Annotated in this window: 100 protein-coding genes, 3 tRNA genes, 1 riboswitch and 1 other annotated feature (1 of these 105 running past the window's edge); of the genes, 65 read left to right on the top strand and 38 right to left on the bottom strand. The window is 60.0% G+C overall.

Going from position 1 to position 115,343, the window contains the following annotated elements:
* Window positions 1–467, top strand: the 3' portion of a protein-coding gene (locus IP76_RS00630) for a fasciclin domain-containing protein (RefSeq protein WP_054156236.1). 91 nt of this gene lie to the left of the window's left edge; 467 of the gene's 558 nt are visible here — the last part of the coding sequence; the start codon falls outside the window, past its left edge; its stop codon occupies window positions 465–467.
* A 144-nt stretch (window positions 468–611) separates the two neighbouring features.
* On the opposite strand, the gene yihA is transcribed toward IP76_RS00630, so the two are convergent.
* The 5 genes from yihA to rpmH are packed head-to-tail and all read right to left on the bottom strand — an operon-like array spanning window position 612 to window position 4,629.
* Window positions 612–1,271, bottom strand: coding sequence for a ribosome biogenesis GTP-binding protein YihA/YsxC (gene yihA / locus IP76_RS00625; RefSeq protein WP_054156235.1), 660 nt, complete (start codon window positions 1,269–1,271; stop codon window positions 612–614).
* 49 nt (window positions 1,272–1,320) lie between these two features.
* Complete coding sequence (locus IP76_RS00620; RefSeq protein ID WP_054156424.1) at window positions 1,321–2,232, bottom strand: DMT family transporter; 912 nt, start codon at window positions 2,230–2,232, stop codon at window positions 1,321–1,323.
* Between the two features lie 54 nt (window positions 2,233–2,286).
* Window positions 2,287–4,071: a membrane protein insertase YidC gene (gene yidC, locus IP76_RS00615; RefSeq protein ID WP_054156234.1), complete on the bottom strand. Its 1,785-nt coding sequence runs from the start codon at window positions 4,069–4,071 to the stop codon at window positions 2,287–2,289.
* A complete protein-coding gene (gene rnpA, locus IP76_RS00610; protein WP_054156233.1) occupies window positions 4,071–4,460 on the bottom strand; it encodes a ribonuclease P protein component in 390 nt (129 codons plus the stop codon). The genes yidC and rnpA overlap by 1 nt, the downstream gene beginning before the upstream one ends.
* A 31-nt stretch (window positions 4,461–4,491) precedes the next feature.
* Window positions 4,492–4,629, bottom strand: a complete 138-nt coding sequence (rpmH, locus tag IP76_RS00605; protein ID WP_054156232.1) for a 50S ribosomal protein L34 — start codon at window positions 4,627–4,629, stop codon at window positions 4,492–4,494.
* Between the two features lie 385 nt (window positions 4,630–5,014).
* On the opposite strand from rpmH, the gene IP76_RS00600 reads away from it, so the two are divergent.
* The 6 genes from IP76_RS00600 (at window position 5,015) to IP76_RS00575 (ending at window position 14,032) form a co-directional block, all read left to right on the top strand.
* A complete protein-coding gene (locus IP76_RS00600; RefSeq protein ID WP_054156231.1) occupies window positions 5,015–7,027 on the top strand; it encodes a methyl-accepting chemotaxis protein in 2,013 nt (670 codons plus the stop codon).
* A gap of 210 nt (window positions 7,028–7,237) precedes the next feature.
* Window positions 7,238–8,698 carry a HAMP domain-containing sensor histidine kinase gene (locus tag IP76_RS00595; protein WP_245281352.1) on the top strand — a complete coding sequence of 487 codons (1,461 nt, stop codon included), beginning with the start codon at window positions 7,238–7,240 and terminating at the stop codon, window positions 8,696–8,698.
* A 127-nt stretch (window positions 8,699–8,825) separates the two neighbouring features.
* A tRNA-Arg gene (locus tag IP76_RS00590) sits at window positions 8,826–8,902 on the top strand.
* A 180-nt stretch (window positions 8,903–9,082) separates the two neighbouring features.
* Entirely contained in the window at window positions 9,083–11,878 is a 2,796-nt protein-coding gene (locus IP76_RS00585; RefSeq protein WP_054156230.1) for a M10 family metallopeptidase, read from the top strand.
* Window positions 11,879–12,088: 210 nt separating this feature from the next.
* Entirely contained in the window at window positions 12,089–13,129 is a 1,041-nt protein-coding gene (locus IP76_RS00580; protein WP_054156229.1) for a proline racemase family protein, read from the top strand.
* A gap of 198 nt (window positions 13,130–13,327) precedes the next feature.
* Window positions 13,328–14,032 (top strand): Crp/Fnr family transcriptional regulator, encoded by a 705-nt coding sequence (locus tag IP76_RS00575; RefSeq protein ID WP_245281349.1) that lies wholly within the window; start codon window positions 13,328–13,330, stop codon window positions 14,030–14,032.
* Between the two features lie 22 nt (window positions 14,033–14,054).
* On the opposite strand, the gene IP76_RS00570 is transcribed toward IP76_RS00575, so the two are convergent.
* Entirely contained in the window at window positions 14,055–14,489 is a 435-nt protein-coding gene (locus IP76_RS00570; RefSeq protein WP_054156227.1) for an RbsD/FucU family protein, read from the bottom strand.
* Window positions 14,473–15,717: an ROK family transcriptional regulator gene (locus tag IP76_RS00565; RefSeq protein WP_054156226.1), complete on the bottom strand. Its 1,245-nt coding sequence runs from the start codon at window positions 15,715–15,717 to the stop codon at window positions 14,473–14,475. The genes IP76_RS00570 and IP76_RS00565 overlap by 17 nt, the downstream gene beginning before the upstream one ends.
* Window positions 15,718–15,949: 232 nt before the next feature.
* Between IP76_RS00565 and IP76_RS00560 the strand changes: the two genes are divergently transcribed.
* The 10 genes from IP76_RS00560 (at window position 15,950) to IP76_RS00515 (ending at window position 26,747) form a co-directional block, all read left to right on the top strand.
* The gene (locus tag IP76_RS00560; RefSeq protein WP_054156225.1) at window positions 15,950–16,975 is read left to right on the top strand and encodes a sugar ABC transporter substrate-binding protein; all 1,026 of its coding nucleotides are present in this window, start codon (window positions 15,950–15,952) and stop codon (window positions 16,973–16,975) included.
* 107 nt (window positions 16,976–17,082) lie between these two features.
* Window positions 17,083–18,141: an ABC transporter permease gene (locus IP76_RS00555; RefSeq protein ID WP_054156224.1), complete on the top strand. Its 1,059-nt coding sequence runs from the start codon at window positions 17,083–17,085 to the stop codon at window positions 18,139–18,141.
* A complete protein-coding gene (locus IP76_RS00550) occupies window positions 18,141–18,923 on the top strand; it encodes an ATP-binding cassette domain-containing protein (protein ID WP_054156223.1) in 783 nt (260 codons plus the stop codon). The genes IP76_RS00555 and IP76_RS00550 overlap by 1 nt, the downstream gene beginning before the upstream one ends.
* Window positions 18,920–19,543: a nucleoside triphosphate hydrolase gene (locus tag IP76_RS00545; protein ID WP_054156222.1), complete on the top strand. Its 624-nt coding sequence runs from the start codon at window positions 18,920–18,922 to the stop codon at window positions 19,541–19,543. Before IP76_RS00550 ends, IP76_RS00545 begins: the two co-directional genes overlap by 4 nt.
* 192 nt (window positions 19,544–19,735) lie before the next feature.
* Window positions 19,736–20,125, top strand: a complete 390-nt coding sequence (locus tag IP76_RS00540) for a response regulator (protein WP_054156221.1) — start codon at window positions 19,736–19,738, stop codon at window positions 20,123–20,125.
* A gap of 10 nt (window positions 20,126–20,135) precedes the next feature.
* Window positions 20,136–20,654 (top strand): molybdopterin-dependent oxidoreductase, encoded by a 519-nt coding sequence (locus tag IP76_RS00535; protein WP_054156422.1) that lies wholly within the window; start codon window positions 20,136–20,138, stop codon window positions 20,652–20,654.
* Between the two features lie 14 nt (window positions 20,655–20,668).
* Window positions 20,669–22,915: an ATP-binding protein gene (locus IP76_RS00530; RefSeq protein WP_054156421.1), complete on the top strand. Its 2,247-nt coding sequence runs from the start codon at window positions 20,669–20,671 to the stop codon at window positions 22,913–22,915.
* Window positions 22,916–22,932: 17 nt separating this feature from the next.
* Window positions 22,933–24,018, top strand: a complete 1,086-nt coding sequence (locus IP76_RS00525; RefSeq protein ID WP_054156220.1) for an HD domain-containing phosphohydrolase — start codon at window positions 22,933–22,935, stop codon at window positions 24,016–24,018.
* 67 nt (window positions 24,019–24,085) lie between these two features.
* Window positions 24,086–25,123, top strand: a complete 1,038-nt coding sequence (pyrC, locus tag IP76_RS00520) for a dihydroorotase (RefSeq protein WP_054156219.1) — start codon at window positions 24,086–24,088, stop codon at window positions 25,121–25,123.
* A gap of 430 nt (window positions 25,124–25,553) precedes the next feature.
* Window positions 25,554–26,747, top strand: coding sequence for a hypothetical protein (locus IP76_RS00515; RefSeq protein ID WP_156318434.1), 1,194 nt, complete (start codon window positions 25,554–25,556; stop codon window positions 26,745–26,747).
* A gap of 57 nt (window positions 26,748–26,804) precedes the next feature.
* Here IP76_RS00515 and IP76_RS22675 read toward each other — a convergent pair whose 3' ends face one another.
* Complete coding sequence (locus IP76_RS22675; protein ID WP_082352356.1) at window positions 26,805–26,960, bottom strand: DUF3096 domain-containing protein; 156 nt, start codon at window positions 26,958–26,960, stop codon at window positions 26,805–26,807.
* 179 nt (window positions 26,961–27,139) lie between these two features.
* Here IP76_RS22675 and IP76_RS00510 point away from each other — a divergent pair, with 179 nt between their 5' ends.
* Together IP76_RS00510 and IP76_RS00505 are read left to right on the top strand one after the other, a co-directional pair.
* Window positions 27,140–27,832: an orotate phosphoribosyltransferase gene (locus IP76_RS00510; RefSeq protein WP_054156217.1), complete on the top strand. Its 693-nt coding sequence runs from the start codon at window positions 27,140–27,142 to the stop codon at window positions 27,830–27,832.
* Between the two features lie 77 nt (window positions 27,833–27,909).
* The gene (locus IP76_RS00505) at window positions 27,910–28,836 is read left to right on the top strand and encodes a carbohydrate kinase (protein ID WP_054156216.1); all 927 of its coding nucleotides are present in this window, start codon (window positions 27,910–27,912) and stop codon (window positions 28,834–28,836) included.
* Between the two features lie 80 nt (window positions 28,837–28,916).
* Here the strand turns inward: IP76_RS00505 and pgi are convergent, their stop codons facing one another.
* Both pgi and IP76_RS00495 read right to left on the bottom strand, forming a co-directional pair.
* Window positions 28,917–30,545 carry a glucose-6-phosphate isomerase gene (pgi, locus tag IP76_RS00500; RefSeq protein ID WP_054156215.1) on the bottom strand — a complete coding sequence of 543 codons (1,629 nt, stop codon included), beginning with the start codon at window positions 30,543–30,545 and terminating at the stop codon, window positions 28,917–28,919.
* Window positions 30,546–30,647: 102 nt separating this feature from the next.
* Complete coding sequence (locus IP76_RS00495) at window positions 30,648–32,354, bottom strand: long-chain fatty acid--CoA ligase (RefSeq protein ID WP_054156214.1); 1,707 nt, start codon at window positions 32,352–32,354, stop codon at window positions 30,648–30,650.
* A gap of 218 nt (window positions 32,355–32,572) precedes the next feature.
* On the opposite strand from IP76_RS00495, the gene IP76_RS00490 reads away from it, so the two are divergent.
* Entirely contained in the window at window positions 32,573–32,965 is a 393-nt protein-coding gene (locus tag IP76_RS00490; RefSeq protein ID WP_054156213.1) for a PRC-barrel domain-containing protein, read from the top strand.
* A gap of 460 nt (window positions 32,966–33,425) precedes the next feature.
* Here the strand turns inward: IP76_RS00490 and IP76_RS00485 are convergent, their stop codons facing one another.
* Window positions 33,426–34,337, bottom strand: a complete 912-nt coding sequence (locus tag IP76_RS00485) for a hypothetical protein (protein ID WP_054156212.1) — start codon at window positions 34,335–34,337, stop codon at window positions 33,426–33,428.
* 280 nt (window positions 34,338–34,617) lie between these two features.
* Between IP76_RS00485 and IP76_RS00480 the strand changes: the two genes are divergently transcribed.
* Window positions 34,618–34,884: a hypothetical protein gene (locus IP76_RS00480; protein ID WP_054156211.1), complete on the top strand. Its 267-nt coding sequence runs from the start codon at window positions 34,618–34,620 to the stop codon at window positions 34,882–34,884.
* A gap of 202 nt (window positions 34,885–35,086) precedes the next feature.
* On the opposite strand, the gene IP76_RS00475 is transcribed toward IP76_RS00480, so the two are convergent.
* Complete coding sequence (locus tag IP76_RS00475; protein WP_054156210.1) at window positions 35,087–35,512, bottom strand: hypothetical protein; 426 nt, start codon at window positions 35,510–35,512, stop codon at window positions 35,087–35,089.
* Between the two features lie 196 nt (window positions 35,513–35,708).
* Here IP76_RS00475 and IP76_RS00470 point away from each other — a divergent pair, with 196 nt between their 5' ends.
* Window positions 35,709–36,269: a recombinase family protein gene (locus IP76_RS00470; RefSeq protein ID WP_054156209.1), complete on the top strand. Its 561-nt coding sequence runs from the start codon at window positions 35,709–35,711 to the stop codon at window positions 36,267–36,269.
* A gap of 156 nt (window positions 36,270–36,425) precedes the next feature.
* Here the strand turns inward: IP76_RS00470 and IP76_RS00465 are convergent, their stop codons facing one another.
* Complete coding sequence (locus tag IP76_RS00465; protein ID WP_054156208.1) at window positions 36,426–36,968, bottom strand: hypothetical protein; 543 nt, start codon at window positions 36,966–36,968, stop codon at window positions 36,426–36,428.
* Window positions 36,969–37,337: 369 nt separating this feature from the next.
* Between IP76_RS00465 and IP76_RS23580 the strand changes: the two genes are divergently transcribed.
* The gene (locus tag IP76_RS23580) at window positions 37,338–37,466 is read left to right on the top strand and encodes a hypothetical protein (protein ID WP_306765455.1); all 129 of its coding nucleotides are present in this window, start codon (window positions 37,338–37,340) and stop codon (window positions 37,464–37,466) included.
* Between the two features lie 132 nt (window positions 37,467–37,598).
* On the opposite strand, the gene IP76_RS00455 is transcribed toward IP76_RS23580, so the two are convergent.
* On the bottom strand, window positions 37,599–38,276 hold the full coding sequence (locus tag IP76_RS00455) for a hypothetical protein (protein ID WP_156318433.1): 678 nt from the start codon (window positions 38,274–38,276) through the stop codon (window positions 37,599–37,601).
* Window positions 38,277–39,471: 1,195 nt separating this feature from the next.
* Between IP76_RS00455 and IP76_RS00450 the strand changes: the two genes are divergently transcribed.
* The 4 genes from IP76_RS00450 to IP76_RS00435 all read left to right on the top strand — a co-directional run bounded on the left by IP76_RS00450 (window position 39,472) and on the right by IP76_RS00435 (window position 41,789).
* Entirely contained in the window at window positions 39,472–39,822 is a 351-nt protein-coding gene (locus IP76_RS00450) for a hypothetical protein (protein ID WP_054156205.1), read from the top strand.
* A 93-nt stretch (window positions 39,823–39,915) separates the two neighbouring features.
* Window positions 39,916–40,362 carry a hypothetical protein gene (locus tag IP76_RS00445; RefSeq protein ID WP_197278289.1) on the top strand — a complete coding sequence of 149 codons (447 nt, stop codon included), beginning with the start codon at window positions 39,916–39,918 and terminating at the stop codon, window positions 40,360–40,362.
* Window positions 40,355–40,756 (top strand): helix-turn-helix domain-containing protein, encoded by a 402-nt coding sequence (locus tag IP76_RS00440; RefSeq protein WP_054156204.1) that lies wholly within the window; start codon window positions 40,355–40,357, stop codon window positions 40,754–40,756. Before IP76_RS00445 ends, IP76_RS00440 begins: the two co-directional genes overlap by 8 nt.
* Window positions 40,757–41,267: 511 nt before the next feature.
* Window positions 41,268–41,789, top strand: coding sequence for a ribonuclease H (locus IP76_RS00435; RefSeq protein WP_082352355.1), 522 nt, complete (start codon window positions 41,268–41,270; stop codon window positions 41,787–41,789).
* On the opposite strand, the gene IP76_RS00430 is transcribed toward IP76_RS00435, so the two are convergent.
* Window positions 41,759–43,411 carry a hypothetical protein gene (locus IP76_RS00430; protein ID WP_156318431.1) on the bottom strand — a complete coding sequence of 551 codons (1,653 nt, stop codon included), beginning with the start codon at window positions 43,409–43,411 and terminating at the stop codon, window positions 41,759–41,761. The two genes, IP76_RS00435 and IP76_RS00430, sit on opposite strands and share 31 nt — an antisense overlap.
* 350 nt (window positions 43,412–43,761) lie before the next feature.
* On the opposite strand from IP76_RS00430, the gene IP76_RS00420 reads away from it, so the two are divergent.
* The 10 genes from IP76_RS00420 to IP76_RS00370 all read left to right on the top strand — a co-directional run bounded on the left by IP76_RS00420 (window position 43,762) and on the right by IP76_RS00370 (window position 57,544).
* Complete coding sequence (locus tag IP76_RS00420; RefSeq protein ID WP_054156202.1) at window positions 43,762–45,003, top strand: site-specific integrase; 1,242 nt, start codon at window positions 43,762–43,764, stop codon at window positions 45,001–45,003.
* Between the two features lie 275 nt (window positions 45,004–45,278).
* The gene (locus IP76_RS00415) at window positions 45,279–45,530 is read left to right on the top strand and encodes a hypothetical protein (RefSeq protein WP_054156201.1); all 252 of its coding nucleotides are present in this window, start codon (window positions 45,279–45,281) and stop codon (window positions 45,528–45,530) included.
* A gap of 106 nt (window positions 45,531–45,636) precedes the next feature.
* The gene (locus IP76_RS00410; protein ID WP_054156200.1) at window positions 45,637–46,173 is read left to right on the top strand and encodes a hypothetical protein; all 537 of its coding nucleotides are present in this window, start codon (window positions 45,637–45,639) and stop codon (window positions 46,171–46,173) included.
* Window positions 46,143–47,717: a primase-helicase family protein gene (locus IP76_RS00405; protein ID WP_054156199.1), complete on the top strand. Its 1,575-nt coding sequence runs from the start codon at window positions 46,143–46,145 to the stop codon at window positions 47,715–47,717. The genes IP76_RS00410 and IP76_RS00405 overlap by 31 nt, the downstream gene beginning before the upstream one ends.
* A 453-nt stretch (window positions 47,718–48,170) precedes the next feature.
* The gene (locus IP76_RS00400; protein ID WP_054156198.1) at window positions 48,171–48,548 is read left to right on the top strand and encodes an excisionase family DNA-binding protein; all 378 of its coding nucleotides are present in this window, start codon (window positions 48,171–48,173) and stop codon (window positions 48,546–48,548) included.
* Window positions 48,549–49,000: 452 nt separating this feature from the next.
* On the top strand, window positions 49,001–49,351 hold the full coding sequence (locus tag IP76_RS00390) for a hypothetical protein (protein ID WP_054156196.1): 351 nt from the start codon (window positions 49,001–49,003) through the stop codon (window positions 49,349–49,351).
* Between the two features lie 4 nt (window positions 49,352–49,355).
* Entirely contained in the window at window positions 49,356–49,916 is a 561-nt protein-coding gene (locus IP76_RS00385; RefSeq protein WP_054156195.1) for a hypothetical protein, read from the top strand.
* Window positions 49,917–50,168: 252 nt separating this feature from the next.
* The gene (locus IP76_RS00380) at window positions 50,169–50,522 is read left to right on the top strand and encodes a hypothetical protein (RefSeq protein WP_156318430.1); all 354 of its coding nucleotides are present in this window, start codon (window positions 50,169–50,171) and stop codon (window positions 50,520–50,522) included.
* 475 nt (window positions 50,523–50,997) lie between these two features.
* On the top strand, window positions 50,998–55,629 hold the full coding sequence (locus IP76_RS00375; protein ID WP_054156193.1) for a triacylglycerol lipase: 4,632 nt from the start codon (window positions 50,998–51,000) through the stop codon (window positions 55,627–55,629).
* Complete coding sequence (locus IP76_RS00370; RefSeq protein ID WP_054156192.1) at window positions 55,619–57,544, top strand: hypothetical protein; 1,926 nt, start codon at window positions 55,619–55,621, stop codon at window positions 57,542–57,544. Before IP76_RS00375 ends, IP76_RS00370 begins: the two co-directional genes overlap by 11 nt.
* A gap of 192 nt (window positions 57,545–57,736) precedes the next feature.
* Here the strand turns inward: IP76_RS00370 and IP76_RS00365 are convergent.
* The 3 genes from IP76_RS00365 to IP76_RS00355 all read right to left on the bottom strand — a co-directional run bounded on the left by IP76_RS00365 (window position 57,737) and on the right by IP76_RS00355 (window position 60,018).
* A tRNA-Thr gene (locus IP76_RS00365) sits at window positions 57,737–57,812 on the bottom strand.
* Between the two features lie 137 nt (window positions 57,813–57,949).
* A complete protein-coding gene (locus tag IP76_RS00360; protein ID WP_054156191.1) occupies window positions 57,950–59,011 on the bottom strand; it encodes a DUF1176 domain-containing protein in 1,062 nt (353 codons plus the stop codon).
* A gap of 47 nt (window positions 59,012–59,058) precedes the next feature.
* Complete coding sequence (locus IP76_RS00355) at window positions 59,059–60,018, bottom strand: nitronate monooxygenase family protein (protein WP_054156190.1); 960 nt, start codon at window positions 60,016–60,018, stop codon at window positions 59,059–59,061.
* Between the two features lie 240 nt (window positions 60,019–60,258).
* Between IP76_RS00355 and IP76_RS00350 the strand changes: the two genes are divergently transcribed.
* Complete coding sequence (locus tag IP76_RS00350; protein WP_054156189.1) at window positions 60,259–61,467, top strand: hypothetical protein; 1,209 nt, start codon at window positions 60,259–60,261, stop codon at window positions 61,465–61,467.
* Between the two features lie 60 nt (window positions 61,468–61,527).
* On the opposite strand, the gene ppk2 is transcribed toward IP76_RS00350, so the two are convergent.
* The gene (gene ppk2, locus IP76_RS00345; protein ID WP_054156188.1) at window positions 61,528–62,409 is read right to left on the bottom strand and encodes a polyphosphate kinase 2; all 882 of its coding nucleotides are present in this window, start codon (window positions 62,407–62,409) and stop codon (window positions 61,528–61,530) included.
* A 216-nt stretch (window positions 62,410–62,625) separates the two neighbouring features.
* On the opposite strand from ppk2, the gene phoR reads away from it, so the two are divergent.
* The 7 genes from phoR to phoB all read left to right on the top strand — a co-directional run bounded on the left by phoR (window position 62,626) and on the right by phoB (window position 70,267).
* Entirely contained in the window at window positions 62,626–63,867 is a 1,242-nt protein-coding gene (gene phoR, locus IP76_RS00340; protein ID WP_054156187.1) for a phosphate regulon sensor histidine kinase PhoR, read from the top strand.
* 186 nt (window positions 63,868–64,053) lie between these two features.
* Window positions 64,054–65,094, top strand: a complete 1,041-nt coding sequence (locus tag IP76_RS00335) for a substrate-binding domain-containing protein (protein ID WP_054156419.1) — start codon at window positions 64,054–64,056, stop codon at window positions 65,092–65,094.
* Window positions 65,095–65,161: 67 nt separating this feature from the next.
* Entirely contained in the window at window positions 65,162–66,622 is a 1,461-nt protein-coding gene (gene pstC, locus IP76_RS00330) for a phosphate ABC transporter permease subunit PstC (RefSeq protein ID WP_054156418.1), read from the top strand.
* Entirely contained in the window at window positions 66,619–67,974 is a 1,356-nt protein-coding gene (pstA, locus tag IP76_RS00325) for a phosphate ABC transporter permease PstA (RefSeq protein ID WP_054156186.1), read from the top strand. The genes pstC and pstA overlap by 4 nt, the downstream gene beginning before the upstream one ends.
* Before the next feature lie 59 nt (window positions 67,975–68,033).
* Complete coding sequence (pstB, locus tag IP76_RS00320) at window positions 68,034–68,795, top strand: phosphate ABC transporter ATP-binding protein PstB (RefSeq protein WP_245281348.1); 762 nt, start codon at window positions 68,034–68,036, stop codon at window positions 68,793–68,795.
* Between the two features lie 46 nt (window positions 68,796–68,841).
* Window positions 68,842–69,555, top strand: a complete 714-nt coding sequence (gene phoU, locus IP76_RS00315; RefSeq protein ID WP_054156185.1) for a phosphate signaling complex protein PhoU — start codon at window positions 68,842–68,844, stop codon at window positions 69,553–69,555.
* Between the two features lie 28 nt (window positions 69,556–69,583).
* Complete coding sequence (gene phoB / locus IP76_RS00310) at window positions 69,584–70,267, top strand: phosphate regulon transcriptional regulator PhoB (protein ID WP_054156184.1); 684 nt, start codon at window positions 69,584–69,586, stop codon at window positions 70,265–70,267.
* Window positions 70,268–70,391: 124 nt separating this feature from the next.
* Here phoB and IP76_RS00305 read toward each other — a convergent pair whose 3' ends face one another.
* Complete coding sequence (locus IP76_RS00305; protein ID WP_054156183.1) at window positions 70,392–70,940, bottom strand: GcrA family cell cycle regulator; 549 nt, start codon at window positions 70,938–70,940, stop codon at window positions 70,392–70,394.
* A 422-nt stretch (window positions 70,941–71,362) separates the two neighbouring features.
* On the opposite strand from IP76_RS00305, the gene IP76_RS00300 reads away from it, so the two are divergent.
* The 5 genes from IP76_RS00300 to IP76_RS00280 all read left to right on the top strand — a co-directional run bounded on the left by IP76_RS00300 (window position 71,363) and on the right by IP76_RS00280 (window position 78,458).
* On the top strand, window positions 71,363–72,559 hold the full coding sequence (locus tag IP76_RS00300) for an aspartate aminotransferase family protein (protein WP_054156182.1): 1,197 nt from the start codon (window positions 71,363–71,365) through the stop codon (window positions 72,557–72,559).
* A gap of 46 nt (window positions 72,560–72,605) precedes the next feature.
* A complete protein-coding gene (gene argF, locus IP76_RS00295; RefSeq protein WP_054156181.1) occupies window positions 72,606–73,523 on the top strand; it encodes an ornithine carbamoyltransferase in 918 nt (305 codons plus the stop codon).
* Window positions 73,524–73,655: 132 nt separating this feature from the next.
* Complete coding sequence (locus IP76_RS00290) at window positions 73,656–74,645, top strand: Hsp33 family molecular chaperone (protein ID WP_054156180.1); 990 nt, start codon at window positions 73,656–73,658, stop codon at window positions 74,643–74,645.
* 191 nt (window positions 74,646–74,836) lie between these two features.
* Window positions 74,837–76,852, top strand: coding sequence for a bifunctional diguanylate cyclase/phosphodiesterase (locus IP76_RS00285; protein ID WP_197278287.1), 2,016 nt, complete (start codon window positions 74,837–74,839; stop codon window positions 76,850–76,852).
* A 14-nt stretch (window positions 76,853–76,866) separates the two neighbouring features.
* Window positions 76,867–76,922, top strand: a sequence feature (sul1 is cis-regulatory element that is thought to sense ions involved in sulfur or methionine metabolism; They are found in Alphaproteobacteria).
* A 66-nt stretch (window positions 76,923–76,988) separates the two neighbouring features.
* Entirely contained in the window at window positions 76,989–78,458 is a 1,470-nt protein-coding gene (locus IP76_RS00280) for a SulP family inorganic anion transporter (RefSeq protein WP_054156178.1), read from the top strand.
* 86 nt (window positions 78,459–78,544) lie between these two features.
* Here the strand turns inward: IP76_RS00280 and IP76_RS00275 are convergent, their stop codons facing one another.
* From IP76_RS00275 to IP76_RS00265, 3 genes are all read right to left on the bottom strand, one after another.
* Window positions 78,545–79,483: an MYG1 family protein gene (locus IP76_RS00275; protein ID WP_054156416.1), complete on the bottom strand. Its 939-nt coding sequence runs from the start codon at window positions 79,481–79,483 to the stop codon at window positions 78,545–78,547.
* An 81-nt stretch (window positions 79,484–79,564) separates the two neighbouring features.
* A complete protein-coding gene (gene apaG / locus IP76_RS00270) occupies window positions 79,565–79,957 on the bottom strand; it encodes a Co2+/Mg2+ efflux protein ApaG (protein WP_054156177.1) in 393 nt (130 codons plus the stop codon).
* A 192-nt stretch (window positions 79,958–80,149) separates the two neighbouring features.
* A complete protein-coding gene (locus IP76_RS00265; protein ID WP_054156176.1) occupies window positions 80,150–81,328 on the bottom strand; it encodes an O-succinylhomoserine sulfhydrylase in 1,179 nt (392 codons plus the stop codon).
* A gap of 45 nt (window positions 81,329–81,373) precedes the next feature.
* Window positions 81,374–81,452, bottom strand: a riboswitch (SAM riboswitch).
* Window positions 81,453–81,525: 73 nt separating this feature from the next.
* Here IP76_RS00265 and IP76_RS00260 point away from each other — a divergent pair.
* Complete coding sequence (locus tag IP76_RS00260) at window positions 81,526–82,623, top strand: 2'-deoxycytidine 5'-triphosphate deaminase (protein ID WP_054156175.1); 1,098 nt, start codon at window positions 81,526–81,528, stop codon at window positions 82,621–82,623.
* 86 nt (window positions 82,624–82,709) lie between these two features.
* Window positions 82,710–82,783 (top strand) — tRNA-Gly (locus IP76_RS00255).
* A 69-nt stretch (window positions 82,784–82,852) separates the two neighbouring features.
* On the opposite strand, the gene IP76_RS00250 is transcribed toward IP76_RS00255, so the two are convergent.
* Together IP76_RS00250 and IP76_RS00245 are read right to left on the bottom strand one after the other, a co-directional pair.
* The gene (locus IP76_RS00250) at window positions 82,853–83,734 is read right to left on the bottom strand and encodes a hypothetical protein (protein ID WP_054156174.1); all 882 of its coding nucleotides are present in this window, start codon (window positions 83,732–83,734) and stop codon (window positions 82,853–82,855) included.
* A 33-nt stretch (window positions 83,735–83,767) separates the two neighbouring features.
* Window positions 83,768–84,322, bottom strand: a complete 555-nt coding sequence (locus IP76_RS00245) for an NADPH-dependent FMN reductase (protein WP_054156173.1) — start codon at window positions 84,320–84,322, stop codon at window positions 83,768–83,770.
* Between the two features lie 55 nt (window positions 84,323–84,377).
* Between IP76_RS00245 and IP76_RS00240 the strand changes: the two genes are divergently transcribed.
* Complete coding sequence (locus tag IP76_RS00240) at window positions 84,378–85,922, top strand: VOC family protein (RefSeq protein WP_054156172.1); 1,545 nt, start codon at window positions 84,378–84,380, stop codon at window positions 85,920–85,922.
* On the opposite strand, the gene IP76_RS00235 is transcribed toward IP76_RS00240, so the two are convergent.
* Window positions 85,871–87,865, bottom strand: coding sequence for a glycosyltransferase family 2 protein (locus IP76_RS00235; protein WP_082352354.1), 1,995 nt, complete (start codon window positions 87,863–87,865; stop codon window positions 85,871–85,873). The two genes, IP76_RS00240 and IP76_RS00235, sit on opposite strands and share 52 nt — an antisense overlap.
* Window positions 87,866–88,085: 220 nt before the next feature.
* Between IP76_RS00235 and IP76_RS00230 the strand changes: the two genes are divergently transcribed.
* Window positions 88,086–88,856, top strand: coding sequence for a transporter substrate-binding domain-containing protein (locus tag IP76_RS00230; protein WP_245281347.1), 771 nt, complete (start codon window positions 88,086–88,088; stop codon window positions 88,854–88,856).
* 57 nt (window positions 88,857–88,913) lie between these two features.
* Here the strand turns inward: IP76_RS00230 and IP76_RS00225 are convergent, their stop codons facing one another.
* The 5 genes from IP76_RS00225 to IP76_RS00205 all read right to left on the bottom strand — a co-directional run bounded on the left by IP76_RS00225 (window position 88,914) and on the right by IP76_RS00205 (window position 92,186).
* Window positions 88,914–89,327, bottom strand: coding sequence for a tellurite resistance TerB family protein (locus IP76_RS00225; RefSeq protein ID WP_054156170.1), 414 nt, complete (start codon window positions 89,325–89,327; stop codon window positions 88,914–88,916).
* A gap of 100 nt (window positions 89,328–89,427) precedes the next feature.
* On the bottom strand, window positions 89,428–90,198 hold the full coding sequence (locus IP76_RS00220; protein WP_054156169.1) for a thermonuclease family protein: 771 nt from the start codon (window positions 90,196–90,198) through the stop codon (window positions 89,428–89,430).
* A 12-nt stretch (window positions 90,199–90,210) separates the two neighbouring features.
* Window positions 90,211–90,879 (bottom strand): helix-turn-helix transcriptional regulator, encoded by a 669-nt coding sequence (locus tag IP76_RS00215; protein WP_054156168.1) that lies wholly within the window; start codon window positions 90,877–90,879, stop codon window positions 90,211–90,213.
* A 116-nt stretch (window positions 90,880–90,995) separates the two neighbouring features.
* Window positions 90,996–91,643 carry a response regulator transcription factor gene (locus tag IP76_RS00210; RefSeq protein WP_054156167.1) on the bottom strand — a complete coding sequence of 216 codons (648 nt, stop codon included), beginning with the start codon at window positions 91,641–91,643 and terminating at the stop codon, window positions 90,996–90,998.
* Window positions 91,644–91,766: 123 nt separating this feature from the next.
* Window positions 91,767–92,186, bottom strand: coding sequence for a hypothetical protein (locus IP76_RS00205; RefSeq protein ID WP_197278286.1), 420 nt, complete (start codon window positions 92,184–92,186; stop codon window positions 91,767–91,769).
* A 102-nt stretch (window positions 92,187–92,288) separates the two neighbouring features.
* Here IP76_RS00205 and IP76_RS00200 point away from each other — a divergent pair, with 102 nt between their 5' ends.
* Both IP76_RS00200 and IP76_RS00195 read left to right on the top strand, forming a co-directional pair.
* Window positions 92,289–92,645 carry a DUF952 domain-containing protein gene (locus IP76_RS00200; protein ID WP_054156166.1) on the top strand — a complete coding sequence of 119 codons (357 nt, stop codon included), beginning with the start codon at window positions 92,289–92,291 and terminating at the stop codon, window positions 92,643–92,645.
* Complete coding sequence (locus IP76_RS00195; protein WP_054156165.1) at window positions 92,645–93,733, top strand: quinone-dependent dihydroorotate dehydrogenase; 1,089 nt, start codon at window positions 92,645–92,647, stop codon at window positions 93,731–93,733. Before IP76_RS00200 ends, IP76_RS00195 begins: the two co-directional genes overlap by 1 nt.
* Here IP76_RS00195 and IP76_RS00190 read toward each other — a convergent pair.
* Genes IP76_RS00190 through IP76_RS00180 form a run of 3 tightly spaced genes read right to left on the bottom strand, consistent with a single transcriptional unit; the run spans window position 93,709 to window position 95,876 of the window.
* On the bottom strand, window positions 93,709–95,073 hold the full coding sequence (locus tag IP76_RS00190; protein ID WP_054156164.1) for an MATE family efflux transporter: 1,365 nt from the start codon (window positions 95,071–95,073) through the stop codon (window positions 93,709–93,711). The genes IP76_RS00195 and IP76_RS00190 overlap by 25 nt on opposite strands.
* Window positions 95,074–95,109: 36 nt before the next feature.
* Window positions 95,110–95,607, bottom strand: coding sequence for a CAP domain-containing protein (locus IP76_RS00185; protein WP_054156163.1), 498 nt, complete (start codon window positions 95,605–95,607; stop codon window positions 95,110–95,112).
* Window positions 95,608–95,609: 2 nt separating this feature from the next.
* Window positions 95,610–95,876, bottom strand: a complete 267-nt coding sequence (locus IP76_RS00180) for a DUF6460 domain-containing protein (protein WP_054156162.1) — start codon at window positions 95,874–95,876, stop codon at window positions 95,610–95,612.
* Window positions 95,877–96,029: 153 nt separating this feature from the next.
* Between IP76_RS00180 and IP76_RS00175 the strand changes: the two genes are divergently transcribed.
* The 5 genes from IP76_RS00175 (at window position 96,030) to pdeM (ending at window position 101,897) form a co-directional block, all read left to right on the top strand.
* Window positions 96,030–96,968, top strand: coding sequence for a methyltransferase domain-containing protein (locus tag IP76_RS00175; protein WP_054156161.1), 939 nt, complete (start codon window positions 96,030–96,032; stop codon window positions 96,966–96,968).
* Between the two features lie 112 nt (window positions 96,969–97,080).
* Window positions 97,081–97,719, top strand: coding sequence for a YitT family protein (locus IP76_RS00170; RefSeq protein ID WP_054156160.1), 639 nt, complete (start codon window positions 97,081–97,083; stop codon window positions 97,717–97,719).
* Between the two features lie 7 nt (window positions 97,720–97,726).
* On the top strand, window positions 97,727–98,554 hold the full coding sequence (locus tag IP76_RS00165) for a CPBP family intramembrane glutamic endopeptidase (RefSeq protein WP_156318428.1): 828 nt from the start codon (window positions 97,727–97,729) through the stop codon (window positions 98,552–98,554).
* 52 nt (window positions 98,555–98,606) lie between these two features.
* Window positions 98,607–101,126 carry a ligase-associated DNA damage response DEXH box helicase gene (locus IP76_RS00160; protein ID WP_054156414.1) on the top strand — a complete coding sequence of 840 codons (2,520 nt, stop codon included), beginning with the start codon at window positions 98,607–98,609 and terminating at the stop codon, window positions 101,124–101,126.
* A 93-nt stretch (window positions 101,127–101,219) separates the two neighbouring features.
* Window positions 101,220–101,897, top strand: a complete 678-nt coding sequence (gene pdeM, locus IP76_RS00155; RefSeq protein ID WP_054156413.1) for a ligase-associated DNA damage response endonuclease PdeM — start codon at window positions 101,220–101,222, stop codon at window positions 101,895–101,897.
* 11 nt (window positions 101,898–101,908) lie between these two features.
* Here pdeM and IP76_RS00150 read toward each other — a convergent pair whose 3' ends face one another.
* Window positions 101,909–102,466 (bottom strand): dihydrofolate reductase family protein, encoded by a 558-nt coding sequence (locus IP76_RS00150; protein WP_054156158.1) that lies wholly within the window; start codon window positions 102,464–102,466, stop codon window positions 101,909–101,911.
* An 88-nt stretch (window positions 102,467–102,554) separates the two neighbouring features.
* Between IP76_RS00150 and IP76_RS00145 the strand changes: the two genes are divergently transcribed.
* The gene (locus IP76_RS00145) at window positions 102,555–103,055 is read left to right on the top strand and encodes a helix-turn-helix domain-containing protein (RefSeq protein WP_054156157.1); all 501 of its coding nucleotides are present in this window, start codon (window positions 102,555–102,557) and stop codon (window positions 103,053–103,055) included.
* 9 nt (window positions 103,056–103,064) lie between these two features.
* Here IP76_RS00145 and IP76_RS00140 read toward each other — a convergent pair whose 3' ends face one another.
* From IP76_RS00140 to IP76_RS00130, 3 genes are all read right to left on the bottom strand, one after another.
* Window positions 103,065–103,871 (bottom strand): TIGR02186 family protein, encoded by an 807-nt coding sequence (locus tag IP76_RS00140; RefSeq protein ID WP_054156156.1) that lies wholly within the window; start codon window positions 103,869–103,871, stop codon window positions 103,065–103,067.
* 1 nt (window position 103,872) lies between these two features.
* Entirely contained in the window at window positions 103,873–104,790 is a 918-nt protein-coding gene (locus tag IP76_RS00135) for a sulfite exporter TauE/SafE family protein (RefSeq protein ID WP_054156412.1), read from the bottom strand.
* Between the two features lie 206 nt (window positions 104,791–104,996).
* A complete protein-coding gene (locus IP76_RS00130; RefSeq protein ID WP_054156155.1) occupies window positions 104,997–108,941 on the bottom strand; it encodes a peptidoglycan-binding protein in 3,945 nt (1,314 codons plus the stop codon).
* A gap of 398 nt (window positions 108,942–109,339) precedes the next feature.
* Between IP76_RS00130 and IP76_RS00125 the strand changes: the two genes are divergently transcribed.
* The 3 genes from IP76_RS00125 (at window position 109,340) to IP76_RS00115 (ending at window position 114,915) form a co-directional block, all read left to right on the top strand.
* Window positions 109,340–111,133 (top strand): acyl-CoA dehydrogenase C-terminal domain-containing protein, encoded by a 1,794-nt coding sequence (locus IP76_RS00125; protein WP_054156154.1) that lies wholly within the window; start codon window positions 109,340–109,342, stop codon window positions 111,131–111,133.
* Window positions 111,134–111,318: 185 nt separating this feature from the next.
* Window positions 111,319–112,527, top strand: a complete 1,209-nt coding sequence (locus IP76_RS00120; RefSeq protein ID WP_054156153.1) for an acetyl-CoA C-acetyltransferase — start codon at window positions 111,319–111,321, stop codon at window positions 112,525–112,527.
* A gap of 174 nt (window positions 112,528–112,701) precedes the next feature.
* On the top strand, window positions 112,702–114,915 hold the full coding sequence (locus IP76_RS00115; RefSeq protein ID WP_054156152.1) for a 3-hydroxyacyl-CoA dehydrogenase NAD-binding domain-containing protein: 2,214 nt from the start codon (window positions 112,702–112,704) through the stop codon (window positions 114,913–114,915).
* Window positions 114,916–115,343: the final 428 nt, after the last annotated feature.

Raw genomic sequence — 115,343 nt, 5'->3', positions numbered from 1 at the left:
GTGGCGAAATGTTCGAAACCAAGAACATCGTCGAAAATGCCGTCAACTCGAAGGATCACACCACGCTGGTTGCTGCTGTCCAGGCCGCAGGCCTCGTTGAGACACTCCAGGGTGCAGGCCCGTTCACCGTCTTCGCGCCGACCAATGATGCCTTCGCCAAGCTTCCGGCTGGCACTGTCGACACGCTGCTGAAGCCTGAGAACAAGGCGCAGCTCACCAAGGTTCTGACCTGCCACGTCGTTGCCAAGAGCGTGATGGCAGAAGCCCTCGTCAAGATGATCGCCGATGACGGTGGTTCGCATGACGTCCCGACCGTCGGCGGCTGCACGCTGAAGGCAAAGGCCGCTGACGGCAAGGTCACCCTGACGGATGAGAACGGCGGCGTTTCGACCGTCACCATCGCTGACGTCAAGCAGTCGAACGGTGTCATCCACGTCGTCGACACGGTCATCCTGCCGAAGATGTAATGGAAACGGGCTTGAAAGCCCGGATGCAGGGGCGTTCTCAGTAAGCTACGGGGACGGCCCTGCATCAAGCATATCGATGATGCAAAAAAAAAGCGCGCTCGGTGAGGAAATCACCGGGCGCGTTTTAGTCGAAACGCCTGTTTGTCACGAGGACTGGCCGACAGCCATAGAGATGGCAGCCCGCAAGTCCTCAAGGCCGTCACCTTTTTCCGACGAGGTCGAAAGGACCTCAGGGAAGGCGGCAGGGTGCTTCTTGATCTTCTCCAGCGTTTCGGCAATCAGCCGCGGCACGCCGGCAACCTTGATCTTGTCGGTTTTGGTCAGCACGATCTGGTAGGACACCGCAGCCTTGTCGAGAAGCGTCAGCACCTCGTCGTCATTCTTCTTGATGCCGTGGCGGCTATCGATCAGAACATAAACACGCTTCAGCGTAGAACGCCCCCGCAGATAATCGAAGACCAGCTTGGTCCAGGCATCGACCTGTTCCTTCGGTGCCTGCGCGTAGCCGTAGCCGGGCATATCGACCAGAGCCATCGGTGGCAGGTCATCGCCCTGGCCGGAATAGCCGTCGGGTACGAAGTAGTTGAGTTCCTGGGTGCGGCCAGGCGTGTTGGACGTGCGGGCGAGCCCGTTCTGTCCAACCAAGGCATTGATCAATGACGACTTGCCGACATTCGAGCGACCGGCAAAAGCCACTTCCAGCGGTCCCTCGGGCGGCAGGAAGTCCATGGACGGTACGCCGCGGATGAAGATCCACGGACGAACAAACAACGGATGGTCACTTCTCTGATTTGGGTCGCGCATGGCTTGGCCTTTCGTAAGCCCGGTGGAATCCGGGTTTTAAGCCGGAAAGTCAAGCCGCAGCGCGGAAACGGTTGCGCCGCTCGGTCATGAAGTGGCTGATTAGGTAGGTAAACAGCGCCGCCATCACGATGCCGCCGCCAAGAAGAATGCGGGCGGATGGCACCTCGGCATGCAGCAGAACCATCCAGATTGGCGCCAGTATCATCTCCGTGGTGCCGAGCAGGGCTGCCAGCGCAGAGGGGATCATCCGCGCACCGGTCACGTAAAGCGCCATGCCAAGACCAAGATTCAGCGCGCCGAAGGCAAAGAGCAGCGCAAGGTCCTGCAGGCCCACTGCAAAGCTACCGGCCTGGGTTGCGGCAAAGAATGAGGCGATGAAACACCCGAGAGACGCCGCCGGTGTCATCCGGATGCCCGGGAAGCGTCTTGTCAGAACGGTCATGCCAGCAAAGGTAACGGCAATGGTCGCGGCAAGGGCGAGGCCAAGAGCCGACCCGCCCTCACCAATCGATGCAGAGACCATTACGGCAACGCCCGCGATCACCGCAGCGATGGATGCCCAGGTTAGCGGTGTGATCGGCTCGCCAAGCGCGATACGCGCCAGAAGCGCGGCAAACAGCGGAATCGACGCCATGAAGAGCACGACATTGGCAACGGGCGTCATGGTCACGGCCAGCACGAAGCAGGTCGATACAAGGGCGAAACCGGCAGCAATGGCCGCACCTGGCCACCCCATCGCCTGGAACAGCCGGACGGTGCCTCTGGGGCCGTCCCGCAGCAGCATGAAGGCCATCAGAAACAGGCCGGCGAACAGACAGCGCCAGAAGACGATGGTCCAGCCGTCGTCCACCCCGATGAACCGCTGTATGGCCCCGCCATAGCTCCAGGCAACGGCTGCGCCGAAGACAAGGGCGATGCCGATCCACGATCGGGCGGGGGAAGTGGCGCTGGGTGCAGTCATCGTCATGTTTACCGGATAAGAAAAAGCCCCGGCTTAATGCCGGGGCTGGGAGGGTCACTTCGTCTGCGCGGGTTTGCGCCTGAAGATGTTCCGGATGTTCTTGAACAACTCGATCTCTACGCCGTGGCGCTTCATGATCAGGGCCTGCTGCGTGATCGACAGGGTATTGTTCCAGGCCCAGTAGATAACGAGACCGGCCGGGAAGCTGCCGAGCATGAAGGTGAAGATCACAGGCATCCAGTTGAACAGCATTGCCTGAGTCGGATCCGGCGGCGTCGGGTTCATGCGCATCTGCAGCCACATGGTGATACCCATGATGATCGGCCAGACGCCAAGATGCAGGAAGGTCGGGGCTTCGAAGGGCAGAAGACCAAACAGGTTGATGAAGGTGGTCGGATCGGGCGCCGAAAGGTCCTGGATCCAGCCGAAGAACGGGGCGTGGCGCATCTCGATGGTTACGTAAATGACCTTGTAGAGCGCGAAGAAGACCGGGATCTGCAGAAGGATCGGCCAGCAGCCGGCCACCGGATTGATCTTTTCTTCCTTGTAGAGCGCCATCATCGCCTGCTGCAGGCCCATGCGGTCGTCGGCATACTTCGCCTTCAACTCCTCAAGCTTCGGCTGCACGCGCTTCATGTTGGCCATGGATGCATACTGCTTGCTGGCCAAGGGGAAGAACAGGGCCTTGACGACGATCGTTGTCAACAGGATGGCCACGCCGAAGTTGCCGACGAGATGGTAAAAGTAGTCCATCATCTTGAACATCGGCTTGGTGAAGAAATAGAACCAGCCCCAGTCGATCATGAGATCGAACTTCGGAATGCCGAGGCTTTCCTCGTAGCCGCCGATGACGGGAACCTGCTTGGCACCGGCAAAGAGAAGTGTCTTGACCGAGGCGCTCTGGCCGGCCGCGATGCTCACAGCGTCGTTCTTGTAGTCGGCCTGATAGCGCGATTGACCGTCAGTGAAGTGCGAGAAGCGCGATTCATACGGAAGGGTCTGCTGCGGAATAAGCGATGCCGCCCAGTACTTGTCGGTGATCCCGAGCCAGCCGCCGGTGGCGGATGCGTGGGTCACGTTCTCATCTTCGATATCTTTGTACTTCTGCTCGGTCAGGCTGCCGTCCGCGCCGATGACGCCGAGGAAGCCTTCATGGAGCACGAAGATCGAAGGTGTGGTGGGCTTGTTGTAGCGCGTGATGCGGCCGTAGGGTGCCACGCTTGCAGAAGCGGTTCCGTTGTTCTGGATCTTGTCTTCGATCGTGAACATGTAGTGTTCGTCGACGGAGATGGTGCGGGCAAAGGTCAGGCCGGCTTCATTGGTGAAAGTCAGCGTCACCGGCGTCGTTTCGGTCAGCTTGGCGCCTGCAGGGGCCGTCCAGATCGTGTTCGGACCGGGAACCGTGCCAGCATTGTCTCCGGCAATGAAGCCGAGTTCAGCGAAATAGGCGTCGGCAGTGTTGGCCGGATTGAACAGCGTCACGATCGGGCTGTTTGGATCAACGGTCTCGCGATACTGCTTGAGCTTGAGCTCGTCAAAGCGAGCGCCAGCAAGATTGATCGAGCCGACCAGGTCCTGTGTCTCAATGGCCACGCGCGGCGCGCTCGGAGCAGCGGCCTCAGCGTTCGGGGCAGCGGCCCCGGCGGGAAGCGTGCCTTCCACGGTCGCGGCCGGGCTCGTTGCCGCCTGCTGTTCGGTCTGCGCCTGCTGCTGGGCGACCTGAGCTTCCTGGGCGCGGCGTTCCGCTTCGATGCGCGGGTTCATGTAGAAGAACTGCCAGGCAAGGACGATCAGCACCGATAGGCCGATCGCGATGAAATAGTTGCGATTGTTCTGCATCACTCTTTCCTGGAACCGGTCTTCTGCGGTCGACCGTTGTTGGTCTGGCGGTTTTCAATGCGGTGAACGAGCTGTTTGGACAACTGTTCGAACGGCGCTTCGAGCACCTCGCGCCGGGCGACAATGACATAGTCGTGTCCCGGCTTCATTGCAAACGCTGCATTCAGTCGCACTGCTTCTTTCAGCCTGCGACGCATGCGGTTGCGTTCCACTGCATTGCCGTGTTTTTTGGTAACTGTGAAGCCCACGCGGGGCTGCGCATCATCTTTGCGATCGAGAACCTCGAGAAGGAAGAGTCGACCCTTGCGCGCTTCGCCGTGTCTCACGGCGAGAAACTGGGGCCGGCGTTTCAGCCGGCCGACAGATGTCTTGTTGTCTTGGGACGTCATGCGCCCGTCATCTCGTCGGGCGCATCGGCCCTTAGGCCGAAAGCTTCGCGCGACCGCGACCGCGGCGAGCGTTGAGGACCTGACGGCCGCCCTTGGTTGCCATGCGCGCACGGAAGCCGTGGCGACGCTTGCGAACAAGCTTGGAAGGTTGGAAAGTACGCTTCGACATTTATTTAATACCGCGGTGTGCGGCCCTTCTTGGGTTTGCAACGAATTGCAAGAGCGTTGGATTTGTCGCACGGCTCTGCGGCGCTTGGCCTTAACCGAACGTGCGCGGCTTATAGTGGCGGGTTTCGAAAGAGTCAATCACACCCAGAGTTCTGCAGTATAGCGCGAGGCCTCTCTGGCCCGACCATTGAGCGAAAAGAGCGCAGCTTCCTTGCAAACCGCAGTCTTAGGGGAAGAAGCTGGCGCGCAAAAAGTCCTCCGGGCAACAGATCTGACAAGCAAAGGGCTGAGGTCGGGGCCGTTATAGTTAAGGATTGAGTGTATTCTCCCAATATCATTTTAGGGGTCTCTCAGGGGTGAGAGCCTGCAAGGGGAGAGTTCGTATCGTGAAAGTCAGCGGCAAGATCTATACGCTGGTCGGCATACTCGGGGCAGCCTCGATCATTATCGGCGCCATGGGCATCTTCGTCACCTACCAATACAGTGTGAAATCCCAGGCGCTGCATCAGATCTCGCAGCGCACCTATCTTGGTGAGCACCTCAATCGCCTGGTAACGGCAGTGGTGATGGAGGCCCGAGGCATTTATGCAGCGGCCTCGACCGAAAAGTCCAAGCCATTTGCCGAAAGCATTACCAAGAATCTGGATAAGATGGATACGGCACTTGCGAAGTGGCGTCCGCTTGTTCCGCAAAGCCAGAGCGCTGGGTTCGAGGCCATGGTGCAAAGGGCATCCGAATTCCGAAACTTCCGAAGCGAGACGGCTCGTCTCGGCGTCGAGGTTGGCCCTGCCGAGGCGAATGCTCAGGGCAATACGGATGCCAACCGTGCGAACCGCAAGGCCTTCCAGGCTGAAATCGATGCCATCGTTGAGATCGACAAGGCAGAGCTCGAGACATTGACTGCAAGCCTTGCAAGCTTTGAGCAATTGATGCTGACGATGATCTCAGGTGTAACCATCGTCGCGCTCGCCATCGGCGCGGGTCTCGGTATTCATATTGGTGTCAATCACCTCAGCGTCCCGATCCGTCGGGTAACGGAATCGATGAATGCGATTGCCGCCGGCAACTATGATGCGGAGATCCCCTATCATGGCCGGGCTGACGAAATTGGCGAAATGGCCGCTGCGGTTGCGGTCTTCAAGGAGAATGGGTTGTCCGTCCAGCGCCTGAATGCGCAGGAAACCGCGATGCGCGCCAAGAGCGATGACCTCCAGTCAAGCATGGCCTCTGTTGTCAGCGCTGCCGCAGCCGGTGATTTCTCCCGTCGCATCGACAAGGACTATGAAGACGCGAACCTCAATCGCTTCGCCGCAACAATCAATGAACTGCTCATTTCCGTCGAGACCGGCGTCTCCGAGACCAATCGTGTGCTGACAAGCCTGGCCGCAAACGACCTGACCCAGCAGATGAGCGGCAATTTCCGGGGAGTCTTTGCTGATCTGCAATCCAATGTGAACAGCTCGATCGGCCGTCTGCGTCAGATGATGTCAGATATCAGGGGGAGGACCGACCTGATCAATGGCAGCACCGGCGAAATGACGTCCGCGACCAACGATCTGTCGCGTCGCACAGAACAGCAGGCTGCCGCCCTTGAAGAGACGTCGGCCGCCCTCGATCAGATCACGACGGTCGTCCGCCAGTCCAGCGAGCGGGCTCAGGAAGCCAGTCACATGGTGACGGAAGCCAAGCAGAGCGCGGCCCAATCTGCCATCGTCGTCAACGAAGCCGTTGATGCCATGGGCCGGATCGAGCAGGCTTCGCGTGAAATCTCGCAGATCATCAATGTGATCGACGAGATCGCCTTCCAGACGAACCTGTTGGCGCTGAATGCAGGTGTTGAGGCTGCCCGCGCCGGTGAGGCTGGCAAGGGTTTTGCAGTCGTTGCCCAGGAAGTGCGTGAACTTGCACAGCGTTCGGCGAATGCCGCGAAAGACATCAAGGCCCTGATCACCAAGTCGGGCGACGAAGTGGCAGGCGGCGTCAAGCTCGTCCAGCGTACCGGGGAAACTCTGTCGGAGATCGAAACGCGGGTGCTGCAGATCAACGATCATATCCACTCGATCGCGTCTGCGGCTCAGGAGCAGGCCACTGGGCTTGTGGAAGTGAACACCGCCATCGCCCAGATGGATCAGGTCACGCAGAAGAATGCCGCCATGGTTGAGGAAACATCCGCATCCACCCACAAGCTTTCGGCCGAGGCGAGCAATCTTGCGAGCATCGTATCCCAGTTCCGTCTGGGCAATGAGGGCGCTGCGCCGCAGCCTGTTGGCGCCCATTCGGGCCACAAGCCTGCTGCCTCTCCGGCGCGCCAGATGATGGGATCCGTCGCACGAGCCTTCGGCGGTTCGTCACGCGCCACGGCCACCGCTGCCAAGGCGGAAAGCTGGGAAGAACTCTGATCCAGAGTATTCAAGTAAAAAAGAAGGGCCGCAGCATCCGATGCCGCGGCCTTTTCGTTTACATGAACAAAGTTTCATGTTTGCGGCGGTCTTGCGCATGGTCAAGACTTTCGCACTGCACTAAAGTCATGTCTCAGAGGGACGGCGTCCCTAAAAAGGATGAAACACGGCAAGGAACGAGGCGGCATGCTCGACCCGCAGGACAACGAGATGCAGTCTGGACTATCCGAAGGCTATCAGATGCCGCCGCGCATTCGTGGGCTTTCGGGCAAGTTGCTATGGCTGACGATCGCTTTTGTCATGCTTGCCGAAATTCTAATCTTCGCCCCATCCATTGCGACCATGCGGCTTCGCTGGCTTGAAGATCGGCTGAACACGGCCGCTGCCGCTGCCGTCGTCATCGATGGCCTTCAGCCGCTCGAGCTTCCCCGTCATGTACAGGATGACACGCTGGCCAGCACGGGAACGCAGGCGATCGTTTTGCGGAAGGAAGGAACGTCACGCCTGCTGGCCGTCGCTGAAATCCCCAGTGAAGTAGACGCGGCCTTCGATCTTGCCGATTATTCCGGCCTTCAGTCGGTCCGGGATGCGTTCTACACCCTGTTCTTCGGTGGTGATCGCATGTTGCGCGTCTATGGTCCGGTTGCGGATAGCGACATGATCATTGAGATCGTCATGCAGGAGTACGGGCTTCGCAAGGCGATGCTCGGATATTCGCGAAACATCCTGGTTATCTCCCTGGCGATTTCCGTCATCACGGGCCTGCTGTTGTTCCTTGCCATCAATCGGACCATGGTCGTGCCGGTACGCCGACTTGCCCGAAGCATGCAGGCATTCGCGGAAAACCCGCAGGATCCGGCCGGCATCCTGCCAGCGAGCGAAGGTCGCGATGAGGTGGCGGTGGCCGGGCGACACTTGGCCCGCATGCAGGACCAGCTGCAGAAAACCCTTCGTCAGCAAAAGACATTGGCCGATCTTGGCCTCGCCGTCTCAAAGATCAATCACGACATGCGCAACATCCTCGCATCGGCGCAGCTTATGTCCGACCGGCTCGTCGATGTCGAAGATCCTCTGGTCAAGAGTTTTGCGCCGAAACTGCTGCGTACCATCGATCGAGCGGTCGGTTACACCAACGAAGTGCTTGCCTATGGCCAGACGGCCGAAGCCGCCCCGCGCCGTCGCCGTTTTCCCCTTGTCGACGTGTGTCGCGAGGTTCGCGAGCTGTTGCATCTGACGCCAGACAGCCGGATCGAGTTCATCGAACTGGTTGCTGCTGATGTCGAGATCGATGCTGACAGCGAGCAGATGTTCCGCATTGTTCACAACATCTGCCGCAACGCCATGCAGGCATTGTCGACATTCGTGCCGGAAGATCCCGACCATCCAAGACGAATCACCGTATCTGCACAGCGCACCGGATCGGTGGTCTCCATCACCATCGACGACACAGGTCCGGGCATGCCGCGAAAGGCGCGGGAGAACCTTTTCCTCGCCTTCCGGGGCTCGGCGCGCTCCGGGGGCACCGGTCTCGGCCTTGCCATCGCTAGAGAACTGGTAATCGCCCATGGCGGAACGATTGCGCTTGTGGAAAAGCCCGGTGCCGGCACGATGTTCAGGGTCGAAATCCCTGACAGGCCAGTCGCTCTGGATGATTTTCGCGCCCGCGCTTAAGGGCACTTCCAGCCTCTACGCCGAGGTTTATGAAATCAAAATGACTCTTTTTTCGGAAAGGTGCTTGCAATCCTGATCGGCACGCTTTAGAGGATCGCCACACGCCGACGACAGGTCGGCACGGCACGCACCCGTAGCTCAGCTGGATAGAGCACCAGACTACGAATCTGGGGGTCAGGAGTTCGAATCTCTTCGGGTGCGCCATTCTCCTCTCTGAAAACACTGATAGTTTTGCAAGTCTTCGCTACGTCAGCGTAGATCGATAAACTTTGACGGAATGTCTGCGGTGATCGGTAACCGCTTCTCCTAACTCGAACAAAAGCTTTCCCTGATAGACCTGTGCCTCGAAGGCCTGATGGCCCGTTTGCACAATGAGGGAATGTAATGGCGCTTTCTGTCTGGACCGATCAGCAGGTTATCGACCAACTCAATTCCGGTTCACGCTGGTCCGGCTCAACGATCACCTATTCGTTCCCGACTGTGGTCACGGCCATGGCCCGCTATTCAAGCGAAAACGGCTTCACCGCACTCAATGCGACGCAGCAGGCGCAGGCTGAGCTTTCCCTGATGCTTTGGGACGATGTAATTGCATCCTCCATCCAGAAGGTCGCGGCTGGAACGACCTCCACATCGTCCAACATCGAATTCGGCAATGCCACCTCCGGCGTGAGTTATGCGCATGCCTATTTCCCAACGGTCGGCAGTGTTTGGTTCAACAGCGCTTACAATTCCAGTCAGGGCACCAATGACCTGATGACGCCGAAGATCGGTTCGCACGGTTTCCTCACCGTTGTTCACGAGATCGGCCATGCGCTCGGTCTGGAGCATATGGGCGAATACAACGGCAGTGCCGATACCCCGTCGTCTTATCAGGACTCCACTGTCTATTCTGTCATGTCCTATTTTGGTCCCTCCTGGGGTGGTGGCGCCTCGAACGGCGAGGGCCAGGTTGCCTGGGCGGATTGGGTCGGCGCCGATGGTAGGCTCTATGCGCCACAGACGCCGATGATGAATGACATCATGGCGATGCAGACCATGTATGGTGTCGACACCACGACACGCACTGGCGACACGGTCTACGGCTTCCAGTCCAACATCACCGGCGCCACGGCTGCCATCTACAACTTCGCCCAGAACCTCAATCCGATCATCTGCATCTGGGACGCAAGCGGCATCGACACGCTGAACCTGTCGGGCTGGAGCACCGCGAGCACCGTCGATCTGGCGCCCGGATCTTTCTCCTCCGCCAACAGCATGACCATGAACATCTCGATTGCCCGCGGTGCGTGGATCGAGAATGCGGTTACCGGCAATGGCAACGACTCCGTCCAGGGCAACTCTGCCAACAACGCCATCACCACGAATGGTGGCAATGACGTGATCGCGGCTCTTGGTGGCAATGACAGCATCGCCGCCGGCGCCGGCAATGACACTGTTGATGGTGGCGATGGCACTGACGCGGTCTTCTTCAATGACATCTGGTCAAACATTACCTGGACATACTCTGTCGCCACGGCAACCTTCACCTTCATGGGGGCCCTGATCGGACGCGATACGATCTTCGCAGTCGAGCGCTTCATCGACTCGATGAATGTCGAGCGTTCGGTCGCTTCACTGATCGATCCGTCCTATCTGCCGGCACAGGTCTCTGTCGCAACGGCGCAGGCGCAGGTTCAGGAGGGTACGGGAACCACAACCGCCGTGACCTTTACCGTCTCTCTTAGCAAAGCGGCAGCCGCTGGCGAAACCGTGTCCTGGCAGGTCGCAGGCACGGGAACCAACGCGGCGAGCAGCAGTGATTTCTCAGGTCCGATGTCCGGCACGGTCACCTTTGCAGCCGGCGAAACATCCAAGCTGGTCACGATCTATGTGGCGGCAGACTCGACATTCGAAGGCAACGAGACCTTCAAGCTGACCTTGTCTGCGCCGTCCTCCGGTCTGGTGCTGGATGCCGCAACTGCCGTCGTAACCGTCGTCAACGATGATGCCCAGACCACTCCCGTCCTTCTGCGCGGCACGGCCCGCGCGGACGCCCTCTCGGGTGGGGAGATGATGGATCGCATTGAGGGAGGCAAGGGTAATGACACCCTGTCCGGCAATGCCGGCAACGACATTCTCGTGGGTGAGGCTGGCAATGACGTGCTCTACGGAGGCGCTGACAATGACACTCTGAGTGGCGGTGCTGGAAATGACGTCATGCACGGTGGCATCGGTGTTGACCGTATGGACGGCGGCGCGGGTAACGACACTTACTATGTCGACAACGTCGAGGACGTTTTGATCGAAACGCGCACCGGCGGCACGGACACTGCCAGAACCACGCTGGCCAGCCTCAGTCTCGCGGCTTGGGTTGAAAACCTTGTCTATGACGGTTCGAGCGATTTTGCCGGCTACGGCAATGAGCTTGCCAACACGTTGACCGGCGGTGCCGCAAACGACCTCTTGTCTGGCGGTGCCGGCAACGATCGCCTGATCGGTGGCCTCGGCAATGACACTTTGATCGGGGGCACAGGCACCGACCGTCTGGAAGGTGGTGCTGGCAACGATCTCTATATCGTGGACCACGTCAAAGATGCGGTGGTCGAGGCGGGCGGCGCCGGTATCGACACGATCCAGACGTCGCTTGTTTCCTACAAGCTGGGCAACAACGTTGAAAACCTGTCCTATTCCGGTTCTTCGAGCTTCGCCGGCACGGGCAATGCCTTGGATAATGTCATGACTGGCGGCGCCGGTAACGACCGTCTCGACGGCGGCCTCGGCAATGATCGCCTTCATGGCCTCGGCGGTAACGATACGCTGATCGGCGGGACCGGTAATGATTGGCTGGCAGGCGGCCTTGGCAACGATACACTGACCGGTGGTGCCGGTGCCGACAGGTTCTTCTTTGCCGAAACCGGTGCAGGCAATGCCGATCAGATCATGGATTTCGATGTGAACGCTGATCGCATCGTGCTGGATGATCTCGTCTTTTCCGAAATCGACCTCGGAGCATTGCTGGAATCGGCCTTTGGCACTGGCAGTCAGGCGACCACGGCTGATCAGCGCATTCTGCATGATCAGGCATCAGGCGCGCTCTACTATGATGCTGATGGCAACGGCGCGGCAGCCGCTGTAATCTTTGCGCATGTCCGCACAGGTGTGCTGCTTGAGGCGGAACACTTCACGGTAGAACACGCATAAATCAGCGGTTTCTCAGTTAACCTTTTCTTACAGTTCATGCTGCATGTGCGAATAAGATCTTGGTGATACGGCCGGTGTGTTATATCACATACAATGTATCGGACATGGCAGCGATCTTGCATTGCAAGAACTGCTGATCGCGTCTGGTGCATGGTGAAAACAAGCTGTCCCATCTGAGGGGATACGCGGCGAGCACGTCGGATTGATCACATGAGATGGAAACGCACACTGCAGCTTCTTGACGTTCACGCCGAGGGCGAGATCGGCAAGGTCGCGGTTGGGGGTGTCCCGAAAATCCCCGGTGATACGATTGCGGACCAGCTCTTCTGGCTCAATACGGATCCGAAAGGTGAAGAATTGAGGCGGATGCTGGTATTGGAGCCGCGTGGTGCTCCGATCGGTTCGGTCAATCTCCTTCTGCCGCCGCGCCATCCCGACGCTGATGCGGCCTTTGTCATCCTGCAGCCTGATCAGGCCCATGCCAGTTCCGGCTCGAATTCGATCTGCGTCACGACGGCCCTTCTCGAAAGCGGCATGGTCGAGATGAAGGAGCCGGAAACCGTGGTCGTGCTGGAAACGGCAGCGGGCCTCGTGAGGGCAAAGGCCACCTGCCACGACGGGCGGTGCGAACGCGTCGAACTCACCATGGTGCCGTCTTTCGTCCATGAGCTTGATGTGGTGCTGGACACCGAAGCCTTCGGCCAGATTACTTTCGATCTCAGCTATGGCGGTATCTTCTATGCCCTCGTCGATGTTGCCCAGGTCGGGCTGACAATCGACAAGGCCAATGCGCGTGCTCTCGTTGAGGCCGGCATGATCCTCAAGGAAGAAATCAACCGCCGGATCAATGTCGTCCATCCCGAGATCCCGGCCATCTCTGGCGTGGCCTATGTCATGTTCCGCGATATCGATCCCGATGGGGCGATCCGCACCTGCACCACCATGTGGCCAGGTCGTGTTGATCGCTCGCCCTGCGGCACCGGCAATTCGGCAAACCTTGCTGCCTTACATGCTAGAGGGCAGATCGCCGTTGGAGAAATGCGGCTGTCACGTTCGATCATCGGTTCGGAGTTTCAGGTGGGTCTCTCCGGGCTCACGGAAGTCGCTGGCCGGCCAGCCGTCATCCCGACGATCAGCGGACGGGGCTTCACGTTCGGGCTTCATCAGGTCGCATTGGACCCGTTCGATCCGTTTGAACGTGGTTTTTCACTGACAGATGTGTGGGGACCGTCTTCCGGGTCTATCGGATGACCGCTTCGCCTTAATACTGCCACGATGCACAAACTCTTGTAAAAACAGTTAAACTACTGGCAGTCGAAACAAAAATTCATGGTCGGTTGTTTGTCGCCTCGGGGCGGCGGCGCTGACGAACTGTGTCCAACGGGCTCGATACAGGCCCAACGAACAAGTATTGTACAGATGAAACCACAACCTCTGCCAGGCTCTGGCTTGACCTCAGTTCACATCATTCCGCCGACCTTGCGCGGTTGCGCTATCTTTTCCGCTCTGTCGCCGGAAGAGGACCGTGAATGGCTTACGCGGTGTCACTCCCGCACGCTGTCAGCCGGCGAAAGTCTCGTCGATTTCGAAGATATGTCGAAGGATGTGTTTGTGGTCCAGTCGGGTGAGATCCGTGCCGTACTGCGCTTCACCGTCGGCAAGGAAGCAATCCTGGGCTCGTTCAAGCGGGGCGATGTGCTTGGTGAGCAGGCGGCAATCGACGATCTCGCACGTTCAGCCAGCCTCATGGCAGTGAATGACTCCACCGTGACCGTCATTCCCTACGCAGTCTTCCACGATATTCTGAGACAACGTCCGGACGTGTCGCTGTCGCTGATGCAGCTCCTGTCCCGTCGTATCCGCGCGATGAACGACCGGCTGTCCGAACTCTCGTTCCTCGACACCAAGCATCGCCTCTACAACACGCTCTTGCGTCTCTCGCGGGTGCGCAATGACGGCGGCCGCGAGCGCATTATCTCGCCACCGCTGGTTCATGCGGAACTGGCAGAGCACATTGGCTCGAGCCGCGAGACGGTGTCGCGTGAAATGTCGCGCCTGGCACGCGAGGAGCTGGTCGAGCGCACCAATAGGGCCATCATTCTGAAGAACCCGCTGGAACTTTCCCGCCGCATCTCGCGCGCCCTTGAGGGTTGATCCAAAAGAGGATCCGCCGGGGTCAAGCCGGCGGATAGATGACGCCTTTGCGCAGAATGACATTGGCATAGAGCTTCGGCTCGCCCGTCTGCACGATTGTATGGGCAGCCTTCACGCGCATGTAGAAATCCTGGCCAACCAGCGGCGTGACGGCAACCTTTGGCTCGTGCATCCCGCAGCAGTCGATGATCTGCTGATGGATCGGGTCGATCTGCTCTGGCTTGCCGCCGACCGTCGATCGAAAGATTGCCTCAGGTACGAAGTCGTCGATTGGCAGGACGCTCAGCACTGCATTGAGAACAGGAATCAAATGGTGCCCGTCGAGCCGAACTAGGCGCCGGGCGTGTTCCAGCGCCGGGTAGTTTCCGTCCACGATAGCAATCTCGTCGCCGTGTCCCATGGCGCGCAAGGTCGAGAGAAGCTCGGGCGAGAGTAGCGGGTCAATGGCCTTCAGCATGCTTGGTATCCTTGAATAGCACTGTTTGGTCTATGAGGTAGCGGTCGAAGATCGGGAGGCTGGCACCTCCGATGGCGCGCGCTTGCGCACCCACTTCGCCTTCAACGATGTCGGGCATCACGACGCCCTGCAGGTCCAGTCGGTTCACGGCTGCGATCGTGGCAGCCACGAGGCGCCGTCGAACCCAATCGGGGAAGCCGCCTTCAATGATGGCGGCGGCAAAGTCGATGATCGATGCGGCAGCAATCACGGCTTGGGCGAGGGCTGCTGCCGTATCTTGTATCCACAATTCCAAGGGTTCGCCGAAATCAATCCAGCTTTCAGCCTGATACCACAAGGGCTGCGGGTCTATGCCGCGCTCGCGCAGCAGGTTTTCGAGAACAAAGATCGAGGCGATGTCGAGCAGCTGCCGTGTCTCGCCATGCTTGTCGCGGACGGGCAGGGGGCCGATGGCACCGGCTGTTCCGGTGCGCCCGACAAAAAGCGCGGAATTGACAACGATGCCGCCGCCGATGAACGAACCAATGTAGAAATAGACGAAATCCGGGTAGCGCTGGCCAGCGCCGAACACCAGCTCCGCGCCGCAGGCGCTGGTCGCGTCATTTCTGAGATAAACAGGGTAGGTGGTGCGCGCCTGCACCTCTGCCTGCAAGTCAACACTGCGCCAGATGTCCATGGCGCCTTCGGGCGCTCCGACCTCTTCTGCCCAGTTCCACAGTTCGAACGGAGCAGCGATGCCAACGCCGGCGATATGGCTACGTTCAGCCTCGCCCATCGAGGCCTCGAGCTCGGCGATCCCCTCACAGATGAAGGGGAGAAGGTGGTGCGGATGGGGAAACGGATAGGTCTGATGTCTCTGCTCGCGGATCTGCCCGAGGAAATCCATCAGGACGAGATCCGCGCTGCGCCGACCGATTTTGACGCCGAAAGAGAAGACCGCATCCGGATTGATCGACATGGGAACGGACGGCTGTCCGACGCGTCCGCGGATCGGCTCGCCGCGCAAAAGGAGTTGCTCGCTCTCCAGCGCACGCATGATGACGGAAACGGTTTGCGCGGAAAGCCCTGTCATGCGGGTAATGTCAGCCTTGGAGCAGCCCGGATGCTGACGAACAAGCGAAAGCACGAGTCGCTCGTTGTAGGCGCGTACGCGCACCTGGTTGGAGCCGCCGCCGGCGCTCACCCGCAGTGGCTGTTCGGCCGCATGTGCAAGGTCGTCATGTACCAATTGGGTCGCTCCTCCCGACCGCCTTTCCAGTCTCGAAAGGCAATACCACAATGTCACACCCGGTTATTAATTCAACTGGATTTATTTATTGACAGACGAAATATTCTGATGTTCTAACTGTGCTCGTGGAGGAGCGGGTCCGACAGGATCCGGATCGGATTGCGAGGCTCGCGATCCGTGCCGACACGTTGCGGCCGGAGGAGCTGGCCGAACCATCTCGGGAGGATACCAAATGAAGAAATCTCTGATCACCGCCGCCCTGTCGACCCTCGCTCTGGGCGTCGTCTTCGCTGCTCCGGTCCAGGCTGCCGACGTTTCGGCCTGCCTCATCACCAAGACCGATACCAACCCCTTCTTCGTCAAGATGAAGGAAGGCGCGACGGCCAAGGCCGCCGAACTCGGCGTCAACCTGAAGGCCTATGCCGGCAAGGTCGATGGCGACCATGACAGCCAGGTTGCAGCTATCGAATCCTGCATCGCTGACGGCGCCAAGGGCATCCTGATCGCCGCTTCCGACACCAAGGCCATCGTTGACCAGGTCAAGAAGGCCCAGGAAGCCGGCCTGCTCGTGATCGCCCTCGACACGCCGCTCGATCCGGCAACCGCTGCCGACGCCACCTTCGCCACCGACAACCTGCTTGCCGGTAAGCTGATCGGTCAGTGGGCTGCAGCCACCCTCGGCGACAAGGCCAAGGACGCCAAGATCGGCTTCCTCGACCTCGTCCCGTCGCAGCCGACCGTTGACGTACTGCGCGACCAGGGCTTCATGATCGGCTTCGGCATCGACCCGAAGGACCCGAACAAGATCGGTGACGAAGACGATGCACGCATCGTCGGCCACGACGTGACGAACGGCAACGAAGAAGGCGGCCGCAAGGCCATGGAAAACCTTCTCCAGAAGGATCCTGATATCAACGTCATCCACACCATCAACGAACCGGCCGCTGTCGGCGCCTACCAGGCTCTCAAGGCAGTCGGCAAGGAAAACGATGTTCTGATCGTCTCCGTTGACGGCGGTTGCCCGGGCGTCAAGGCGGTTGCTGAGGGCCAGATCGGCGCCACCTCACAGCAGTATCCGCTGCTGATGGCATCGCTCGGCGTGGAAGCGATCAAGAAGTTTGCTGAAACCGGTGAAAAGCCGAAGCCGACCGAAGGCAAGGACTTCTTCGACACCGGTGTCGCCCTCGTCACCGACAAGCCGGCTGCCGGCGTCGAATCGATCAGCGTCAAGGAAGGCACGGACAAGTGCTGGGGTTGATCCCCGGCGCTTGATGGCGGACCACCAAGGATCGGGGCGGCTTTGGCCGCCCCGTGTCGATACGTGCCCGGCGACCGGCGCGAGAAACACATCGGGAGGAGAGTTAGATGGCGGGAGCCCAGGAATTCGAGAAGGTGCTGACCCAGAGTGACACGAGCGTGGCTGCCTTTGAGGACCGCTCCACTCTGCGCAAGATACAGCACTTTCTACACTCAACGCCGGCGGCTGTGCCACTGATCGTTCTCGTGATGTCGATCATCATCTTCGGCATGACGATTGGCGGCAAGTTCTTCTCAAGCTACACGCTGACGCTTATTCTCCAGCAGATTGCCGTCGTCGGCATTCTCGGCGCGGCCCAGACGCTGGTCATTCTGACCGCCGGCATCGATCTGTCGATCGGTGTTGTGATGGTCATCTCGGCTGTGGTAATGGGCAACTGCGCCATCAACTACGGTATTCCGTCCGGTATTTCGGTGATGATCGGCCTGGCTGTTGGCGGACTGTGTGGTCTGCTCAACGGTGTGCTCGTTGCGAAGGTCAAGCTTCCGCCCTTCATCGTGACGCTGGGCACCTGGTACATCGTCATGGCCACCAATTTCATCTACTCGGCCAACGAGACGCTGCGTGATGCCGACGTAGAGGCGATCGCGCCCTTCCTCCAGGTCTTCGGCGAAAGCTTCAAAGTCGGCAAGGCCGTGTTCACCCTCGGCGTCGTCTTCATGCTGCTTCTGGTATTCGGGCTCTGGTACGCACTCAACCACACGGCCTGGGGCCGCCACCTCTATGCGGTGGGCGACGATCCCGAGGCGGCTGAACTCGCCGGCATCCGCACCGACCGCGTTCTGCTCGGCACCTACACGCTTGCCGGCGTCATCGCAGGCCTGGCCGCCTGGGTCTCGATCGGCCGCAATGGCTCGATCTCGCCGTCTGCTGCGGTCACGGATTACAATCTTCAGGCCATCACCGCAGCGGTGGTCGGCGGCATCTCGCTCTTCGGCGGACGCGGTTCGATCCTCGGGACACTCTTCGGTGCCCTCATCGTCGGCGTGGTCTCCATGGGGCTCAACATGCTCGGTGCCGATCCGCAATGGAAGGTGCTCCTGACGGGCGTGCTGATCATCGCCGCCGTCGCAATCGACCAGTGGATCAGAAAGGTAGCAGGCTGATGACCCAGGAACCCATTCTCACCGCCCGTGGCCTGGTCAAGCGTTACGGCCGTGTCACCGCCCTCGACAATGCAGACTTCGACCTCTATCCGGGCGAAATCCTCGCCGTCATCGGCGACAACGGTGCCGGCAAGTCCTCGCTGATCAAGGCGATCTCTGGCGCGGTCACACCGGATGAAGGCGAGATCAAGCTCGAAGGCAAGACGATCAACTTCCGTTCGCCGATCGAGGCGCGCAGGGCTGGCATCGAGACCGTCTACCAGAACCTTGCTTTGTCGCCGGCGCTCTCGATCGCCGACAACATGTTCCTCGGTCGCGAAATCCGCAAGCCCGGCGTCATGGGCTCCGTCTTCCGCAAGCTCGACCGTCCGGCAATGGAGAAGTTTGCCCGCGACAAGTTGTCAGAACTCGGTCTGATGACCATCCAGAACATCAACCAGGCGGTGGAGACGCTTTCGGGCGGGCAGCGTCAGGGTGTGGCGGTTGCCCGGGCTGCAGCCTTTGGCTCCAAGGTCATCATCCTCGATGAGCCGACGGCAGCCCTCGGCGTCAAGGAGAGCCGCAAGGTTCTGGAACTGATACTGGACGTGCGTTCGCGCGGCATGCCGATTGTCCTGATTTCGCACAACATGCCGCATGTCTTCGAAGTGGCGGACCGCATCCATGTCCATCGTCTCGGCAAGCGCCTCTGCGTCATCAACCCGAAGGATTACACCATGTCCGATGCGGTCGCTTTCATGACCGGTGCGCGCGCAGCGCCCGATGCGGATATCGCTGCGTGAACCGCGACCTGGACATACTGGTTGACGAGATCGAAAGGCGGGCGCTGAAGGGCGCCCGCTGTGTCGTGGGGGTGGCGGGACCACCGGGTGCCGGCAAATCCACTCTCGCAGACCGTCTTCATGAGGCATTGTCCACACGCGGGCGTCGAAGTGCCGTCTTGCCCATGGATGGGTTCCACCTCGACAATGCCATCCTTGAACAACGAGGCCAGCTTGCTCGTAAGGGAGCGCCCGAGACGTTCGACGTGCGGGGTTTGAGCGCCGTGCTGCGCGCCGTGCGTGAGGGGGGCGAAGTCTTCGTTCCCGTATTCGACAGATCTCGGGAGCTTGCGATCTGTGCAGCGCGTTGCATCGCGCCGGATGTCGATATCATCATTGCCGAAGGCAACTATCTCTTGTTGGCACAGGGCAACTGGGCCGGCATCGCTGATAACTTCGATCTGACGGTCATGGTTGCGCCACCGATTGAAGAATTGGAGCGGCGATTGATTGAGCGTTGGCGCTTTTACGGGCTGTCACCGGAAGCAATCACGGCAAAAGTGGTGGGCAATGATCTGCCAAATGGCCGTCTGGTGATCGAGCAAAGCCAGAAGGCTGATTTCGTGCTTGAAGGCTTCTAATGCGCGTATGGCGCGAAAAAACAACGGTCCAGAAATTCAGAAAATCTAATAAAGAATCACGATAGATAAAATTCTATCAGTCCGTTTCAGCCAATCTCAGCCTCTTACTGGTACACATCCTCCATCAAAAGTTAACTGCCGCATGGACACTCGGCGGCGAGACCGAACAGTTGATGTCGAGGAAGCAAGCTCATGGGCATTCTGATTGTCGAGGACAATCCTACCAACGCAATGATCATCAAGCATCTTGCGAAGAAGGTAACGGACGAGGAAATCCAGGTGGCGAATGACGGGGCGTCCGCGCTCGCCTTGTGCCATACGCAAGTCTTCTCGATGTTGATCGTTGATCATCTTCTGCCGGGGATGTCGGGCCTCCAGCTCATCAAGGCCGTTCGACTGATGGACCGCTATGCCCATGTTCCAGTCGTCATGATCACCGCCGAAACCGAACCGCGTCTAAAGGAAGAAGCGTCCGCAGCCGGTGTGACGGATTTCCTGAACAAGCCGGTCGAAGCCGTCGCATTTCGTCAACTGCTCAACGCACATCTCGGCGCCGCCGGGAGCGTGCAAAAATATGCTTAAGGAGCGCCTCATGTCTCGATCTAGTGCATCGCATGTGAAGTCCATAGCCCTTGCAGTCGTCATGAGTGCCGGCGTTGTTTTCCCGGCTCTGGCGCTGGATGCCCCGACGGGTCCTGTCGTTCTGACGGTTCAGGGCGAAATCAGCGAGACCAATGTCGGCGATACCGCACAGTTCGATCTTGCGATGCTGGAGAAGCTGGCCGGTCGTGAAGCCAAGATGGAAACACCGTGGACCAAGGGTGTCGTCACCTTCAAGGGCCCCTTGCTGAAATCAGTCCTGGAGGCAGTGGGTGCGACAGGCTCGCAGCTGAAGGTCCGCGCCATCAACGACTACGCCGCTGATGTGCCGGCGGAAGACGCCGAGATGGCGACGATGCTTGCGACCCATCTCGACGGCAAGCTGATGTCCGTCCGCGACAAGGGCCCGCTGATGCTGGTTTATCCCTTTGATCAGGATAAGGGCCTCCTAAACGAGAAATACTTTGCCCGCTCGGTTTGGCAGATCAAGGCAATTGAGGTTGGCCAGTGATTGCAGTGGGCGCAATGCTTCGAAAGACCAAGGATCGGGGCGGTATAGCCCTGGTTCTGCAGATCGTCTCGTCCGTTCTCCTGGCGGTCTTGATCCTGCTGGTCATCGACATTGCCCGCCAATACAAGATTCTTGAAGATGGCGTTCGCGAGAACGCCATCTGGTCCGTATACCAGCTCGACCGTGAGGTCCGGCAGATTAACCACTCGCTTGCTCGGCTGAGCGGCAGGGAAGCGACGCCGGACGCTCTCAACGAGCTCTCGCTGCGCTACGACATCATCTACTCCCGCATCAACCTGATCGACCAGACGAAGTTTGGCGCCTATTTCAGTGAAGACGGAAAGGTCCGGAACTTCATCGATCAGGTGGGGAATGTTATCCACGGTCATCAAAACCTGTTTGATGCTTATGCCGCGGGACAAACGCCGTCGGTTGCGCAATTGGGCGAGCTTGAGCATTCGCTCACAGGGCTCGGGCGCGTGACCGATGAGTTTCTTCTTTACACCAACATGCGCGTCAGCAACGAGCGCGCCGATCTTGCCACCCACATCCAGCGCCTGGAGCGAACCTCTGCGGTCATGCTCGGTCTGCTGATGATCTCGGTCATTTTCCTCGTGATCACACTGAACAGGCAGCTCCGCTCGGTTCGCAAAGCCAGCCGTGAACTGCAGGACATGGCGACCAAGCTTACTGAGGCGTATGAAGCCGCAGATGCAGGCAACCGCACGAAGTCGCAGTTCATGGCGACGATGGGGCATGAGATCCGGACGCCGCTGAATGCCATCCTTGGAATGTCGGAACTGCTGGAGCTGACCGAGCTTCCGGACGAGGCTCTTTCAAGCGTCAAGACTATCCGGACGTCGGGTGAAGCCCTGCTCGAAATCATCAACGAGATCCTCGATTTTTCCAAGATCGAGCATGGCAAGCTCGAGATCGAGGAACGCGTATTCGAGATCGAAAGCCTGGCGGAAACCACGGCGAGCATCATTCGCGGTCGCGCCGACGAGCATGGCAACGCGATCATTCTCGATCTGCCCGACTCCCTGCGTCAGCTCTATGTCAAGACAGACCCGACCCGCCTGCGCCAAGTTCTGCTCAACCTGCTGTCCAATGCTGTCAAATTCACCGACCAGGGAACCGTCACGCTGCGTCTGCGAGACTTCTATCGCGAAGGCAAGTTGATGATCCGCTTCGAGGTCGAAGACACCGGTATTGGCATCGACGAGGCTGGTCTCGACAAGCTCTTCAAACCCTTCTCGCAGGTCGATGCTTCGATCAGCCGTCGCTATGGCGGTACCGGACTGGGTCTGACGATCTGCAAGCAGATCGTGGAGAAGCTCGGCGGTGAACTGGGCATGAGCTCGACCGTCGGCGTGGGAAGCATCTTCTGGTTCGAACTTCCCGTGACCGTGGCCGAGCGTCAGGAAAATGCCGCAGCTGCAACGCGTGCGGGGATGGACGCGCCTTTGAAACGCAGCCGGATCCTGCTGGTCGAGGACAACAAGGTGAACCAGATCGTCGCCTGCCGGTTCCTTGCCCTGCTCGGACAGGATGTCGTCGTGGCCAATGACGGTGCCGAAGCTGTTTCTATCGCGCGGGAAAACAAGTTCGACGTGATCCTCATGGACATGCAGATGCCTGTGATGGATGGCATTGAATCGACCCGCCGTATCATTGCAGAAGGCGGCCCCTCAGCAGCGACGCCGATCATCGCGATGACTGCCAACGCGTCCGACGACGATCGGCGGAAATGCCTGGAAGCGGGGATGACGGGGTTCGAGTCAAAACCAGTCACCATGGATCGATTGAAGAAAATGATTGCCAAGGCCACGACCGGTCGAACCGACCGTCCCGTATCTCAAACTGTGACCGAACAGAGTGTCTTTATGGAATTGCCGCACCCCGATGTCTCCAATGTCTTGCCGATCGACGGGTTTCCGGGTCTTGGCATCGAAGGTCTGGACGACGCCCGTTATACCGAGCTCGTCGATGCCCTCGGTGCCGATGTCTTCCAGGAGCTCGTCATATCCTTCTTTGATGATGCGACGGACCTGCTCGAAGAACTGAAGGCGGCACTGGCCGGTAAGGACGCTGAGCGGATCGACCGGGCACTGCACACCATCAAAGGCGCGGCCTATAACGTCGGCTTGAACGATCTCGCTGTAAAGGCGAATGCTCTGCGGAGCCCGCTTCCTGGACCTGCAGACATTGAAACGCTGGGCGAGGAAATCCGCGCCCTTAAATTCAAGCTTGTTGCTTGAGCACGGAGAAAGTCACCATGCGTATTCTGTTGGTCGATGACAACGGCACGAACCTCAAGCTGCTGACCAAACTGGTCGGAAAACTCGACAATTGCGAGGCCTTGCCCTTCTCGAGCCCGGATGCGGTGCTGTCAGCATTGCCCGATCTCGAATTCGACATTGCCATCATCGACTACCAGATGCCGGTCTATAACGGTGTCGAACTCTATACGGAGATCGTGCGCTTCGACAAATACGCGCAGATCCCGGTGATCTTCATCACTGCCGACAAGGATATGACGACCCGTATGGCGGCGCTCGATGCCGGTGCGATTGATTTTCTGACCAAGCCGATCGACCCGGTCGAATTCCACGCCCGCATGCACAACATTGTCAGTCTCGCACGCGCCCGTCGCCAATTGGCCGACCAGGCGGAATGGCTGAGGCGGGAAGTGGAGCGAGCCGTTGGCGAGTTGCGCGAGCGCGAGCAGGAAATCATCTACCGGCTGACGCTGGCCGCAAACTACAAGGATCCGGATGTGGCCCGCCACACGATCAGGGTCGCGGCCTATTCCGAGGCAATCGCTATCGAGCTTGGCCTGCCGTCGCAGTTCTGCCATGACATGAAGCTGGCCGCTCCCATGCATGATGTCGGCAAGGTCGCGATGCCGGATACGGTCCTGCTCAAGCAGGGCCGTTTGACGGAAGCGGAGTTCCGCCAGATGCAGGCCCACGCGCAGATCGGCAGCGAAATTCTCGGTCGCTCCCATTCCTCCCTGCTTCAGCTTGCTTCTGAAATTGCGGTCAGCCATCACGAACGCTGGGACGGGCAGGGGTATCCGAACCGCCTGGCAGGTACCGCTATTCCGCTGTCAGGGCGAATTGTCTGCATTGCGGACAATTTCGATGCGCTGACCACGGAGCGTCCCTACAAGCCGGCATGGACCTTCGAGCGTACGGTAGAACACATCCTGGGAAGGGCCGGCACGCAGTTTGATCCGGAATGTGTCGCCGCATTCAGCCGTGCATTGCCGCGCATCCGGCTCATCATGGAGCAGGACCGCCGTGAGCAAGCGGAAGAGGCGGCGAAGGCGATGAAAACTGCGGGTGACCGGGTGGCCTGATGGCCTTTGATCGCATCGGTGAACATGCTAAGGCCGGTCGAACAAAAGCCGCCGGAGATCCCTTGTCATGCGCTCACTCACCATCCGCCGCCCCGATGACTGGCATCTGCATCTGCGCGATGGCGCGATGCTGGAGGGTGTAATCGGCGACACCAGCCGCCATTTTGGTCGTGCGATCATCATGCCGAACCTCGTGCCGCCGGTCGTCACCACGATGGATGCGCGAGCTTATCGCGAGCGGATCGTCAATGCCATTCCGGCTGGCCACCGCTTCGAACCATTGATGACGCTGTACCTTACCGAGCACACCAATGCCGACGACGTCGAGGAGGGCAAGCGCTCCGGCCTGATCACGGCGGTAAAGCTCTACCCGGCAGGTGCGACCACGAATTCCCATGGCGGCGTCCGCGATATGGATAAGGCCATGCCGGTCCTGGAGCGCATGGCGAAGATCGGCTTGCCGCTTTGCGTCCATGGTGAGGTAACGACGCCGGAGGTCGATATCTTCGACCGCGAGAAGGTCTTCATCGACACCGTGCTCGACCCGCTGCGCAAGCGTCTGCCTGAACTCAAGATCACGATGGAGCATGTGACCACGTCTGACGGGATCGATTATATTCGGTCTGCCGATAAAAACCTTGCAGGCTCAATCACCACCCATCACCTGATCATCAACCGCAACGCCATTCTTGTCGGCGGTATCCGCCCGCATTATTACTGCCTGCCGGTTGCCAAGCGCGAAAGTCACCGGCTGGCGCTGCGCAGTGCGGCGACGTCCGGCGATGCCCGTTTCTTCCTCGGCACGGATTCCGCCCCCCATGTCGATCCGCTAAAGGAATGCGGCTGCGGCTGCGCCGGCATCTATACCTCGATCAACACCATGAGCTGCCTTGCCCATGTCTTCGAGCAGGACGAGGCGCTCGACAAGCTTGAAGCCTTTACTTCGCTGAACGGTCCCGCCTGGTATGGACTGCTCCCGAACGATGAGACGGTCACCCTTGTTCGACGTGAAGAACCGGTCGAGTTTCCGACAAAGATTGTCACGGGTGCAGGCACGGTCACCGTCTTCGATCCGATGTTCCCGCTCTATTGGGATGTTGTCTGACCTCACCTGCATCTTTTCGTCCATGATCGCCGCACGTCCCCCGACGGCGGCGATTTGTGTGTCTGGCAGACTATCCTATGCGCGAGACCGATGCCGATGGCGGAGCAGTTCGAGAGCGAACTCCATGATCGTCGCTCACGCCTGGCGACGGTGGGCCAATAGCCGCCGCCCCTCATCTCCCTGAAAATAATAGAGAATCCTAAAGTATGCTTCCGCCGGAAGGCGCGCGCGGGCGTCGAGCTTTTAATGCCCCTCAATAATTATAGTATTAATTCCTAAATTTTTAATAAAAATAGATTTCTGAACGAATTTGGTTAAATTTACTATGGTTTAGAATTTGTAAATTTTCAGTTTCAATAAAGTAATTCCGTGAATATACATCTCCTCAAGGGCGAAGTGGTCGTCGAAAAGTTTTGTGAGGAGTTCTGTAGTGCGTACTTCCAAGAATACATCCGGTGGCGGCATTAACCTTTTCTCGAAAAGTGTTAACAAGAGCGCAGTAGTTTTGCTTTCGGCACTGTTCGCATCTACCTCGGTTGGATTGCCGACCGTTCTGTCTGGTTCGATTGCCTATGCGGCGCCGCAGAACCAAAGCGAGCGTAGCAACTCCAACAGCAACAACGATCGCTCGAAGGACGGCAACCAGCAGCAGGGACGCGATAACGAGCGCGATACCGATGTTGGTGGTCAGAAGAACGAAAAGAGCGAAGAAAAATCTGGCGACAAGACGTCGAAGGAGAAGAGCTCCGACGACAGGACCGGCGGAAAGAACGAAGAAAAGTCTGCCGATAAGACAAAGGACGTTTCTGAGGAACAGTCCGAGAACCAGAATGATGGCAAGGCCAAGGAAAAGGCCGATAGCGGGAATGACGCCGGCAGCAACGAGAATACCAACGCAAGTCGCGGCAACGACGCTTCACCCAAGGAGCGTGACGAAGAAGAGGCAAGCAAGCCTTCTGAGCGCGAACAGAATGGCGGCGAAGACAAGAAGAATGACGACGAACGGCCGCAGCCAACCACCGGCGACAAACCCCGCTCAACTGAAGAAGACCAGGCTCGTCCCGACGTCAAGCAGGATGAGAAGCCCGCAAATGAGCGCGGCGGCAAGAAAGAGCGTGACGGCAAGGTAAAGGGCGAGCGGGACAAGAAGGGCAAAAAGCACGAGGCCGAAAAGCCGCGCGGTAAGGGCAAGCACAAGCCTGGCAAGGAACACGGCGAAAAGCCTGGCAAGGGTCCCGGCAAGACTAAGCCCGGCCATGGCCATGGCCATGACAAGCCACACAAGCCGCACCATCCGAAGCCGGACCCGGTTGAGCCAACGGACCCGACCCCCACTGTCCCAACGGACCCGACGCCCACTGTGCCCACAGCCCCCACAGGCCCGACAGCTCCTACAGGCCCGACACCTGCTGTTCCAACAGAACCGACAGAACCGGCAGAACCGACTCCGACTGTCCCAACAGAACCGGCTCCGACTGTGCCTGCCCCGACTACCCCGGCGCAGCCCAGCCCGACGACCAATCCGACGAAGGTGCGTATGACCAAGGAATCGAACAGCTGCGCCCGTCCGGTCTGGTATCTGAAGACCTTCCGTCCGGATTGCGAACTGCCAAAGAGCAAGTAAGTCGATTTCAGAACGCTAGAATGCATGAGGCCCGCAGCAATGCGGGCCTCATCTGTGTCAGGGTGTCATCGTCGACAACTGCGGCCAGAGACCCGTCAGGCCGACAATGATCAGATAGATGGCAACCACATAGTTGAGCAGGCGCGGCATGACGAGGATCAGCACGCCGGCGATCAGGGCGACGAGCGGCTGAATGACGAGATAGTTGTCCATGTTCGATTGACCTTCCTGTAATCGCAAGCGCCGGGTAAAACCCTGAAGACCGCGATTGTTCCATGGCGCATATGGGCTGTGTGTCGGCCCGCACAACAATGCTGGAAGCGCCCGCAAACTCTGGTCAGTTTCACCGCTTGCTGCTATTGCGCTTGGACCGTGACCGATAGGAGCAAGCGATGACCCGGATTTCCTTCACAGACCCCGCCGTCCAGGCAGATCTCGTGGCGAAGATGCTCTGGGAGATCAAGGCGGTGCATTTTAATGCAGCCGAACCCTACAAGCTCTCCTCCGGCATGAAGAGCCCGGTCTATATCGATTGCCGCAAGCTTCTGTCTTATCCGCGCGTGCGCTCCACCGTCATGGATTTTGCCGCCGCGACCTTGATGCGCAATGCCGGCTTCGAGCAGTTTGATTGCATCGCCGGTGGCGAAACGGCGGGTATTCCCTTCGCAGCCCTGCTCGCCGATCGTCTCGGCCTGCCAATGATCTATGTGCGCAAGGCCCCCAAGGGCCATGGTCGCAATGCCCAGATAGAGGGCAATATGCCGGAAGGTTCGCGCGTTCTCGTGATCGAGGACCTGACGACAGCCGGCGGCAGCATGTTCAAGTTCATCGATGCCATCCGCGCTGCCGGCGGCGTTGTCGATCACGGCATCGCACTGTTCTTCTACGGCATCTTCCCCGAGGCTCGGCAGCGCTTTGACGATGGCAAGGTGAAGCTGCACTACATTGCCACATGGCGGAACGTGCTTGCCGTCGCTCGCGAGCAAAAACTGTTCGACGAAAAGACCCTGTCGGAAGTCGAGGCCTTCCTTGATGCGCCGCTCGAATGGTCGGGCCGCAATGGTGGGATTTCGTCTCTCGCCTGAGCAAATGCTCGCTGTCGCACTGGAAATCTGATGCGACTTGGTTTAAATCGATTGAAACAGATGACTGGGAGGTCGAGATGATCCTGTGTTGCGGCGAAGCGCTGATTGACATGTTGCCACGCGAAACCACGCTCGGCGAGCGCGCCTTTTCGCCCTATGCCGGTGGCGCGATCTTCAACACCGCGATTGCACTTGGACGCTTGGGCATCGAAACGGGCTTCTTCACCGGCCTCTCTGACGACATGCTGGGCGACATCCTGCGTGACACGCTGAAATCCTCGGGCGTCGATTACAGCTATTGCGCCACGCTTTCGCGCCCCTGCACGATCGCGTTGGTCAAGCTGACCAATGGCCAGGCATCCTATGCTTTCTATGACGAGAACACGGCAGGCCGGATGATCACCGAAGCCGATCTGCCCACCCTCGACGACACCTGCGAGGCTCTGCATTTCGGGGCGATCAGCCTGATCCCGGAACCCTGCGGCTCCACCTACGAGGCGCTGATGACCCGCGAGCACAAGACCCGCGTGATCTCGCTCGACCCCAATATCCGCCCCGGCTTCATCAAGGACAAGGCTGCCCACCAGGCCCGCATCGCGCGGATGGCCGACATGTCCGACATCCTGAAATTCTCCGATGAAGACCTCGACTGGTTCGACCTCCCCGGCACACAGGACGAACGCGCCGCCTACTGGCTGACACGCGGCGCCAAGCTCGTTGTGCTGACCAAGGGCGCGGAAGGTGCGACCGCCTATACCGGCAATTTCAAGGTCTCGGTCCCCTCGAACAAGGTCGAAGTCGTCGACACCGTCGGCGCAGGCGACACGTTTGACGCGGGCATTCTGGCGTCTCTGAAGCGTCAGGGATTGCTGACCAAGGAGAAGGTCGCGACGCTGTCGGAAGAGGCTGTGCGCGAGGCGCTGACGGTCGGGGCGAAGGCTGCGGCCGTGACGGTGTCGCGGGCAGGGGCCAACCCGCCGACGGCGGCCGAGATCGGGTTCTGAGTTAAGCCTTCAATGGTGGTAAACGAAAAAGGCCGGGAACTTCCCGGCCTTTTGTTGATGTGCTCACACTTGGCAACAGCTTAACCCTGTCGCCGCTCCGCCAGCGCCGAGATCAGCCCGACTGTCGAGCTGTCATGCCCGGTCGCAGCAACCTTGCCCTGCACCACCGGCAACAGCCCCGTCGCCAGTTCCTTGCCGAGTTCCACGCCCCACTGGTCAAACGAGTTGATCCGGAAGATCACGCCTTCAACGAAGACACGGTGTTCGTAGAGCGCGATCAGGCTGCCAAGGCGGAAGGGCGTCAGTTGCTCATAGACGAAGGTGATCGATGGGCGGTTGCCGGAAAACACGCGGTGCGGCGCGAGGAAATCTGCCTCTTCGTCGGGCACGCCCTTCGCCGTCAGCTGGCTCTTGGCTTCTGCAAGTGTGCGGCCCTTCATCAGCGCTTCCGACTGCGCCAGGCAATTGGCGATCAGGAGTTCGTGCTGGTGGCGCAGTTCCGGCTCGAAGCCATTGGCGGCGATCAGGAACTCGGCCGGGATCACGCTCGTGCCCTGGTGGATCAGCTGGTAGAAGGCGTGCTGGCCATTGGTGCCGGGCTCGCCCCAGACGACGGGGCCCGAGGCACCCTGAACCGGCTTGCCGTCGATGGTGACGCTCTTGCCGTTTGATTCCATATCGAGCTGCTGCAGATAGGCCGGGAACCGCGACAGGCGCTGGTCATAGGGCAGGATCGCCCGCGTTGGATAGTTCAGGGCCTTGCGATGATAGGCGCCGAGCGCGCCGAGCAACATCGGCAGGTTGGTGCGGAATGGGGCGGTGCGGAAATGCTCGTCCATCGCATGCGCGCCGTCGAGAAACTGGCCAAAGTTTTCCGGTCCGACCGCGATCATCAGCGGCAGGCCGATCGCCGACCAGATGGAATAACGTCCGCCGACCCAATCCCAGAAGCCGAAGACGCGGGACTGGTCGATACCAAAGGCAGCGACCTTGTCGAGCGCGGTTGAGACGGCGCAGAAATGATGCCCGACGGCGGCCTCGCCCAAAGTGTCTGCAATGAATTTGCGCGCCGTCTGCGCATTCGTCATCGTCTCGATGGTCGTGAAGGTCTTGGATGCAGCGATGAAAAGGGTGGTCTCGGCGTTGAGCGTCTTCAGCGTGTCGGCGATATGCGCGCCATCGATATTGGAGACGAAATGCGCATTCGGGCCGTCATGGAAGGGGGCGAGCGCCAGGGTTGCCATAACAGGCCCAAGGTCAGAGCCGCCAATGCCGATATTGACCACGTCGGTAATTGCCTTACCGGTCGCGCCTTTGATCGCGCCCGAGCGGATACCCTCGGCGAACGTACCCATGGCCGCGAGCACGCCATTGACGTCGGGCATCACGTCCTGGCCATCGACCATCACCGGGCGGTTGGAGCGATTGCGCAGTGCCGTATGCAGAACGGCGCGGCCTTCGGTGAAGTTGATCGGTTCGCCGGCAAACATGGCGTCGCGCTTGTCGGCCACGCCGGCGGCCTGCAGAAGTTCCTCCAGCAGGTCGAGCACTTCGTCGTTCACCGCGCATTTGGAATAATCCATCAGCAGATCATCGAGCGATGCGGAAAACCGCGAAAACCGTCCGGGATCGGCGGCGAAAGCCGCGCGCAGGTCTTCGGCATGGGTGGCAGCAGCCGCGCTTGTCAGCTTGTCGATGATAGATTGCATCGGAATGTCCCTGGTTCGACGATGATGCCGGGGACCTTATTAGCAGCTTGAGACGGGATCAAGACTAAGGGGAGGCTTGCGCCTCCCCAAATTTAAATCGATTTATTTTCCGTCTCGCAGTTCGCGTCGCAGGATCTTGCCGACATTGGTCTTTGGCAGTTCGTCACGAAACTCGATAAAGCGTGGGCGCTTGTAGTTGGTCAGGTTGGCCGCGCAATGCGCCTTCAGATCCTCGATGGTCAGCGCCGGATCCTTCTTGACCACGAAAAGCTTGACCGCTTCGCCCGAATGACCATCCGGCACGCCAACCGCTGCGCATTCCATCACGCCGGCATGCATCGCGGCCACTTCCTCGATCTCGTTTGGATAAACGTTGAAGCCGGAGACGAGGATCATGTCCTTCTTCCGGTCGACGATCTTGGTATAGCCGCGTTCATCCATCAGGCCCATGTCGCCGGAGCGGAAGAAGCCGTCTGCGCTCATGACCTTGGCCGTTTCTTCCGGCCGTTCCCAGTAGCCTGCCATGACCTGTGGTCCGCGAATGCAGATTTCTCCCACCTCGCCGAGTGGCAGTGTGTTGCCGTCCTCGTCGCGGATTTCGATATCGGTCGAGGGCAGGGGCAGGCCGATCATCCCACTGAATTCACGCGCATCGAGCCGGTTGACGGTCGCAACCGGCGACGTCTCCGAAAGCCCGTAGCCTTCGGTGATCGGCCGCCCTGTCATCTGCAGCCAGCGTTCGGCCACCGGCCGCTGGATTGCCATGCCGCCGCCCAGCACCAGCATCAGGGATGAAAAGTCGAGCTTCTTGAACTCCGGATTGTTCATCATCGCATTGAACAGCGTGTTGAGGCCGGGGAAGATATGCGACTTGAAGCCCTGCAATTCCTTGATAAAGCCCGGAATGTCACGCGGATTGGCAATCAGCAGGTTATGGCCGCCCAACGCCACGCCCATGAGCGAGTTCACTGTCAGCGCAAAGATGTGGTAAAGCGGCAGGGCGCAAACAAAGTTCAGAACATCTGGCCGCGACTGGCTGGCAAAGGCTGCTTCCAGCCACAGCGCAATCTGCTGCTTGTTGGCCAGCAGATTGGCGTGGGTCAGCGTGGCGCCCTTGGAAACGCCGGTGGTGCCGCCGGTATATTGCAGGAAAGCCACGTCGCTGGATGCGACATCGACTGGCTTCAGCGTCCTTTTCGCGCCCTCAGCCAGCATCGCCTTGAAGCTCGTATGGCCGGGAATGGTCCAGGCGGGGACGAGCTTCTTTACCTTGCGCACGACCAGGTTGACGATATGTCCCTTAAGGCCAAGCATGTCGCCCATGGTGCAGACAACGACATGCTTGATGCCGGTGCGATCGACCACTTGTTGGACCGTATGGGCAAAGTTTTCCAGAACAAGGATTGCCTTCGCGCCACTGTCCTTCAGCTGGTGTTCCAGTTCGCGCGGCGTGTAGAGCGGATTGACATTGACCACGATCATGCCAGCGCGAAGGATGCCGTAAACCGTTACCGGGTTCTGCAGGATGTTCGGCGTCATCACCGCGACACGGTCACCTTTGGCCAGACCCTTCGACTGCAACCAGGCGCCAACCTTGCGCGATTGCTCTTCCAACTCGCGGAAGGTCATGCTGCGGCCCATGCTGGAAAAGGCGAGGCGGTCCGAATAGCGCGCGCAGCTTGCTTCAAACAGAGCGCCGAGCGAGGCATGCGCATGAGGCGCAATTTCTGCGGGCACTGAATCAGGGTACGAGTTCAGCCAGATCTTCTCGGCGGCGCGTCCGCTCAGGCGGCCCATGGTTTCTGTCATTTATTCCTCCCGAACCGAATTGTCTTTTGCACCCGGTGTAGCACGAGTTCCTCCCCAGGACCCGAAAGCTTAAGCTTTCGCCGCTACGGCGCAAGTCAGATCACGCTATCTAACCTTGACGTAAACGTCAACAATTCTGCGCTGCCCCCTTGGTAGGGGAACCAAGGCGTGCCCAAGTCGTTATTCCCCCGACAGGAGTTCACCAAGGGAGAAAGCTAATGTTGCAGGAAAATCCGACTGTTGCCGGTCAAGACCCCTACGCCAAGGACACCCTGAGCTTGATCGCCAGCGACAAGGTTGAGGGCACGGCAGTCTATGGTCGCGAAGGCGAGCGGATCGGCTCGGTCAAGCGCATTGTACTGGAAAAGCGCGGTGGCCGTGTCGCCTATGCCGTGCTGAGTTTCGGCGGCATCTGGGGTATCGGTGATGATTACTATCCCTTGCCGTGGGAAAAGCTGACCTACGATGAAAGCCTTGATGGCTATCGGATCGACATGACCAAGGACCAGATCGAGGCAGCACCCCGCTACCGTGATGACAGCGAAGAATGGTATCGCAACAACGGGCGCTCGGTTTACGACTACTACGGCGTACCGCCGTATTGGATGTGAGGCAGCAATTTCTGACCCAGGGCCTCGCTTTTGCGGGGCCCTTTTTCATGAGCGACAGGTTATGGCGATTTGGACGGCAGCGTAATCGCGCTGCAGCAGGAGAGACGTCAATCAACCCGCCCGAGCCCGTACTAGAACCTACGGCACCCGCGCCCGGGCTTCTCCTGCCACGAATTGAGCGATCCGGAAAGTGCGATTCGGCGCCAACGCACAACCAGGTGACACACGTACGACTGATGTGATGATAGTACTGTGTTGTGGATTTGGAAAAATGGTGCCGCTTGCAGGAAGCGGGGCCTATCAGCCATTTCCCCTGAAAACCTTGGCTTTCAAGAACTCGAACTAGACGCGTGTGTAACAGTTCTGTGCATCACGACCTCCGGGACTGTCAACTCGCAATTTTAGCCAAGGCAGCGCAGCCCACAGGGGGGCGTCGCTGTAATCAGAAATGGCGCGCGGATCACTTCCCTGCAATTTCCTTTGGCTTGTAGATGCCAGCGATCTGCTCTGCTTGTGACTTGCCTCCGGCCAATACGTTGGCCTTCTTGAGGATGTACTCAGGGTACTTGGTTGGCAGGTACACAGTACGGAACCAACGCCGAAATTCAGCCAGGGCTTCGTCAGGATAAGCCCAAGGGGTCTGCGGATTGCTCACCGACTGCGGATAGTATGACGGGTAGTTGTGTTGGAATCTGATCCTCTGGCCGTACTTGGTATCCAAGTCTGTATCGGTCCAGTAACGACCCCAGTGTGAACCGACACTGATGTCAGGAATAGTTTTTTCGCTGACCGGGAGACCAGCTCTGATCAAGTCGACAACCATGCCGGTCGTTTCTTTGAACAAGATGAAGTGCTCAGGTGGGGATGCATCCTGCAACAGGGACACCCGGTCGTTGAAGTACTGCCATTGGTCGGTTGGACGATAACCAAGCGCGTCGTAGATGAACTTATTAAGGCCGTAGCGCGCCAGTCGCCTGAAATTGGCAAGCGCCGTCTCGTTGGTGCGCTGTGACTCGAAGGCGAAGAACTCGATAAAAGCCATGCAAACGAGTTCAGGATATGCGTAATGGGCAGAGCCGTTGCGCTCGATCTCCATGTAGAGCGTCGGCGCGTCATAACCCGCCTCCCGCAGATAGTTTGCGAAGAAGCTTGCGCGGCTGCGTGCCTCATATTCAAAGCCGAAATTGTCTTCCCACTCTTTGCTGATCTCTTGGATGGTGGAGCGGGCGGCCCCCGCAATCGCGGATAGACCACGTTGAGTTAAGTAGGCCATCCCGTTTTCAAGGATGCCCATCTCAATGCCATTTACGTCAGCTTCGATCTCAATTCCAAGGTCCAGTCTAAGCTGTCGAGCGGTGGCCGGAAGTGCCATGCGAAGTTCTCCTAACTTGCTGAAAGAAATCATCTTTCAGGTGGCCGGTTTGCGCGTGAGCGCGCAGGGAATCGTTTGTGGTCAGACAACTATGAAGTTTACCAGAGTGCCGGGGTAACTAGAAGTCTCGCATGGTGGATAACCCCGAGCGTTTTCATTGTCCTTCGCGCACACCCACGTCTTACGCTTGCCCTAAGCCCGGCCTTGCGCCATACCCAGCGGCGGCGGCATCCACACGACTTCTAACCAGACCATATGCGGCGGTCTCACGGGACTAGCCATGTCGCAAGAACGAGGTGCTTTCCTCTCCTCCGACCTATCCTGCCTGAAGGTGCGGGTCGGCTGCGAACGATGCAAGCTGAAGCGCCAATTCGATGGCAATGCCCTAATTGATCGGGTCGGACGGAATGAGCCGCTTCCCGGCTTGCTGACCCGCATCGCCGTGGGCCTTGGCTGCGACCTCAACATTGCACCGACCCCGAACGGCTTGCGTTGCGCGATGCGTTACGAATACCCGACCGGTTGGGACTTGAAGGGGCTGCGATAGGAAGGCCCCGGATGTTTTTTGGGGTCGGATATTCTCGCGGGCATATCCCTGATCAGGCGCGCGCAGGTTCCCCCGTGGCCCGGCCCGGCGATCCTCTCAGCCCTCGCGGTCGGGGTGGCTTCGGCTCACCATGAGGCCCGGCCTTTGGATAGCGTGAGGCAGGGGCGGCACGATGGCCAGACCAGAGCCGGTCAGGTTGGCGTCAGGGCGTGTCTCTGGAAAGCTGGCGTGGCAAGCGCTTTGCAGCCGGTAGGCCGAGCTTGGCCCGTTCCTCGTTTATCTGCGGCAAGCACATCTGAATGATCCCGTAGAAAAGAACCGGTGAAGGTCCGTACTGCCCATCAACCGGGAATTCCTTGTAGTGGTTGTTGACCAACTCCAAGGCCCGCTCTGCGTCGAAGGCTTGCCGGTCGAAGCATGTTAGGATGCCTTCGCGCCGTGCCGTGTCATCCTTCGGCTCGCCCTCTATTGCGATTTGCAGGAGGGTATCCACCGCCCCGGCGAGATAGACCAGTTGCGATTGCTGCGGCATCTCCTTCCACTTGGCGTAATTGTCGACAAAGCCCGCCATGGCTTGGGCTGGGATCAGTGCGGCTAGTGCAGCCAAGGCAAGTCTATTCGCTCTCATGTGGGCAAGCTCTCCATCCATACAAGAAGCCATACCCGGAACATCGCGACACCGCTAGCCAGTCCCACAAGACCCTGCCCGTGTGGCACTGTCTCAGGCTGGCCAAAAGCAGTGCCACAAGAATGGGTATTGACTTTTGAGACGGTCGGTATCATTCAGTTTATGACTTCAATGGCACTGACTGGAGACCAGACCCATGACCGCCGCCCTCGTAGGATATGCCCGCACCTCGACCCTCGACCAGATCGCCGGGCTTGACGCTCAGCTTCGCGACCTGACGGAAGCCGGATGCTCCAAGGTCTTCCAAGAGCAAGTCTCGTCGGTCGATACCAAGCGCCCGGAACTGGAGCGCGTCCTTGAATACGTGCGGGAGGGCGACACCCTCGTAGTGACCAAGCTCGACCGTTTGGCCCGTTCCATGGCGAACCTGATGGAGATCATGGGCAAGCTGACCAAGAAGGGCGTAAGCCTGAAGGTCTTGGCCCTCAATCTCGACACTTCGACCCCGACCGGGAAGCTCATGCTTAACATGCTGGGGTCTATCGCGGAGTTCGAACGCGACCTGATGCTTGAACGTCAGCGGGAAGGCATCGCCAAAGCAAAGGCGGAAGGCAAGTATCAAGGCCGGGCACCGACCGCACGGCGCAAGGTGGACGATATCAAGCGTCTGAAGGCTGAGGGAAAGACCGCGGATGCGATTGCCGCAGAGTTGGGGATCGGTCGCTCCAGCGTCTTCCGGGTCTTGCGGGAGGGCTGAGGCCCTTTCGTTACCCTTTTTCAGAATGTTCAGCGTTGAACATTATAGGGATCATCCACGCGGGCGCATCTGTTCATATTTCGACCGCAGCCCATCCGACCGCACCGCCTAACGCCCGGCTAGTGGAAGGTCGCGGGTCTGTGCGCATCGGCCAAATCAAGGCTCCCCTTTTCGGAAGTAAAGGGCAATCTTCACAAATAGGACGGTCAGATTGCCAGAGAATGCAACCCCGACGGCAAAGCTGATAAAGTTCACTTGATGGGGATAACCGAATACTGGAGCAAATGTCTGACACCGGCTGCCAGTGCAATGAAGCTGCCCTGAGTAAGAGTTTAGATAATCAAAAAAGCAAAAAGCGCATATAACCAGTATAGTTACAACATAGTCATACTCATCATAAGTTTTCAGTATGTGTCGGCCCCTTATCAGGGCAATCACGAAGAGCAAGGATACAAAAAAGAGCGTCAAGCCGTATGCAATAATGAACAACATGAAAGACGGAAAAGGAGGACCAATCAAACGAGAGGTCACAAGGGCCAGCAATGGAGCCATAAACATTGCGGCGTACAACTCGCTATTCCGTATTGCGCCGTCTCGGATCACCGGCTTTGAGAGAAACAAATAGACATAAAATCCAATTGACGTGGGAGCGGCGACCCAAACGAACGGCGAGAGTTGTTCCAGCAGGAATGCGATCACGCAGATACCGCCGACCGTATGAACTCCAAACAGTGGCCGATTAGATCAAGCCTTGGCGCTCTTTCTGTGGTCTTGTTCATAGGCTGTCCTACAAAGTTCTTAACGTGCCCCCCGCTACCTGACGACGGCAAGGCGCAGCACCGGGTTGTAACCATACCGCATCAGGTGACAACCACAAGTCAGCCCGAAGCCCGTCCACATGCTTGCACATCCCGAAGCATCCCGTCGCCAATTCCCAAGTTATTCCAATGGCCTAGACAATAAGCTTTCACATCGGCAAGTGTGGTTGTTACCCGGTCCTCGGCGTGCATAGTCATGGTGATCGGCACCGCATCAAGCGGGCCGAACGCCAACGAAAGGACCATCCCAATGACCATCCAGACCGCCGCCTTCGAAGTCGCCGCAAACCGCCGCTATCTCTTCATCGAGACCCGCGCCTTCGCCTTCTTCTGGGACTTCTCAGCCCGTCCGGTCGTCAACCGCAAGGCCCGTCGCTGACGCTGGCCATCTGCAACAGCCACCAGTAAGCCCAAGGAAGCGAGGCAGGACAGCGATAGGCAATGACCGCCGCCGTTCTCTGGTCGCGCTCCTCGCGTCTGTGAGGGCCGATTGCAGGGCGGGAGCGGTGGCCTATGCCGGTTTGTTAATCAGCAGTTCCGCTGTGCTGCCTATCTCGGGCGCCTCACGTCTGATTTCAGCCGAAACCTGCTTAGCTTCCGCTATCGCGTGCCATCTGTGACCATCCTCGATTAGTGGTCCGATCCGAGAAGCATAGCGACGCATTCTTTCAATGAAGCCGATGGGGTCGGCGTCAAAAGAGATTTGGGGGGTTTCAAGGCCAAGCTTATTCAGCGTCAACTCCAAAGACAGACACTTGTTGACCCACCGCTCAATTGCGTCCCACGGCGGTAACGTATCGCCCCGCCTAATCTCAGTCTCCAACTCCGCCAACCTCTGCTCCATCTCCGAGAGCTTCACACCCGCTGCGCGCATGTCGAGCGCCCGACTGCGGTCAAATCGTGCCGCCAATCGAAGTAAGACGATTGCAGCGAAGGCACCAATCATCGACCACCCCAGCGCCTTTACCCATTCTGTCGTCAATACGTCTTGAACTATCGCGGCGAACGGCTCGGCCCAAGGCGTCGTAGTGATCCCGAAAGTACCCAGAAGCGCAGATAGGAACGGCTCCAGCAGTACCGTGCTAAATGCCGTAGCAAGTGCGGTAATCACGTATCGAATTAGATTGGTGAGTTTGACCATATTGCCCCGATGAAGTCTTTCTCTCTGTGCGCCTTGGATACGTTTCACTTCAGGCTATCGTGCAGCATCATCAACTCCGTCCACCCAGGATGTCAAAGCTCGCCTAGTCTGGCAAAAGACCTAACAACTCCTCTTTGGTCTCTGGCAAGCATCGCCCCGCTTTGGGAGTGGTCGAGGTTCCGCGAAGAGCGTGAGGGGTAGGCCCGGCCATTTGCGACGTACCTGTGGAGCGTTGGCAATCAATACGACACACCTGAGGACGACAGGCCAATACCACACCCCTTCGAAGGCATCGGCAATACGACACCCCTTCGGAAAGCGCGACCTAACCACACGCCTTTGGTCTTTGGCCTAACGACACACCTGAGGAGCATCACCGCGACAACACCGGTCCCGGATCAATACCCCTTCCCTTTGGACGGCAGCCCGGAGATGCGGACCTAACCACCACCCTTGGAGTGCAGGACAATTACAACTCACCTTTGGTATTCGGGCAATTACCACACGCCATAGATCTGTCGGCGAATACGACTACCCATAGAAGCACAGGTAATACCCCTCGCCTTGGGGCAGCGCACGACCACCGCCGACCTAACCACTTCCCTTTGGTCTGCACACAAAACCCTGCGCCTTTGGTCTGCATCCGCACGAATGCGCCCGGCACGACTAAACCCCTCCACTTAGGTTCGACGGTAATACCCCCCATCTTAGGCGTGCATCAGGAACGCCGACGGCCTGACCTAACCCCGCACCTGAGGACCGCAGCCAATACCCCCACCCTTGGAGCATTCGGCCAATACCACGTCACTTAGGTCCGCAGGGAATTACCCCGCACCTTTGGTCTGCAATCAATACAACTCGCCTGAGAAGCATCAGGCCCGGCGCAGGGCATCCTAACCCCTCGCCTTGGGCGCAACCGATGGCCCGACCTAACCCCCCGCCTTCGGGACAGACGACAGGGACCCGCCGCCCGCCGACCTAACCACATCACTTCGAGGTCTTTTGCCCATCCCCGCATCTTCGAGGACCGCGACCCGCTCCTCATCCTGCACTGACACGCCAAGCCCTTTCTTCCTCAATCGCCACCATCGCACCGCCTGACGCCTCCGCCTGTTCGTGGCTGGTCAGAGTGGATCATCGCGCCCTGCCGGTGCGCCTTGGCCGCGATTGCCGGGGGAAGGGGCTTGGCATGTGAGCGCAGGACGCTCGCACACCCACAACACGAAACGAAAGCACCAGCCACATGCACAAGAACATCAAAACCAAGCGCCCGGTGCGCTTTTCCGACGACGGCCTGACGGTCTTCGTAGACCTCGCCTCTGGCCAGACTGCCATGGTTGACCGCGACGACCATGAGCGGTGCCTCAGCGAAGGGCTGTCTCTGAATTGGTATCTGGCCAAGGACCGCGCAGGAAACAACTACGTGGTCGTCTATGCGCCGCGCCTCGGCAACATCTTCACCGTGTCCCGCTACATCATGCGTGCCGGTCGCGGCGAAGTGATCTCTTACTACAACGGCAACCGCCTTGACCTCCGCAAAGCCAATCTCCGGCGCGGTGAAGGTGCGGCCCGGCGTGCACTCGACGCAGCCTGATCGACCCCCATCACAACCTCACCAAGAAAGGCCCTCGGCATCACTGCCGGGGGTCTCTTCGCATCTACCCATCTGGACAAGGCACCCAGACCAATGACTGACAAGACTACCCACCTGACCGTGATCATTGAACTGGTCGGCGCATACACGGCCCGCCACGTTGAGAGCGGCACGACCGTTGACCTCACCTCCAAACGCAATCGCAGCACGACCCGCAGCCCCTTGCCGGTGCTTTGCCGGGAACTGGTCGCGCAAGGCTTCGACCCCGAGACCCGCGCTCACGTGATCCGCAAGGCCATCGACGGCCCCGGCTTCATCCCGGTCTTCAAGAGAGACCGCAAGCTAGGCGTTTGGGCAGAGCTTGACGCGGTCGAGAACGAACGGACCCCGCCGCGTATCACGAAATACAAGCCGTTCCCTTCTGATGCGGTCGAGCCGATTTTCGCACGGGAAACCGTCGCGGCTACCTCAGGCCCAGCCGACCCGACAACGCTTGAAATTGGCGTCCACCGACTACCGGGAAATGCCGTTCATGCGTGATGCTACCGAGTTCCAGCACAAAGCCATCTTAGCGCTGGCCGAAAGCGGCGCCTCTCGCGAGTATATGGCCGATCTGATGGGCATCTCTTTGCGCAGCGTGCGGCGATACCTCAACAGCGATTGCCCGGCCTATGCCGACGAGGTGGCCGAAAGGGCTGCGCGAGAAGCGGAGTTCGCCCGCCGCCGTTCGATCCATGCCGTTACGCCGTTCGTTGACGAGGACGAAGAGGCCAAGGCGGTGGCAACGCGGTCGGTCTCGCGGAAGGTGCGCGTGAAGGCCCGGCGCATAGGCGAATTGCTGAAGGCTGGCCATACCCAAGCCGTTATTGCACGGGAGACCGGGATACCTCGACAGACCGTCTCACGCATTGCGAAGACCGTCCTTGCGGCCTGAGACCCCGGCCAATTAGGTGGCCAAATTCGAGGCGCAGAAATGGGTCAAAATCCGAGATAAACGATTGATCGCATTTACTAATTGTCGATTTGTCGATGACCCATTCTGCTTATATAGTAATAGCCTTTGGCCATTCTGTAAGCTTAGCCTACAAGACCGGGAAGACGATGAAGACCCGATTATTGGGACCTGATCATCATCTCCAATCTGACAGCACAACCTAACGCTCTGCCAAAAGCTCAGCCTATCGCTCTTCTGTAAGCGGATGATCATCATCAGGGTATCCCACCATGATCATCAGTCTCACAGCACAGCGTGAAGCTTAGCCTATGGAAGAGCGTGGGGGGCTGCTGTCAGAGGTGATCACCATCACGGGTCTTTCCAAATCCGGTCTTCCACATCCCAGCGGTCTTGGGCGCAGCTCACAGCGCAGCGTCAAGCCTTGCCTGAGGCAGGGCCGCACACGTCCAGACCGCTTCATCCATCAGACCCCACAATGAAAGAAACACCGATGAGTACAATCGAGACCGCAGAACACGTGACCAATAGCCTAGATGCAATTCCCGCAGAGGCGACGGTCGAAATCTACACAGACGGCGCGTGCCTAGAAAATCCAGGTCCGGCTGCGGGTGCGTTCGCCATCGTCTATCAAGGTAAGGCGATCCACAGCGCCGCCCGGTTCTATGGGAACGGGACCAACAACACGGCCGAACTGACGGCAGCCCTCGACGGTCTCCGCGCCCTTGGCGACCGCAACGCTGATCTGAAGGTGACGCTGCTATCCGACAGCAATCAGGTGATCCAAGCCATGAATGTTTGGCTGGCCAACTGGAAGGCCCAAGGCTGGCGAAGGGGAGGCGGGAAGCCTGTAGCGAACCGACCTCTCTATGAGGAGCTGGACGCTGTTGCACAGACCTTCGCCTCGCTCCACTGGAAGCACATCAAAGGTCACGCCGGGCACGAGTTCAATGAACTGGTCGACGGGCTGGCCAATGGCGCGGCTCAGGCTGGGGCGGCAATGGCTAAGGCTTGATCCTTGCCAGTGACAGCGGCCTCTAGATCAATCTTCGCGATTGCCGATAGCATGTCTTCGGCGCTCGCGTGATAGTACCGGCCACCCTCATTCGCCGCTGCATGGCCTTGGATCGCGTCGGCCAATCGGTCGGTGCATCCGGTCCGGCCAAGCTCTGTCTTTACCCAGCGCCGCCATGCGTGGTTTGGGGCCTTGCGCGGGTCGGTGATGCCAAGCTCCCTGACCCATGCCGCCAGCCTGTTAGAGACGCCTTTCGACGGGTGCTTCTGCTCGTCGCTCTGCGGTTCCGCTGGCTTGGCCTTGGTGCCGCCGTAAAAGAGAGGACCGTTGCCCCGTGCCTTCACGAAGTCTAGGAAGCCATCCGCAATCAGCGTGGGGTGGATCGGGATGATACGCTCAGACGTGTCGTTCTTGATCCGGCCACCATCCGGGGCAGGGGTGATCTTGATGCAGGGAAGGCCATCAACCGTGACGACCATCGACCCCCAAAGCTGCGCAAGCTCCGCAACACGGGCGCCTGATGCAGCCTGAAGCCATGGTATCCAGCGGAGATATGCGGCCTTCTTCAACCGTGATGCCCGCAGGATCAGCGCCACCTCTTCGCGTGAGAAGGGTAAGCGCCCGGTTCCGGCTTGGACCTTCTGCTTTGCCTTCACCTTGTCGAACGGGTTTTCTGTGATCCCCGTGGTCTCTGCATTTTCGACCGAATAGCCATACAACCGGCGCATGGTCGCAAGGAAAGACATGTCGATCCGCTGAAGACCCGCCGCCACAAGGTCATCTTTCCAACGTAGCGCATCAGCACGCGTCACACGGCGCGGATCATCATGGCCGACGAACGCCTTGAACCTCTTCAGGATGCCACGCCAGCGGGTGAGGGTCGCCGGGGCATGGGTTCCTATGCTCTTCCATTTGTCGAAGAGTTCATCGAACGTCTGAACGCCTCCGACCACGTCCGGCTTTCGCGGGGCCACAAGAGGCGCATAGCGTGCCGTGGTAGGATCGGGCGCATAGTTCGCCGCTCGCCGCATGTTCAAGACCTTGACTGCCTCTGCAAGCGTGTCGGGCATGGCCTCCAAGAAGTCGATACGCGACCGTTCGCTCAGTGCAATGCCAAGACTTGTAGCCGTCCCGCTAATGAAGGCCTCCAAGTCGAGCCATTTACCCACCGCCGCGATGGCCCTTTGCCGTCCCGCCTCAGTGCAGTGGTCGATATTGTACCGAGCCTCCAGCGCATCGCTTGCCATGATCTCCAATTCAAGGGCGGTCGGTGGGTTCTCTTCGCGGGGCGTGACGATATGTCGATACAGTTCCCCGCAAAGGGCGTTGATCTGTTTGAAGGTGAGGTCTTCAGGCCCGCGTCGGGCTGCTTCGAAGAATGCGTTGACCTGTTGTTGAGCGGCAGCGTTCCGGGCGTTCCGTAGCGTAGTTTGCGCGGTGCGCAGCGAGAAGACGACCGTTTCTCCTATCTTGGTCTGAACAGTGAACGTCTCGGAAGACCCAAGCTCGACCGGGAGACGCGCAACGAAGACCTGACCGCGAAGGCTCTCTACTAGGTCGGTCGGTACTCGCTGCCTGAATTGAGCGTTGGCGCTGTTGTTTCTTTTCGTGGGTCTTGCCATCCGAAAAACCATGCGTGTGCATTCCTGTTGTGTAACAGTACGCGCCCAACAAGCTCTTGAAAAGCCGAAACAAAAGGAAATTCAACGACCAGGAAGGTGGATGGTGCCGCTTGCAGGACTCGAACCTGCGACCCCATCATTACGAATGATGAGTAGACTGATATGCGCTGATACGGATCGATAACTAATGATGCGGTCTGATATCGTAAAGAATTGAAAAATAATGATATAATCCGTTACATTGAATGTCGAAAGGTTCCTAGGCGTTTCTTGACATTCCTGGCGCGCGGTAGCAATACGGTAGCAGGCGCATCTAGCGCCATGTCTGCTACCACGGAAGCTACCGGGATATGCCAAAACTCACGAAGAAGCTGATCGACGCGATAGACCCACCGTCAAGTGGCGCGGAGGTATTGTGGGACAGCGTGGTGCCTGGCTTCGGCGTTCGAACATCATCAGGTGGTACGCGAACGTATGTCCTCAAATATCGCACGCGTGAGGAACGGGTCGTGCGCTGGCTTAGCATCGCGCGGGTTGGCGACCTCACTTTGGACGAAGCCCGAGATGAGGCGACGAAACATCGCGGCGACATCGTAAAGGGCGGCGATCCCGCCGGTAAGCTCAGCGCTGCAAGGAGCGCGAAGACCTTCGGCAAACTCTGCGATGAATATCTCAAGGATTGCGAAACCAGGCCAAGGCCGCTCCGTCCTAATACACTGGCGTCGCACCGATCCAATATTGAGAACCATCTCCGACCGGCCCTCGGAAACCGGCTTGCGAAGTCCATCAAACTCCCTGACATCGAGCGGGTCCAGTCAGAGATTGCAACCGGCAAGACAGCGGTTCGCAAGCCAGGAAGGGGCGGTGTTACTTCCGGCGGCGAAGGTGCGGCTGCCAGATGCATCGCTGTGCTTGGGGCCATCTTTGAGTACGGTCGGCGCAACAATGACATTGATGCCAATCCGGTGGCGGATGTCCGAAAGCTAGCACCGAAGAGCCGGGAACGGTTCCTTTCAATGGAAGAGATCCGCAGGCTTGGGGTCGCCATGCGCGAGGCTGTTTCCGATGGTGAATCACCGGTAGGTGTCTCCGCTGTCCGGTTCATTTTGCTTTCCGGCTTTCGTCGTAATGAGGCGCTGTCGCTGGAGCCGAGCTTCATTGACCGTTCAAGCCAATGCGCGCGCTTGCCAGTGACCAAAACTGGCCGTCAGACCCGTGCCATCGGAAGGGCCGCCTTACAGGCCCTCGCCAGCGCTCCATCTAACGCGGTATGGGTGTTTCCTGCAGAGCGGGGCGACGGCCATTTCGTGGGGCTGCCGAAGGTGCTGGCACAGTTGTTCGCACGAGCCGAAATCGAAGCCGCCTCGGCCCATGATTTGAGACGTACCTTTGCGACCGTAGCCGTAGAGCTTGGATTTTCTGAACTGGTGATCGCCGCTCTTCTCGGACACAAGACGGCGGGGGTCACCGCCCGTTATGCAAGGACCCCTGACAAGGCGCTGCTCCTGGCGGCGGATGCGATAAGCGAAAGAATAGCAGCGCTGCTTGAGGGGGACGCTGTCGCAGATGTCATTCCGATTCGAAGAGCGTGAGGCGGTCTCTCTCGCTGCCTAAGGTTATGCTCAGTGCCGATGCCACCCGCCTTCGAGAAGGCGGGTTTTTCTTTGCCGGCCTGTCCGCAGCTCCCGAATCTTAACATGATCCTTTCCATCTGCCGGCCATTGGTTGATATCAAGAAATATCAAATGTTATCAGATGGATGACGGCAGAGAAAAAACCGCGGCGACTAGCAGAATACCGCAATGACATCTTCGCCGTGTCGCTGCAAAGCTCTTTCCGTTCCTAGATGACACGGAAGGTTTCCACGATGATTGCACTCAATGAACTCCGCCTGGTAGCCGAAGCCCGCGAGACAATCGCCACGCTTCCCGACGACATCATGGTTGATCAAAACACCGCCTCGGACATCCTCGCCGCTTTGGGCCGTCCGTATGCGCCACGCACGCTGCACAAATTGCGGTGCGTGTCTTCAACAGGACCCCGCTTCGTGAAAGCGCCAAATGGACGCATCCGTTACAGCTTGGCGGCACTCAAAGAATTCGCCTCAGCCTCGATCTAGTCGGCCTCCGTCAAAAAGCGGCGCGGCCTCGCGCTGTTCATTAGGCAAAAGAAAACCCCGTCCGACCGGCAAGTCAATGAACGGGGCTCCTCGAAAGATATTCAAGATGCGTAACGTTACAAGGCATGGAAATCAAGCCGGAGGCACAACGAAAGCCAACCGTTTCCAGGAAAAGATTGCCCTCATCGGAGCTGTAGAAGCCATCCAGGCAGCAGTCGAAGACGTTGAGGAAGGCCGACCCGTGAAAGCTGCATCTCGCCTTCGCGGCATCGCCGAATCCCTTCTTGATGAAGCCCGCATCCAACTCGCAGACATTCGAAGCCTCAGCCAGTTGCCACCGATCCACGAAATCAATGCTGCCTTGAGTGCACGCCGTCGAACCGTGCTTGAAAGGCGCGCAGAGACAGAAGGATGGAACTTCCGATGGGACGGTGATGCCTTCGAAGTCGCCGATACCACCGCCGGATTCTGGCTGACGGTTGATCCTTCAGACAATTGGGCTGCCTCAATTTCCGGCTCTCCAGATTGGCTGGTGTCTGACTCCGGCCTCTTAACCCTCAGCACGTTTTTAAGGGGAACGACGGTCGCGGAAGAAGCTTCGCGGTACGCGGCATGGATGAGAAGGAAGGGCGGCGCCCGATGACCGTTGGCCATCACTACTTCCCGCTTCCCGATGAGCAATTTGTTTTCAATCCCAACGCTGATGGCGAACGTAATGCGCGCGCCGTTGAAAAGGGTAAAGCCTTAGCCGAGCAGTACGACCACATCGTGAATGAGGGACCGCATCTGTCGGTGCTGGGGAAGGCATTCGTGGATGACGAGGGCGTGCCAGGGCATATCTTCTTCACGGGCGGCGAGGCTGACCTGTTGCGGGAATGGGTATTCATCACCTCTGACAACGAGTTCTTTAACACCAGGACTGGCGAGACAGTCTCGCGTGCCGCCTTCGACCTCTCCATGGCAAAAGTCACTCCCTCGGTAAAGATCACGAAGGATGGTCGGGACGCAGAACATAAGAAATTCCCGGCATCAAAAACGCTGGTCGAATACCTGAACGGCGCCGTGGTGTTCGGCAAGATGTACCGGCCTGATATCGCCACGCCACTTTTTGAGTATGAAGGCAAGCAATGGGTAAATGCTTATCTTCGAGCGTTCGTCCCGATGGCTGATGCCGACTGCAACACTAATGATGCTTGGTTCATTGTTTGGGAGCACATTCACAACATCGTGCCGGATGGCGCCGAAACCATCATAAAGTGGATGGCCCACAACGTGCAGCATCCCGGTGTCAAGGTGAACTGGGTTCCGGTTCTCATCGGCGTCCCCGGTGACGGCAAGACATCGATAGCCGAAGCACTTGCTGCCGCAATGGGCCGGACCAACGTCGGAAACGTCAGCAGTGACGCCCTCTTTTCCGGCTTCTCATCTTGGGGCACCGGTAAAGCGGTCCAGGCTCTAGAGGAGATCCGGGTTACCGGCCAAAACCGGCACGCTGCCATGGATAAATTGAAGGTCTTCATCACCAACCCCTTTGTGCCAATCCACAAGAAGGGCCAAGACGAGTTCAACGTGGTGAATGTCACCAACTACCTGGCGTTTACAAACCATGTCGATGCTCTTGCCCTGACGGATGACGACCGGAGGTGGGCGATTTGGAAAACTCGTTTTAATGACCGATCGGAAGTCCGGCGTGAGATGCCTACCTCATACTTTGAACGGTTTTACGAAGCGATCAACAATCACCCCGGCGTCATCCGGGCGTGGCTTCTGAACCATGATATTTCTGATTTCGACCGAACCTCTCCCCCGGAAACAACGACCTGGAAGAAGCGCATGATTGAAGCATCCCGAGGATCGGCAGAAGTGGAGATCAGGGAGGCCATTAGTCTCGGCGGATTCGGCATCGGCGAAGCCGTCCTTGCCACGGACTGCCTTAATGATGCCATCGCAAGACAGTGCGGCCATAAGATATCGACAAGCGTTCTTGCGGCAACACTAGAACGGATAGGATGGACCAAGATTGGAGCGGGCGAGAACGGGCGCACGCAGATTAAATGGAGGAAAGCCGCCCGCACCGTCTATTATCGATCGGAAGCTTTTGCCGCCGAACCGAGTCCGGATTTCGTACGGCTCCATCTCCCAGGCCCCCCGGAGCCTGATAATTTTCCTGGTGGAGTAATGGACTAACTCGCTTCGGAACCCGGCCTAGGCCGGGTTTTTCTTTGGCGCAGAGGTCACATGCTCGGTCACAAGCATCGGTCACAAGGCCGGTCACAAGTTCTCCAACCGGGTCACAAGCCAGCATGTGACCCGCATGTGACCCTCACCTTGTGACCTCATAATGCTCCAGTTATTTCAGATGTTTATCTAAAAAGGTCACAAGGGTCACAAGCTGTAAAAGGTCAGGAAACAAAAAAAGAGGGGCCACTATAAAAATCAATAGGTTACCTGAGTGCTGTCGACCAGATCGCAGAGCATCATAAAGAACTGGCCTCAGCTTGTGACCCTTGTGACCCGGCGGCCTTGTACTGCCTTGTTGATGCTTCCAGCCGCGTCTGGTGACTTACCGGATGCGAGATAGGCCGCAAAACCGGTGCCTTGTATCTTCAGGTATCCCGAAGGATCCGGAGACGCACCGAAATGAACGCCTACTTAACAATTCGCGAGATCTGCGAACAAACTGGGTTTAGCCGCCCCTTTGTGGCGCGTGAGATGAAGCGCGGAAACCTCTCGTTTGTCAAAATCGGCCGCCGCGTACGCGTCCCCAAACAGCGGTTTTACCGCTGGATGAGAGGGATGAACGCCGATGGCGTCTCCGTGACACCGGAGCCGGAACCTTCGCTCTCGGACCCCATGGTGAGCCTACAGAGCCGCCTTGACGAGGTCGCCGTCACCCTCACCGGGATCGCATCCCGGATGGAGGAGCGGGGGAGAGTGTTGGAGGGGATCGGCGCGAATCTGGAGTCGTTGGTCACTGAGATAAGGTCAAGGCGAGTGAAGCCAGGACAGGTTCGATGATTATTCCCGCCTCCGTCATCAGTGATGAAGCCCGGAACACCGGTAACCGGATTCTGCTGAACCTAGCCGAAAACGTGCCCGAAGTTGCTCCCTACATCGGGCACCTTTTGGAGCTAGCGGAGGGCGCTCGGGGCGCATCGAAGAAGATTGCCGTAGCCGCACGTAATGAGCGGATCCGATGGGTTCGGAATCAGGTTTGGCCACATCTCAGCGTACGCCGAGCCGCTACCGAGATTCGGAAAGTCGCCCAGGCGTTACGCCCTGGTGAATTCCCTCACAACGAACCCAAAGTGTCGGTCCGAAGAATTCTGGAATTCAATGGAGGAGAAATTCCCTCCGATCGAACCATTCGGGAAGCTCTTCGCGATTGATCCTGAGGAGTGGGCAACGCTTCTTGAGGATCTTGCCCACCACACCCCGGCATACTGAATCCATCGAACAGGAGGTCAGAGATGGCAACGATTGATGAGCAGAAGCTTCGGCGCTTCCACGCCGAGCGTAACGCAGCACATGCAGTGCTGATGCGGGCTTCTGAGGCCTACCGCTACGCCCTCGCAGATCGGGCGGAAGCCCGCACTAAGCTCGCAGAGGTTCGTGAGCCGGTCCCCGGTGTGAAGCGCCTCGGTGATGAGGCTGAAAAACCTTACCTAGCCGCCCTCAAGGCCGCTGAGGCAGCGCTAATAAAAGCAGAAGAGGAGCGGGAGCGACTCTCTGACATCTTCCAACATGCCATCAGGATCTGGTCTCGCTGCCGAGACTTCGCAGCAACCCACAACGCACTCCCCCACGATTTGAAGGATTGATCCCATGGTGAAAGCCTCCCTTTCTACTAAACTCGCCTCTCTGTTCTCCGCACAAGCTAAGGCCGCCGCTGAGATCCGCCGGGACCTCAACCAGATCGAAGCTGAGATCATTTCGAAAAAAAACCGGCTTTCCGATGTCTTGGCGGCCCCGATCCCTCTCAGCGAGGTGGAGGTAAGAGTGGACAGCTTCCTCAACGCTCGGGAGGTGGAGGCAAGAACGTGGTTTTACCCTTCGCTTATCGCCGATCCCAAGGGCTCTGTTCATGGGTCCGACATTTCAAAAGCGCTCGCCAAGTCAGATAGCGGTATCGGCGCACTCGCCATCCTCGGATTCCGTGAAATCATCCGTTCCCACCTCGTTGCTGAAGCCGTAGCCGCGATGAAAGGGGAGCCTTTGTCGGAGATGGAGCGGGAGAGGGAAACGAAGACGCTGGAGGCTGAGATCGCCGACCTCGAAAGGGACCGTGAACGTTTTACCCGCGAAGCGGAAAAGCACGGTATCGCCATTCCTCGCTCCGAAGACGCGGATCCCGCCGCTCTCTTGGCACCCGATCACGAGCTTTGACCGGTGTCACGGGTGGCCAAAATTCACAAGGCTCAAAGGGCTCTTGGCCGTGCCAAACGCAAGATTCAGAAAGCATGCCAGGTGATGGTTTGGGCGTCCAGGCGGGCAAAGTGGGACATCGTTTGTTCCCCGACACCTGACAGCTACAAGGCCACAATTGAAAGAGCAGTTCTCGCACAAAACGTGGCCATCGCCGCTGCCGCGCGCCGCGCCCTGGCCGCCGCTTGGCGCACCTAACAAGGAGTCAGCACCATGACGAATGAACAAGAGATGGCGGCAATTACTCAGAAGATACGGGCACGCCAGGAGCTAACAGACGCTGAGAAAGTGATGGCCCGCCAAGGACTGGCCGCCCACGCTCGCAAGAAGGCCAGTGTAGCACCTTCGGTCAGCGCCAAGAGGGGCGATGGAATCAACCGCGCCGCAATCTGGCGTAAGGCTATGGCTTCGCAAGATGAGGCATCCTTGGAGGAGATTGACAATACCGACCGCAAAACAGCGGGCACCCATACCAACATGGTTCGCAGCGGGGGATCACATGCAGATATGTGGCGTCGCGCTCACGAGCGAGCCCGTGCGATGCCGCCGATACACTGTGATGAATGAGTTTGCAAAGCGGGGCCTAGTCCTCCTCGCCGAGCAGCGCCGCCGGGAGTCAACGCTCGGCGGCGCACCCCTTATCCGTCAACAGGCGCGCGCAGCGATACGCGGTGCAAGGGCGTCAATTGCGCCGAAGGGTTTATGAGTGAGCTAGACCATTGAAACAAAGACGAAAAAGGTACTTCCCTAGGGCCGGGGAATGCGGGTGAACATGCCTGCGCACGCTCTTTTTAGCGATAGAACTTCCCAAAGTGTTGCACGGCTGATCTCCATGCATAGCCGAAACGAAGTTACGGCTGATACGGGCGTAGGCTCGGTCGCTGGCTCAAAGGACGATCCAGCGCGTGGACACGCAACGGATGTACGAGACCGTACTCCAAGCGAACAGACAAAATGGTTGATATTGCATTGGAATGAAACTTTTTTCTTTTGGTGTAGGGCCACGTTTTGCTACCGTTTCCAGTGAGGACAGGGGTAGCCTTTGGTTGAAATCAAGCGTCCACTGAAGAAATCGTTTGAGCACGTGGATACCCACGTGGTTTTCATCCATGGGCTTAAAGGTGACGTCGAGGGCACTTGGACTTCTGGTAGGGGGGGCAGTGCTGAGTTCTGGCCAAATTGGCTTGAAGAGTTGCCGAATGTCGCGACGTGGAGCGTAGGTTATCCGGCTGCTCGTGTAAAATGGGGTGGTGGCGCTGCGATGGCGATCGAAGACCGCGCCCCCAGTATTCTGCACCGACTACTGACCGTACCAGAACTGAAGCAGGGCGCCATCGTTCTGGTCGGTCACAGTATGGGCGGTGTTATTATCAAGGAGACGCTCCGGCTTGCAGAGGGGCGGGCTTCCGCCGATCCCGCTGCCGCAAGCTTCGAAAGCCGTGTCAGAAAAATTGCGTTCATCGCCACGCCCCATCAGGGTTCTTGGATGTCCTCGGTTGCCAACAAGGCCGCCCTTGTTATCAGGCCAACTGCCGCAACGTCCGGCTTGGGGCGAAACGATCCACATCTGGCGTCCCTTAATAGCTGGTTTAGGGACTACGCTACGGCGAACAGTCTTGATGTTCTCGGGTTCGGCGAAACGCAAAGGACGTTCTGGGGGCAGGTGGTTCATCCAGACAGCTCCGATCTTGGGCTGCCGTCGCCATCTAGATTCATTCCAATCGACGCCGACCACTTCAGCATCTCGGCGCCCGCCGACCGTGATGCAGACGTGTATGTCCACCTGAAGGAATTCGTTCAGCGACCTCGGCTTACTGACCACCCGCGGGTTGCACAATCGCAAAAACTCGATGAAGTCAGCGATGGAGTGCAGGAGCTCTTGCGTCGCAATGTCGTTGGGCCGATACGCGGTGTGGTCAATCCAATCATTGATCGGAACGCCTCTGACCGGGTTCTACGCATGCGGAGATCGCGCTATTTCATAGGCGCCGATACAAAAGCTGACGCAAGCCAGATTGCTCGTGACATCCTGGAGGGCGAGTTACTCGATGCCTCCAACGCGACAAAGTCCAACGTGCTCGCATGGTGCGCCCGTCTGCTTTCTTCCGACGATCCAGATGAGGCGGGGAGACTCGTCGAAGAGGCCCGTCGTCTGGGAACCGGCGATGAGATCAAAATTGCTTGTGCGTTTATTGCAGCAGCCCGCGGCGACAAGGATGGCGCACTCGACTTGATTTCCGCTATCAGCACGCCACTCGGTCAGACAGCCAGATTGATGATTGCCCTTAATGGTCTCTCTCCGCGTGACGCCGTGTTATGGATTAAAGATCGCGGCCCTGCGTTCGAGACTCTAGATGGCGATGGCAAGTTCATTACGATTGCGCGTCTGATTGCAGACTGTGAGGTCGATCAGGCGGTTGATGCGACTTCGCGGTTAGCGCTGGCCGATATGGAGCATTCTCCAATACTTTACCACTCGATTGGCATGTCGCACCTTCTCGCAGCAGTTCCATTCGAGATGCGGAAAGTATTGGTCGAGCACACGCCTCTTGACTGGGCACAGTTCCCTTTGTGGGAGGACGCTGCATCACTTGAACACCTGCGTAGCGCGCGCGAAAATTTCGCGGCGTTATCCCGCGCGGCGGATGACTTGGGATGCGATGCCGCGCGGCAGAATGCGGATGACTTTGCGCTGTGGCTCGCGTTGCGGGATCCTGCAGAAGCGGTTGCCGCACGGGAGCGCTTGGTTCGCAGCATGGCGGACCCCCGTGACATGGTCCATCGCGTGCCAATGGCTATGCAGTTTGGCCTGCAATTGGACCGTACCGCTGTAGATCGTGCAATTAACGCTTTCGAGGCGAAAGGCGGGCCGGACGTTAACGACGCTCTCATTGCACGCTTCGTCCTCACACTTCAGGACGATGATCCGGGGGCGCTCGCGGGATACATCGGCGCCAACCGAGATAAACTGTCGTCACTTATCGGCAGTACGGCTGTGTCATCGTTCGAGATAAGGGCACTTGCACAGGCTGACCGGCAGCCGGAAGCACAGGCGAAGTTGACTGACCTTCGTACCAGCGGAACGGCGACTGAAGAGGAGCTCCAGAAACTCGATGGCGCTTTGGCAGAAATGCGAGGCGAAGATACGATCTCTGCAGCTGAAGAGCAGTTCCGATCGAGCGCTGCGCTCGATGATCTGATCACACTCGTTGGCCGTCTTCAGGAACGCAAGGACTGGGTTCGCCTCACCCAATATGCTCGCCTACTTTTCGATCGTTTGAACGACTTTAAAAGTGCATCCGTGTATGCCCGAGCCGCTCACGAGAGCAGGGACTGGTCAGGAGTGGTCAGTTTTTTTGAGGACTATAGTGATTTTCTCGATCGGTCGGACCATTTGCGCCAGATCTATGCTTGGTCGCTGTTCCGCCTAGGTCAATTAGTGCGCGCGCGGGAAGCACTTGCTCCACTGCTAGCAAAACGAGATAATCCCAACGACCGCGCTCTGCAGATCAATGTGGCTATCACTTCTGGCGATTGGGGTTCACTCGCGCCCCTTGTTGAGCGTGTCTGGAACAGCAGGGCTGATCGTTCTGCCCTTGACCTCCTGGAGGCGGGTCAAATCGGTGCTATCTTTGGCTCCCCAAGGACGCGGGAACTAATCCGGGAGGCTGTCGCGAAGAGTCCAACTGATGCTGCCATCCTCGTGGCGGCTTATCACGCTGCGGTTTCGAATGGGTGGGAAGAAGACGAGGCGGTCGGCGGCTGGTTGAAAACTGCGATCGAGGCATCTGATGGAGGGGGAGGTGCTCCCCTGCAGCGTATGTCCTTCGACGATCTCATGAATATGCGGCCTGACTGGGAACGCCACGAAAGCGAGACTTGGGACCAGTTGTCTAGGGGTCAGATGCCGTTATTTGTTGCGGCGATGCGACTGAATCGTACCACCATCAGCATGTTGCTGACACCGGCCCTCGCCAGTCTTGACGAGGCTGATCCCAGGAGACGCAGTCTGTTCCTGACGTTTAGCGGCAGGGCAGCTGCTTCCATTGCTCCTAACCCGGTTCTGGCTAGCGTTGTGCCCCAAGCTAGCGTGCGAGGCGCAGTAGATCAGACTAGGATAGCCTTGGAAGCGTCGTCACTGCTGGTCCTTTCATTCCTTGATCGGCTTGACCTCGTTATCGAACGGTTCCAGCAGACGGTCATTCCACACTCAACGTTGCGCTGGCTGATCCGTGAACACCAGAGAACTCAGTTCCATCAGCCCTCCCAGGTACGAAGGGCCCGTGAGCTGAGAGACTTGCTTTCGCAGGATGCTTATTTCATCGTTGATGTCCTGGGTCGACCAGATCCTGACCTCACGGAGGACGTGGGAGAGGAACTGGCAGCGCTGCTCGAAACTGCGCGCACGATCGATGAAGAGTGCATCCAGAAGGTGGTCGTAAGGCCAGGCCCTGTACATCGGCCTGCCTCCCTGATGAAGGAAGACGCCGAACTGGCGGGATATAGCGACGTCCTGTGCGCATGTGGTGACGTGGTTACGGCCCTTCTGTCACAGGGACAGTTGACAGATGACGAAGCTGCCAGGGCGAGGGACTACCTCGGCCTTCACGAAGTGCAATGGGAGCAGACGCCCGCAATACAGCCAGGCGCCACGCTCTTGCTCGACGATCTGGCCATTTCGACCATGCAGCACCTGCGGCTAATCGGAAAACTCGGCATTGCTGGTTTCAAGATCGGTATACCGCGTGGCCACGCGGAGCGCGTCGCCGCACTCATACGTCATGAGGCCTATGCGAACGGAACAATCGAGCACATAGAACGCATAAGAGCCACACTTGCCGACGGCATTGTATCCGGCAAGGTGATAGTAGGACCCGAGGCTGATGACCAAGATGAAGAGATCGCGCACGTAGCGGAGCACCCGACTGCTGGAGTTTTTGGATTGGCCCCTCTGGTTGATCTAATCGTTGTGGACGACCGTGCGCTGAACCAGTTCGCCAACGTGGATACGAACGGTAAATCTGTATCAGTCGGCTGCACGCTTGATCTTCTCGATATGCTGGAGCGCGGTGCCGCGATTAGCGCTGCAGAACGGACGGAGTCAGAGACCAGACTACGTCGCGCCGGTTTCCAGATGATTCCGCTGCGTCTGACGGAACTGCTTCGTCTCGTGGACGCGGCGCAAATCCAGAACGGGCAGCTTCAGGAAACCGCCCATCTCAAATCGATCCGGGAAAGCATAGAGCGCCTGAGAATGACGGATTCGCTACAGCTTCCGGCCGATCAACCATGGTTCGATAGTCTGCTCATGACGGTGCGCGAGGGCGTCCGGGCCCAATGGAACGATGGGATAGATGACGCAACGGCGCGGGCGCGTTCGGACTGGCTCCTGCGTCTGTTGCATCTGCAGGGTTGGTCACACCGGTTCGACGCAGCCACTGACCGTGACACAATCATAAACCGCTACAGGCTGATGTCGTGGCTCATCATGTCGATACCACTGACCAACATCGGCGAGTCAATGCGGCGCTTTTCGGCATGGATAGAAGAAACTCTGATTGATCAGATGCATTCATATGATCCTGCATCGCTGGATGCGCTCGTCGAACAGGCCAGAAGCTATATTGAGGCATTTGCCGAACAGTTTGACCAGAGGAGGGGCGATGACGACTGAGAAACGAAAGGCTATCGCTCGCGAGCTTCTGAGTTACTTCCCCGAGACAATCAAAGATCGCCTCATTCTTGATCGCGGATTTCGCGGGCGTAACGGCATACGCACTGTGGCCAAAATCAACTTTGCCGGTGTCGATGGGTCATTCCCCAGGAACGAGCTAATGAGGGCTGTGAGCAGGGTTTTTCACCCAGGGTCCACCCCTGAAACTGTTGCTGACGAGGTCGGAGACGTATGGCTGCTCGCTTTTGATGCAGAAGCCGGAGAGCCAACTCTGACGAAAGGAGAACAAAGGATCTCGCTTGGCAGCCTGTGGTATGTTGCGGCAGACGATGCGACGCGATGCTCCAGGCTAGAGCAGATGTTCAATGAGAATCGTGCCGTTGGTGCAGACCTTGATCGATGGCGTGAGCTTCTTACGGCTGGCCCAATTGATCTCGAAGATATCGAGACCTTCCATCAGGACTTTGAACGCACTCCGACACAGATCGTGCTCGGCATACGTGCAGGAATGGCTGAGGGAAGCTCGAAACAAGACTCGCTCACGCCGAGGGGGCTGAATTTCTATGAGCGTCTCGTCGGCGCTCGAGGAGATGCGGCCACAATGACCGCATTTGCTGAAGTTTCGGCAAAAAGCCATGTCAAGGAGCTGCTAGCATGGAATGCTGAAGAAGGACTCCGTCAAGCGTTGCTAGCGGGATCGCAGGCCAGCTTGGTGCCCTCACTGCCGGAGGGCTTTGATCTAGCAATACTGGAACGTGTCACGGCCTGGGCTGCTGACCGTGGTGATCGGATTTCACAGACCGCAGCGTTTGAGCTGGGCCTGCGGCATCTCAAAGAGAGCCCGTTCCTCATGCCATATCTTGTGTCGATCGCTGAGCAGATCAGGGACGACGATCCTGAAGATCCTAACGGCCGGCTTCTTCTGCTGTCCAATCTCTTCGTCTTCGTGGATGGCTCTATTGCGCAACTTGGATATCTCAGGGACGTGCCACCTTATTGGCGTCGTCTCGCATCGATTGCGCAGGCATCCCTGATTGAAAGGGAGTTCGTGCGGGGAGGTATCTCACCAGGGAACTCCACAAACTGGATGAATAACGGCCGCGGGACACCATTCTACCTGCAGAACTCGATTGATGGGCGGCTGGAGCCACGCTGGCTACCTGACTTCGCAACACCACAGCAATGGAAACAGGAATTGGCAGGGCGGCTGGTTGGGGCGGCTGACCTTCATGCCCATGCGATTCAGGGGACGCCTCTGGAGCCACTAGTCCGGTCTTCGGATGCTGGCAGTCTTCGCTCACAGCTAGAGTTTCCCTTCGCCCATCTGCCCGGACCAATTGAGGGAGGGCTTGACCGGATGGTTGAGGCACCCCCTGAGTTCGAGGCATTGGCCCGGCACAGTGTAGCGGTTGATGCGACCGATCCTGAAGCCTTTAACGCGTTGGTCAATACTTGTCTTGTTTTCGGCACGCTGCCAGAGCTGGCTCAGAAGGCGGCCGAGGGCATCAAGGCTGCAAAATACCGAATCCGCGACAATGCGCGCACTGGTCAGAACTTCGGTATGCTGAGCGGACTTGCCTTGGTCGCCGCCGTGACCCGTAGCCAAGATCTTGCGCGCGAAGTCCGCGTACTTAATCGCGTCGCTTTAAGGCGGGCGGGTAGCGACCTGGACATGGTCCAGTCATTTCGAATTGGCATCATTGCCGCAAATGCGTTCTCTGATCTGAATGAATGGCGGCAGTTTGTTGGAGACTGGATTACCGAGCTCGCTTTCAGCGACATGGACCGAGCTACAGCGATCCAACTTCACGGGTTAGTCGAAGTCTTATGCGATTTGGAACCAGCTCTTTGGGCGACCCTCTCCAGGGCTGATGCGGCGCTTACCTCGTTCGTCAACTCAGTCCAGTCAGCGTGATCGGTCGCCGCTGATTTATGCTGTTGTACGAGAAGGTAATAGCCGACTTGTTCCAAGTTTTCTAAATCACTCCGTTACCGATCGTTTCTACGTCGCGGTAGAAATAAGGTCGCACGCCGCGAAAAATGGTGCTCACTCACGTCTGAGAGAACTCGGCGCGCGATCTAAACAATTGGATTCTATAAGAAAAAATGGTGCCGCTTGCAGGACTCGAACCTGCGACCCCATCATTACGAATGATGTGCTCTACCACCTGAGCTAAAGCGGCATCGGCAATCGGGCGAATGGCCCGCTGCGATTGGTGAGGCGCTGATACAGGGATTGACGGGCGATTTCAAGCCGGTTTTCCATGGCCGGGGAAAATTTCCCCGGCATCAGGCATTCCGTTATGCAGCGCTTGGAGCGCTACTTCAGCGGCCAGGTCTTCGGCCAGCTGCCAGGATCGATCTCGTCGGTCTCGCTGAACTGTTCCGGGCAGTCGCGGAAGGTTTCCTCGACCAGAACAAGCTGCGGCCCCATGGAGCCTTCCGAAATGCGCCACTGGCTGTAGGTCCCGCAGTCGCCGACGCCGCGACCCTTGAAGAAGGATGAAAACTGCTTCTTTTCCCAGTCATAGGCAAGATTGAATGCCTGGAGGCTGGCGCTGGGTGCGCCGTCGACCATGCCGGGGAAGGGAAGGGGCGTGATCATGTCGAAGGAATCGACGAAGGCGACATAGGGCATGTTGTAGGCGCCGCTCATGCCGCAGGGCGTGACATAGATCGTCGTGTCTTCGTCGAGTGCGTGCGACAGCGCGTTGCCATCGAACATGCTGGGATCGGTATCCGCGCAGTCGGCGCCTTCAGCGAAATGGATGCGGATTGCCTCCGGCAGCTCGGCGATCGTCTTGAGATCGGTGACCGGAAGGGGCGGGTTGGGTGCCTTGTCCCCCTTGGCCGTCATGGCGTCCACATGTCCTATGCGGTCTTGATACTCGTCGATGAACAAGAGGCTCGCGGCCGCACCGGCCAGCGGAAGCTCACCCTTGGCACTCTTGTCGCCCCGCGTGAGGGTTATGGTGGCGATCGTGCCGTTCTTCAGGCTGTCGATGAGCCCGTTGCCGATGAAGTCACCGCTGAGTTTGAACGCATAGGCGCTCGCATCCGCCACGACCGAGGCGCCCTTCAGCACCAGCGGTTCTGCCCCGTCGACTGCAATCGTCGCCTGCGGTTCCCCGGCGGTTTCGGTCACGGCATTGTCGCCGGGTGAAATCACCAGCGTCACGGGTGATTCGGGCTTGCCGCTGCGCTGAAGTTCGAAGCCGGATATCGGGTTGTCGGAGAGGAATTGCCGCATCGTGCAGGAGCGGGTCTGGCTGCAGGAGACCTGCCAGGACTTGAAGTCCTTATAGGCTCCGTCGTCTGCTTGGCCGGAAAAAGCGCTCCCTAGGAGGGCGGCGAGCGTAAGGGATAGTTTCAGGTGGCGCATGGGGTCCCCGCAAATCGAATTCTGCGGGGACGCTAGCAGTGCGAGCCTCAGCCGCAAATGGCCTTTTTTGCGCTGATATATTCGCGTTCCAGCCGGTCGACGACAGCGGCAACCGGCTCAACCGCCTTCACGGCGCCGATGCCCTGGCCGCAGCCCCAGATATCCTTCCAGGCCTTGGCCCCGGTGCTTGCCTTGTCGAAGTCCATTTTCGATGGGTCGGCTTCCGGCAGATTGTCCGGATCCATTCCCGCAGCAACGATCGAGGGCTTCAGGTAATTGCCGTGAATGCCGGTAAAGTAGTTCGAATAGACAATGTCAGTGGCATGCGCATCGACGATTGCCTGCTTGTAAGCATCAGAGGCGCGAGCCTCGTTGGTGGCAATGAAGGGGGAACCGATATAGGCCATGTCGGCCCCCATTGCCTGGGCCGCGAGCACGGCACCGCCATTGGCGATGGCGCCCGCCAGCAGCAGCGGCCCATCGAACCATTCCCGGATCTCCTGAACAAGCGCGAAGGGTGAGAGCGTTCCGGCATGGCCGCCAGCCCCGGTCGCAACCGCAATCAGCCCGTCCGCGCCCTTGCGGATTGCCGAATTGGCATGCCGGTTGTTGATCACGTCATGCAACACGATCCCGCCATAGGAATGCACGGCGGCATTTACCTCCGGCACGGCGCCGAGCGAGGAAATGACGATGGGCACTTTGTACTTCACGCACATCGTCAGGTCGTGCTCGAGCCGCTTGTTCGACATGTGCACGATCTGATTGACCGCAAAGGGCGCGGCGGGGCGGTCGGGGTACTTCGCATTGTGGGATGCGAGTTCTTCGGTGATCTCGGCCAGCCATTCGTCGAGTTGTGCCTCTGGCCGGGCATTGAGGGCCGGGAAGGAGCCCACAATGCCCGCCTTGCACTGCGCGAGCGTCAGTTGCGGATGCGATATGATGAAGAGTGGCGAGGCGACGATAGGAAGCCTCAATGTGTCTTTCAGGATCGGCGGCAAGGCCATCACTTCACCTCCCAGGAAGTTTACGTTTACGCAAACGTCAAATAGCAGATCGTGGACACGGTGGAAAGTCATCTCGCCGGGCGTCTTTTGGCCCGGTTTCGGCCCCGCCGTGGGCGTATTCCCTGTGTTTATTCTGCGCCCCGGCAAGTTTCCGCACTTGCCCTGCAAATATCGAGGGTTTACCGAGTCATGTATGAGAGAGCCATGTCACGAGCGGTCCCCCAAGGAGAATGGCACCCAATGAGTGGATTGGAAACAGCCATCAGGAACGCTCTTGAGCGGTCGGATCGCGATAACGCTGAAACCCGCGCCCGTATCTATCAGTCTGCCCGCCAGGCGCTGGAGACCGGGCTGCGCAAGCAGAACATAGACGATCCCGAGGCGATCAATTTTCAGCGCCGCAGGCTGGAAGCCCTCATTCACGACATTGAGCGTGAAGAGCGCATGCGCCGGCTTGAGGCTGAAGCCGCGGCAGCACGTCTGCAGCAGGCGGCCCCCCCCACCCCATCTGCGCCGGAGCGACCCGAGCCTTCCCTCGATATCCAGCCGGCAGCGCGGCAGACCGCACCACGGCCTGCAGAGCAGGGCGGCGCGCGCCAGGAGCCGGGATTTGCAGCCTTCAATCCCGCGCCCGTGGCGGAAGATCGCACGGACCGCGATCCCGCCTTCGGCGATGATTTCTCCGCATCCCCTGTCGGATCAGGCCAGGATCGGCACCTGGAAGATGAGGGTCCTATACCGGACATGCGCTCCGAACGTGCCGTGGCTCCACGACGCCAACGCGGTGCCGTTGCCAGGTTGATGATCAGCGTGATCTTTCTTGCCGCCATCGCTCTGGGCGCATGGTGGGTCTATACGTCGGGGCTTCTGCTGACCGATGCGGAGCGTGACACCAGCGTGCCCAATCCGCCGCCGCGTGTCGAATCCGAAGATTTTACCGGAGATCCGGCTGGCCAGACCCCGCAGGGGCCGCAGGCAATTGACACGCGCGGTGGCTTTTCCGACGCTTGGATTGACGTCTTTTCGCCGGCGCAGATCTCAGCGCTGCGCCCTCGAGCCAATGCGCTCGTCGATGTGGTCACCGCGAGCGATGGCGAAGCGGTTCGCCTCGTATCGCGCAGCGGCGATGAGCAGGGTTCCGTTGAGGTTGCTGTTCCGACCGAAGTGCTGCGTGAACTGGCGGGACGCACATCCACCATCGCGCTCACCTTGCAGTCTGTCGATGACAATCCGGTCCAGATTGCCGTGGATTGTGAATTCCCGCGCATGGGCGATTGCTCCCGCCACCGCTTCACCGTCAATGCCCAGAAGATCGATGCGCTCTTCCGGGTTTCCTTTGAAAACGGCATGGCGCCGTCGACGCCGGGAAGCCTGGTAATCAACGGGGATATCGCTGGCACGGGTCGTGGAGTGAATATCTACGCGATCCGGGTCCTGCCGGGGCAGTGAGCCGGCGAACATGCCGTGGCGCCTGTCCTTGTGAGGCAAGGCGTCTCGCGCTGTTGTCTCTCACTTGAGGAAGCCCGGGCCGTTGCCGATGATTTTCTTGTCGAGCTTGCCGATCTTCTCTTCGTCTTTGCCTTCGTAGTCGAGCGACAAAAGGATATGGCGGATCATGTTGAGCCGCGCCCGCCGCTTGTCATTGGCATGCAGAACCGTCCAGGGCGCGCGGTCTGTATGGGTTTCCTTCAGCATCCGGTCGCGCTTCGCGGTGTAGTCGTCCCACTTGTTCAGCGCCGCGATATCCATCGGCGAGAGTTTCCAGCATTTCAGTGGATCATGTCGCCGGTCGTGAAAACGCTTCAGCTGCATTTCCTGGCCAATATCCAGCCAGAATTTGAAGAAGTGGATGCCCTCCTGCGCGATAAGCTTTTCAAAGCGCGGGGTCTGTTTGAGAAAGCTTTCATATTGATCCGGCGTACAGAAACCCATGACCGGCTCGACGCCGGCGCGGTTGTACCAGGAGCGGTCGAACAGCACGAATTCCCCGGCGGTCGGGAAATGCGAGACGTAGCGCTGGAAATACCACTGCCCCCTCTCGGTCTCGGTTGGTTTCGTCAGCGCCACGACCCGCGCTGAACGGGGGTTCATATAGGAGAGGGTCGCATGGATCGCGCCGCCCTTGCCGGCCGCGTCGCGGCCCTCAAGCAGCGCCATCACCCGCATGCCTGTCTTCTGCATCCAGAACTGAACCTTGACCAACTCGATCTGGAGCGCCGTCAGCTCCTTCACGTAGTCCTTCTCGGAGAGCTTCTTGTCGTAGGGAAAGTCACCGGATCGAAGCGCCCTGTCATCGATCGCCGCCGGCAGATCCGGAGCGTCGATATCGAAAAGCAGCTTCTCGCCCCGGATCGATACGGTCACAGCACGGCTCTCGCTCTTTGAATCCATGCATCTCTCCCATTCATGCACAATTATTCGACCGGCCTAAATGAGCCCAAGCGCCCTTTGCTTTCAAGCCTTCTGCGTTCGTTTGAGGTGAATTGCGTGCATCAACGGGGGTATCTCTTTCAGCGTCATGGCAGAGCCGGGATACATCTGTCATGAATCAGCGCTATCAGCAGTCTGTGTTGCAAGCATGAGGCCGGGCGCGTGACGAATGAAGACATGACAGGCGGCTGGCGCCGCGATCTGAGGCACTTGCTGGCGAGCTGGATTTACATCCTTGCCGCTGCTTTGCTCGCGCTGGCTTCCTATATGGCAGGTGCGGCGACAGGCTACGCGGTGGTGCTCTTCATGCTGCTTTTTGGCCTGGTCCTTGTTCGCAACTTCCCATCGGATGACGATACGGCATTGACCGTACCGGTCGTGCCGCAAAACGCCGCACTGCCTGATCCCATGCCGATGATCCGGGCGACGATCGATGCGCTCGATATACCGGTGTTCGTGCTCGGGCGAGGGGCCGACCTGATGGCGCAAAACAGTGCCGCCCAAAGGACATTCGGCGACCTTGCTGCGGGACAGCATGTCTCTGCGCGCTGGCGCTCGCCGGGCATTCTCGACATGATCAGCGAAACGATCGAAACGGGTGCACCGAACCAGCTCGAGCATTCTGAGCGTCTGCCGTCCGAGCGCGCCTACATTGTGCGCGTCGCACCGCTTGAGCCGCGCGATGCCGCCGAGCAGCTATTTCTCTTGTCCTTCAGCGATATCTCGGAACTCCGCCGCCTTGACCGTATGCGCAGTGACTTTGTCGCCAATGCCAGCCATGAATTGCGCACGCCGCTGGCCTCCTTGCGCGGTTTCATCGAAACCATGCAGGGCCCCGCACGCGAAGATCCCAAGGCACGTGAGCGTTTCCTCGCAATCATGCTGGATCAGGCCAATCGCATGAGCCGACTGGTGGACGACCTCCTGTCCCTGTCGCGGCTGGAGCTGAAGGCACATGTTCCGCCGGCCGAGAAGATCGATCTCGGCCCGGTGCTTGGCCATGTTCGAGACAGTCTTGCACCTCTTGCCGGGGATCTCGGAGTCGATATCCGACTGCACCTGCCGGAAGGGCGACTTGAAGTCAGCGGAGATCGAGACGAGCTGGTTCAGGTCTTCGAGAACCTGATCGAGAATGCCTGCAAGTATGGACAGGAAGGCAAGGTGGTCGATGTGACAGTCCGCCGCGAGCCGGGCGGCGCGACGGAAGTGAGTGTCCGTGACAGTGGGCCGGGTATTCCGGCCGAACATGTGCCGCGACTGACGGAGCGCTTCTACCGCGTGAATGTCGAGGACAGCCGGTCGAAAAAGGGTACGGGTCTTGGACTTGCCATCGTCAAGCATATCCTCACCCGCCATCGGGCCCGGCTGATTGTGAAGTCCGAAATTGGCAAGGGCAGCGACTTCACCGTCAGATTTTGACATAAAACTCTCGATCTGAAAAAGGCGATTGAAATTTTGCCATTTAATTCAATCGCTTGGGCTGTCACAAATGTTTCATCGAACTGACATAAAAGCGTGAGCCAAGAGCCGCTAGAACGCAGCTGCCGAAGCTTGGCAGACGCCGCAACGGCCGCAAAGACACACAAGCCCTTCTGGGAGAAGATCATGAACGCTCTGAAACTTTCCGTCGCTGCATTGGCGGCCACCGTGGCTTTCGCCGGCGCTGCCATTGCCCGCGACCAGATCCAGATTGCTGGTTCCTCCACCGTTCTGCCATACGCTTCCATCGTTGCTGAAGCTTTCGGTGAAAACACCGATTTCGCGACCCCGGTCGTTGAAGGCGGCGGTTCTGGCGCTGGCCGTAAGAAGATGTGCGAAGGCGTGGGTGAAAACACCATCGACATCGCCAACTCTTCGTCGCGCATCAGCAAGTCGGACATCGAGCTCTGCAAGACCAACGGCGTGACCGACATCCAGGAAGTCCGCATCGGTTACGACGGCATCGTCTTCGCTTCGGAAATCGCAGGTCCGGAATATGCATTCACGGCTGCCGACTGGCACAGCGCGCTTGCAGCTAAGGTCGTCAAGGACGGCAAGCTGGTCGACAACCCCTACAAGAACTGGAACGAGATCCGCGCCGACCTGCCGGCTCAGCCGATCCTCGCTTTCATCCCGGGCACCAAACACGGCACCCGCGAAGTCTTTGACGTAAAGGTCATCGAAGCTGGCTGCGAAAAGGACGGCACGCTGGAAGCCATCCTCGCTTCCAACGGCGGCGACAAGGACGCTGCCAAGAAGGCCTGCAACGCCCTGCGTACCGATGGCGTCTCGGTCGACATCGACGGCGACTATCCGGAAACGCTGGCTCGCATCGCAGCCAACAAGAACGCCATCGGCGTCTTCGGCCTGTCCTTCTACCAGAACAACACCGACAAGCTGCGCGTCGCCACCATGGAAGGCGTCGTTCCGTCGGTTGAGACGATCGCTGGTGGTGAATATCCGGTTTCGCGTCCGCTCTACTTCTACGTCAAGAACGCACACCTCGACGTAATCCCGGGTCTCCAGGAATATGTAGAGTTCTTCGTTTCCGACGAAATCGCTGGCCCGAACGGCCCGCTCGCCGCTTACGGCCTCGTATCGGATCCGGAACTGGCCAAGACGCAGGCAGCCGTCAAGGCTCGCACGCCGATGGCGCCGCTGAACTAAGTCTGACGAATGACCGGCGGCACAATCGTGCCGCCGGTTTCCGTTTCCAGGAGACATGGCGGGCAAGATGGACGTGAGCATTATCATCCTGGGCGTATTGGCCCTTGCGGCAATCGGCTACGGACTTGGACGACGGAGGGCGATAGCCCTGTCGGCCGAGCGTGGCATGAAGCTGCATTCTCTTCCCGGATTCTACGGTCAGACCGTCGCGCTGGTTACAGCTGTTCCGGCCCTGATCCTGCTGATGATCTGGCTCACCCTGCAGCACCCTGTCATCGACAGCCGTATCAGCGGTATGATCACAGACGCTTCGGTTCCCGAAGGTGGCGCTCATAGCCTCGTTATGGCGGATGTCCGTCGCATTGGTGATGGTCTGGCTGTCCTGCAGGACGCCGACGCAAAAACTGGTGCCGATGTCGACATCAAGGCGCTCGACGCCGACAACATTCGCGCCCGCCTCGCCGAAGCCGGTATTGCGCTCGGCGCCGATGTTCCGGCAGAAGTTTTTGAAGCTGCAAAGGCCTATCGGCAGGACATCGATTTCAGCCAGATGCTGATGTCCATCGCGGTTCTTGCGCTTGCCATTGGCGCGCTGCCGCTTGCTTACATCCGCATCGATCCCGAGCTTCGCGCTCGCAACATCAGCGAGAGCTTCGTCAAGGCTGTCCTGATGATCTCCTCGCTCGTCGCGATCCTGACGACCGTCGGCATCGTTGGATCTCTGGTTGTGGAGACCTATGTCTTCTTCACGATCTACCCAGCCCAGGATTTCTTCTTCTCAACCGTCTGGAACCCGCAGTTCCGTGGCGGCTCTGACCTCGGCATCCTGCCGCTGCTCTGGGGCACCTTCTATGTGTCGCTGATCTCTCTAGTGATCGCCGTTCCGATCGGCCTGATGATCGCCGTCTTCCTGTCGGAATATGCAGGCCCGAAGACGCGCAGCATCGTCAAGCCAGCGATTGAAATGCTCGCAGGCATTCCGACCATCGTGTATGGCCTCTTTGCCCTCATAACCGTTGGCCCTTTCCTGCGCGACTGGCTGGCTCAGCCGATGGGTCTCGGAAATTCGTCCTCGTCGGTCCTCACAGCCGGCCTCGTCATGGGTGTGATGATCATACCCTTCGTGTCGTCGCTCTCGGACGACATCATCAATGCCGTTCCTCAGGCCCTGCGTGACGGTTCTTATGCACTGGGCTCCACCCAGTCCGAGACGATCAAGCAGGTCGTCCTGCCGGCCGCCCTTCCGGGCATCGTCGGTGCGGTCCTGCTGGCCGCCAGCCGCGCGATCGGTGAAACCATGATCGTCGTGCTCGGGGCAGGCGCATCCGCCAAGCTCGATCTCAATCCCTTCGAAGCCATGACAACGGTGACCGTGAAAATCGTCAGCCAGCTGACGGGCGACACCGAATTTGCAAGTCCTGAGACGCTTGTCGCCTTTGCGCTTGGCCTCACCCTGTTTGTCATCACCCTGCTTTTAAACGTGATGGCGCTTTACATTGTCCGTAAGTACCGGGAGCAGTACGAATGACCGACCTCACCGCATTCGGAGCCCCCGTCGCAAAGGGGCAGACCAAGTCTCTTTTGAACCTGGACGAACGGACACGCCGGCGCAACAGGGCCGAAGCCCGGTTCCGCCTTCTCGGCAAGGCCGCCGTTGCATTCGGCATCATCGCGTTGGTCGGACTTCTGACCTCGATCCTGTCGAACGGCCTGTCGTCCTTCCAGCAGACCTACATCACGATTGACGTCTTTCTCGACCCGGCCAAGCTCGACCCTGCCGGCACCCGCGATCGGGCCGCCGTGGCCAAGGTTTCCACCTTTGGTTACGCCCCGCTGATCGAAAAGGCGCTCGGTGATGCAATTGCCGAAAAGGGTCTCGCGGCCGGAGGGTTGACGCCGAAAGCTGTTGCCGAACTCATCTCCAAGGAGGGCCCGGCCAACCTGCGCGGCTATGTGCTCGCTGACCCCTCGGTCATCGGCCAGACGATCTCCTTTGACTTGCTCGCTGCCGGACGCATCGACGGCTACTACAAGGGCCGTGTGACCATGGACAGCGCGAAGCTGGACAGGAATGTCTCGCCAGAGCAGCTGGCGCTTGCCGACACGTTGAAGCAGGCCGGTATCCTGGTGACCAAGTTCAACTGGTCCTTCTTCACCTCGCCGGATGCTTCGGACACGCGTCCGGAAGCCGCAGGCCTCGGCATCGCGATCATCGGATCGGCCTATATGATGCTGATCGTCCTGGTTCTGTCGCTGCCAATCGGCGTCGCCACCTCGATCTATCTTGAGGAGTTTGCGCCGCAGAACTGGTTTACCGATCTGATCGAGGTGAACATCGCCAATCTGGCGGCCGTGCCCTCCATCGTCTTCGGGATCCTGGGCCTTGCCGTGCTGATAAACTTCGTCGGCCTGCCGCAGTCCGCGCCCGTCGTCGGTGGTCTCGTTCTGACCCTGATGACGCTCCCGACCATCATCATTGCCACACGTTCGGCGCTGAAGGCAGTGCCGCCGTCGATCCGGGATGCAGCACTCGGCGTGGGTGCCTCGAAGATGCAGTCGATCTTCCACCACGTCCTGCCGCTCGCCATGCCGGGCATCCTGACCGGTGCGATCATTGGTCTTGCTCGCGCCCTCGGCGAAACGGCGCCGCTCCTGCTCATTGGCATGGTGGCTTTCGTCAAGGAATTCCCAGCCGGTCCGCCGGATGGTTTCTTCCAGCCCGCCTCGGCGCTGCCGGTCCAGGTCTACAACTGGACGCAGCGCGGCGACCCGGCCTTTGTTGAGCGTGCCTCTGGCGCCATCATCGTCCTGCTGGTCTTCCTGATCCTGATGAACTTGGTAGCAATCATTCTGCGTCGCCGGTTTGAGCGTCGTTGGTAAGGGGGTGTATGATGATGAACAATCTCTCGACTAAGATGACCACGACGAAAGCGCCAATCATGACTGAATCCAAGATCACCGCACGCGATGTGCAGGTTTACTACGGCGAGAAGCAGGCCCTGCGCGATGTGAACATCGAGATCCGTCCGCGCTCTGTCACCGCCTTCATCGGCCCGTCGGGCTGCGGTAAGTCGACCTTCCTGCGTTGCATCAACCGGATGAACGACACGATCGCCAGCTGCCGCGTCGAGGGCAATATCCTGATCGACGCCGAGAATATCTACGACGCGAAGGTTGACCCCGTACAGCTGCGCGCCAAGGTCGGCATGGTCTTCCAGAAGCCGAACCCGTTCCCGAAGTCGATCTACGAGAACGTCGCCTACGGCCCGCGCATCCACGGTCTGGCCAAGAACAAGGCGGACCTTGATGAGATCGTGTCCGTTGCCCTGCAAAAGGCAGGCCTGTGGAACGAGGTGAAGGATCGTCTGGATGCCGCTGGCACCGGCCTTTCCGGTGGTCAGCAGCAGCGTCTGTGCATCGCGCGCGCCGTGGCCGTCAGCCCGGAAGTGATCCTCATGGACGAACCCTGCTCGGCACTGGACCCGATCGCGACCGCCAAGGTCGAGGAGCTGATCCACGAATTGCGCGAGAACTTCACCATCGTGATCGTCACCCATTCCATGCAGCAGGCGGCCCGCGTGTCGCAGCGGACGGCGATGTTCCATCTCGGCGAACTCGTCGAAGAAAACGACACCGACAAAATGTTCACCAACCCGGATGACCAGCGCACCCAGGATTACATCATGGGCCGCTTCGGCTGAGCCGAAAACAGACCCACGGCCCAACCCAATTCAAGGAATATCCGCGATGGCTTCGACCCATATCTATTCGGCTTTCGATGAAGAACTGAAATTCCTGATGCGCCGCATCTCCGAAATGGGAGGTCTCGCGGAGCAGATGGTCGCCGAAAGCGTACGCGCCCTGGTGAATTCCGATGCGGCTCTCGCTCAGAAGATCATTTCCGACGACGTCCTGATGGACGCGATGGAAAAGGAAATCGGCGAGAAGGCCGTGATCACCATTGCCAAGCGCCAGCCGGTTGCCGCCGACCTGCGCGAAATCATCGGCGCCCTGCGCATCGCGGCGGATTTGGAACGCGTCGGCGACCTCGGCAAGAGCAACTCCAAGCGCGTGGTTGCCATCCAGGCGACGGGCGTTCCGCGCAAGCTCGCCCGCGGCCTTGAGCATCTATCGGATCTGGCGCTCGCTCAGCTCAAGGAAGTGCTCGACGTCTACACGACCCGTTCCGCAGAAAAGGCGAAGTCGATCCGGGACCGCGACGAAGAGATCGACTCGATCTATACTTCGCTGTTCCGCGAGCTGCTGACCTACATGATGGAAGATCCGCGCAACATCACCAGCTGCACGCATCTCCTGTTCTGCGCCAAGAACATCGAGCGTATCGGCGACCACGCCACGAACATCGCCGAGACCATCTACTACATGACCACCGGGGCAGCACCCGAGGGCGAGCGTCCGAAGGAAGACCTCACCTCATCAGTCGGTGCGATAACCGAGTAACCGGGTCCCGAGACGAGGTGACGTTCTGATGCAGCCGAAGATTGCTGTCGTGGAAGACGAGGAGGCGCTGAGCGTTCTCCTGCGCTACAATCTCGAAGCCGAAGGCTATGAGGTCGAGACCATCATGCGGGGCGACGAAGCCGAAATTCGGCTTCAGGAGCGGGTTCCCGATCTGCTTCTGCTCGATTGGATGCTCCCCGGTGTGTCGGGAATCGAGCTCTGCCGTCGCCTGCGCATGCGGCCGGAAACCGAACGGCTTCCGATCATCATGCTCACGGCACGGGGTGAGGAGAGCGAGCGTGTGCGCGGTCTGGCCACGGGTGCTGACGACTATGTCGTCAAGCCCTTCTCCACGCCGGAACTTATGGCGCGGGTCAAGGCCATGCTGCGCCGCGCCAAGCCTGAGGTCCTGTCCAGCGTTCTGCGCTGCGGCGATATCGAGCTGGACCGCGAAACCCATCGCGTTCACCGCAAGAGCCGCGAAGTGCGGCTTGGGCCAACCGAGTTCCGCTTGCTGGAATTCCTGATGGTTTCCCCGGGTCGCGTCTTTTCACGCTCCCAGCTGCTCGACGGCGTCTGGGGTCATGATATCTATGTTGACGAACGCACGGTTGATGTGCATGTGGGACGCCTGCGCAAGGCGTTGAACTTCTCCAACATGCAGGATGTGATCCGCACAGTACGCGGCGCGGGCTATTCCATGGAAGCCTGATCCGAACGCCATGTATTCCAGCAAAAGGTCGCCCCGGGAACCCGCGGGCGGCCTTTTGATGCATGCGGTATGCACAAACGAAAACAGGCCCCGAAGGGCCTGTCTGATGATCACTGAACTCGTTTTAACGAGCGGCCCGGCGACGATCGCTGACCGGCTGGTAGGCGAGCTTCGCATGATACGTGCAATAGGGCGACGCGTCGTTGATCTCGCAGCCGCAAAAGTGGAAATCGTCCTTCATCGGATCGCCGATCGGCCATTTGCAGGTCCGCTCGGTCAGTTCCGTCAGGGCGAGGCGGCGCGAAATCGGCACTACCACGTTGAGCGCCTGACGCGGAGCAGCCTGCTCGAAAATCTCGATCGCCGCATCTTCCTTCAGCGCGACCGAACCGGATGCCCGTGCTGCGGGGCGTGCCGTTGCAGCCTGCGGGCGTGCCGGAAAACCGGCGGGACGCGGCGCCGGCGCCGGGCGCTTTGCCGGACGCGGCGTGCTTGTGCTGCCGCCGGCCTTGGCGCGTCCGGGCAGGTTCAGGCGATGGACCTTGCCAATGACGGCGTTGCGGCTGACGCCGCCACCCAATTGTGCTGCGATCTGACTGGCGCTGAGGCCATCGGCCCACAGACGCTTCAGTTTTTCAACTCTGTCATCTGACCATTGCGCGTTTGCGTTCATGCCATATCTCTCCGCCGCTAGCGTGTTCATGGCAGAATCCGTCACCGTCGCCGCGGATGAATCCGCGGCAGCCCGCCTCGTAACTTTTGGTGATCAATTCCGCCGCATCAACTCGATTTATTGAAAGTTAACCTAGTGTCCGGGTGACTCCGTGACAAGAGTCGGGAGAATCATCTGGAATCGATTTCGCGGTTTTCCCCAACTTGCTGGACGAGTGAGTCAAGTATGCAACAGGTCGAAATATTCGAATGGTTTGCTGTCGCGGCGCCCGTGTATGTGCCCCGCAAGCCCTTGTAGCAGTGACTTTCGTTGACATTGCAATGCGAAGTGCGGATAGTGCCGGCGCCGCCGTAAGGCGGCATTTTCAATTTGTCCCTTCTGCTTTGCGAGTGGATGGGCCGTTCCAGGAAGGATCTCCGCTGATGGCTGATGCGACGCCGCTCTACCAGACCTACAATCGGGCGCCGATGCGCTTCGAGCGAGGTGAGGGCGTCTGGCTGATCACGGAAAAGGGCGAGCGCTATCTGGATTTTGCCGCTGGCGTCGCGGTGAACTCATTGGGCCACGCCCATCCGCATCTGGTGGACGCGCTGAAGGCGCAGGCCGACAAGGTCTGGCATGTGTCCAACCTCTATGAAGTGCCGGGCCAGGAAGAACTCGGTCGGCGGCTGACTGAGGCCACATTTGCCGACCGTGTCTTTTTCACCAATTCCGGTGCCGAAGCGCTGGAATGCGCCATCAAGACGGCGCGCCGCTACCATTTCGCCAAAGGCCATCCGGAGAAGTTCCACATCATCACGATGGAAGGCGCATTCCACGGACGCACCATCGCCACCATCGCGGCCGGCGGCCAGGAAAAGTACCTGGAAGGCTTCGGTCCAAAGGCGCCAGGATTTGATCAGGTCCCCTTCGGCGACCTTGATGCGGTCAAGGCTGCAATCACGGATGCGACGGCTGCTGTTCTCGTCGAGCCCGTTCAGGGTGAGGGCGGTATTCGTCCGATCCCGGTCGAGATGCTGCGAGCCTTGCGTGACATCTGCGATGAACACGGACTGCTCCTGATCCTTGATGAAGTTCAGTGCGGCGTCGGCCGGACCGGCAAGCTCTTCGCCTATGAATGGGCCGGCATCACGCCCGATATCATGGCGGTCGCCAAGGGTATCGGTGGCGGCTTTCCGCTCGGTGCTTGCCTTGCAACAGATGAAGCAGCTGAAGGCATGAAGGCTGGAACCCATGGCTCCACCTATGGCGGCAACCCGCTGGCCATGGCGGTCGGCAATGCCGTTCTCGACGTCGTTCTTGCGGACGGCTTCCTGGAGCATGTTCGCGACACGGCGCTGGTGTTCCGCCAGGGCCTGGCATCGCTGAAGGATCGCTTCCCGGATGTTATCGAGGATATCAGGGGCGAAGGCCTGATGCTCGGCATCAAGGCGAAGATTCCGAATGTCGAGCTGCTCATGGCGATGCGCGCCGAGCACTTGCTCGGCGTTCCGGCCGGCGACAACGTCATCCGCCTGTTGCCGCCGCTGACGGTGACGGCCGAAGAAGCGCGCGATGGTCTCGCCCGCATCGAGCGCGCTGCAGAGCGCGTGCGTGAAACCCTCGCCAAGTCTGCGTGATACGACCGGACCACAATACCGAGAAAGCCGAGAACAGGTAGTTTAGATGGCATCCCCGAAGCATTTCCTCGATCTTTCCGCAGTCTCCGCAGCAGACCTCCGCACCATGCTGGACGATGCGTTGACCCGGAAGCAGGCAACCAAGGCTGGAACCGCAGGCAAGCCGCTGGCTGGCAAGATGCTGGCGATGATCTTCGAAAAGCCCTCCACGCGCACCCGCGTCTCCTTCGATGTCGGCATGCGCCAGCTCGGTGGTGAAACACTTTTCCTGTCCGGCACCGAAATGCAGCTCGGTCGCGCCGAAACCATTGGCGATACGGCCAAGGTCCTGTCGCGCTACGTCGATGCCATCATGATCCGTACCACCGATCACGCCCGTCTTCTGGAGATGGCCGAGCATGCGACTGTGCCGGTGATCAACGCCCTGACAGACCTCACGCATCCCTGCCAGATCATGGCTGACATCATGACCATCGAAGAGCATCGCGGTCCGATTGCCGGCAAGACGCTCGCCTGGACGGGTGACGGCAACAACGTGTTGCACTCCCTGGTCGAGGGCTCTGCCCGCTTTGGTTACCGGATGAACATGGCCGTTCCGCTTGGCTCGGAACCCGATGACAAGATCCTGAACTGGGCCCGCAACAATGGCGGAGAGATCCTGCTTTGCCATGATGCCGATCGTGCAGTCGACGGTGCGGATGCCGTCATCACCGATACCTGGGTGTCGATGAACCAGGAGCACAAGGCGCGTGGCCACAACGTCTTCCAGCCCTTCCAGGTCAATGCTGACCTGATGAAGAAGGCAAAGGATGAGGCGCTGTTCCTGCATTGCCTGCCAGCCCATCGCGGCGAGGAAGTCACCGATGAGGTGATCGATGGTCCGCAGTCCGTGGTATTCGACGAGGCGGAAAATCGTCTCCACGCCCAAAAGTCCATTCTGGCCTGGTGCCTCGGCGCAATCTGACACCGAGTGCTACCGCAGAACCACCGCAGAGGTGGATCCCTTGACCTTCTGCATGGGTGACACCACTTGTGCGCTTTCTGATCGGGCCGCTCTGGCCCTGCATGTGGCGCCGCTTGCGCCGGGAGTACATTCATGTCGACGAGACAAGCAGAACTCGGCGAATTCGGTTTCGCCGGCGATGACCGCGTGGTCCCCTTTCAGGTCGAGGGCCTCGACGTGCGAGGCCGTGCCGTTCAGCTCGGCCCACTGATCAACAGCATCCTCGACCGTCATGCCTATCCGCAACCAGTCGCTCGACTGCTGGCCGAGACGATCGTACTGACTGTCCTGATCGGAACTTCACTGAAGTTCGAGGGCAAGTTCATCGTCCAGACCAAGGGCAATGGCCCGGTCGACCTGCTGGTTGCCGATTTCACGACGCCGGAAAACATCCGCGCCTATGCCCGCTTCGACGAGCAGGCCGTCGCAGACGCCGTCGCCTCGGGGCGCGCGTCGCCGGAAGAGTTGTTGGGCGAAGGCTTCCTTGCCTTCACCATCGATCAGGGCACCTTCATGCAACCCTATCAGGGTATCGTTCCGTTGGATGGCACCTCGCTCGAAGACATTGCAGGCGTGTATTTCCGCCAGTCGGAGCAGATCCCAACCCGCGTGCGCTTGGGCGCTGCCGAACTCTTCGACCGAGATGCGGATGGCAAGCCGCGGCGAACCTGGCGGGCAGGGGGGCTGATTGCCCAGTTTTTGCCTGAGGCACCGGACCGCATGCGACAGCCTGATCTGCACGGCGGTGACGGCGACAATCGCGACCACGATCTCCATGGTGACGACGCCTGGCAGGAAGCGCGCATGCTGGTCGATACGATCGATGCCGACGAACTCACCGACCCGCAGATCGGGATTGAGCGGCTTTTGTTCCGCCTCTTTCACGAGCGGGGCGTGCGCGCCTACGAACCACAGCCTGTCTACGATCGTTGCAGTTGCTCGCGCGATCGTTTGAAAAGCGTACTCTCGGGTTTTTCGGCCGAGGAAATCGAAGCAAGTACGGAAAATGGGCAGGTTACCGTCAGCTGCGAGTTCTGCTCGACGAACTACCATTTCGAGCCATCGGAGCTCACGCCGGCCTGATGGGCTGTGGCGATATCGGTGATGGGCGGCTTTTGCCGGCCTTCACCTGCTCCAGTGCTCAGTCGACCTGAGCACCCATATGATGTTTTTTTGCGCATTGGGGGGTAGTCTCGCTGGCGCGCCTATCGCGGTATTCATCTATTCTAAATAAGGGTTTCATAGGTTGCTGACCACGCGCCTTGGGGACCTGAATGCAGAATACCACGACAGATCGTGTCCGGGCCGATGCCTCAGGGGCCTCCGACGATCGGGGTGCAGAGGGGAGCCTCTGGACGGCAATTTCCCCGATCAAAGCGTTGAAGCGGCAATACGGCATCTGGACGAGTGCTACGCGCCGCCGAGCGATGGCCGAAGCCTATCGCCCGATCATGCGCGGTTTCCTCTTGCCGGGATGGGCCTATTATCTCTTTGTCACCTGGGGGCACTGGCGGGACGAAACGGGCTTCAATTTCTACTTTCTTGGCGGTCTCAGCCTGACCACTGCCATCGCCTACGCGGTGTTTCGTTGGGCGCTGCTGCCCGTAGGTCGCACGCCGCTCCGTCGTCTGGAAGCGGTGGGCCTTGCCACCAATCTGCTGATGTATGTGAATGTTGTCGCCTACATGCAGACGCATTCCGAGCCACAGAAACTGATCTATTTCGTCTTGATGGCCGTCGTATTTTCCACCACTGGCGTCACGCTGAGGGCAACTTTGCTCAGCGTCACCCTCTCCATCGGCACCATGTTCTGGTTTGCCAGCAAAGCCCCGCCAGAGGTTCTCCATCAGTTCGCCTTCATCGGTGTTGCTTCGTCCTTCGCCTCCTTCGGCATGGCGACTTTGCTGCGCAAGGCGATCCTGCGCCAGATCGATGCGCGCCTGCTGGCCGACCAGCTTGCCGCCCGGGACAGTCTGACGGGCATCGCCAATCGCCGCTCGATCTTTGCCAATATCGATAGGCTGGTCCAGGAGCAGAGGCCTTTCTGGGTCGGCATCCTCGATCTGGATGGCTTCAAGTCGATCAACGACATCTATGGCCATGCCGTGGGCGATCAGGTTCTCTGTGAAGTGGTGGAGCGCCTCGGGCGCCGGGAAATGCAGGGTATCGAGATTGGCCGCATTGGCGGGGATGAATTCGCCATCCTGATCCAGGGTGAAGCCGAATCGACCCAGATCGAGGCCTATGGAAACGCCCTGATCAAAGACATCTGTCGCTCCTATGACATGCATCCACTCCGCCTGAACCTCAGCGGAACCATCGGCTTCGCGCATTTCCCGGCCATGGGCAAGACGGCCCGCGAAATCTACGAAAAGGCGGATTTTGCACTCTATCGCGGCAAGCAGTTTGCAAGGCGGCAAACCACGGTCTTCAACGCCAGCCAGGATGAGGAGATGCGCGAGACGCTCGCGCTTGAGCGGGCGCTGCGCGAGGCAAAGCTGGAAGATGAACTCTACCTGCTGTTCCAGCCGCAAGTCGATCTGAACAGCAACAGGGTGGTTAGTTTCGAGGCGTTGGCGCGCTGGCAGAGCCCGGCTCTCGGCCTGGTCCCGCCGGATCGCTTCATTCGTGCTGCTGAACGCGCCGGTCTCATCCAGAGTGTCACGCGTGTCCTGTTCGGCAAGGCGCTGAACGCGCTGGACCTCTGGCCAGCGGATATCAGTATATCCTTCAATCTGTCCGCCCAGGACCTGGCTGAGTGCCAGTTTATCATGTCACTTGTATCGGAGGTCCGCGATCGCGGCGTTGATCCCGCCCGCGTGGAATTCGAAATCACGGAAACAGCCGTGATCAAGGATGTTGGCGCATCCCGCAGCGTGTTGCAGGAACTTTCCGCTGCGGGCTTCAAGATCGCCCTCGACGATTTTGGCTCCGGCTATTCCAGCTTCGAATATCTCGACCAACTGCCGCTCAACAAGGTGAAGATCGACAAGAGTTTTGTCCGCAAGGTTTCCGATAACCCCACCTGCCGGGAAATCGTCGCGGCCATTATCGCCTTGTGCGATAAGCTCGATCTCAAATGCGTTCTCGAAGGCGTCGAGACGGATGAGCAGATGCAGACACTGGCACCATTGAAGCCGCAGATGATTCAGGGCTATCTGTTCGGCAGGCCGATCAGTCAACGCGATGTGCTGGCGCTGCTTCTGGAATTGGATGAGGTGCAAACAGTTAGCCTGCCTGCCCCAAACGTTGTGCCTCCTATGCTTGCCATGGAAACCCGCCCGCGTTAGAACGCCTTCATCCACAAGGACCCGGTGCAATTCCGGGTGGCTCTTCTGGCCGCCAATCCGCCAGACAACCTCAGCAACGCAACCGTCCCCCGACCGATCCCCTGGATCGGCCCGTTGTCCAATTCTGTGGTTTTTCATGACACGTTTCATAGCCTACCGCCGCGAGTGGTCCGCCAATCCCGTGCGCGAAATGCTCGCGGGTGCCGTCGCCACCTTCGCACTTATCCCCGAAGTCATCGCCTTTTCCTTCGTCGCCGGCGTCGATCCGCAAGTCGGCCTGTTCGCCTCCTTCGTCATCGGCATCGTGATTGCCTTTACCGGTGGACGCCCGGCGATGATCTCGGCTGCTGCCGGTTCTGTGGCCTTGGTCGTGGCCCCGCTGGTGGCCGCCCATGGCCTGTCCTACCTGCTTGCTGCCGGCTTGTTGGCCGGCCTTTTCCAGATCCTCTTCGGTGTCCTCCGTCTCGGCGTCTTGATGCGCTTCGTGTCAAAGTCTGTGCGCACCGGCTTCGTGAATGCGCTGGCAATTCTGATCTTTGCCGCGCAGGTGCCGCATATTGTCCACGGAGGCTGGTTGAACTACGCCATGCTCGCAGCAGGCCTCGCGATCATTTATCTGGTGCCGCGTCTGACAACGGTTGTGCCTTCGCCACTCGTCTGCATTCTCGTGCTGACCGTGGGTGCCACCGTCCTGAAACTGCCGGTCATGACGGTCGCCGATCTCGGCAGGCTGCCGGATTCCCTGCCGGTCTTCGCATGGCCATCGGTGCCGTTGACGCTGGAGACCCTGTCGATCATTGCAGGCCCAGCGCTCGCCATCGCCATGGTAGGCCTCCTGGAATCGATGATGACCGCGAGCGTCGTGGATGATCTGACCGACACGCCAAGCCCGAAGAACATGGAATGCACCGGGCTTGGCATCGCCAATGTCGCGGCCAGCCTGTTCGGCGGTATTGCCGGTTGCGGCATGATTGGCCAGACGGTCAGCAACGTCAAATACGGTGGCAGCAGCCGCCTCTCCACCCTGTTCGCCGGCGTGCTTCTCCTGGTCTTGATGGTGGTTCTGAAGCCATGGGTTTCGCAAGTGCCGGTGGCAGCGCTGGTCGCCATCATGATCATGGTCTCGATCGACACTTTCGACTGGTCGTCGCTCCGCAGCCTCATCGTCCATCCGAAGATGTCGAGCGCCGTGATGGTCGCAACCGTCATCGTCACGGTGTTCACTGCGAACCTCGCCCTCGGCGTTGCCGTCGGCGTCCTGCTGAGCGGTGTCTTTTTCGCCTTCAAGGTCTCGGCACTGCTCCGCGTCGAGGCCGATACTGACGAGGCGAGGGGGCGCCTCACCTACCGTGTGTCCGGGCAGATCTTCTTCGCCTCGGCCGATCTCTTCATCGATGCCTTCGACTATCAGGATGCTGTCGGCAAGCACGCCGTCATCGATCTCACCCATGCGCATTTCTGGGACATTACGGCAGTGGCAGCACTGGACCGCGTGCTTCAGCGCTTCAAGGCGCATGGCGTTCCCGTCGACGTGCTGGGTCTCAACAAAGCCAGTTCCACCCTTATCGGCAGTCTCGATTCGAGCGGCCGCCTGAGGGAAGTCTGAACGGTCGCAAGCCCCTCAAGCAAAAGCCGCCGCACCTCTTAAGGATGCGGCGGCTTTCGTCGTTGTGAATCTCGGCTGATCCAATGTCAGACGGCGGTATTTGTATCCTTCAGTGCCTCTTCGACCGCAAGGTCGGCCATGGCGAGGATGGCTTCGCGTGTCCGGGCCGCCGCAATGAAGCGGCCATTGTGACAGAAGCTGGCGCCTTCGACACCGCAGGCGGCTTCCAACTCGCCATTGCTCAAGCCCGCCCAGGCGGCCGGCAGGTTGGCCCGAAGCTCGAAGCCTTCGTCAGCCCGGCGGATGCCGGTGACGCACCAGTCCTTGTCGCGGGGATGCACGACGAAGAGCAGATGTGACGCACCCGTCTTCACGATCGCCGGGCGAAATGGCATGCCCATCGGTAGTTCGAGAACGCGGCTCGTGCCCGTGGCTGCAATCGCATCGATGACAAGTGCCTCGGCGCGAAGCTTGGCTGCACGCTGGGAGATCCCGGCTTCGACCAAGGCACGCGCAATCGCAAGGGCAGCGTGAAAGCCGCGATCGTCGGCGCCTGGCTCATTGTCATCAAACACCGGCTTCAGGGTCTCGAGCAGGCTCGGCAGTGTCAGTCCGGCCAGTGGGCCGGCGCTGGCGGGGCTGAGCGCCCCGTTGTCCATCAGGTCCACGGGCAGCACGAACTTCGCATCGAAGCCTGCATGCACCGCCTCGATATCGGAGGAGGGAACACCGGATGCGGCAAGATAGTCACGGCCGTAATGCTTCCACACCAGCCCGAACGAGCTGTAGGGCTGGCCGTCTTCGCGCAGCGGCGCGCCGCGCTGGTGGTGGTCGAAGATCTGCGCGGATGCGTCATAGGCTCCGCCGACATCATAGATGATGCGATCGCTGGCAGGCGTGATCCACTCCGGTGCCCGGCTGCGCACGATGCGCGCCTCCGGGTAAAGGCGTGTCAGGATGACGCTGGACAGCAGTTCATCGGCATGAAAGCCACCATTGTGGGTGACGAGATAATCTGGACTCATGCCGGAATGCACCTTTGTTGACGTGTCGCTTGTCGATGGGTCCAGATAGCCTTGGCAGCGTCCGAACTCAACCCGCATCCGTCAGTTCAGCGTGCGCACCATGCCGGGGCTGTCGAGCGAGAAGGCGGGAATGTCGACGTCGAAAGCCTCGCCATCGTCGGTTTCCATGCGATAGGTGCCGTACATCATGCCAGAGGGCGTATCGAGCGGACAGCCCGAGGAATACTCATAGCTGTCACCAGGCTGGAGTTGCGGCTGTTCTCCAACCACCCCAGGGCCGCTGACTTCGTCCACCTGACCATTCTGGTCGGTGATATGCCAATAGCGATGGGTCAGGCGAACGGTCTGGCGCGAATGATTGGCAATCACGATCCGGTAGCCCCAGACATAGCGGCTGTCATCGGGGTCTGATTGTTCTTCGAGATAAAACGGTTCGACCAGAACCTCGATGTCTCTTGTCAATGCGCGATACATGGCCGCATCCTGCGAAAAAGGCCTGTGATCATCACAAGATGTGTCTTTGTCGGATGGCGGCAAGGCCGGCCCTCGTATTTCATCATACTGCCATGGGATAACGACGCGACAGCTCCCGTCAAGGGCATATGATCGGCCGCGCTTCGAGGCGCGACCGGCTTTTTTTGGTTTCTGGCGCTCATTCGGCGCTGATCACAACCCTTTGATTGCCGCAGCCAGGTCGTCGAGCAGGTCCTGCGTGTCTTCGATTCCGCAGGAGAGGCGAACCGTGCCGCCGGAAATACCAAGCTCTGCCCGCGCCTCGTCGGTGAGGTTCTTGTGCGTGGTGGTCGCCGGATGGGTGATCAGGCTCTTCGCATCGCCGAGATTGTTGGAGATCTTGATGATCTCCAGCGCGTTCTGCAGCTTGAAGGCAGCCTCCTTGCCGCCCTTGAGCTCGAAGCAGACGAGCGTCGAGCCGCCAGTCATCTGCTTTGCGATAATGTCGGCCTGCGGATGGTCCTTACGGCCGGGATAGATCACGCGGGCCACAGGGCTCTGTTCGGCAAGGAAGTCTGCAACCGCCGCTGCCGTTTGCGTCTGCTGCTTCACGCGCAAGGGCAGGGTCTCCATGCCCTTCAGCAGCGTCCAGGCATTGAACGGCGACATGGCAGGGCCGGTGTGACGGAAATAGTCGTGCAGGTTCTCGTTGATCCATTCCTTCGACGAGAGCACGACGCCGCCAAGGCAGCGGCCCTGGCCGTCGATATGCTTCGTCGCGGAATAGACAACGACATGCGCGCCAAGTTCCAGCGGCTTCTGGAAGAGCGGCGTGGCAAACACGTTGTCGACGATGAGCTTCGCCCCGATCTGGTCGGCAAGCTTGGCGACGCCTGCGATGTCGATAACCTCCAGCGTCGGGTTTGTCGGGCTTTCGAGGAACATCACCTTGGTGTTCGGCCGGATCGCGTCTTCCCAGTTCTTCAGGTCGCGCCCGTCAACAAGGGTGCATTCCACGCCGTAGCGCGGCGCCAGCGTCTCGACGACGTAGCGGCAGGAGCCGAACAGGGCGCGGGCAGCAACGATATGATCGCCGGCCTTCACTTGGCACAGAACGGCCGCCGCAACGGCCGCCATGCCGGATGCCATGGCGCGGCTGTCTTCAGCACCTTCGAGCAGGCACATGCGCTTTTCGAACATGTCATTGGTCGGGCTGCCGTAGCGGGCGTAGATATAGCCGTCATTCTCGCCCTTGAAGCGGGCTTCGGCCGCTTCCGAGGTTTCATAGACGAAACCCTGGGTCAGGAAGATCGCTTCGGAGGTCTCGCCATAGGGAGAGCGCAGCGTGCCACCATGAACGAGTTTCGTTGCCGGGCGCCAGTTCTTGCTCATGCGGGTGCCTTTCAAACACAAAAAAACCGGTCGCGAATACGGACCGGTTTTGTGAACCCGGTCTATTTAGCCACTTGTTTAACGTGGCTGCAAGCCGACCGGCCAAATCACCACGGGATAAGGCTGCCTTACGCCTTCGCAGGCCTTGCGTCAATTGGTGGGCTTTGGTTTTGTCGGCCCAAACAGGATTGAGAAAAATGACCATCAAGTCCGGGATTTTGTCCGACCGCGCCATCGGTGCCTTGTTCGGCCAGGGGCAGCTGAAAAGCGAGGCCATGCTGGACCAGGATCAGATCCAGCCGGCCAGTCTCGATCTGCGCCTCGGCGGTAAGGCCATCCGGGTCCGGGCAAGCTTCATGCCGGGCCGCAACAGCACCGTCGCCGAGAAGCTCGACAAGCTGACATTGCACGAGATCGATCTCGAAAATGGTGCGGTGCTGGAAACCGGCTGCGTCTACATCGTGCCCTTGATGGAAAGCCTCGACCTGCCGGCTGAAATCTCGGCTTCCGCCAATCCGAAGAGCTCGACGGGCCGTCTCGATATCTTCACCCGCGTCATGGTCGATTACGCCCAGGAATTCGACAAGGTGCCGGCCGGCTACAAGGGCCAGCTCTACCTCGAAATCTCCCCGCGCACCTTCCCGATCATCGTGCGTCGCGGCTCGCGCCTGTCGCAGATCCGTTTCCGCGTCGGCCATGCGTTGCTCGGCGAGGCCGAACTCTTCGACCTGCACAAGGCTGAAACCCTGGTCGCCAGCGACATGCCCAATGTCTCGGGCGGTGGCATTGCGCTCTCGATCGATCTGAAGGGCTCAGGGCCTCAAGGCCTGATCGGCTATCGCGGCAAGCACCACACGTCCGTCATCGATGTGGACAGGAAGGACGCCCATGATGTGCTCGATTTCTGGGAGCCTCTCTACAGCCGTGGCGCTGACGAGCTGATCCTCGATCCCGACGAATTCTACATTCTGGTGTCGAACGAAGCGGTGCATGTGCCCCCGCTCTATGCCGCCGAAATGACGCCCTATGACCCGCTGGTCGGCGAATTCCGCGTCCACTATGCCGGCTTCTTCGACCCCGGCTTCGGCCATGCCCCTGCCGGCGGCTCCGGCAGCCGCGCCGTGCTGGAAGTCCGAAGCCACGAGGTGCCCTTCATCCTCGAACACGGCCAGGTCATCGGCCGCCTCGTCTATGAGCACATGCAGGAACGCCCCGAAGGCCTTTACGGCACAGGCCTTGGCTCCAACTATCAGGCGCAAGGCCTGAAACTGTCCAAGCATTTCCGCCTGCCTTAAAGATAGGTATGGGGCCACGAGCATCCCGCTTTCGGCCGCCTGCCGCTTGACAGGCCGGCCGAACTGTTGGATTCCTCATCCACGTCGCGGGTGTAGCTCAATGGTAGAGCAGCAGCTTCCCAAGCTGAATACGAGGGTTCGATTCCCTTCACCCGCTCCAAAAATCTTCTTGGTCCACGGTTCTTAACTTGCGACCAACGGATCATTCCAAAAAAGAAGTGATTCTCAGCTATTCCTCTTTTCCGGTGAACGGTTGCGATCGTTTCGTGACATCTGGGGGTAGCACTATAACGCGATATGCCATCGGTGTCTTCGGGTCCCGCCTGTTCGGTCCTATGTGCTGGATTCCAAATCCTTGCGGCAGGTAGAAAATCAGCCCGAAAACAATCAATGTTTCCGCTAGTGTCAGAATAGCCTCGTGGGCAGCAACCATGTCTCCCACCAAGTCGTATCTCTGCTCTGGAGCGTGTTCGTAGTAAAAATAGGGAGGCGTTATTCCTTGTTGCTCCACGGACCAATTTTTAACGCGAATTGTGCCTGCAAGCTTGCCCGGTTGTTCCAACGCATTACGCACGGATACAATATGCTTGATGTTCTGCTGATTTCTATTGATCAGCTCTCGAACCGTTGAGTACCCTGGATGATTAGATTCCATTCGGCGAAGATGTTTGCATATTTCAGGTTCTTTGTTTTCTTTGAAAGAAAGCCAACTAGAAGCTTCTTCAAAACGCTTTCCATACAGCACCCTCATCGGAATACCGCCCAGATCACGAACGACATTTTTGAGATTGTAGTAATAACCTTCAAACAATATCTGCAGAGATGGTACGTAGGGGATCTCGATCCCTCTCTCGTGTCCTCTGTTTCCGCCAGACTGAATCGCATTTGTCTGTGCCGTCACGCGTGTGCTTAGGTCGAGCGCAGCGTTTTGTGCGCTTGCCAGCCTATGTGAGATCTCGTGGACGGAGAGAATTAGTTGTTCTTTAGCATCAGGCTTTAAGCTGCAGATCTTGGTCAGTTCGAGTGTTTGAAGAGTAAGACGGGCGACATTCTCATTACTGGCCCCATAGTCGGAAATTTGCTGGAAAACAAAGCTTCTATTGGTCTCCATGCGATACCCTCCTCCCAAACGGCTGCACCAAGTTCACCTCTCTTCGGCAAACTTCGCAAATGCTGCCAGCAAATCGCCCAGCCGCTTGGCTGTGGCCTCGTCGTTAAGCTTGCCCTGGGCGTCAAACAGCGTATGCGCCTTTGACACCATCAGCCGCTTTTCCGAAAATGTCCGGCAGCCCAACGTATGCAATACGGGAAGCCAGGCATTCTGGCTGAGCAGCGTGCCAAAATTGCCAGGCGACGCGCCGACGAGCGCGAAGGGCTTGCCGCCAAATACTTTCGCGATATCGGAAGAGGGGCGCGACAGCCAGTCGATGGTATTCTTGAAGGCGCCGGGAATGCCATTGTTGTATTCCGGCGTAAACAGGATCACGCCGTCCGCGGCCTGGATTTTGTCCTTCAAAGCCGTCACGGCATCCGGAATGCCTTCGGCCGCTTCAAGGTCGCCATCATAGAGCGGAATGCCCTGAATGCCCGCCGCCTCGATCGTATAGCCCTCGGCCGGCAGTTGCGTGGCGGCATGCAGCAATGCGGTATTGAGCGAGCCCTTGCGCAGGCTGCCGGAGATCCCGAGCAGTGTCACCATGGTCTGGTCCTTTCGATGATTTGATGTATGGGAAGGGTAGGACAGGGAGAGAGCGATGACCAGCGGCCTTCACCACATCACGGCAATCACCCGGAAGATCCAGGCCAATGTCGACTTCTATTGTGGTTTTCTCGGCCTGCGTCTGGTCAAGCGCACCGGGGGCTTCGAGGATGCGGCACAACTCCATCTCTTCTATGGCGATGCAGCGGCCAGCCCCGGATCACTCGTCACCTTTCTCGCCTGGGAAGATGGTTCTCCCGGCCGTGTCGGCCACGGAGCACCGAGCGAAATCGCCTTTGCCATCGCCCCGGCCGCGATCGGATTCTGGCTGACGCGGGCCTTGCAGTTCGGCGTCGCCGCAACGGGGCCCAGCCTCGAATTCGGCGAACCGGTCCTGCGCCTGACCGATCCCGACGGCATCATCGTCAAGCTGGTCGGCACCGAAGCCGTGGCCGCCGGCGCCGTCTGGCCCATGCGCGGCATCGAGGCCGATGACGCTATCCGGGCGCTTCACGGCGCAACGCTTCTCTCGGAAAAGCCCGAGGAAACCTCGGCCTTCCTAGGTCAGTATTCCGGCTTCGTCATGGCCGCGCAGGAAGGTACCATTCGCCGGATGACCTCCGCCAGCGGTCAGATCCTCGACATACGGGATGCGACGGGTTTCTGGCCGGCAGCACCGGGCACCGGGGCCATCGATCATGTCGCCCTGCGGATGGCTGATCGAGACGCCGTCGACAGGGCCGCTGAAGTTCTGTCGGGCGCCGACGCCAATGCGGTCAATGTTCATGATCGCAAGTATTTCTACTCCCTCTATGTCCGCGAACCGGCCGGCTGCCTGATCGAACTCGCCTCCGATGATCCGGGTTTCGGAGTGGATGAAGCGCCTGGTGATCTCGGCACGACCCTGTTCATCCCCGAGCATTTTCATCTGCGCCCGGAGGATATCGTGCCCATGCTGCCGCAATTCGGGCTGCCGGGTGAACCGCGCACCATCTACCGCGACCTTCCCTTCGTCCATCGCATCCATGAGCCGGAGCGCCCCGACGGATCGGGCCTTGTTCTCCTGCATGGCACGGGCGGCAACGAGGCGAGCCTCTTGCCGCTTGGGCGCAAGATCGCGCCACAGGCCACGCTTCTCGGCCTGCGCGGTCGTGCGACGGAGGAAGGCGTTGCCCGCTTCTTCCGCCGGTTCGGCCCGCTCTCCTTCGACCAGCAGGATATCCGCGCCGAGGCGGAGGCCTTATCGGCCTTCATCAAGGATATGGGCCCGGCCTATGGTCTCTCGAAGGCGCGTACCGCCTTTGTCGGATATTCGAACGGCGCCAATCTGCTTGCCGCCACGATGCTCCTCCATCCTGGCCTCATCTCCACCGCCATCCTCATCCGCCCCATGCCGGTGCTCGACGCACTGCCGGACGTGGATCTGTCCGCCGCCCGCATTCTCGTGGCGGCCGGCGACCGTGACCCATATCTGCCGCAGGCACAGGATCTGGCGAAGCAACTGCGTGAGTGCGGGGCCGATGTCACGTTCACCGCGCTTGACGCCGATCACACGCTCTCGCCTGACGACGTGACCGCCGCGCAATCCTTCCTCGGCTGAGCAAGGCCGGCTGTTGTCGTGGCCGCGCGGCTCGGGCTGTGCGGTGTCTTGTTCCAGTAGAAGGGCTTGAAGCGCAGCTCGATCGCCGCCTTCCAGGCAGCCAGAGATACGCCCATCCAGTAGACGGGGATGAGAATCCAGCGGTGTCCGAGTGATTTCCTCTCGGTACCGCTCATCGGGAGGGCCCCGAGGACGAAAAAGATCGCATAGCTGCCAAGAATGTTGATCAGGTCGATGGCAAGCAGCACGGTGGTCATGAGATTGGTTTGGGCGATCGGCACCTCCCGCAGAGATGTCACGGCCACCGCGATGAACAGGATCAGCGCGGGATGCGTGAGCGCCGCAACCAGCATGCCGCCGACGAGCAGTTGAAAGACGAGAAACGCGCCAAGCCCCATCTCCTGCGCTGTTCTGGCCGGGCTTCGCATCAGCACCAGCCAGGTCTGTAGCCAGCCTTTGTACCAGCGCGTCCGTTGCCCGAGCCAGACCTTGAAGTGTGTCGGGGCGTCTTCCAGTGTCGGCGATGTGATGGTCGAGGCCCGGTAGCCTGCCCGGTAAAGCCGCATGCCGAGATCCGCATCCTCGGTCACGTTGTAAGGGTCCCAGCCGCCGCTCTTCACCAGCGCCTGCGTCTTGAAGTGGTTCGAAGTGCCGCCCAGCGGCATCGGCAGCCGGTGATGGCCGAGCGCCGGCAAAAGCTTGCGGAAGAGGGCGGAATATTCGAGCGCGAAGATCGCGCTGATCCAGCTCTCGCCACCATTGGCAATGGCGAGCGGCGCCTGCAGGCAGGCAAGGTCCGGCGGTCCGAGACGGAAGGTGTGATAGGCTTCGCGCAGCTGCTGTGGATCTGGCCGGTCCTCCGCGTCGTAGATCGTGAGGAATTCTCCGCGCGCGCCGGCAAGCGCATAGGTCAGCGCCTTGGGCTTGGTGCGCGGCAGTGAAGAGGGCACCGCCACCACCTCAAACTGCGGACCCGTACGTGCGGCCTGAAGGGCCGCCAGTGTTTCCTGGTCATCGGCTTCGCAGACGATCTTGATGTCGAGCAGGCTCTTTGGCCAGTCAAGCGCGGAAAGGGCGGTCAGCAGCTGTGGCACGACCGCCGCCTCCCGGTAGATCGCAACCATGACCGTATAGACGGGTAACGGGCCATCTGGGCTTTGGAATTCTGGTGCCGCCACATGCCCTTCCGATGTGCCGCCCTGCCTGCGGCGTGCCTTCTCTTGCTGGCAGCTGTGCTGGATCACCATCATCCGCAAGGCAAGGGCGGCCAGATGGAAAAGCGACATGACGATATGCAGGACAAGAAGCGCTGCCATCGGCGAGATCGAAGCGACGACAATCAGGACGGAAGCAAGCAGGCCGGCGAGAAAGCCCTGTTCGCCGGTGACCACAAGCCGCGCTGACTGGCTGCGTGCGCTTTCGAAAAGCCCTCCAACAGCTTCGCGGGATCGTCGGCGCGCGCCTGCGGCCCACACGGCGCTCCGGACAGCGGACGGTGTTGCCACCACAACGGAACCCGCCATGTCGCCGCCGCGCGACAAGCGTCGTGCCAGAGCGTCTGCTGTCCGGATCTCTGGCACCACGACCATGACCGGCGGCCTGTCCGGATAATGCAGCCGGAGGAGGCGAGGTTGCTTGAGTTGGCTGTCGAGGCCGGAAAGGTCGGTGACCAGATCTGCGGGAATGACATCCAGGAAGGTGAACCCGAACATCCGCGCCAGGCCGGCATAATAGGCATCTTCCTGCACAGCGCCACTGGCCAGAAGTTCCTGTTCGATTGTTGTGCGATGTTTAGCGGCCCTGTCTGCCATGCGGGCAATCAGCGGCTTGGCGATTCCGAGCCGATGCAGCAGGCGTGCCTCTGCCTTCAGTTCTCCAATGCCGTTAAACGGCGGACCGGCGTTCCCGGCCGCAGGGTGCCGGTCTCCTTTGGCGCGCAACATTCCTGTCGGTCGGCATGGCAACGCCGCCCGCGGGTCGTATTCCCTCGTCCAGACCAAACTGCTACACGTCATCGCAAAAGATGACGTCCCCTAGCTTTCCCGGTAGTAAGTGTTAACGATGCGCGCAAAAGTTTCATCCCTAGAATTGCCGGGGCTCTTGCAGTTGCTGGCCCGTCTGATCTTGGCCCTGCCTCTGATGGTGGGTCCCGCGGTTGCGCAGATGACCGAACTGCCGATCCTGTTTGACGCGCGCGAGCGGCTCGCCCGACCCGATGTCAATGACATCCTGCGGCTCCGTTTCCTGACGACGGCCGATTTCCCGCCCTTCAATTTCACCGATCAGACCGGGCGTCTCGCCGGTTTCCACGTCGATCTCGCCCGGGCGCTCTGCGCCGAACTCGGCATGGAGAACCGCTGCCAGATCCAGGCTCTGCCCTATGACCAGCTGGCGACCGCTTTGGAAGGTGGACAGGGCGAGGCGGTGCTGGCAGGCGTGGCGGTCACGTCCGAATTGCGTGAGCGCTTTCGGTTTACCCGGCCCTATCTGCTGCTGCCGGCGCGCTTCCTCACCAACAAGCAGGCATCACTGGCGCGCACCGATGCGCGCGCCCTGTATGGCAAGCCTGTGGGCGTGATCAAGGGAACGGCGCATGAGGCCATGCTGCGGGCCTTCTTCCCCGATGTGAAAGCGCAAGGTTTTGACACCCGCGATGCCATGCTCGAGGCGTTGAAGGTCAAGACGGTCGATGCTGTCTTCGCCGATGCCCTGCAACTGTCCTTCTGGATGACAAGCCCCGCATCGGCCGGTTGCTGCGACCTGTTCGACGGCCCCTATCTGTCGGAGCAGTTCCTCGGCGAGGGGATGACCATCATGGTGGGTGGGCAGGATGCGCGCTTGTCGGCGGCGCTCGAAAGCGCGCTTGCAGCCGTCTCGCGTGACGGCCGCCTGGAAGAGATCTACCTGCGCTATTTCCCGACCGGGATTTACTGATCCCATCTGCCGGGCGGACAGGGCGAAAGGCCGGTGTTCTGACCTCGAGAGAAGCCGTCAAAGAGTGCGATAACGGGCCGTTGCACTGCGCTCAAGTGCGGCGCAGGTGAGCGGGTCGAGGCGAAACCGGTCGCGAAGCAACTTCAGAAGGCGGAACTCCTCCGGCCGGATTGACAGGTCGACGGCAACGATCTCGACCGCCAGGGCATAGGCCGTGTCGCGCAAATGGTCGGGCAACGCATCCTTGATCGTTTCGAGGGCGATCTCCAATCCCTCTGGGCCGCTCAAAATGCTGGCGCAACGCTGCGAAACCGGGATCAGCTGCTCCTTGTCGAAAGCATCGAAGACCGGCAGGATGTCGATCAACTGGCCGATCCGCACCAGCTCCTTTTCAGCCATGGCGCTATCGACGGCTGAGGCCATTACCATGACGAAAATCAGCGCTTCTTCCGGGGAGACATGGTTGCTCATGGCGTCGATCGGTTCCTTGTTGTTGTGTCCGAAGAGTAGGGAGCGGTTTGCGCTGTTTCAAGCTCTGCCAGCCACGGCACTTCGTGGTCTCGGGCCTTGTTCAGGGGGCGACAGCGGCGAAAAGTCCGCGCGCTTCGCTGCGGGCCTGCTCGGTAAGAGCGGTGAGCCCGGAGCCTGCCTCCGCCTCGGCCCAGCCCTGTTTGGCAAGCCATGCGGACACATCCTGCGCGCCGACCCAGCAACGTGAGCGGATTTCCCCCTGCCAGCCGTTGCCGAGCGTTTCGCAGGCGACCGAGCGGTTGCGGATGAAAAGACGCTGCTGCGTCCGTGCCATGGCCCCGCATGGCCATGTGCCACCGCTGGCATCCGGACAGGTGCGCTCGGGATCGGTCGCCTTGATATCGGCAAGCCGGACCCGCTGCTCTGCGCCAAAGCCGAGTATGCCGGCTTGCAGGCTGTTCGGTCGATGAAGCAGTGTCACGCGGGCACTCTCCGCCGTCTTCTCTTCGCTCAGCGGCTGGCGTGCCTCGATGCGTTCGAGATTGCCGGCGGGGGCGAAGGCAGGATAGGCGAAGACGTCAGGCTCGATCGGCCGAACCGTACCCTGCGCTCTTTCGCTTCCGGCATCCGGCGTGCCCGCAGGTGCCATGGCGGTGGCGGTTTGCGCAACATCTACTGCGCCCTCTGTCTCTACCGTCGGCGCTGCAGCACCGGTCTCTGGCAGATCAAGGTCATCCAGGTCGGGAACTTCAAGGTCCTGTATGTCGTAATCCGGTGGCGCGTCGGAGAGCCAATGGCCGGCATTGGCAACCAGATAGGCCCAGACGAACAGTCCGCCGATGCCGGCAATCGTGATGAGGGTACGACGCATAGGTGCGTTTTCCTATTGGCTGGCCCAGATGATGCGTGCCACCCATTCCACATCCGCCATGTCGATGACACGCGTCGGATGTTCTGGATTGAGTGATTGCAATTCCACTGCGCGCGCCGTCTGTCGGGCGAGGATCTTGGCCATGACCTCGCCCTCCCGCGTCTTGACCACCACGCGGTCTCCACGCCGGACCTGCGCGCCCGGTTCGACGATCAGGGTGTCGCCGTCACGATAGAGCGGCTTCATGCTCTCGCCCTGCACCTCAAGCGCATAGACGCCACCCGCAGACCCTGGGGCTGCCGGAAACTCGACCATGTCCCAGCCTTGCCCCGCCGGAAAGCCGCTATCGTCGAAAAAGCCGCCGGCGCCCGCCTGGGCCATGCCAAGCAGGGGGATCGAGCTCACCTTGGGCGGAAAGGAGCCTGGAGGCAGGCTCTGGGCGCTGCCGCCATTGGGCGAAATAAAACCCATGAACTGGTCCAGGCTGGCGCCTGTTGCCTCCAGCACCTTGGAAATCGATTCGGTGGAAGGCCAGCGCATGCGGCCGTCGGCCGCAATCCGCTTGGATTTGTTGAAGGAGGTGGGATCGAGCCCGGCACGACGCGCAAGCCCTGACGGCGTCAGGGAATGTCGTTCGGCGAGCCTGTCGATCGCGGCCCATATGCTGTCGTGCGAAAGCATGATTGCGCCTCACCCAGCGCCGGCAATGTCGGATGATCCTGTCCGGCAGTCTCTAAAGACCATAGAGCAGCCGCACGCGCTCGTAAAGCAAAAAGGAATAAAATCCTTAAGTGCCGTCAGGCAACCATCGCCATGTTGATCTTGCCGAGCTGGATCACGGCCTGGGTCCGGCTGTCGACCTTCAGCTTGAGAAGGATCGCCGAGACATGCGCCTTGATCGTTGCCTCGGACACGCCGAGTTCGTAAGCGATCTGCTTGTTCAGCAGTCCTTCACCAAGCATGCCGAGAACGCGGCTCTGCTGCGGTGTCAGGGTCCGCAGCCGGCTGATCAGATTTGCCACATCCGGGTCGCTCTCCTGCCCATCCTGGTAACCGGGCGGCGTGCAGATGTCGCCTGCCATCACCCGCTCGATCGAGGCGCGGATCTCTTCAATGCCGGCCGATTTCGAGATGAAGCCGGAAGCGCCGAGTTCAAGCGCACGGCGGATCGTAACCGCGTCGTCTGTCGCGGAAACAATCACCAGCGGCAGGCTGGCGAATTCGGCACGCAGCGCCATCAGTCCGGAAAAGCCGGAGACACCGGGCATGGCAAGATCGAGTAGCATCAGATCGGCATCGGCATGTGCTGCGGCGGCCTCTCGGGCTGCCTCGAAGTCGCCGGCCTCAATGATGGTCTGGTCTCCGTCGATGCCGGTTACGGCCTGGCGCAGCGCGCCGCGGAAAAGCGGATGGTCGTCGGCGATGATGAAGGTTGATGCGGTCATGTCAAAGCCCCCTCCCAAGAGCGATGTCATCGGCGCGCAGATGGCGCGGTCACTGTCTTTTAGCGCTTGCTGTGCCTCTAGACAATGGTCGAGCCGCGAAAGCCCTGAAATCCTTGAGTTTCGTCAAGTTTGATCGGGTGCGGGTGCCTTTTCCTCATCCCGGAAGGTCTGTACGAGGCCGAAAAAGGCCCGCATGAAGCGTTCCATGATGCTGATCGAGCGGTCGATTTCCGCATCGCTCGGCAGGTTGCCGCTTGTCGAGGCTGTGCCGGAGGCGATCTGCGTCTCCAGCGCTTCCATGCGCTTTTCCAGCCGTGCGAGATCGGCGTCATAGGCCGCGCGCTCATCAGCCGCCATCCGGCAGGTCAGCGTACCCTCTGCCTCGGTGCAAAGCGTGACGGCGCCTGTCTGCCGGTCCAGACGCACGAAACCGCTTTCGGATTTCTCCAGTGTATAGCGACCGCTGTCCGTTTCCTGGGCGGAGACGACAGGAGCGGAAAGCATGACCGCGACAAGCGCGCTGACGATGTTTCGGATCGACATCGGAACCTCCTCTGGTCCAAGCCGGGCTTCATCGCCCGTGGACATTTGTGCTCGTTTGCGGCAAACCCCGACCCACCCTCATGATCTGGGAGAGACCGGACCTTGGACAAGACCATATACAAGATCGTGGCGCAGGAATTGTGGCAGGAGGCGCGGCGCCTTGGTGTTTTCAAGGGTGCGCCCATCGATCTGAAGGACGGCTACATCCATTTTTCCACCGCAGCTCAGGCGGTCGAGACGGCCCGCCTGCATTTCTCGGGTCAAGCGGGCCTCCTCCTCGTCGCCGTCGATGCGACTGTCTTTGGCGATGCGCTCAAATGGGAGCCGTCGCGCGGTGGTGATCTCTTCCCGCATCTTTATGCCGATCTGCCGCTCGACGCAGTCCATTGGGAAAAGCCGCTCGCCCTCGGCCAGGATGGCCTTCATGTCTTCCCGCCAGCTTTCGAGGAAACCCGCTGATGCTCGATCTCTTCTCCCTTGGCCGTCGCGGCCTCTTCCTTTTCGATGCCGAAACGGCGCATGGCCTGTCGATTGCCGCGTTGAAAACCGGCCTTGTCCCGGCATGCCGGACATCCGCTGATCCGCGTCTCGCCCAGACGGTGGCCGGCATCCGCTTTGCCAGTCCGCTCGGCATGGCGGCCGGTTATGACAAGAATGCGGAAGTCCCGGATGCGCTGCTGTCCCTCGGCTTCGGCTTTGCCGAAGTTGGCACCCTGACACCCAAGCCGCAGGCCGGAAATCCCAAGCCGCGCATCTTCCGGCTGGAAGGCGACCGTGCCGTCATCAACCGCCTCGGTTTTAACAATGAGGGCCACGACGCGGCACTTGCCCGGCTCTCCGGCCGCGGCAATCGGTCGGGTATCGTCGGCGTCAACATCGGCGCCAACAAGGATGCCGTGGATCGCATCGCGGATTATGTCGACGGCATCCGCCGCTTCTATCCCGTCGCCACCTATTTCACCGCCAACATCTCCTCGCCCAACACACCGGGCCTGCGCGACCTGCAGGCAAAGGAAAGCCTGGATGCACTTCTCTCAGCTGTGCTCGCCGCACGCGACGAAGAAGCGATCCGCGCGGGCAAGCGCCTGCCGGTCTTCCTGAAGATCGCGCCGGACCTGACGGAAGAAGGCATGGACGACATTGCCGAAGTTATCGGCGCGCATGATCTCGACGGCCTGATCGTCTCCAACACCACGCTGTCCCGTGATGGACTGACGGACGCGTCCGTCGCCGCTGAAGCCGGCGGCCTTTCTGGCGCGCCCCTCTTCGACCGCTCGACAGCGGTTCTGGCGCGCATGCGCAGCCGCGTCGGCAAAAGCCTGCCGATCATCGGCGTCGGTGGTGTATCCTCGGCCGAGACGGCGCTTGAAAAGATCCGCGCCGGTGCCGATCTGGTCCAGCTCTATTCCTGCATGGTCTATGAAGGCCCCGCATTGCCCGGCCGCATCGTCAGGGGTCTGTCGGCCTTGATGGATCGGGAAAAGGTCTCGAACATCCGCGAATTGCGCGACAGTCGCCTGGATCACTGGCTCTCGGCAAAGGTCTGATCGGCCTTCGCCTTGAGGCGCAGCAGGAGAAGAATGCCGCGCAGGGCCAGAAACACGTTGAGCGCGATCCACAGGCCGTGATTGCCGAGGATCGGTGTCAGTGCCGCGACCGAGGCCAGATACCCGGCAAGCGCAACAATCATCATGTTGCGCATCTCCACCGACCAGGTGGCACCGATAAAGACGCCGTCCATCTGGAAGGCGAGCGCCCCGGTAAGAGCAGTCAGCGCCGCATAGGGCAGGTAGGTTTCTGCTGCCGCCCGGACATCGCCAGCCGTGGTGATGAAGCCGATGATCGCATCGCCGAAAACCAGGAAGAAGCCGAGGCTCGCCAGTGCAAGCGCCAAGGACCAGAGCCCCGTGAGCTTCACGGCGCGCTCGAAGGCTGGGCGCTGGCGTGCGCCGACGGCCTCACCGGTTATCTGCTCGGCCGCCGTTGCCATGCCATCGAGGTAGAAGCTTGCGATCATGAAGAAGTTCATCAACACGGCATTGGCCGCCAGCGTCACGGCGCCGAAGCCGGCACCGATCCGGGTCATCACGGTAAAGGCTGTAATCAGCGAAAAAGTCCGGATCAGGATGTCCCGGTTGAGCCGGAAGAGCGCCATCATCTTGGCCTTGTCGCGGATCATCGCAAGGCGCGGCTGTGCCGCTGCCCCATAGCGCCAGGCGAGAAAGCCGAAGCCGGCCAGCATGGCAACCGTCTCACCGATCACCGTTCCCCAGGCAACCCCGGCAATACCGTAGCCGAAGGTGATGCCGAGCAGGATCGACATCACGATATTGACCCCATTCAGCAGGATCTGCAGCGACAGTCCCACCGTGCCCAGGCCGCGGCCAAGCACAAAGCCGAGCAGCGTGAAGTTGGACAGCGTCACCGGGGCGGCCAGAATGCGGATGCCGATATAGGTCGCCGCCGCTGACTGCACTTGACCGTCAGCCCCCATCAGTGCCGGCCCACCTCCCACGATGAGCGGTGAGAGAAGAAGAATGGCGAACCCGAAACCGAGCGACAGCAGGATTGATCGCCAGAACACGGCAAACAGTTCGGATGGGTCGCCGCGCCCTTGCGCCTGTGCCACGAGCGCCGTGGTCGAGGCACGCAGGAAATTGAGGCTTGCGAACATCAGATCGAAAAGCGCCGCCGCAATCGCCAGTCCCGCCAGCGCCTCTGCCGATCCGCTGCGCCCGACCACAGCCGTATCGGTCAGGCCCAGAAGCGGCGTCGTAACGAAACCCAGCGTCATTGGCACGGCGATCGCCAGCACCGTGCGGTGCGTGACGGCAATGGTCCGGAAGGCGGGGATCCGGGAGGCGGGGGGCGGCGAAGAGGTCTGCATGGGCTGCTCCGGCAAGGACCGGAGCAGAGGAATCACTCAGGCCGAAAGCACCATGGCCCAATAGGGCCGGTTGCCGGAAGCGGAATCCCAGGCGACGGCAACACCAAGCCCTTTGAAATCGCCGAGCATGTTGTCCAGGTGCCGCTTGGAATCGATCCAGGCCTGCACCGCCCGCTCGACCGTATCCTGACCGGTCGCAATATTCTCTGCTGCCGGAAGCGGCACTTCGTGCCCCTTCATCCGGGCAAGGAAGCTGTCCTTGAAGCCGATCAGATGCGACATTTCACCAGCGCGCGCCATGCGCTTGGCTTGCGCAACAGCGGCCACCTCAGCATGCGCATTGCGCGACAGCGTCGACAAGCCCTTGCCGGATCTCAGCGTGTTGACCATGGCCAGCGCCTTGGTCGTCTCCACCCGAGACTGGCCGTCGCCCGGATTGAGCACCTCGCTGGTGCGGCAACCGGCAAGCGTGGCAGTCATCACGCCAGCCGACAAAACGAGCAGCCGACGACGGTTGATCAGGGGCAGGGTCATGCTCAGTTCCGCGAGGCAAACAGGCGCAGGATAATGAAGACCGGAATGACCACGGTCGCACCAATCACGAAGTATCGGCCGATATCGCCCAGCGCATTGAAGCCGGTATGCCAGAGGTCGAGCACGAAATTTCGGATGCCATAGACGAGGTCCATCGGATCGAGCCCGAAGATCGACATCACGAAGCCGACGATCAGCGATACAACGATCAGCTTGACCAGCGTTCTGCCCGGCGTGTCGCCCAGGAACCGATTCATGCCATCCGCCATCTGTATCTCCTGTTGTCGCCGCAGATATGGGCGGCGCGCGCCATTGCTGCAAGTCGCCGAAGCAGTGTCCTGCAATAGGACTTGAGTTTTTTCCGCCGATCGGTCAAGACCGCGCGCCTTCTCCATGCTGAAAGGCCTCGAGGGAGACTGCCCATGCACCCCAACCAGTTTTCGTCCGGTGACGTCATCGCCGACCGTCGCGCCGATTATGCCCGCATGCTCGCCGAGAATGGCGAACATGAGGCGGCGGTGGAATTGATGGAGCAGGCGCTTGAAATCACGCCCGCATGGCCGGCTGGCCTCGTCAGCCTTGCCGATTATGCGGTGAAGGCCGGCACCGCTGAAAAGGCGATTGCCGCTCTGCGCCAAGTTCTGGATCTCGACCCGCAGGATCTCTTTGGCGCCCGCCTCAAGCTGGCGGTTCTCGGCGCGGAAGACACGCCGGATGCGCCACCCAGCGCCTATGTCGAGGCGCTGTTCGACGATTATGCCGACCGCTTCGACAAGGCGCTCGTCGAGCGTCTCGACTACACGGTCCCGGCCAAGCTCGCAGCCCTGATCGCAGATCACGACGAACGCCGCTTCGATCTGGCCGTCGATCTCGGTTGCGGCACAGGCCTCTTTGGCGCCGAGATCCGCCACAAGGTCACCCGGCTTGAGGGCTTTGATCTGTCGGTCAACATGCTGGCCAAGGCCGAGGAGAAGGGGCACTACGACCTTCTCGCCAAGTCCGATCTGTCGCTCGATGCTGTCCGCTCGGGCCTGTTTGATGACGGCCTGCCGACGCGCCGCGCGGACCTCGTCTCGGCCGCCGACGTGCTGATGTATCTCGGCGATCTCGGCAATGCCTTTTCGCTGGCAGCAGACCTTGCCGCACCCGGCGCCCTCTTTGTCTTTTCGGTGGAGGACGCCGGTGAGGGCGATGGATTCGTCCTGGCGCAGAGCCTGCGTTACGCCCACACCGAAGCCCATGTCCGTACCCGTCTTGCCGAAAGCGGTTTCGAGCCTCTCACCCTGGTTCGCAGCACCATTCGCATGGATGGCGGAAAACCGGTCTTCGGCATCCTGTTTCTTGCGGCGCGGACCGCCTGAGCGCAGCTTTCTTGCGATCTCATCGATAGGTCAGCTTTCCTGACCTATAGCCCTTGTTTTCAGGGCTTTCTGCGGTACCATTGGTCTCTGAAACGCATTCTGGAGACATGTCATGGCGCAATTGACGAGCATGCTGGGAATCTGGAATTCAAACCCCGCCCGCCACACCCCGGCCGAAGATTTTCAAGGCCTGCTGGCCGGCAGCCTCATCGCAGCCCTCGGCCTCTATTTCCTTGCCCAGGTTGGTCTTTTGACCGGCGGCATGGCAGGCCTCGCTTTCGTGTTGCACTACTGGAGCGGCTGGAGCTTCGGTCTCCTGTTCTTCGTCCTCAACCTGCCGTTCTACATCCTGTCGCTGCGCCGCGTCGGGCTCGACTTCACCATCAAGACCTTCATCGCCGTCGGCTTGACCTCCTTTATCGTCGAGATCGAAAGCCGCTTTCTGGTGATTTCCAGCATCGCGCCGGTCTGGGCGGCTGTGCTCGGCGGCTTGCTGCTCGGCTTCGGTCTGCTCGCCCTTTACCGCCACCGCGCCAGCCTCGGCGGCCTCGGCATCCTCGCCGTCTATATCCAGGACCGCTTCGGCATCCGCGCCGGCCTCGTCCAGCTCGCCTTCGACCTCTGCGTGATGATGCTTGCTTTCGCCGTCGTCAGCCCCATGGTCGTTGCCTATTCGATCATCGGCGCCGTGGTGCTGAACCTGTTCCTTGCCATCAACCATAGGTCGGATCGGTACATCGCGCTGAGGTGAGGCGATCTTGACAGTCAGATCCGCAGGGAAAGCTGCAACTATCGTGCGTCGTCTCGCCACGTTCTACGGTGTGACGCTTGCCTTTTCCTGGTCTTGGTGGAGTTGGATGTTTGTGATGGGACAGATGGTCGAGCCGGGATCGGCTGCGTCGCATCTTCCAGGACTGGCAGGGCCTATGGTGGGCGCACTCGTCTCCACCGCCTTGTTCGACGGTAGGGCCGGGCTGTCCGAGCTTGCGCAGAGATGTCTGCGTTTTCCGCCCCGCCGCTTGCTTGCCATCTCGTTTGTCCTTTTGCCGCTCTTGCTGCTCGCCGCTGTTATCCTGATCAGTCGCGCCCAAGGCTTGGATTGGCCTCCCGCGAATGCGTTTTTCGAATATCCGGGCGTGCCATCAAGCACGGGTTGGTTCGCGTCGATCATCCTCGTCCTTGTGCTCAATGGCTTCGGAGAGGAAGTTGGCTGGCGAGGTTACGCCTTCGATCAATTGGTCGGGAACCATTCCGCGCTGACTTCAACCCTCTGGGTTTCTTTGCTTTGGCTCGTGTGGCATCTGCCATTGTTCTTCGTGCATCGCAACATGGGCGAGATGATTGGCCCCGCCCTGCTGGGTTGGGGAATAGGCCTTCTCCTCGGTGCATTCGTTCTGTCCTGGCTCTATCTGACGTTTCAGCGATCCATCCTCGTTTGCGCACTTTGGCATACGGCCTACAATTTCGCCGTGGCGACCCCGGCTGGTGGCCATCTTGCGCCAGCGCTCATCTCGACAGTGGTTATGTTCGCGGGCCTGTGGGCTGCAGGGACCATGCGCGCCGGGACGATGTCGCGACCGCATTAGAGTGTCACCCGCTCCCTCTTCTCTTTCCGCCGCCGTCCTCTACGTTGTGCCCGTGAGCACCGTTGATTCCGCCATCAGCCTTCTACCTGCCCCCTTCCTTCGCTGGTTCGGCGAAAAGGGCTGGCATCCGCGTGACCACCAGCTCGAACTTCTGGTGCGGGCCCGCAGCGGCGAGGATGGTGGAGAAAGCCTGCTGCTGATCGCGCCTACGGGCGCCGGCAAGACGCTTGCCGGCTTCCTGCCGTCATTGACCGAGCTCACCGAGCGCGGGCGCAAGAAGCCGGGGGAAGCCTTTACAGGCATTCACACGCTCTATATCTCGCCCTTGAAGGCCCTTGCCGTCGATATCGAGCGCAACCTGATGAAGCCGGTTGGCGAAATGGGGCTGCCGATCACCATCGAGAACCGCACAGGCGATACGCCGTCTTCCAAGCGTCAGCGCCAGAAGACGAACCCGCCGGATATCCTGCTCACCACGCCCGAGCAGGTGGCGCTTCTGCTCTCGCATTCGGACGCAGCCCGCTTCTTCAAGGATCTGCGCTACGTCATCTTTGACGAGCTGCATTCGCTGGTCACCTCCAAGCGCGGCCATCTCCTCTCACTGGCCTTGGCCCGGCTTCGCAAGCTGGCGCCGGGTGTGCAGACGATCGGCCTCTCGGCGACGGTCGCCGAACCCATAGACCTGCGTCGCTGGCTCGTCGCCCAGCCTGAGGCGGGCGAGGCCGCAGCCGGTCTCATCACTGTCGACGGCGGTGCCCGACCGCATATCACCATTCTTCAAACCGAAGATCGTATCCCCTGGTCCGGCCACAAGGCGCATTACGCTATCCCTGAGGTCTACAAGGTCCTCAAAGACTTCAAGACCACGCTGCTCTTCGTCAACACCCGCTCCCAGGCCGAGATGCTCTTTCAGGAGCTTTGGACGGTCAATGACGACAATCTGCCGATCGCCCTCCATCACGGCTCGCTTGATGTCTCGCAGCGCCGCAAGGTGGAAGCCGCCATGGCCGAAAACCGGCTGCGCGCCGTGGTCGCCACTTCGACGCTCGATCTCGGCATCGACTGGGGTGATGTCGATCTTGTTGTGCATGTCGGTGCGCCCAAGGGCGCGTCCCGGCTTGCCCAGCGCATTGGCCGCGCCAATCACCGCATGGATGAGCCCTCGCGCGCCATCCTCGTCCCGGCCAACCGCTTCGAAGTCATGGAATGTCAGGCGGCGCTGGATGCCAACTATATCGGCGCCCAGGACACGCCGCCGGTGGGGGAGGGCTCGCTCGATGTCCTCGCCCAGCATGTGCTCGGCATGGCCTGCGCCGAAGCCTTCGATGAAGACCAGCTCTTCGCCGAAGTCACCACCGCGCTGCCCTATGCGGCGCTCCCGCGCGATACCTTTGCCCGCATCGTCGATTTCGTCGCGACTGGCGGCTATGCGCTCCGAACCTATGAGCGCTATGCCCGCATCCGAAAAACGAAGGAGGGGCTGTGGCGAGTGTCCAATCCGCAGGTCGTGCAGCAATACCGCCTCAACCTCGGCACCATCGTCGAAATGCCCATGCTCAATGTTCGTCTGGTCAAGCGCAACCAGCTCGGCTCCATTGGCCGGGGCGGCATGACGCTGGGCAAGGTCGAGGAGTATTTCTTCGAGCAACTGACCCAGGGCGATACCTTCCTCTTTGCCGGCAAGGTGCTGCGCTTCGAAGGCATTCGCGACAATGAATGCCTTGTCTCCAATGCCTTTTCGATGGACCCGAAGATCCCCGCCTATGCCGGCGGCAAATTCCCGCTTTCCACCTATCTCGCCGATCAGGTGCGCGCCATGCTGGATGATCCCGCCCGCCGGGCCGCACTGCCGGAGCAGGTCCGCGATTGGCTGTCCCTGCAGCAGGAAAAATCCATCCTGCCGAAGCGCGGCGATCTGCTGATCGAGACCTTCCCGCGTGGCGAGCGCTTCTACATGGTGATCTATGCCTTTGAGGGCAGGCTTGCCCATCAGACGCTTGGCATGCTGCTCACCCGCCGGTTGGAACGCATGCGCGCCAAACCGCTCGGCTTCGTCGCGACCGATTATGCGCTCGCCGTCTGGGGACTTGAGGATATGGGATCGCTGATCGCGCGTGGCGCCTTCAGCCTCTCAGACCTCTTCGATCAGGACATGCTGGGCGACGATCTCGAAACCTGGCTCGACGAGAGCTTCATGTTGAAGCGCACTTTCCGCAATTGTGCTGTTATCGCCGGCCTGATCGAGCAGCGTCATCCCGGCAAGGAAAAGTCCGGCCGGCAGGTCACGGTGTCCTCCGATCTGATCTATGATGTGTTGCGCAGTCATGAGCCGGACCACATCCTACTACAGGCGACACGGCAGGATGCGGCTTCCGGGCTTTTGGATATCGGCCGGCTTGCCGATATGCTGGCGCGAATCAAGGGGCACATCCTCCACAAGCGCCTGAGCCAGATCTCGCCGCTCGCCGTTCCGGTCATGCTGGAAATCGGCAAGGAGCCGGTCTCAGGCGAAGCCCAGGAGCACGTTCTCTCCATGGCGGCAGAGGATTTGATTGCCGAAGCGATGGCGTGAGGACGGCGAACCGGCTATGAAGCGCCGGCACCGCAGGATCGGGACATGACGAGTTTGACGCCAAGGCGTATCGCGCCAAATGATGGGCTGGAGATGTCGGCCGAGATCGTGCTCTCGGGCGTGGCGGCCGTCTGCGATTTGTCGGGTGCCCTGTATCTGCCCGATCACGACACCCTCGTCGTCTCCGACCTGCATCTGGAAAAGGGTGCTGCCTTCGCCCGGCGCGGCCAGTTGCTGCCGCCCTATGATACGCAGGCAACGTTGAAGCTCCTCGAAGCCGTCGTCACCCGCTACCAGCCAAAGACCGTGATCAGCCTCGGCGACAATTTCCATGATCGCGTTGGGTCTGCGCTGATGCCCTTGCCCTTCCGCGAAATGATCTCGGCAATCGCCCGCGGTCGCGATATCGTCTGGATCAACGGCAATCACGATCCGGACGGCACAATTAATCTGCCCGGAAACTCCGTCGACGAATACCGGCTGGCGGGCCTTACCTTCCGTCACGAACCGTCGCTCGCCCATGGCCGCGGCGAGGTCGCCGGCCACCTGCATCCGGCCGCCACTGTTCGTCGGCGGGAAAAATCCGTCCGCCGCCCATGTTTTGCGACCGATGGCAGCCGCATGATCATGCCCTCCTTTGGCGTGACCACCGGCGGGCTTGACCTGCGCCACAAGGCCTTTACCGGCCTCTTTGCCCGCGCCGATCTGATCGCCCATCTGCTCGGTCGGGATCGCATCTATTCGGTGCGCTACGGCAATCTGATGGGCTGACGTGCCCGCGCTCAGCCGGCATTCACCGCATAGCGCAGAATGGTGGCGCCGGTTTCGACCGGCTGTGCCTCGATCAGGGTGAGCCGCTGCGCGTGGTCCGATGGCTTGAACAGCGGGGTCCCCTTGCCAAGCAGGATCGGCACCACGCAGACGCGCAGTTCATCGACCAACCCTGCCTCCAGAAGAGCATGTTGAAACTCCGCGCTACCGAAGATGAAGATGGTTTTGCCGGGCTCCGTCTTCATAGCCGCAAGCTCGGCGACGGCATCCCTTAGCACCCGTGTATTGTTCCACTGGGCATCTGTCAGGCTTCGGCTCGCGACACCCTTGGCCTTGGCATTCATATAGGTCTTGATCTCAAGTTCTTCGGTTGCCTCCGGCCAATAGGCAGCCATGCCTTCATAAGTCCTTCGGCCAAAGACGATGAAATCCGTTTCCTCCCCGAGCGACAGCGCATAGCGGCGCAGATCGTCACCCCATGCCACGTGGTGAAACGCGAGATCCCAAGGGGTTTCACCCTCAAAATACCCGTCCAGAGACATCAGGTTCCATCCCACCAGTTTGCGCATACTCGCCTCCTCTCATCTGGTTGCATCTTGCAATCGGTTGATTGCTACATCAACTGATGGCAAACCGCAATCGGTTTGGAGATGGGATATGACCTCGCAACGTTCGGGCTGCCCGATCAATCTGACACTGGAAGTTCTGGGCGACCGCTGGAGCCTGATCGTCATTCGCGACGTGATGTTCGGCAATCGTCGGCATTTCCGCGAGCTGTTGCAGCAGTCGGAAGAAGGGATCGCCTCCAACATCCTCGCGGACCGGTTAAAGCGGCTGGTGGCCAACGGGCTGCTCTCGCGGGTGGATGATCCCGCCCACAAACAGAAGGGTATCTACAGCCTCACGGAACCGGCGATCGAACTTGTACCTCTGCTTGCCATGATGGGCGCATGGGGACGCCGGCATCTGCCGGTCAGCGAGGATCTCGCCATACGCGCTGAGATATTGGAAAAAGGCGGCCCCCCACTTTGGGAGGAATTCATGGCCGAACTGCGCGTGGCACATACCGGTGCGCCGCGAAATCCGGAGGCCCGTGATGTCCTGGCCGAGTTGACGCAGGCCTATCTCGCGGTGAAGGCCCGCATGGCCGCAGGCTAACGGCGCCGCTCAGTCCTTGCGGAAAATCAGGCTCGCAATCCAGCCGGTGAGAAGGGCGAGCACAACGGCGAACACGCCGTAGAGGAACGGCCGCTCGTGCGCGGCTTCCGTGATCGCTTCTTCAAGGCCCGTCTTGATCACGCGCAGCGGCTGTTCACGCTCGGTGATGAACTGCCCCGACTTGAACAGATAGGCCCGCACGGTATGGACCCCGTTCGGAATATTGGCCGGCAGCCTGAGCGTCGCCTTGAACAGGCTGGACGAGACAAACCGCACGCCCTCGGTATCGCGTTGGTAGAGCCCCCCGGTCTGTTTCAGCCGGCGGAACGCATCGCGGAACTCGGCCAGATTGGCCGCCGTGCTGATGAAGCCGGTCGGCGTCAGTGCCAGATGGTCTATGCCGATTCCGAGCTCGGTCAGTGTCTTTGCGGGCGCGATCTGCTCCACGGGGCGTGTGCTGGCCAGCGAATAGGAGATCGGCATCTGTTCGAAGCTCATCGAGGTCCGGTTGACCCAGATGCCGAACATCCGCTCCTTGCGGCGAACCGTCGTCCAGTCGCGTGGTCCCTCCAGCGTCACCACCACGTCATACTGGCCGATCGCCAGGAGAAGCTGGTCGACATTCGACAGGGCGCCGAAAACCGTCAGGTCCGCCCCGGCGAAATCGGAGGTGATGGCGATTTCGCTGGTCGAGGTGCCGATGTCGAGGCTCTCGCCCCCGGTCAGGGTGAGTTCCAGCGGGTTCTGCGCAAGGGCTGTCGGGCTGGTGGCGAGGGTGGAGGCGAGGATGGCAAGTGCGGCGAGGGCCTGTCTCATCTCAGCCCCCGATGGCCAGCGAATAGATGTCGTCCGGCGTCACCACCAGTTCGATCGCAAGACGCACGCCGACCGCCAGAACGAGAAGGCCGAGCAGGGCGCGCAGCTGTTCCCCGCGCAGTTTCTGGCCGACACGCACGCCGTATTGCGCTCCGATCACGCCGGCAACCATGAGCGTGAAGGCAAGCACGATATCGACGGAGTAGTTTGTCGAGGCCTGCACGATGGTCGTGTAGGCGGTGGTGAAGATGATCTGGAACAGCGACGTGCCGACAACGACATTGGTCGGAATCCGCAGGAGATAGATCATGGCCGGCACCATGATGAAACCGCCACCAACGCCCATGACCGAAGTCAGGATGCCGATCGCAAAGCCGAGCCCGAGGATCGGAATGACGCTCAGATAGATCTTCGACTTCTTGAACCGCATTTTGAACGGTAGCCGGTGCACCCAGTTGTGCTGGCCGGGACGTTTGAGCGCAACGGTTTCGTTGCGAGACGCACGCCGGAGCGCCCGCACGCTTTCGATCAGCATCAGGCCGCCGACTGTGCCGAGGAAAACCACGTAGAGCAGCGAAATGATCAGGTCGAGCTGACCCTGTCGGCGCAGCCAGGAGAAGATCCACACACCGACCGTGGCCCCCGCAAGGCCTCCGAGCAGAAGCATGGTGCCAAGCTTTATGTCGAGCGTGCCACGCCGAAAATGGGTGATCGCACCGGACACCGAGGAAGCCACGACCTGATTGGCGCCAGTGGCGACGGCCACCACTGGAGGAATGTTGTAGAAAATCAGAAGCGGGGTAATCAGGAAGCCGCCACCCACCCCGAACATGCCCGAGAGGAAGCCGACAGCCGCGCCCATGCCGAGGATGATGAACACATTGACCGACAACTCGGCGATCGGCAGATAGATCGTCACTTCGGACCCCAAATGCAATGTGCCGCGCCTTTCGGCACGGTCATGTTCCGGGCCGCGTCACGCCCGCTACAGATTGCGCTTCAAAATTGGTCCAAGCCCTTGATACGGCTTGGTCCCAGCCAGTTTCATTCATGCGCCCCGCAGGACGTGCGAGTCAACCAACACGCCACCCATAGGGCCTGATTTTGTGCCTTCTGTGACGAGCCTCACTTGTTGCGCGTCAAAAGCGCGCTGACCAGCTTGTCATCCACCTGTCCCGTAGGCGCCTGGCCAACGGAGGTCTGGAAGGCCTTGATCGCCGACACGGTTTTTTCACCCATCAGGCCATCGGGCGTGCCGGCATCGAAACCGTTCTTGTTGAGGATTGCCTGAATGTTGCGCACGGCCTTCTTCATGTCGACGCTCGACGTCTTCAGGCCCTGGCCGGACCACTCGTCCGGCATGTTGGCCGAATTGGCGTCGGGGTCGAGCGGCTTGGCCTTCCAGGCTTCGACTTCAGCCTTGGCACGGGCCAGCTGGTCGGGCTGCATCGCGCCCGCCACTTCGTCACGCTTCTGGGCGGCATCTGTATCGCCGCCCTTGGCCGCAATCGAGAACCATTTGTAGGAACCGGCCAGATCCTGCGACGCGCCGTTGCCGCGCGCGAGCAGAATGGCCAGATTGAACTGGCTGTCGGAAACGCCGTGCTCGGCTGCCGAAGTGAACCATTCCAGAGCCTTGGCATAGTCCTGCGTGCCATCACGACCCGAGGCGTACATGACCGCGAGGTTATGCATGGCGCTGGCATTGCCGGATGCGGCGGCAAGTTCGTAGTAGCGCTTCGCCTCGGCTGGATCTGGAGCCACGCCCGTGCCCTTTTCGAGGAAGTTTGCCAGGCGATACTGGGCGAGCGCAAAGCCGCGATCGGCAGCAAGCTTGTACCATTTCGCAGCTTCGGCAAAATCGTTCGGAACGCCACGGCCGTCCGTGTAGCGAGCGCCGATCTCGAACAGCGCGGCTGCATCGCCACGCTTGGCCGCGGTCACGAGCGAGGCCGGTGTGATTGCGGCTGGCACCTCGATCACGTCTGCCGTAGCTGCAGCCGGTGCGGCTACCGTATCGCTGGCGGCAGTCTTAGCAGGTGCTGCAACAGTCTCCTGCGGAATTGGGGCAAGCGTGCTGGCCGCGGCCAGCGGTCCAGCCGGTTCAAGGGTGTCGACTGCGGCAGGGTTTACCGTGGCAGGGCCGTCGAGCAGCGGCTGCGGATCGGCCTCTACGGCTCTCACAATCGGCGCCGTCACGCTATCCTTGGGGCTGGCGGCCGCAAGATTGGTCTCGGCCTGTCCGGCATCACCGGCGGCCGGCATGTCGATGGCGCCGCTTTCGTCACCCGTCTCGGCAGGAGCCGCCTGCGGCTCAACGACGGCGGGTTCTTCGACGAGCGCAGGCGCCGGCGTCTGCATGAAGGTGTTGACCAGCGGCATTGCCATGGCCGCGAGCAGAATGGCGCCAACGGCAATCAGGATCGGACGACGATAGCGACCGAACAGGGACGTTTTCTCGGCCCCTTTTCCGGCATCCCTCGCCTTGTCCTCGGCGCTTGCCCGGGCAGTCGTTCCGGTCTTCTGCGCGCGGTTCATCTCCATCGCAGCGGCCTGGGCGGCACGACGGGCAGCGGCAATGTAGTCGGTCCGGTCGGCATCGCGCGCGTCCGTGGGGCTCTGGCGCGACTGGGCCTGTTGGCTCGCACGCACCCGTTCCAGGATCTTGCGGACATCAGGCGCACCCGAGCCCGGCTCCAGCAATTCATTGGCGTCGTCCTGCGGCAGCACGTCGACCGGATCAATGGAGGGCGAGGGCTCGATGAAGGTCCGCGCTTCGCCCGTTGCCTTGGCCGCAGCTGGGGTCGCCTTTGGCGTCGCGGGCGGCTGGGTATCCTTCCGGCCCGGCAAAATCTTTCGGCCAAGCCCGGCCAAAAGGCTCGGCTTGGTCTCCGCCTTTTGCCGTTCGGCCTCAATGACGGGAAGTGCCGTCATCGACTGGGCAAATTCATCGGCAGCCGCGAGCAGTTCCTCGTCGATCGGATGATGCGAAACGGGCTGGACCGGCTCTGGTGCAGGTACTGCTTCCGGCACGCGGAAGCTCGGCTGGACGACAGGCTCCGGTTCCGGCTGGCGGATGGTCTGCGGCGCTGTATCTTCATCGGCAAGCCGCGTCATCGCGGAAACGGCCGGTGCGGCATAGGCTGCCGGCTGGCTCCACTGCGGCGCGGCCGGCTGTGCGGCATGGGCCGCGGTTCCGCCATCGTGATGGGCGGACTCGTGCAATTCATCGAGCCTTCCAGCGATCTGCACAAGCGTGTCGTGCAGCGCCTCGAAGGTGCGGTGGGTCCGCTCTTCCGAGTGACGCGAGTAATCTTCGAGCTGCTTCAGATGTTCGGCAAGCGCCGAAAGCGCGGTGATATCGCCGCTATTGGCGCTCCCTGAGTGTGCGTTGTACTGCGAGAAATTCGCCATCACCGTTTCGGCTGCCTGGCGGGCGGCCTCGATGATGTATTCGTCGCTGGTCGCAACATAGTCTTCCAGCGCCGCGATCCGGTCAGATACGTCCGGGTTCGACGACGGCTGGCTAATCAGGGCCGAAAGATGGGCGATCTGCTCTTCAAGCCCGCGCAGGCTGGCGCTTTCGAGGCCCGGCTGGGTCACATGGCTTTCTTCCAGCCGGTCGACCACGGCATTCAGTCGGCCTTCGAGGTCGCGCAGGGCGCTGTCGTCGATGGTTGCAGTCGCGGCCGGCATGTCCAGCTCTTCTATCCGGCGGGCCAGGATTTCCAGCCGGTCGGCAAGGCGATCATTGGCCGAGCCATGGTCAAAGGCATCGATCTTGCGCGAGATATCGGCGAGATAGCCGGTCAGTTCCGGCATGTCGGAGGGCTGGCGGTTCTGTTCCAGCATCAGCGACAGTTGGTCGATCCGTTCTTCGATCCGGGCCGCACTCTGTTCGGCCGATAGCTGCTCGATCCGCTCGGCCAGGATTTCCAGCCGATCGGCGAGCTCGCGCGAAGTGTCGGGCTCCGAAGTCGGGCGGACCGCCAGGTCTTCGATCTGCATCGCCAGCGAAACCAGCCGCTCTTCGAGCCGCTGAAAGTTGGCCGGATCGGTCGAGGTATTGGTGCGGCTGGCAGCAATCGCGCGGCTGATCTCATCCAGTCGGATGTCGAGCCCGGCAAACTGCTCCATCACGAGGCGTTCGTTCGGGTCCATCTGCGCGCTGATCTGTTCGAGCGCCGAGGCGACCGTCACCAGCTTGTCTTCCAGCATCCGGATTGCGCCGCTGTCGGCCATGCCGCCGAGCTGGGCCTTGATGCTGTCCAGCCGGTCGGCCAGGCGCAGGATCTCCTCGCGCAGCGCATCCGGATCGAATTGGTCAAGCCGAACTTCCACATCGTTCCAGCGGCGCTCCATCCGCTCGACGGAATCTTCGCGGGCAAGCCCGTCCATCAGGGAGCGAAGGGCGTTGAAGTCTTCGCGAAGACCATCCGTGCCGGGGGTCCGGGAGGCGTCCAGATGCTGGATGCCATCGGCGAGGCGGGCAATGTCTGCGCGCATCATGTCGTTCGGGCGGCTGTCTTCCGCCAGCGCCCGGATCGAGCGCATTTCTTCGCGCAGGCCCAGCACTTCGCGGGACAGGCTGTCGGCAATGTCCTTCTTCAGGTCCTGCCGGAGACCGATCAGCGCATGGGCAAAATCTGTTTCACGCTCCTGGCTGCGCATCGGCTGGCGCGGCGCATAAGCCGTTTGGGTGTCGCGGGCTGCGGGCTCCCGGAGTACGGGTGCCTGTGGCAAGGGTTCACGCTTTGCGACCGTCTGCGGCGGCAGCATATCGGTTGCACGCTGCACTACGGGCGGGCGCTCGGGCAGGCGATTGCGGCTTTCCTCAAGCGCACGCTGGCGTTCGCGGATTTCGCGCAATGGGTCGGGCCGGAACGGGCTGTCCGTACGCGGCGCTTCGTCCGGCCGGCGGAACATTTCCCGCGCGGGTTCCTCGCGGCGGCGTCCGCTTTGTTCCATCAGGTCCCCGATGCGTGCCTCGAGCCCTTCAATGGTGCGGCTCAGCGCGTCCAGCGAAGACGTGCCGCCGGGGCGCTGGGAGGGGGATCGAGATCCGTTCATGTTCTGCTCGCTTCGATGGTGTCGGCCGGAGCCGATGCCGCGGATGGGGTCGCTGGTGCTTCGGAATTTCGACCTCCGCGTCACGCCCAGAAAGGGATGTGTTGCGGCACGGTCGGAATCGATTGCGGATCACCGGCTTTCACGTCAACTTTTCGGGAAACATGGTAAAGAAGCAGTTAAGACATGGGTAAAATTCTCTTTTTGGCTTCAGGACGATGCGCCTCCGCGTGACCTTCCGGTTCCAGCCAGCCTGTGCCAGTTTCATCGTCGGAGGGGCGAGGGCTGGCGCGGCAAAAAAACATCAGAGAGAACTTTGACGTTTACGCGCACGTCAATTATTTGTATAAGCACACCCAGTCCGATCCGGTCGGAATTTTGTCTTTGGAGGAAGATGCCCGATGCCCGTCTACAAGGCCCCCGTGAACGACACGCTTTTCATTCTCAACGACGTCCTTGGCCTGGAGCGCTACAACAATCTGCCCGGCTTTGAGGACGCGACCCCGGATATGGTCGAGGCGATTGTCGGTGAGGCGGCAAAGCTTGCGGAAGAGCAGCTTTTCCCGCTCAACCTTTCCGGCGACCAGGAAGGCTGCGTCCGCGCCGATGACGCTTCGGTCAAGACGCCGAAGGGCTTCAAGCAGGCCTATGACGCCTACTGTCAGGGTGGCTGGCTCGGCCTGTCCATCCCGGCCGAATACGGCGGCCAGGGCCTGCCCTACACGCTGCATTCCGCCGTTGGTGAATACATGTCATCCGCCAATATGGCGCTGATGATGTATCCGGGCCTGACCCAGGGCGCGATCGCCGCGATCCTGGTGCATGGCTCTGACGAGCAGAAGCAGAAATACCTGCCGAAGATGGTCGAAGGCGTCTGGACCGGCACGATGAACCTCACCGAGCCGCACTGCGGCACCGACCTCGGCCTGCTGCGGACCAAGGCCGTTCCGAACGGTGACGGTTCCTACAAGATTTCCGGCCAGAAGATCTTCATCTCCGCCGGCGAACACGACATGTCGGATAATATCATCCATCTCGTGCTCGCCCGTATCGAAGGCGCACCGGAGGGCACCAAGGGTATCTCGCTGTTCATCGTGCCGAAGTTCATGGTCGGCGACGACGGTTCGGTCGGCAGCCGCAACACGGTCACCTGCGGTGCCATCGAGCACAAGATGGGCATCCACGGCAACGCGACCTGCGTGATGAACTATGACGAGGCGACCGGTTACCTGATCGGCGCCGAGAACAAGGGCCTGGCGGCCATGTTCGTCATGATGAACGAGGCCCGCCTGGGCGTTGGCCTGCAGGGTCTGTCGATCTCCGAAATCGCCTATCAGAACGCCGCAAACTATGCCCGCGAACGCATCCAGGGCCGCTCTCTGTCGGGCGTCAAGGCGCCGGAAAAGAAGGCCGATCCGATCATTGTGCACCCGGATATCCGTCGCGCTCTGCTGACGATCAAGTCCTTCAACGAAGCCGGTCGCGCCTTCACGCTCTGGACGGCGCTGAAGTCCGACATCGCCCACCGCTCTACCGATGCTGCTGAGCGTCAGGCGGCAGATGATATCCTCGGCCTGATGACGCCGATCCTGAAGGGTGTCCTGACCGACAAGGGCTTCGACCACGCCGTCATGGCGCAGCAGGTCTATGGCGGCCACGGCTATATCGAAGAATGGGGCATGTCCCAGTATGTCCGCGATGCCCGCATCGCGATGATCTACGAAGGTGCCAACGGCATCCAGGCGCTTGACCTCGTCGGCCGCAAGCTCGGCCTCAATGGCGGTCGTGCGGTCATGGCGCTTTTCAAGGAAATCGGTGATTTCTGCGAAGAAAATCGGTCGGACGAGAACCTCACCGCCTTCACCAAGAGCCTGAAGAAGGGCCTGAACGACCTGCAGGCCGCGACCATGTGGTTCATGCAGAACGCCATGGCCAAGCCCGACAATGCCGGTGCCGGCTCCACCGACTACATGCACCTCTTCGGCCTCGTCGTGCTCGGCTATATGTGGGCCAAGATGGCCAAGGCGGCGAACGACAACCTGGCGTCCGGTTCCGGCGATGCCGACTACTACAAGAACAAGCTGTTGACCGGCCGCTTCTACATGGAAAAGGTCATGCCGGAGACGGCCTTGCGCAAGGCCCGCATCGAAACCGGTGCCGACAGCCTGATGGAAATGGCCGCCGAGGCGTTTTGATCTTCCCCTTTTCCCCATCGGGGAGAAGGTGGCCCATTAGGTTAGGCGCAACGCGTTGCGCCTGGGATGAGGGGGCGCTTGCGCAATCGGCCCCCTCATCGCCTCGCATTCGCTCGGCACTTCTCCCCGCTGGGGAGAAGAGGGAAAAAATTCCGGCGCCCCTGTGCGCCCAAGGGAGAGAGACGATGACTGAAGTCTTCATTTACGACCACGTACGCACGCCCCGCGGCCGCGGCAAGAAGGACGGTTCGCTGCACGAAGTGCCGACCCCGCGTCTGGCCGCCAAGACGCTGGAAGCACTGCGCGACCGCAACGGCCTCGACACATCGACCGTCGATGACATCATCTTCGGTTGCGTCGATCCGGTCATGGAAGCCGGCGCCGTCATCCCGAAGGCCGCCGCCTTCGAGGCCGGTTATGATTTCGCCGCCCCTGGCATTCAGATCTCGCGCTTCTGCGCCTCCGGCCTTGATGCCATCAACCTTGCTGCCGGCAAGGTCGTGGCAGGCTCCGACGACATCGTCATTGCCGGTGGTGTCGAAAGCATGTCGCGCGTCGGCATGGGCATGTCGGGCGGCGCCTGGTACATGGACCCCTCGGTCAACTTCCCCGGCTATTTCATGCCGCAGGGCGTGTCCGCCGATCTGATCGCCACCAAGTATGGCTTCACCCGGGACGACGTCGACGCCTATGCCGTCGAGAGCCAGAAGCGCTCCGCCGCCTCCTGGGCTGCCGGCAACTTTGCCAAGTCCGTCATCCCCGTGAAGGATGGTAACGGCCTCGTCATCCTCGACCGCGACGAGCACATGCGTCCTGGCACCGACATGCAGTCTCTTGCCAGCCTGCAGCCCTCCTTCCAGATGCCCGGCGAAATGGGCGGCTTCGAAGCCGTGGCCATCCAGGCCCATCCGGAAATCGAGCGGATCAACTACATCCACCACGCCGGGAACTCGTCCGGTATCGTCGACGGCGCTGCCGCCGTTCTCGTCGGCTCCAGGGCCGGTGGTGACTCGATGGGCCTGAAGCCGCGTGCCCGTATCCGCGCTTTCACCAATATCGGCTCCGATCCGGCGCTCATGCTGACCGGCCCGGTTGACGTGACCGAAAAGCTCCTGAAGCGCACCGGCATGAAGATCTCCGACTTTGACCTGTTCGAACTGAACGAAGCCTTCGCCGCCGTCGTCCTGCGCTTCATGCAGCATTTCAACGTCGACCATTCCAAGATGAATGTCGCTGGCGGCGCAATCGCCATGGGTCATCCGCTGGGCGCTACTGGCGCGATGATCCTCGGCACGGTTCTCGACGAGCTGGAACGCCGCGACCTGAACACCGCGCTGGTCACGCTCTGCATCGGCGCCGGCATGGGCACGGCGACGGTAATCGAGCGCGTTTGATGGGGTCTAACCCTCCCCCGTGTGGGGAGGGTGGCCGGCAGGCGGGAGGGGCCTTTTGCACACGATCCCCTCCCCAACCCCTCCCCACAAGGGGGAGGGGCTTAACCCCGCCAGATCGCACCCAACGAGGAGCGGCGGCGACATCGGCGACATCTAGGGAAGAGGAATCCCAACATGACCTACAAGAATTTCACCATCGAGACCGACGCAGACGGCATTGCCCTCGTGACCTGGGACATGCCCGACAAGTCGATGAATGTCTTCACCGTTGAAGTCATGGACGAGATCGAAAAGATCATCGACCAGACGGTGGCCGATGACGGCGTCAAGGGCGTGGTCTTCACCTCCGGCAAGTCGACCTTCTCCGGCGGCGCTGATCTGACCATGATCAAGGGCATGTTTGAGACGATCGCAGCCGAGCGGGCCAAGGACCCGGCCGGCGCCATCCAGAAGATCTTCGAGGCCGTCGGGCGGATGACCTGGCTGTGGCGCAAGATCGAAACCAATGGCAAGCCCTGGGTCTCCGCCATCAATGGCACCTGCATGGGCGGCGCCTTCGAACTCTCGCTCGCCTGCCATGGTCGCGTCGCCTCCAATGCCAAGTCGGTCAAGATCGCGCTTCCGGAAGTCAAGGTCGGGATCTTCCCCGGCGCCGGCGGCACGCAGCGCGTGGCACGTCTCGCCAACACGCAGGATGCCCTGCAGATGATGACCACGGGCTCGAGCCTGACGGCCGCCCGTGCCAAGGCGATGAACCTCATCCACCAGGCCGTCGAGCCGGGTGAGCTGATCAACGCTGCCAAGCAGATGATCAAGGACGGTCTGAAGCCGGTCGCCCCCTGGGACGAAAAGGGCTTCAAGGTTCCCGGCGGGGGCATCTGGACACCGGCTGCTGCCCAGCTTTGGCCGGCCGCTTCCGCCATCCTGCGCCGCGAAACCGCCGGCAACTATCCGGCAGCGCTTGCCATCCTGAAAAGCGTCTACGAAGGCCTGCAGGTGCCCTTCGAGACCGGCCTCAGGATCGAGCAGCGCTACTTCACCGAAATCCTGCAGACCACCGAAGCCTTCTCGATGATCCGCTCGCTGTTCGTCTCGCTCCAGGAGCTTAACAAGGGCGCCCGCCGCCCGGCCGGCCAGCCGAAGACGGAACTCAAGAAGGTTGGCGTCGTCGGCGCCGGCTTCATGGGCGCCTCCATCGGCTATGTAACGGCCGCTGCCGGCATTCCGGTCGTGCTGATCGATCGTGACATGGAGGCTGCGGGCAAAGGCAAATCCGTCTGCGAAGGCCTCGTCGCCGGTGCCGTCGGTAAGGGCAAGATGACCAAGGATGACGGCGACAAGCTGCTCGCCCTGATCACACCGTCCGACGATTATACGCTGCTCGCCGATGCCGATCTGGTCATCGAGGCTGTCTTCGAGGATCGTGACGTCAAGAAGGCCGTGATCGAGAAGGTCGAGGCCGTGCTGCCGGAAGGCGCAATCTTCGCCTCTAATACCTCGACCCTGCCGATCACCGGCTTGGCCGAAAACTCCAAGCGCCCGGTCGATTTCATCGGCATCCACTTCTTCTCGCCCGTCGAAAAGATGATGCTGACCGAAGTCATTCTCGGCAAGGAAACCGGCGACAAGGCGCTGGCCGTGGCGCTCGATTACGTCGCCGCGATCAAGAAGACCCCGATTGTCGTCAATGACACCCGCGGCTTCTTCGTCAACCGCTGCGTCTTCCGCTACATCAACGAAGCCTATGACATGCTGGCCGAAGGCGTGCCGCCGGTCATGATCGAAAATGCCGCCAAGTTCGCCGGCATGCCGGTCGGCCCGCTGTCGCTCAACGACGAAGTCGCCGTCGATCTCAGCCAGAAGATCATGAAGGCCTCGATTGCGGATCTTGGGGCAAGCTCGGTCAAGGTCGAGCACATGTCGCTGATCAACAAGATGGTCGATGACCTCGATCGCCGCGGCCGCAAGAATGGCAAGGGTTTTTACGACTATCCGGCAAAGCCCGCCAAGAAGCATATCTGGCCGGGCCTGAAGGACCTCTATCCGCAGCAGAAACCGGATGCCGTTGACGTCAAGGTTCTGCAGCAGCGCTTCCTGGCCACCATCGCGCTCGAAGCGGCCCGCACTGTCGAGGAAGGCATCGTCACCGATCCCCGCGAAGCCGATATCGGCTCCATCCTCGGCTTCGGCTTCGCGCCTTACACCGGTGGTGCGCTGTCTTACATCGACGGCATGGGCGTGAAGACCTTTGTGGAACTCTGCGAAACATTGGCCGCATCCTATGGCGACCACTTCCAGCCGACACCGCTCCTGAAGGACCTCGCCGCCAAGGGCGAAACCTTCTATGGTCGGTTCGACCCCTATGGTGCTGCTGCCAAGGCGGCTTGAGAAACAGGGTTGGGGCGCTTGGCGCCCCTTCTCGCATGCTTGCGGCCAAGTGGCGCTTTGCAAGAGTTGGGCCTCTTGCAACAGAACCGTCTCCCCCGCTGCCGGCCTTGGCAGATCCTCGGGACAAGCCCGAGGAAGACGGCGGGTATCGCCGTGGCTCCTCTCCCCACTGTGGGAGAGGGAGGGCTGAGTGCGCTCGGCCCTCATGCTGAGGCGCACGCGCAGAGCGCGGGCCTCGAAGCATCCCATCAACCTGGCTGGGCTGGCCTCGTGCTTCTGATGTCGCATTCGCTCCCGCCTCAGCATGAGGGGTGGCGGGGTGGCCTCGTCCTTCGAGGGTCGCATTCGCTCCCACCTCAGGATGAGGGGGAAGCGGTGGTGTTCAATCTGTCAAAAAACCAAGCTTCGCCGCCGGTCGGGATCGCTCC

This window comes from Rhizobium sp. AAP43 (assembly GCF_001296045.1).
Lineage (GTDB): Bacteria > Pseudomonadota > Alphaproteobacteria > Rhizobiales > Rhizobiaceae > Allorhizobium.
This window is presented reverse-complemented; position numbering and strand designations above follow the sequence as displayed.

Bases quoted from the DNA above. Each gene is read 5' to 3' on its own strand.
- rnpA (WP_054156233.1), bottom strand. From the start codon at position 4,460: ATGACGTCCCAAGACAACAAGACATCTGTCGGCCGGCTGAAACGCCGG.
- IP76_RS00195 (WP_054156165.1), top strand. From the start codon at position 92,645: ATGCTCGATCTCTTCTCCCTTGGCCGTCGCGGCCTCTTCCTTTTCGAT.
- IP76_RS00390 (WP_054156196.1), top strand. From the start codon at position 49,001: ATGGCAACGATTGATGAGCAGAAGCTTCGGCGCTTCCACGCCGAGCGT.
- IP76_RS00250 (WP_054156174.1), bottom strand. From the start codon at position 83,734: ATGGAGACCAATAGAAGCTTTGTTTTCCAGCAAATTTCCGACTATGGG.
- IP76_RS00180 (WP_054156162.1), bottom strand. From the start codon at position 95,876: ATGGCGGATGGCATGAATCGGTTCCTGGGCGACACGCCGGGCAGAACG.
- IP76_RS00120 (WP_054156153.1), top strand. From the start codon at position 111,319: ATGACTGAAGTCTTCATTTACGACCACGTACGCACGCCCCGCGGCCGC.
- IP76_RS00385 (WP_054156195.1), top strand. From the start codon at position 49,356: ATGGTGAAAGCCTCCCTTTCTACTAAACTCGCCTCTCTGTTCTCCGCA.
- IP76_RS00260 (WP_054156175.1), top strand. From the start codon at position 81,526: ATGACCATCAAGTCCGGGATTTTGTCCGACCGCGCCATCGGTGCCTTG.
- IP76_RS00440 (WP_054156204.1), top strand. From the start codon at position 40,355: ATGCGTGATGCTACCGAGTTCCAGCACAAAGCCATCTTAGCGCTGGCC.
- pstA (WP_054156186.1), top strand. From the start codon at position 66,619: ATGACCGACCTCACCGCATTCGGAGCCCCCGTCGCAAAGGGGCAGACC.
- IP76_RS00570 (WP_054156227.1), bottom strand. From the start codon at position 14,489: ATGCTGAAGGCCATTGACCCGCTACTCTCGCCCGAGCTTCTCTCGACC.
- IP76_RS00380 (WP_156318430.1), top strand. From the start codon at position 50,169: ATGACGAATGAACAAGAGATGGCGGCAATTACTCAGAAGATACGGGCA.
- IP76_RS00115 (WP_054156152.1), top strand. From the start codon at position 112,702: ATGACCTACAAGAATTTCACCATCGAGACCGACGCAGACGGCATTGCC.
- pyrC (WP_054156219.1), top strand. From the start codon at position 24,086: ATGCGCTCACTCACCATCCGCCGCCCCGATGACTGGCATCTGCATCTG.
- IP76_RS00230 (WP_245281347.1), top strand. From the start codon at position 88,086: ATGACCGAACTGCCGATCCTGTTTGACGCGCGCGAGCGGCTCGCCCGA.
- IP76_RS22675 (WP_082352356.1), bottom strand. From the start codon at position 26,960: ATGGACAACTATCTCGTCATTCAGCCGCTCGTCGCCCTGATCGCCGGC.
- IP76_RS00530 (WP_054156421.1), top strand. From the start codon at position 20,669: ATGCTTCGAAAGACCAAGGATCGGGGCGGTATAGCCCTGGTTCTGCAG.
- IP76_RS00300 (WP_054156182.1), top strand. From the start codon at position 71,363: ATGGCTGATGCGACGCCGCTCTACCAGACCTACAATCGGGCGCCGATG.
- IP76_RS00480 (WP_054156211.1), top strand. From the start codon at position 34,618: ATGTCGCAAGAACGAGGTGCTTTCCTCTCCTCCGACCTATCCTGCCTG.
- IP76_RS00585 (WP_054156230.1), top strand. From the start codon at position 9,083: ATGGCGCTTTCTGTCTGGACCGATCAGCAGGTTATCGACCAACTCAAT.
- IP76_RS00470 (WP_054156209.1), top strand. From the start codon at position 35,709: ATGACCGCCGCCCTCGTAGGATATGCCCGCACCTCGACCCTCGACCAG.
- IP76_RS00435 (WP_082352355.1), top strand. From the start codon at position 41,268: ATGAGTACAATCGAGACCGCAGAACACGTGACCAATAGCCTAGATGCA.
- IP76_RS00205 (WP_197278286.1), bottom strand. From the start codon at position 92,186: ATGTCGATCCGAAACATCGTCAGCGCGCTTGTCGCGGTCATGCTTTCC.
- yihA (WP_054156235.1), bottom strand. From the start codon at position 1,271: ATGCGCGACCCAAATCAGAGAAGTGACCATCCGTTGTTTGTTCGTCCG.
- IP76_RS00360 (WP_054156191.1), bottom strand. From the start codon at position 59,011: ATGCGCCACCTGAAACTATCCCTTACGCTCGCCGCCCTCCTAGGGAGC.
- IP76_RS00560 (WP_054156225.1), top strand. From the start codon at position 15,950: ATGAAGAAATCTCTGATCACCGCCGCCCTGTCGACCCTCGCTCTGGGC.
- apaG (WP_054156177.1), bottom strand. From the start codon at position 79,957: ATGTATCGCGCATTGACAAGAGACATCGAGGTTCTGGTCGAACCGTTT.
- IP76_RS00150 (WP_054156158.1), bottom strand. From the start codon at position 102,466: ATGCGCAAACTGGTGGGATGGAACCTGATGTCTCTGGACGGGTATTTT.
- phoR (WP_054156187.1), top strand. From the start codon at position 62,626: ATGACAGGCGGCTGGCGCCGCGATCTGAGGCACTTGCTGGCGAGCTGG.
- IP76_RS00595 (WP_245281352.1), top strand. From the start codon at position 7,238: ATGCAGTCTGGACTATCCGAAGGCTATCAGATGCCGCCGCGCATTCGT.
- IP76_RS00405 (WP_054156199.1), top strand. From the start codon at position 46,143: ATGGATGAGAAGGAAGGGCGGCGCCCGATGACCGTTGGCCATCACTAC.
- IP76_RS00125 (WP_054156154.1), top strand. From the start codon at position 109,340: ATGCCCGTCTACAAGGCCCCCGTGAACGACACGCTTTTCATTCTCAAC.
- ppk2 (WP_054156188.1), bottom strand. From the start codon at position 62,409: ATGGATTCAAAGAGCGAGAGCCGTGCTGTGACCGTATCGATCCGGGGC.
- IP76_RS00145 (WP_054156157.1), top strand. From the start codon at position 102,555: ATGACCTCGCAACGTTCGGGCTGCCCGATCAATCTGACACTGGAAGTT.
- pgi (WP_054156215.1), bottom strand. From the start codon at position 30,545: ATGCAATCTATCATCGACAAGCTGACAAGCGCGGCTGCTGCCACCCAT.
- IP76_RS00215 (WP_054156168.1), bottom strand. From the start codon at position 90,879: ATGCTTTCGCACGACAGCATATGGGCCGCGATCGACAGGCTCGCCGAA.
- pstC (WP_054156418.1), top strand. From the start codon at position 65,162: ATGGACGTGAGCATTATCATCCTGGGCGTATTGGCCCTTGCGGCAATC.
- phoU (WP_054156185.1), top strand. From the start codon at position 68,842: ATGGCTTCGACCCATATCTATTCGGCTTTCGATGAAGAACTGAAATTC.
- IP76_RS00280 (WP_054156178.1), top strand. From the start codon at position 76,989: ATGACACGTTTCATAGCCTACCGCCGCGAGTGGTCCGCCAATCCCGTG.
- IP76_RS00350 (WP_054156189.1), top strand. From the start codon at position 60,259: ATGAGTGGATTGGAAACAGCCATCAGGAACGCTCTTGAGCGGTCGGAT.
- IP76_RS00450 (WP_054156205.1), top strand. From the start codon at position 39,472: ATGCACAAGAACATCAAAACCAAGCGCCCGGTGCGCTTTTCCGACGAC.
- phoB (WP_054156184.1), top strand. From the start codon at position 69,584: ATGCAGCCGAAGATTGCTGTCGTGGAAGACGAGGAGGCGCTGAGCGTT.
- IP76_RS00580 (WP_054156229.1), top strand. From the start codon at position 12,089: ATGAGATGGAAACGCACACTGCAGCTTCTTGACGTTCACGCCGAGGGC.
- IP76_RS00240 (WP_054156172.1), top strand. From the start codon at position 84,378: ATGACCAGCGGCCTTCACCACATCACGGCAATCACCCGGAAGATCCAG.
- IP76_RS00555 (WP_054156224.1), top strand. From the start codon at position 17,083: ATGGCGGGAGCCCAGGAATTCGAGAAGGTGCTGACCCAGAGTGACACG.
- IP76_RS00170 (WP_054156160.1), top strand. From the start codon at position 97,081: ATGGCGCAATTGACGAGCATGCTGGGAATCTGGAATTCAAACCCCGCC.
- IP76_RS00535 (WP_054156422.1), top strand. From the start codon at position 20,136: ATGTCTCGATCTAGTGCATCGCATGTGAAGTCCATAGCCCTTGCAGTC.
- IP76_RS00175 (WP_054156161.1), top strand. From the start codon at position 96,030: ATGCACCCCAACCAGTTTTCGTCCGGTGACGTCATCGCCGACCGTCGC.
- IP76_RS00265 (WP_054156176.1), bottom strand. From the start codon at position 81,328: ATGAGCAAGAACTGGCGCCCGGCAACGAAACTCGTTCATGGTGGCACG.
- IP76_RS00305 (WP_054156183.1), bottom strand. From the start codon at position 70,940: ATGAACGCAAACGCGCAATGGTCAGATGACAGAGTTGAAAAACTGAAG.
- IP76_RS00400 (WP_054156198.1), top strand. From the start codon at position 48,171: ATGAACGCCTACTTAACAATTCGCGAGATCTGCGAACAAACTGGGTTT.
- IP76_RS00355 (WP_054156190.1), bottom strand. From the start codon at position 60,018: ATGGCCTTGCCGCCGATCCTGAAAGACACATTGAGGCTTCCTATCGTC.
- IP76_RS00210 (WP_054156167.1), bottom strand. From the start codon at position 91,643: ATGACCGCATCAACCTTCATCATCGCCGACGACCATCCGCTTTTCCGC.
- IP76_RS00485 (WP_054156212.1), bottom strand. From the start codon at position 34,337: ATGGCACTTCCGGCCACCGCTCGACAGCTTAGACTGGACCTTGGAATT.
- IP76_RS00505 (WP_054156216.1), top strand. From the start codon at position 27,910: ATGATCCTGTGTTGCGGCGAAGCGCTGATTGACATGTTGCCACGCGAA.
- IP76_RS00190 (WP_054156164.1), bottom strand. From the start codon at position 95,073: ATGCAGACCTCTTCGCCGCCCCCCGCCTCCCGGATCCCCGCCTTCCGG.
- IP76_RS00495 (WP_054156214.1), bottom strand. From the start codon at position 32,354: ATGACAGAAACCATGGGCCGCCTGAGCGGACGCGCCGCCGAGAAGATC.
- IP76_RS00525 (WP_054156220.1), top strand. From the start codon at position 22,933: ATGCGTATTCTGTTGGTCGATGACAACGGCACGAACCTCAAGCTGCTG.
- IP76_RS00620 (WP_054156424.1), bottom strand. From the start codon at position 2,232: ATGACTGCACCCAGCGCCACTTCCCCCGCCCGATCGTGGATCGGCATC.
- IP76_RS00550 (WP_054156223.1), top strand. From the start codon at position 18,141: ATGACCCAGGAACCCATTCTCACCGCCCGTGGCCTGGTCAAGCGTTAC.
- IP76_RS00370 (WP_054156192.1), top strand. From the start codon at position 55,619: ATGACGACTGAGAAACGAAAGGCTATCGCTCGCGAGCTTCTGAGTTAC.
- IP76_RS00335 (WP_054156419.1), top strand. From the start codon at position 64,054: ATGAACGCTCTGAAACTTTCCGTCGCTGCATTGGCGGCCACCGTGGCT.
- IP76_RS00185 (WP_054156163.1), bottom strand. From the start codon at position 95,607: ATGACCCTGCCCCTGATCAACCGTCGTCGGCTGCTCGTTTTGTCGGCT.
- IP76_RS00220 (WP_054156169.1), bottom strand. From the start codon at position 90,198: ATGCGTCGTACCCTCATCACGATTGCCGGCATCGGCGGACTGTTCGTC.
- IP76_RS00490 (WP_054156213.1), top strand. From the start codon at position 32,573: ATGTTGCAGGAAAATCCGACTGTTGCCGGTCAAGACCCCTACGCCAAG.
- IP76_RS00140 (WP_054156156.1), bottom strand. From the start codon at position 103,871: ATGAGACAGGCCCTCGCCGCACTTGCCATCCTCGCCTCCACCCTCGCC.
- pdeM (WP_054156413.1), top strand. From the start codon at position 101,220: ATGTCGGCCGAGATCGTGCTCTCGGGCGTGGCGGCCGTCTGCGATTTG.
- IP76_RS00420 (WP_054156202.1), top strand. From the start codon at position 43,762: ATGCCAAAACTCACGAAGAAGCTGATCGACGCGATAGACCCACCGTCA.
- IP76_RS23580 (WP_306765455.1), top strand. From the start codon at position 37,338: ATGACCATCCAGACCGCCGCCTTCGAAGTCGCCGCAAACCGCCGCTAT.
- IP76_RS00510 (WP_054156217.1), top strand. From the start codon at position 27,140: ATGACCCGGATTTCCTTCACAGACCCCGCCGTCCAGGCAGATCTCGTG.
- yidC (WP_054156234.1), bottom strand. From the start codon at position 4,071: ATGCAGAACAATCGCAACTATTTCATCGCGATCGGCCTATCGGTGCTG.
- IP76_RS00415 (WP_054156201.1), top strand. From the start codon at position 45,279: ATGATTGCACTCAATGAACTCCGCCTGGTAGCCGAAGCCCGCGAGACA.
- IP76_RS00475 (WP_054156210.1), bottom strand. From the start codon at position 35,512: ATGAGAGCGAATAGACTTGCCTTGGCTGCACTAGCCGCACTGATCCCA.
- IP76_RS00225 (WP_054156170.1), bottom strand. From the start codon at position 89,327: ATGAGCAACCATGTCTCCCCGGAAGAAGCGCTGATTTTCGTCATGGTA.
- IP76_RS00235 (WP_082352354.1), bottom strand. From the start codon at position 87,865: ATGTTGCGCGCCAAAGGAGACCGGCACCCTGCGGCCGGGAACGCCGGT.
- IP76_RS00275 (WP_054156416.1), bottom strand. From the start codon at position 79,483: ATGAGTCCAGATTATCTCGTCACCCACAATGGTGGCTTTCATGCCGAT.
- IP76_RS00540 (WP_054156221.1), top strand. From the start codon at position 19,736: ATGGGCATTCTGATTGTCGAGGACAATCCTACCAACGCAATGATCATC.
- IP76_RS00130 (WP_054156155.1), bottom strand. From the start codon at position 108,941: ATGAACGGATCTCGATCCCCCTCCCAGCGCCCCGGCGGCACGTCTTCG.
- argF (WP_054156181.1), top strand. From the start codon at position 72,606: ATGGCATCCCCGAAGCATTTCCTCGATCTTTCCGCAGTCTCCGCAGCA.
- IP76_RS00430 (WP_156318431.1), bottom strand. From the start codon at position 43,411: ATGGCAAGACCCACGAAAAGAAACAACAGCGCCAACGCTCAATTCAGG.
- IP76_RS00245 (WP_054156173.1), bottom strand. From the start codon at position 84,322: ATGGTGACACTGCTCGGGATCTCCGGCAGCCTGCGCAAGGGCTCGCTC.
- pstB (WP_245281348.1), top strand. From the start codon at position 68,034: ATGACTGAATCCAAGATCACCGCACGCGATGTGCAGGTTTACTACGGC.
- IP76_RS00410 (WP_054156200.1), top strand. From the start codon at position 45,637: ATGCGTAACGTTACAAGGCATGGAAATCAAGCCGGAGGCACAACGAAA.
- rpmH (WP_054156232.1), bottom strand. From the start codon at position 4,629: ATGTCGAAGCGTACTTTCCAACCTTCCAAGCTTGTTCGCAAGCGTCGC.
- IP76_RS00285 (WP_197278287.1), top strand. From the start codon at position 74,837: ATGCAGAATACCACGACAGATCGTGTCCGGGCCGATGCCTCAGGGGCC.
- IP76_RS00290 (WP_054156180.1), top strand. From the start codon at position 73,656: ATGTCGACGAGACAAGCAGAACTCGGCGAATTCGGTTTCGCCGGCGAT.
- IP76_RS00445 (WP_197278289.1), top strand. From the start codon at position 39,916: ATGACTGACAAGACTACCCACCTGACCGTGATCATTGAACTGGTCGGC.